Raw genomic sequence first — 82,146 nt, 5'->3', positions numbered from 1 at the left:
AAAACAGTCTAGCTGTATTAGTATGAAACAAATCCACAGTACATTATTAGTATATTAAATTAGAAAGAAAGAGGAAAGGTTTGAATTCATCTTAAGTGCTAACTTAATACAATTTAAATCTTACATGTATGTATGAAATCTTATTTAGAACGTTTTAAACCCCTTGAAATGAAACCCTTACAGGGATTGAAAGACTTATCACGTATCGCAGCGACAGAAGGCATTGTTCTATTAAAGAATGATCAAAATGTCTTGCCGATTCAAAATGAAAAAATCAACGTCTTTGGACGTATTCAAACCAATTACTATAAGAGTGGAACTGGGTCAGGTGGCTTGGTGAATGTGGATTATACGACCTCAATCATCGAAGCTTTGAAAGAAAACCCATGGGTTGAAGTAAACCCTAACCTCTTAAATACGTATCTTGAGTGGGAAAAAGACCACCCTTTTAATGCTGGGTCAGGGATGTGGGCGAGTGAACCTTGGAGCCAAGTGGAAATGCCACTATCTGATACTCTATTAGAACAAGCGAAAAGTTTTTCGGAAACTGCCATCATCTGTGTCGGTAGAACTGCTGGTGAAGACAAAGACAACTCCCTTTCTAAAGGTTCTTATTATTTATCTGATTTAGAACTAGAGATGATTGAAAAGGTATCTAAAACCTTTAAAAAAGTTGTTGTTGTTTTAAACGTGGGTAATATCATGGATTTATCGTTTATGGATCACAATCCAATTCAAGGCTTACTCTATGTATGGCATGGGGGTCAAGAAGGTGGTAGAGCTGTAGCTGATATCCTTACAGGGGTATTTACACCTTCAGGTAAGTTACCCGATACCATCGCTTATGAAATTTCGGATTACCCTTCGAGTGCCAACTTTGGTGGTCACGATGAAAATATTTATCAAGAAGATATTTTCGTAGGGTATCGTTATTTTGAAACCTTTAAACCACAAGCAGTCCGTTATCCGTTTGGATTTGGACTATCTTATACAGAGTTTGATTACCATGTCAAAGAAACAACACGTCCATTTGAATATGAAATTGAAGTTAAAAATATCGGAAACTATCCGGGTAAAGCGGTTGTTCAAGCCTATGTGAAAGCCCCTCAAGGTCTTTTAGGTAAACCGGTGAAAGTATTAGTCGGGTTTGTTAAGACCCCATTACTCGCACCTGGTGCGTCTGAAACTGTTTATATTCATTTCAATAAGTATGACTTCGCATCCTATGACGAGACCGGTGTGACTGGTTATGCATCAGCCTATGTCTTAGAAAAAGGTTTTTATCAAGTCACTTTATCAACAGACGTTAAGAACGACATCAGTTTCTTTGAATATGAAATTCGTGAAACTGAACTCATTGAAGCTGCACATGAAGCGATGCGTCCAATTAAACCGTTTAACCGTATGAAAGCGATGCTTCAAAACGACAAGGTCGTATTAACCGAAGAAGCTGTCCCACTTCGTACTTATACCTATAAAAACAGGATTGCAGAAAATCAACCTAAAGAAATTCAAAACACATGCTTAGAAAAGCGTGAATTGATCGATGTCTATGAACATAAAGTATCTCTTGACGCCTTTGTATCGCAGTTTTCACTCACTGAACTTTCTGAAATCGTTCGTGGTGAAGGCATGAGTTCTCCAAAGGTAACCCCAGGTACAGCCTCTGCATTTGGTGGGGTCACCGATAAGCTTAAAGCCCATGGTTTACCGATTGCGTGCTGTTCAGATGGCCCTTCAGGCATTCGCATGGATTCAGGCATGCCTTCAACCTCACTACCAAATGGCACACTGCTCGCTTCAACCTTCAATACACAACTCCTAGAAAGTTTATACTATCTTATCGGGATTGAAATGCTTTCTTATCAAATCGATATATTATTAGGGCCTGGGATGAATATCCACCGTCATCCACTTTGTGGTAGAAACTTTGAATACTTCTCTGAAGACCCTATTCTAACTGGTGATATGGCAACAGCAATCATTCACGGTTTACAAGCAGCAGGTGTCACTGGTACACTTAAACATTTAGCCGCGAATAATCAAGAATATAGACGTTTTGACGCAGACTCGATTGTCTCTGAAAGAGCGCTTCGTGAGATTTACTTAAAAGGCTTTGAACGTGCTGTTAGAAAAGCGCATGCGAAAGCGATTATGACCAGCTATAACCCCATCAATGGCATCTGGGCTGCATCAAATTACGATTTAAATACACTCATTGTCCGTAAAGAATGGGGCTTTAAAGGCATCATTATGACTGATTGGTGGGCGAAGATGAATGATGAAACTTCGACTGGTGATAAAGCCAATACCAAAGCGATGATTCAATCTCAAAATGATCTTTACATGGTTGTTCAAGACGCGTTAACCAATTCGATGAATGACAACACCATGGCGTCATTCAAAGATGGATCTCTTACTAAAGGTGAAGCTCAAAGGGTTGCGAAAAACATTTGTCATTACTTAATCGATTCGCCGACATTCAGAAGAATGCACGCGATTGATTTCAAAATGAAAGCCCCACATTACTTTATACCTATACTCGAAGGGATCAAAGTCAATGGTGAGCTATTAACCAATTTTGATCCACTGGTTGGACATTATGTCATTAAGGCTAAAAATTACTTTACTGTAGAAGCAATATCGGATGAAAAACACGATATTTCCATTAAGAAGAACGCAAACACGACTTTGATTACTGTATCCAATGGGGTTGAACAAAATACCTATTTGATCACCAATCTAGAACGTGTTAAAGCTACCGAATCTATCTCACAAAAGGTTCAAATGAATAAGGTTGTAATAGTAAATACGTTACCTTGGGGAAAAACCAAACTCGATTTAACCAACCCACTTTATCAAAATGAAGGGGTACACTTAAAAGGCTCTAATGTAGAATTAGATAAGGATGGCTTATTAAGCTTTGGTATCGAAGTCCCTGTTTATGGTAAATACATTGTTGAACTCTCGATTTCAAGTGAACAAAGTAGCCTCGCTCAAATGCCGCTATCGATATTGTTAGGGGATACTGTAGCCTCCACTTTAACTACCAACGGAACCGATGGTAAAACCATTCATATTTCGACTCAAATTATCATTCAACAAGGCAAGTTCCTATTCTCGATTAAGGCCCTTAGAACTGGATTATCCATTTCTAGACTTGAACTTATCCGTCATCAATAACTGAATTTTGTTAAAAGCACCGTTTTTGGATAAACGAGTGCTTTTTTTTATGATATAATAAAATATATAATACATCTAAGACATCAAGTGGATGTTTTTTGAAGTATGTCTATACTTAACCATCACAATTCATTCTAAGCTTTATAAGTCCGAGGTAAACATCGATATGGGACGCTACAAAATTCGTTTAGCCGCTACATTTACATCACTGTTTCTCGTGTTATCGATTATCCTAGTATTTTTTTACATTTCGATTACACGAAACTTCATATCTTCACGTGCTGAAGACTCTTTTGAAACGTTCAATCTAGGGATTTCTGCTCGTGTCGAAGGTACTTTGAATCGTACGTATGAAACATTTGTTGACATGGTCGATGACTATGTCGATGACGGGTTAGACCCTGTGGTTGAACTCACAGCCGATCAAAGTTATGATTTGGTTTTACTCAACACGGGTACGGGGTTACGAATTAATGGTGTAGATTATCTATTTAAACCAGATTATGATTCAAACACTTACTACAAACAAGATATTTCGATTTACCCATTATCCTTAATATTACAAGGTTATACAGAAGATACGACTTATGTCGCTTTCAGTTACCAAAATGTGGTTTCTTTGGTGGATGCGAAAGCTTTTTTTGATACCATTTTAAGTGCATACAATGTCTTAAATTATCGTTACGTTCTCATCCATAAGGATGGCTATACCTATTATGATGAAGGGTTAGAACGTAACACAAAACCATTTGGTGGGGTATTCAGTGAAGACGACCGCACTAAGTTCTTTAACACGCTGAATACCACAAATACCATGTCTGGTGTAGGTCAATACAATATTTTCAATGAACCCTCTTTCTTCGCTTATACGAAACTTCAATCCATTGAAGCTGGAGATGGCATCTATTTTGGTCAAGTCATCAACTATTATGATCTTTTAGACTCGATGGCGTTCTTATCCAACACCTTGATGTTCGCGTTCATCATCATCATGATTGTATTCATGTCTAGTATGTTCGCCGTTTATCGCATCATCCAATCTAAAACCGAAGATATCGAATCAGCCCGTTTGATTCACTATTACGTAAAGCCTTATATTCTAAAAGTGAACTCTAAAGGTAAAATTTTCTATTATAACGCTAGTTTTAAACGTGTAATCAAAAACTACAAAAAATATAAAGTAGTCGCAGATATTAACCTCCGAGATGGCGGTACAGAAGCGATTGAAAAAGTTAAAAAACAAGAACCATTTGTTGCGAAATTCAGCATTCCAAGTGGGGATGTTTACATCCGTTTCATCCCGATTCGTTACGCACTAACCTACGCACTCGTTGGGGATGATATTACTAAACTTGAAGAAACCTATAAATACCATCGAGAAATCGCGTTTTATAACAACATCACCAATGAGCCGAATATGAACTATATGAAAGCGGATGTGAAGTCGCTTGTTGAAGATCCTAAGCGCTTCAAACACCGTAATGCTTTGGTTATATTTGGTATCTTTAAGTATGGCGATATCACCAAAGTCATCGGTGAGAAACTTTCCGGTGAAGTTTTAGTCTATGTAGCGAAAACCGTAAAAGAAACGCTTAATACGTATCAAGCCTCTTTATACCACGTTTCCTTTGACCGTTTCGGGATTTTATTTGAAAATTTATCAAGCTATGACGATATCGATGCTTGGGCTGACCGTTTAGCAGAAGCTTTTGAAAAACCAATTGATGTCGATAAGAATAAGTTTGTCTTACAATTTAGAATTGGTCAATTTAACATCGATAGTGACGCCTATGTTTCAATCAATGAAGACCAAGTTTATGACAATACGATTCTCGCGCTTACACGTGCGGACGCGTTCCATAGTAATAAACCAGTTGTGTACGATGTCACTTTTGGTCAAAGTTTATCGAGAAGACAAGTCATTGAAACCGACATGATGGCAGGGATTGAACACCATGAATTTGTCATGTACTTACAGCCTCAATATCACATAAACTCAGAACGTATTGTGGGCTTTGAAGCCTTAGTACGATGGGATAACCCGAAATATAAACTCGATTCCCCTTCTGAGTTCATTGAGATTGCAGAAAACAATAACATGATTATCGACATTGGTCGTATCGTTATGAATGAAACTTTCAAATTAGCGAAAGAATTGGAATCCTATGACATAAAGATTTCGATGAACGTATCTCCAGTTCAAATATTACAAGCCGGCTTCGTAAGTGAACTTGTCAATGCTTTTGAGCAATATGGATTGAAAGAACACTCGATTTCGATTGAAATCACTGAAACCTTCTTGATGACCTCGTTTGATATCATCATTGAAAAACTCAAACTTTTACAATCCAAAGGCTTCGATATTCACTTAGATGACTTTGGTACAGGGTATAGCTCTCTCTTATACTTAAAAGAACTGCCAATCAACGCGATTAAAATTGATAAAGAGTTCGTCAAACACTCCACTGCGGATAAACACTCGCGCGCGATTATTAATATGATTATATCCTTAGCTAAGAACCTTGACCTTGAAATTATTGCTGAAGGGGTTGAGGATGACAAACAATTTAAGTTTTTACAAAAGAGTGGCGCTGACATCATTCAAGGCTTCTATTTAGGTAAAGCCATGAAATATGAGGATGCAATTGCCCTATTAAAAGCATATAATATAGATAGAACCGCATCACTCTTAAGAAAGAGGTAACCCTATGGATAATATATCCCCAACCACGGCCGTCATACTCATGTTGTTTATGATGATTGCGACCTCGGTAGCCGCCTATTTTCTATACGTAAACTGGAAATATGCTGAACAAAAATGGAAAGAAGAAAAATCCATTTTAGTTGAAGGTATTATTTCTAGATCCGCTATGAATAGCATGATATCCAACTACATCTCCAAAATTGGTAAGGACAACATGTTCTCACTCATTTATGTCGATATCGACCGTTTTACTGAAATCATTCAAGCCTTCGGTGAAAAAGAAGCGAATAAAATTATTGAGAAGATTACCAAACGTATACGTAGTGCCTTACCAAAAGAAGTGAAAGCTTCGAAATTTGAAGGTGATATCTTCTTAATGTTCATGCCGATGGAATTTGACCAATCTGATGCTGTTGAATTTGCGAGAAAAATTCAAGAACAGATCAATGAAACGATAACACTGTTCGGTTCTACTGATGTCAACTTAACTTCATCCATCTCTATTGCCTATTACCCAATGCATGGTGAAAACACCAAAGCACTCATGAATTCCTTGAAATTAGCCAACTATACAGTTAAGAAAACCGGTGGGAACGCGATTCGTCTTTACAGTGAAGATATGAGCGAAACCGAAAGTGAATTCCTAGATTACTACTATCAAATTAAAAATGCGATTGCGAAAAAAGAATTCTTGCTTTATTACCATCCAATCATCAACATCGAAACCAAAGAAATCTATGGCGTTGAAGCCTTGTTAAGATGGAATCACCCAGAACACGGGTTGTTATCCCCGTTCAAGTTCATCAACATAATGGAACAGTCCGGTGATATTTACTGGGTAGGTCTATGGGGGCTTGAATCCTTAATTAAGAGTTATTATGAATTCAAACAAAGTTTCCCGAAATCGAACATTAAGTTCACATTTAATATCAGTCCGAAACAATTGATGAATGAAACCTTAGCGGTTGATTTTCAACGTGTATTAAAGAAGTATAAGATGAATGCGGAAAACATCATCTTAGAAATCGTCGAGTTCGCACTGTTTGATCGCCATGGGGTTGTCTTACAAAACATCACGCAACTTAAAGCATTAGGCTTCCAGTTCGCTGTCGATGGCTTTGGATTAGATTACGCAACCTTAGCGAAACTCGAAACGATGCCACTTGATACGATCAAGTTGTCCAAAGAGTTCTTAAACGAAGAACATTCATATGTTAAATCAAGATTTGTGACCTTATTGGTTGAATTTGCTGAGAAGAACCAAAAAACAATTATTTCTGAAGGCATTGAGAACCAACAAATGTTACAAACCATTACTGGCTATAATATTCACATTGTCCAAGGGTTCTATTTTGCCCGCCCAATGTCATTTGAGAATTTAAAAACATACTATAAAGAAACCGATTTATCAAAACTAATCGATTTATAAAAATAATCATACAAAATTATTGACATTTATTTTTGATGGGTGTATAGTAGAGTTGTAATAAAATTTAACATAATGTTAAAGGCAAAACTAGAGAAATCTAGCGACGCAAAGCTATAGGGCCTATATAAATGGTAGCCAGTTGTCATTTTTCGTGACATCTGGCTTTTTGTTATCTTAAAGTATATGTCATGAACAAGGGGTGTGAGATATGAGACTTTCAACCGTTCTTGGGATCAAGAAGACAACCACAATGACGGCTAGATTCTTAACGCTAGGCGTTATCATATCAGGTCTGCTTTCACTCGGATTTGGGGTTGTCACATTTTATGGTTTATCGACTGGGACATTCGTTATCTCGATGAATGAAGAAGCCACTCAAAAAGGCATTCAGATGTCAACGGATAAGTCGTTTGAAAAAGGAACTTCACGGTTATATGTGGATCCTGAAGAACAGTCTAATGAAACCACGTACGACCATATCGATATTGAAGGGGCAGTCAATGCTAACGGACTCTTTACTCAAAAAACTGAGGACTATGTAGCCTATTCATTTTACATCCGAAATGTCGGGTTCGAAATGATTAACCTCCTCTATACAGTGAACATCAACGATGTCACGCTGTCATTAGATGAGTACATTCGAATTATGATCATTGTCCAACGCGTAGACACGGATTTACCGAGAACACAAACGATGTATATGAAACCTGACCCTGTGGATTCACCAATTGATAAATATCCAGAAAGAATGCCTGAAGCTAAGATGTTCTTAAGTAGTAATTACCAAAGGGACCCAATCATTAGCGAAAGCGTGGATAAATTTCAAGTCAACAGCATTTTAAAGTTTACGGTGTTTATGTGGATAGAAGGTTATGACACAACACCAAATATGGAACGCGGTAGCATTAAAATTGATATGAAGTTCTCAATCAGAAACGCGGCTTAATGCGATGATTAAGAAAATCTACATTACGACGCTATCGATGATCCTCCTCACATTGACCTTCACAACAGCAACATTCGCTTGGGTGAGTATGGCGGAAACCAACCGGGTTGACGGCATCCAAATCTCCATGAAGCAAGACAGTAACTTAGAATTTTCATTAGACGGCATTAACTGGTCTAATGAAATCACGACGGCCCAGATCAATCAGATATGGAACGACGCTAAGCTTTTGGATTTAACATCCACAGACGGCATCACTTTTATTGGGAATCGCTTGCCACTGTTAGAATCTGATTTAACATTTGTGGGCATACCGAATAAAAACTATATAGCTTTAGAACTATATGTTAGAACAACGACGCGATATAATCATGTTTATCTAGTCAATAATATCAGTTCAAACATTACTTATGAAAGTGCACCAAACCGTGGTACCTATGTCACTTCACGCGGTGTAACATTTAGGAGTCCGATAACGTATTTATATGGACCCAACGACACAGTGTTCGAGAATGAAACTAGAATCTATTATGCCAAAGACGCAATTAGGGTTTCAGTAATCGAAATGAAAACCGATAATCCCTTGGATACAAGAGATACCAGTGAACTTGCTCGATTCATATATGATCCTTCCGAAAACCCTGAAAGGGGCTATGGTAAGACATATGGTAGTTTAGATTATCTCAGTAAGGCTAAATTGATTCACTTCAATTTACCAACTGAACCACAACCTGTCATTGAAAGACTATCCTTGTTTGATGAAAGAAACCCATATCAACCGCTAGATTCAAACTCGAAGGTTGCAGAATTAGTCGAAACAGATCAAGTTAATGATCAAAATCGACCTTACTATTTGGGTAGATTTCTATTAAATATTTGGATTGAAGGTTGGGACGCAGATACGTTTGATGCGATCTATATGGATACATTATTATTTAGATTCGAGTTTCAAGGGGCATTACCTATTGATTAAAGGGTTCAAATTGATTACAATCGTAATTGATATGACATAAAATTGAAATAAAAAAACAAACAAAAAAGGGGAAAAAAGAAAATGAGAAAATTAACTCAAAAATTAGTTTTATCAGTAGTAACGATGGCATTAGTCGTGATTGCTTTAGGTACATCAACCTTCGCGTGGTTCACACTTCAAAATGCTGCAAGCGTTGGTCAGTTTAGTGCAAATGTTACAGCAGGTGAAGGTATTGAAGTTTCACTAGGTACATGGGAAGGCAATGAAGCTACCATTACAGGTTCACAGGCTCCAACATGGTATACAGTAATTCCTTCAGCAGCAATCACTGCAAGATTGTCTGAAATGTATGGATCATCATTAGCACTTAAAGATGTAACATCAGCTAATGGTAAAGTTATGAACGTTAGAGATTCATTAGGTGCTTTAACACCATCTGGAGCACTTGATGGTAGATATATTGAATTCAAACTATTCTTTAGATCTGCTGCAGTAAAAACAATTAAGCTTTCACAACTACAAATTACAGGTTCAAGCACAGCTTGGACAGTAGATATTCCATTCTTTGCAGCAAATAATGCTGCATTCGCTGAAGCGAAAGCATTAGTACCAGGTAATACAATGCAAGTAGCAGCATGGACTGCTGCAAGAGTTTCCTTTATCAATGTAACAGATAATGCAGCTGCAACACCTGCATTTACATATCAACGTGGTACAGTTGATGCTGTAGAAAGTGCATACGCAAATGGTACTCAATACAATTCAACAGCATTACCAGCCGTTTCATATGCAACTAGTGAACAGTTTGGTGCAGCTAGTTATTATGCAGTCAAGACTGGAACCCCAGTTGATGGATCTACAGCAAGTATTCAAGACGCAACACAATTAGACGCTGTTGGAAACCTTGGAACTGCACAAAACTTAGTTGTCTTAGCACAAACCGGTGGTACCGGATATTATAATGGAACTATTATTGCAAGAGTATGGATTGAAGGTTGGGATGCTGACTTATTCGATGCTATTTTCTCAACAACACTAAGTGTATCAATGAAGTTTACTGCTTAACTAAGTAAAGACATAATTACCAGAGGTTTGCATGGAAACATGCAAACCTTATCTTTAATTGAATGAATTACACGATAATCTCATTGATACTAGATTTTAGACAAATAATATAATATAATTGTATTAGTGAAAACGTTGTCTAAAAGGGAGATGTGTCTAGTGGATAAACCTAAGAACAATATTAAAAAGGCTTTAAAAATAACAGGTAATGTACTGTTTTATGGATTAATATTTCTTTTATTACTATTTTCTATATCAAATTTGAGTATTAAACGTGAAGGCGATATAGCTAATATTATGGGAAGGGGCTTCTTGCCAGTTCTTAGTGACTCAATGGAAGGGTCCGAAAGTGATTCTTTTAATAAGGGTGCTTTAGTCTTTGTCAAGATTCTTGACGAAGATGATAAGAAACATCTTGAAATTGGCGATATTATTACATTCTTTGATGCATCATTAAATGCAATTAACACTCACAGAATAGTCTATGTATCTGAAAACTATGTAGTTACTCAAGGTGACAAAGCCGCAGCATCTGCTCAATATGTCCCTGGTGGGGATAATACGGGGATTCAATATGAAGTTGTGACTTACGCGAACATTAAAGCGGTTAGAACTGGTCATATCAATGGTTTAGGTGGGGCGATAAATTACCTACAAACCCCAGTAGGATTCGCACTATTCGTTATCTTACCTGTAGTATTACTATTAGCGTATCAAGGATTTGTCTTAACTAAGACATTACTTGCTGTTAACAAAGAAAAGATTGAAGCTAAACATGCAACCGATAAAGAAGTCATGTTAGAAGCTGAAAAAGAACGTATTAGAAAAGAATTATTAGAAGAACTTAAAAAAGAACAAAACAAATAGCTCTGTATTATTTATTTTGAGAGGTAAGAACGATGACGATGGTTAACTTTGCTCGTTATTACATCGAGTTTATTAGAAATTTTTTCGAAAACATCGGCAAATTCTTTAACAGATTAACACAAGCATTTGCCGATTTACTTTTTAATGACATTGGTGTTTATTTTCAAGATCTTGTCGATGCGAGTGCCAAATTTGGCTTCCTCGACTGGTTTATCGCCATACTAATCCTTGGGATTAATATGGTTTTTATTGTTTTCTTTACTCTCAAAATCTACCAATTACTTCGTGTTTATATCCGTTTCATTAAAACGGAAATGGATAAAGATAAACTTCTTGAGGAAGTCGCTTTATTAACACAAAAAACAGTTGAACTTGCTGATGAAAAGAATAAGATTTTAATGCTTAAATTAGGTGGTGCATCCGCCTCTTCATCCTTACCAGGTAAAGAACCAGACCAACCCAAAAATACGCCTCAAGTTGTGGGGCCTACGCGTTTTGCGAAATTAACCCAAGTTGATGAAGCGTATCGTAATGTAATTACCTCAATTCAAATGACTCCAGAAGACACGATTGGTCTACCAGAACTCGTGAATAGATTCATTAACTTCTCAGCTTCTAGACTCAATCTTTATTATAATGAAAAAATTATTCGAACATTCTTTGCTGGGATGGCCTCTTCAAAGATTTTGATTCTTGAAGGTATTTCCGGTACAGGTAAAACCAGTTTGCCTTATGCTATGGGCAAATTTTTCGGACACGACTCAGCGATAATCTCTGTTCAACCGTCCTGGCGTGATAGAGCCGAAATGATTGGTTATTTAAACGAATTTACGAAGAAGTTTAATGAAACAGACTTCTTAAAAGAACTCTATGAAACGACATACCGTGAAGACTTAAATTTCATCGTTTTAGACGAATTAAACTTAGCCCGTATTGAGTACTATTTTGCTGAATTCTTATCCATCATGGAAATGCCAAATGAAGCAGAATGGAAGATTGACGTTGTATCGGACCGTCAACCTTCTGACCCTAAGCACTTTATAGACGGCAAAATTCTTGTTCCACAAAACGTTTGGTTCATTGGTACAGCGAATAAAGATGACTCGACTTTCACCATTACGGATAAAGTATATGACCGTGCATCATCGATTATCATGAACTCAAAAGCTGAGTTTGTCGATGCACCTTATACCGAGGGCGTTGTGATGAGTCATGAGTATTTGAAAACTCTGTTTGATGCAGCCTGGAAAGCACATCCAATTTCGCCAAAAGCATTGGATAACTTAGGTAAATTAGACGATTTCATTGCTCAAAAATTCAAGATCACCTTTGGTAACCGTATTATGAAACAAATCAAACTGTTCACACCTATTTATGTTGGTTGTGGTGGTACTGAATATGAAGCATTAGACTATATGGTAGCGAGAAAGATCCTTAGAAAGTTCGAAGTCTTGAACTTACCGTTCTTACAAGACGAAATGAGCGAATTGATCGTATTGCTCGATAAGTTATTTGGTAAGAACGTATTTAAAGAATGTATTAGCTTTATTAATGACCTTAAGAAGATGAATTAAGGTGTTTAATTGATGAAAAAAAGACAAACAGACAAATTAAGTCAGTACTACTATTCATACGATCAAGCCATTAAAGATTTGGAAAAGTCACAAACTTTTCCAAAGACTTTTTATAGTGCACTCATGGCAGGCAAAAACACACTTTATCAAAAGAGTATGTCTGAAACCAAGACCTTTGATGAAACGTGGATTAAGACCATTGAGTCCTATTTCCCAAGCATTGAAAAAATCATATTAAACCCAAAATCTGGGTTAAAATACTTAGAAGAAATAGTGCCCATAGAAAAGGCCAAAAAAATCCGTAGTAATTCGATTCGTCATTTAGCTTCTCATACCCACTTTATTCGTGAAATTCGCGATGAGGTCGTGATGCCAAAGAAGATTATGACCACTGAGACCGATGTAGACTATGGAACTTATGAAAACCGATTTGTGATGACCCTCATAGAACGGCTTTTTAACTTCGTCAGAAGCCGTCATGACCTCATAAGAGATAATATCATCTCCTATCAAAAGAAGCACTTTAACTATCAATCAAACTTTAAAATCAGTGACCTAGAAGTCGATTTGAACATGGATGTCGTGTTTAAAGAAGACCTTGAAGATAAATCCATCAACATTTATAATAAAGGCATTTTGGAACGTGTCGAATACTTATCCAAGCGTGTTACAGCGATTCGTAACTCGCCTTTTATGACACTAATGGCTAATGAGAAAAAAGTATTACCACCAATCATGCAAACCAACGTAATCTTAAAGAACGTGGACTTTAGAAACTGCTATGTCCTTTGGCTATTCTTGGACCGTTACAACACGTTAGCTTATGACGTAACTGTTAAAGAAAAAGATATGACATTTGACAGATCTTATCAGGATGCTGTAGAGAGATTGGCATTAAATACATTCTCAATGGTTGCGTACAATCAAAATGTCAGAAAACCATCTTATGATGAGATAGTTGAAAAAGAAATCATCAAAAAAGCATTCAGAATATCCAATATTCACGTCAATGATATCGTAGATTCACCAGAACCCATCATCGTTGAAGATGAACGAATTAATCAATATTTCTTACAAGAAAATATCAAAATATTCAAGAAACGTGTTGAAGAAGAAGTTGAACGAAGTTCAACCTATGAAGTCGGTTTAAAGCGCGCGCTTCGTGATACGATTTCAATTACCAACGCTATTTTCAAACACCACTTCGAATTAGAAGAGAATGATGACTACTTTTCTAGACTTGTTAAAGATGACGACGTAGAGAAAAACTTAGAGGCCAGCAAGGAAAAAGCGAAAATTGCTAGAATCATTCGAGAAACCAAAGAAGTAGACTACAATAATGCCATTCGCTTAGAACGTAAGTTGATGAAAGATATTGAAGCAGCCAATCAACGTTTGATTCTCATGTATCGTAAGAAAACTGAAGATGAAGCGGAACGTATTAAGATTGAAGCAGCGTTGAAGGAACAAAAAGACATTGCGGCTAAAGAAGCTCAGATGCTCACAGATAACTTAGAACTTGTTAATAAGAATCGTGATGCATTAGCTGAAGAAAAGAAAATTGTAGATGATACAGTCACAGCTGAGACTCAAAAAGCCATTGAAGAAAACAATGCACTTATTGAGACTTTAAAACAAACGCTACAAGGTCAATTAGATCAAAAGATTGCTACGCTAGACCGCCATTTCCAAGCTGAACGTGAAGCGATTGAAAAAGAACAAGCAAAACAACTTAAGAAACTAGAACGCGAAGAAAAACTGGCTATTGCTGAGGCACAAAAGAAAGCCAAAGCCGATTATCGTTTGGTCGTATCAAATCTACGTAAAAAAGCCAAAATTGAACATGAGCGTCTATTAAAGAAACTTAAGGCACAACGCCAAAAAGAACAAGAAAAACTCTTCAAAGATTTTGAAAAACTCAAATTATCGATGGTTAAACGTCAAGAAAAGACGTTACTCGATATTCAAAAAGATTCTACTAAAGAAATTGAAAAATTGAAAAAAGAGGGTTTACCAAAACAACCTAAAAAGGTAGAAGATAGTATCGATAATTTAGACGAATAACAAGGAGGTGAATCTAGATGAAAAGGGTCATGAAAGTAATGATATCGGTAATGACTGTGTTTTTCTTTCTAGCTTCGATTCTATTATTGGTCATAGGGACTATGTCACTGCAAGAAAATCGATATATCAAAATATTCAATTACTCATATTCAGTGGTCGGGTCGGGTTCAATGGAACCTACCATTATGACGGGTGAATTCATTATTATTAAATACATTGATTATGATGATGTTTATAGCGATGTAGAAGCTGGTAGTAAACCTATCATCGCTTTTAGAACGGATAAGAACATTGTCCATAGAGCCATAGAAGCGACTGAAGAAGGATTAGTTACAAAGGGTGATAACAATTCCGCTATCGATGCTGGCTATGTCACCGAAGAGAATTTTATCGGTATTGTGGTAGCGAATTTTATGTTACTCGATATAGGTAATATTACACTCAACTATAAAAATCTTGTCTTCCTCGTCATTATCATTATTCTACTGTTTATCTTAGTTCACGAAATGGTTAACTTTATTAAAATGGTGCGTCACGCACAAGAAGAGAAAATGTTGGCAGAACATGAACTTACTAAAGATGAATGGATCAAGGCTGAAAAAGAACGTATACGTTTAGAACTTGAAGCAGAGATGAAAGCCCGAAGAGAGGCTGAAAACGATAAAAATAGCACAGTCAAATAAGACGGTGCTTTTATTTTTATTTATTTATATAATTTAATAGAAATTAATGTGAACATATTCTCGTATTACGCGCTTATTTTTAAATATTCCTTGGTCCAAAATACTCATAGCTTCATCGATAATACGATTAAGTTCTGATTCATCTTTATTCTCTTTAAAAATAACTTGTAATCCAACGAAATTCGATATTCCCATAAGTGTGTAGGACAAAGTTTCGAGATCTAAATCCTCCCTAATTTCACCTTTTTCAACGAATTCCTTTAAATGCTTGATGTAAGCATCGGCGAAGCTTTCATAGTAATTCTTGAAAATATCGAAATCTACAAATAAAGATTCCCAAATGATTCGATAGGCAAGCGGATCCTTTAAAGCGTAGGAGATGAAGGCTTTAATCCCAGCACGTTCAATATCATATCGGGTAGACATACCTTTGGTTGCTTCGGCACTGGCTTTACGAATTGAAACTCTGTATAAATCGAGAATATATAGATATAAAGCCAACTTACTGTCGAAGTAAATGTAAAAAGTTCCTGCTGCAATCTTCGACTTAGCGATAATGTCATTGATTGATGTAGCTTGGAATCCATTCTTAGCAAATAGCTTTTTACCGGTTGCTACAATCTTATTAAATGTCTTAATACCTGAAGGCGTCTTTGGATATCTGTATGTGTCTTTATTCATAGTCATCACCGATTTCATTGTATAGCACGATTCATTAAAATACAAGCAATATTTTTTACCTCTATTCTTCATGTTTTAGTTTTTCGTGAGTTGCATTTTCGTTATAGATACGCTGTTATCCGTCCTATGAAATTACATTTCATTGTGAATGCTTGTTCAGGTGATAAGGTGTTTCGTAAATGGGATTACATTCAAGGTGAATAATTATTTTTATGTAAGCGCTTGACAACCTTGTTTCAATCACGTAGAATGAAGATGTGATATGAATTTTTATTCACGTATTTTTAAAGACCAATTGAAAAGCGATTCAATCGATCAAAATACAAATCAACAAATATGGAGGAGACTAATATGAACCAAAAAGTTTTTATTGTGGGTGCTAAGAGAAGTCCAATTGGATCTTTCCTAGGTACACTCAAAGACATGCATCCATCCGATCTTGGTACTCAAGTACTTAAGCAACTTTTAGCTGATACCAAGGTACCGACAGATCGTATAGATGAAGTCATCGTCGGTAACGTTATTCAAGCAGGGCTTGGACAAAACATAGCTAGACAAATCTCAATCAAATCTGGAATTCCACAAGAAGTTCCAGCCTATACCTTAAATATGGTATGTGGAAGTGGTATGAAATCGGTTATGAACGCTTATGTCAGCATCCAATCTGGATTTTCCAATTTGGTTGTTGCTGGTGGTGTTGAATCCATGAGTAATGCACCGTATGTGGTATCCTCGAAGATTCGTGACGGTGTCAAAATGGGTGCATTCGATATGAAAGATACCATTTTACAAGACGCGCTTCATGATTCTTTCACTCCAGGTATGCACATGGGTATTACTGCTGAAAACATTGCAGCTAAACATGGGTTAACTCGTGAAGAATTAGATACATTCTCATTATCATCACAACAAAAAGCCATTCAAGCAGTAGATGGTGGTAAATTCGCAGACGAAATCGTACCAATCGAAATCAAAACGAAAAAAGAAACCATTGTATTTGCACAAGACGAATACCCGAATCGTGGGACCAATTCAGAAAAAATGGCTAAACTAAGACCAGCGTTTAAAAACGATGGTATCGTTACCGCTGGTAGCTCATCCGGTATCAACGATGGTGCAAGCTTTCTAATCCTCGCATCTGAAGCGATGGTTAAACAAAATAACTTACCAGTTCTTGGTGAAGTTGTAGCGGTTGGCCAAGGTGGTGTTGATCCAAATGTGATGGGTCTAGGTCCAGTTCCAGCTGTGAAAGATGTATTACAACGTGCAAACTTAAAGTTAGACGATATGGAGTTGTTAGAACTTAACGAAGCATTCGCCGCACAAAGTTTAGGTGTTGTAAATGAATTAGCAGAAGCACATGGTGTTTCTAAAGAATCCTTACTCAACAAAACAAATGTCAATGGTGGCGCAATTGCTTTAGGACATCCAGTTGGTGTCTCTGGTAACAGAATTATTGTCACATTGATTCATGAACTTAAAAAACAAAACAAGCACATGGGCTTAGCTAGCCTATGCATCGGTGGCGGTATGGGGACCGCAATCATCGTTAAACGATAGAAGGAGAACATTATGAAATTACAAGGACAAGTAGCCATCATTACAGGTGGTGCAAAAGGTATTGGTATGGAAATTGCGAAAGCTTTTGCTTCAGAAGGCGCAAAAGTTATAGCCGCTGACATGGGTGAAATGACCTATGAATGCGAAAATGTAGTTTATAAGAAATTAAACGTCACAGATTCTCAAGGCTGCAAAACCTTCTTTGATGAAGTTATGGCTGAATTCGGTCATATCGATATCCTTGTGAACAATGCAGGGATCACTAAAGATGCTATGACACGTAAAATGACTGACGAACAATGGGACGCTGTTATTAACGTTAACTTAAAAGGTGTATTCAACTTAACACGTCATGTTAGACCTCAAATGGAAAACCAAGGTAAAGGTTCAATCATCAATATTTCCTCTGTTGTCGGCGTATTTGGTAACATTGGACAAGCAAACTACGCGGCAACTAAAGCAGGGGTTATTGGTTTAACCATGACTTGGGCTAAAGAATTTGCACGTAAAGGTGCGAACGTAAGAGTCAATGCCATCGCTCCAGGCTATGTTATGACTGATATTTTAAAGACCGTTCCGCAAGAACTTCTTGATGGATTCGCTAAATTAACGATGTTAGGTCGTCTTGGACAACCAGAAGAAATCGCTAAAGCTGCTTTATTCTTAGCAAGCGACGACTCCTCATACATCACAGGACAAACTCTAAACGTCAACGGCGGTATGCGTCTATAATCGAATCGAAAACATGCCAAACGACCCGTTTGGCTTGTCGTTCGTATAATATTAAAGCCTTTTATAAGGTAAGAAAGGATCTTAACACATGAAACCAACTGTAGGCATTGTCGGTACAGGCATATATTTACCGAAAGGTAGAATGACTGCGAAAGAAATCGCAGAAAAAACCAATGGCATTTGGACTGAACAAGCCATTGAAGAAAAATTAGGTATTATTGAGAAAATCGTTCCAGCCGACCCTGTAATGGATGGTTCTCAAGAAATGGGTGCATTAGCTGCACTCGATTGTTTAAAAAATACTGGGGTAGACCCAAAAGAAATCGACGTCATTCTTTGTGTAACTGAAGAATGGAAAGAATATCCTCTAACGACCTCAGCACTTTACGTTCAAGATCGTATTGGTGCAGTGAATGCTTGGGGTATCGACGTTCAAAATCGATGCTGCACCACTGTTTCAGCACTTAAAATGGCGAAAGACATGTTGATTGCTGATGATGATGTACATACCGTAATGGTTGTTGGTGGTTATCGTAATCTAGACTTTGTGGACTATGCAGACCGCAACATGTCGATGATGTATGACTTAGCGGCTGGTGGCGGTGCCATCATCCTGAAGAAGAACTATGGTAAAAATTTACTTTTAGGCTCTCACATTATTGGGGATGGTTCATTATCTAGAACCGCTGGGGTTGAAATTGGTGGGATTTGTAATCCAATTACTTCAGAAAATCTAGAAGAAGCGAAAAAATCTTTACGTTTATTAGACCCGATCAAGATGAAAAATCGTTTGAATGAAGTCTCAATGCCAAACTGGAATAAATGTATTGAAGAATCACTTCGTAAATCGAATATCACTAAAGAACAGTTTTCTAAAGACGGGTTCTTAGCAATCCTCCATATGAAGCGTTCTGGACATTTCTCCTTACTTCAAGATTTAAATCTTACCCCAGAACAATCCATTTACTTGGAAAATTATGGTCATATCGGTCAAATCGACCAAATCCTATCCTTGCACTTAGCTTTACAAAGCGGTCAAGTGAAGGATGGTTCCGTAGTTTGCATGCTTGCGGCCGGAATCGGATATGTATGGGCTGCTAATGTGGTGAGATGGGGGGTATAAAATGGATTTATTCATTGACATATTCATTTCCTCTCTATTTACAAGTGCACCCCTCATCTTAGCTACATTTGCGATTGTATTAATTTTTAAGACATCGTTCACAACGAACTTTGCTCAAGGGATGATTGGTACGATTGCTGCCTTCATTACTTCTTATTTATTACTACCCAATCCAGATTTTACCAATCCAACGGTACCTTCACCGACTTTGATGGAGTACTTAGTAGCGATTCTTGCAGGAATCTTGGTAAGTTTCATCATCTCGATGATCATCGATGTGCTTATCTTCAGAAACTCACGTTTCTTAAATCCTGTGGGTAAGCAAATCATTACTATGGGTATGGTTCTCATCATTACCGGTGTCTTACCAATGACATTTGGAGTCGATGCGTTACCATTACCACGTATGGGGAAAAACTTGGTGGACTCATCTTTGGGTAAATTCTTAAATATCTTTGTCACATTCTTCCGTGATATGGGGATTCCTGTTAGACTAGAGATGGTCTTAACCACCTTCCTCAGTGCGATTATTCTAGGTACCATCTTTGCAATGCTACGCTTCAGTAAATGGGGCTTAGGCGTTCGCGCGACAGCTTCAAATGAAAAAGTGGCATCGATGATGGGTGTCAATACCAAGTTTATCACAGCGATGAGCTGGGCGATTGCAGGTGGTATTGGTGCAGTTGCAGCTATTATTATGGCTTCTAACCGTGATGGATTCTACGTCACACCATACTTGATGATTTCTACTCAAGTTCAAGCGTTTTTCTCAGCAATCCTAGGCGGTTTCTCAACCTTCTTTGGACCAGTAGTAGGCGCATTATTATTCACCATTTTTGATAACTTGTTCGCTGTTTACTTCAATCCTTGGGGTAAAACAGCCACTTACTTGTTTGTCATGATTATTGTTCTGATCAAACCTTATGGATTGTTTGGTAAGAAGATTGCGAAGAAGGTGTAATCATGAAAAATATCCTACAAAACTTTAAATTAAAGCTTAAAAATCCGTTATACCAATTCTTATTATTTGGTATAGTCTTACTCTTAATTCCAATTCTCTCTAAATACATGAGTGTTACCATCATCAATGCTGTGGGTAGAACATTGATTCTATACATTGTGGCTCTAGGATTTGCGTTACTTATTGGATATGGCGGCTTAGCCTCCTTAGGGACTGCATCCTTCATATTGATTGGTACCACCATCGCCTATAGTAATATCGATGTATTGAACTTACCGTTTATCGTTACTTTAGTATTAGGGGTTGTCATCGCTTTAGTAGTAGGGACACTCTTTGGTATCGTATCGCTTCGCATCGAAGGTATGTATCTCGCGATTGTTACCCTCGGGATGTCTGAGATTCTAACGGAAATCTTCACAAACTTAGATGCACTCACTGGTGGACCATCCGGAACACCCCTCATCAACCGTATCAGTATCTTCACGATGGAACTAAACTCACAAATGACGTTTGTACTGGTGATTATAGCGGTTGTGTTAGCAATGATTTTAACATTAAACTTGATCAACAGTCCATTTGGTAGAGCCTTATTGTCTTTAAAAAACAATGATTCAGCCGCTCAAGCCATGGGCATCAACTTGATTAAATACCGTTTAATGGCGTTTATTGTCTCGACAGTCTATGCAGTATTGGCTGGGATCCTTTACATGGGATTCATCCGATTTGCACAACCTGCAGAGTTCGGTTTAGCGTTATCGTTAAATATTCTCGCGGCGGTTGTTATTGGTGGATCTAAATCCATCTGGGGCGTGCTGGCTGGCGCATTTGTAATCTTCGGATTAGACTTAATGGTATTTAAGGTAGTATTCAATAATACCCCTTACGCAAACTTATCGTTTGTCATCTCAGGTATTTTAGTCATTGTTGTGACCATGTTTTATCCAAACGGATTGGCTGGTTTAGTCAATGAACTCAAATATAAGTACAAAAAAAGAGCATTAAGCAAAAAGGTGGGTAAGTAAATGGAACAGTTAAACGTAAAACTACTTACACACTACACCCATAAAATGGCCAAGATTGAGAAGAAAATTCAATTCTATCGCGCTTATGGGAATGAAAAATACAAACCTATGATTGAAAAGCTAGAAAAGAAGGTTGAAGCACTTAACGAGAAAGCAACCCTCTATTCAGGCAAAATCAAGGTTGAGAATGAAACCAAATTGGTTGAAATTCAAAAACGCTTAGAAACAGAAACCGATGTTAATCGTAAGAAAGAACTAGAAGTTTCACTTTCGATTGCTAAAGATAAAGAAGATGCAATCACAAATGAAGAACACATCTTATCCTTATCCCACTTATCCATGCGATTTGGTGGTTTAAAAGCAGTAGATGATTTGAGTTTTTCAGTTAAAAAAGGTGAAATCTTTGGGCTGATAGGTCCAAACGGTGCTGGTAAAACAACCGTATTTAACTGTATCACACAGTTCTATAAATCAACTTTAGGTGCAGTTTATTACACAGACCACCATGGTGATGTACACAACTTAAACGATTATCCTGTCCATAAAGTCATTGACCTTGGGATTGCGAGAACCTTCCAAAACGTTGAACTGATTTGGGAATTGACTGTATTAGATAACCTCTTAGTTGGAGCACATTCGTTATTTACAGTGAATTTCTTTGAACAAATGTTACATTTACCTAAACTTAAAAAGGAAGAAGCGATTTTAAGAAGTAAAGCAGAATCAATTCTAACCTCACTTGGCATCATTGCTTATAAGAATGTAATACCTTATGGGTTACCTTACGGAATCCTTAAGAAAATCGAATTGGCACGTGTTCTCATGAGTGATCCTCGATTGATTATCTTAGATGAACCGGCTGCAGGTCTCAACGATACCGAAACACTTGAACTTGCGAAAACCATTCAAAACATTCAAAAAACATTTGGTGTTACCATCATCTTAGTTGAACACGATATGGAACTCGTCATGGGCATTTGTGACCGCATCTGTGCGATGTCGTTTGGACAACGCTTAGCGATTGGGACTCCAACCGAAATTCAATCCAACAAACAAGTTCAAACAGCTTATTTGGGGGGTGAATAACGATGAATGTATTAGAAATTAAAGACTTAGTCATTGACTATGGTATTGTTAAAGCAATCAAGAGTGTCTCAATGAAAGTTGAGAAAGGCTCGATTGTTGCGATTCTAGGTGCGAACGGTGCGGGTAAAACCACATTGATTAAATCCATCTCAGGCGCAGTTAAAGCCCAATCAGGAGAAATCCTCTATAATGGTAAAAACATCGCCAACATGGACACCTACAAGATTGCGAAAACAGGTATCTTACAATCGCCTGAAGGTCGTATGATCTTAAGAGGATTGACTGTAGAAGAAAATTTGCTGGTGGGTTCGTATGGGCTCAAGAGTAGTTCTCAAACCATCACAGAAAATGGGGTTTCAAAAATCGTTAAAGTTTCTAAGAAACAACGTGTCCTACAACTTCTTGATATGGTTTATGGATACTTCCCAGTCTTAAAAGAACGTCGTAAACAACAAGCTTCCACACTATCTGGTGGGGAACAACAAATGCTTGCCATCGGACGTGCCCTGATGGGCGACCCAGAATTACTGTTATTAGATGAGCCTTTACTCGGATTGGCACCGCTCATCGTAAAAGCAATATTTGAGATTGTTGAACGCATTAAAAATGAAGGGAAATCCATTCTCATCGTTGAACAAAATGCGTATCAAACATTAAAAATTGCTGACTATGCCTATGTTTTAGAACTTGGTAAAGTCAAAATGGAAGGTAAAGCTTCTGACCTCATCACCAACGATGAACTTGTCAATGCTTACCTCGGTCAAAAAAAATAAAAAGGGTTAAAATCCAGAAATGGATAAAAATAAGGAGAAGAATATGAAGAAATTAGTTTTAGTTTTCGTCATGGCGTTAACACTTATGTTAGCGGCTTGCGGTAGTTCACTACCAAACCTAGACGTTGAAGAACTAAAAGTTCCAGCTGTACCTGCTGGTTTAGTTCAAGGCGTCACAGCTACCACCATCAAAGTTGGTAACACAGCACCTAAAACAGGTGGATTCGCAGCAGTTGGTATTCCGTTTAATGCAGCTATCGAAGCTGTATTTGCTGAATACAATGCAAGACAAGATGTCGCTAGAAAGATTGAATTCGTTACATACGATGATGGCTCTGACGCATCAACCGGTTTAACTAATACTAAAAAATTAGTTGAAGAAGACAAAGTGTTCGCATTAGTTGGACACGTTGGTACAGGTACCGTTAACGCTACCTTACCTTACATTCTTGAAAAGCACATTCCAATGGTTTATGCAGCTACAGGTATTAACCAATTATACTTCGGCGATACTCCAGGGAACCCAGTTATGGCTGTTCAACCAATCTACAAAACAGACGGTAGAATCGCTTATGCAAGAGCTATTTCTGAATCATTATTTGGTCCAAATGGCGATGCTAAATTAGCTACAGACGCTAAAGTTGGTGTATTATACACTAATGATGATGCTGGTAAATCCATCGCATCTGGTATCATTGAAGAAGCTAAGAATGCTAAACGTGAAAAGAACTTAATCGTTATGTCATTCCTTGCTGAAACAACTGAATCTGTTGTTAAATCTATGTTAGCTAAGAAACCAGACGTAATTATCGTTGCTGGTAACCAAGCACCATTCAACCAAGCATTAACTTCCTTAGATGACTTAGGCAACACTGCTCCTGTTATCACATCCTATGTTAATACAAACGCATCTACCATTACTGTTAAAGACTACGGTTTTGACATTTATGGATCTGCTTGGATTGACATCGTTGACCCACAAGGTTTATATGGTTTCTCCGCTGAATACTGGGCATTCGTTGCTACAATGACAGCTGCAGGTTATGGTACTGTCGGCGCTGCTAACAACTACACTGCGAACGCATTCGCAATGGCTGGATATGTTGCTGCTAAAGTATTCTTAGCTGGTCTTGACCGTGTAGGCGCAAATGAATTAACATTCAAATCTTACATCACTGCTATGGAATCTGCACCAATCGACATCCCAATGGGTGGTCAAATTGACTTCTCAGACGGTATGCGTTGGGGTATTAGCTCAATGGCATTATCTAAATTAGCATTCACAGCTGAAGTTAAAGGCGATAACCCTGCAACTGAAGGTGTTGTTGAAACAGATTTCGTCGTTTCAGCAGCTAAACATGCATTCGTAAAAATTAGAGACATTGAATCACTAGAACAAATCAACGCTAAGCGTTAACTAAACTTAGGGCTGGGGGAGCAAATCGCTCCTCCAGGTTCCTATTTTTTTGAAAGAGGTCACTTATGAAACAAGCCAGATACATTACTGTTAAAGAAATGATTGATTTAGTAGGACCGAAAGATGAAATCGTTGTAGGAATGGCGGCCAATGAGCCACAACTCTTTATGGCGAATTTACACCTCTGTGCCGATCGCATCGAAAAAGTTACGGTAACTAACTGCTTACCGATCGTCAATGCAGACTTTTTTATGGACGAAAAATACCGCAGTAAATTCAATTTAGATGGTTGGTTCTATACCAATGTTCTAAGAAAAGTACATCCCCATGGCAATATCTCGTTTATTCCTAACCATTTACACTTAGCAGGGCATAAACGTTTATTTTATAAGAAACCACACATGTTCGTTACAGCTGCAAGTATGCCTGATGAACATGGATTTATCTCACTATCGACTTCAAATGTGTATGAAAAACAGATGGTTGAAGCCGCAGAACTCGTCATCCTTGAAGTGAACCCTAATTTTCCACGAACCATTGGGGATGTTGAAGTTCACATCAGTGAAGTCGATTACTTAGTCAAAGCCGATTACCCAGTTCCAACTATTCCAGATGCAGAACCGACTGAAAAAGATATGATTATTGGTCGTTTGATCGCGGATAAAATCCATGATGGAGATACCATTCAACTTGGTATCGGTGGTATGCCAAATGCGGTAGCGAAATCTCTTTATGGCAAAAAAGACTTAGGGATTCATACTGAAATGTTCACCAATGAAATGATGAACTTAATTAAAGCAGGTGTCATCAATGGTAAACGTAAGACTTTACATCGCGGCAAACACATCGCTTGTTTCGCATTAGGCACACAAGAACTCTATGACTTCATCAATAACAACCCGTCTTGCTGGATTTTAAATGGTAAATATGTCAATGACCCAGCAATTATTGGGTTAAATGATAACCAAGTATCTATCAACTCAACCATCGAAATCGATTTAAGCGGACAATGTTGTTCCGAATCGATTGGTACACAACAATTCTCGGGTACTGGTGGTCAAAGTGATACTGCAGTTGGTGCACAAAATGCCAAAGGTGGTAGAAGCTTTATCGCTCTATATTCAACAGCGATGGTTAAAAACCCAGTGACCGGTGAACGTGAAGAAGTATCTAAGATTGTCACTATGTTAAAACCAGGTGCAGCAGTATCCTTATCTAGAAACGATGTGGATTATGTTGTTACCGAATACGGAATGGTTGCGTTACGCGGAACCAACATTCGTGAAAGAGCCAAATTATTAATCTCAATAGCCCATCCAAAATTTAGAGAACAATTAACCCAAGAAGCGATTCAAGCAGGATATCTCCATGAGTCATTTTTGGATTAACGACAAGCAAGTATTTTTCGAGGATGAAGGCTATGGAACACCAATTGTATTATTAAACGGCATCATGATGAGTACCCGTAGTTGGGCACCATTTGTTGAAAGTTTCAAAGCGAATAACCGATTAATCCGAGTTGACTTCTTTGATCAAGGTCAATCTACAAAGTTAATTGGTCAAAATTATACGCATCAAATTCAAGTTGATCTATTAAAATCATTATTTGATCATTTAAAACTTGAAAAAGCTTCCATTGTTGGGATATCCTATGGGGGAGAGATTGCGATTCAGTTCGCACTTCAACATAAAAATTTAGTCGATCGTTTAGTATTATTTAATACCGCTGCTTATACAAATCCATGGTTAAAGGACATTGGTCGTGCTTGGATTGCAGCTGGTAAAACCCGTAATGGAGAAGCTTATTACAATACTGCTATTCCAGTCATATACTCTCCAAAATTTTACGAAGAACAACAAGTATGGATGAAAAACCGTAAACAGGTTTTAGTCCCAGTCTTCTCAAATCCAGAGTTCTTAGATCAAATGGAACGTTTAACGCTATCTAGTGAATCGTATGATGTGAAAGATATAATCCATGAGATTGAAGCTGAAACATTGATAGTTTCTGCAGAAGAAGACTATTTGACACCAGTAGATAATCAAGCCTATGTTGCAAAAAGAATTCCAAAATCCCATTGGGTTAAAATTCCAGGAGCTGGACACGCGTCAATGTATGAAAAACCACTTTTATTTACAACCTTATGTTTAGGCTTTATTAACGCGAAAGACACACATTATCATATCTAGGAGGCAATTCATGGAAAAGAAATTTATTCAACTCAAGAACGGTGAAACGTATGCTTATTTGGAAAAAGGTTCAGGAAAACCACTCATTTTAATACATGGGAATTTATCCTCATCAGTCTACTATCTACCGCTAATTGAACGTTTACCTGATGATATACGAGTCATTGCGTTAGACTTAAGAGGGTTTGGGGATTCCTCATACTTATCTAAGTTTGACTCCCTAGCGAATCTCGCAACCGATGTTCAACTCTTTATGAGTGAACTAAAAATCGAAAAAGCCAGCATTGCCGGTTGGTCATTAGGTGGTGGCGTCGCGATGGAAATTGCGAGTAGATACCCACGTTCTGTAGATAAACTGATTTTAATAAACTCGACAACCCATAAAGGTTATCCAATCTTTAAAAAAGATAAAAATAACGCACCAATTCTCACAGAAGGTTATAAATCGAAAGATGAACTCGCTACTGACCCACTTCAAGTGAAGCCTATTTTAGAAGCAATCGCGACCGAAAACGCGTTCTTTATGTCCTATATCTACGATTTAACCATTTATACGCACAACAAACCAACACCTGAAGCTAACCAACTTTACATCAAAGAAACACTAAAACAACGTTGTTTAGTAGATGCAGACTACGCGCTTGCATGCTTAAATATGAGCGATGTACCGAATTTATATACTAAAGGTGATGGTTCAATCAAACACATTAAAGCGGACACCTTGATGTTTTGGGGTACATTAGATAAAACCGTACCCGAATACATGGTTTTGGATAATTTAGCTGCACTACCGAAGGCTAAATACATCAAATTTGAACAATGTGGCCACTCTCCACTGGTTGATAAACCAAACGAATTGGCTGAAGAAATCCTAAAATTCATCTAAAAATAACAAAAAATACAAAATTCAAAGTTTTGTATTTTTTTATGTATGTCTTCTTAAAAATTAAACAGTCCTTGTTAAAACCTGGATTGGACTCGATTTTATCCCTTATTATGATATAATAAACGTAGACGAAAGTGAGGATTTCAATGTGTCTATTGAACTTGAAAAAAACCTTTTAACCGATTCGACGCTAAAACCACCTGTTGAGTTTTCTAATCAACAAACGGAATACCAACGATTAATGATGGCATACTACTCGGCAATGAGAGAAGTCCAAACCAAATTTGAAATATTAAATGATGAACTAAATATGCGTTATGCACGTAATCCAATTGAGTTTATCAAAGTCAGATTAAAGAAAAGTCAAAGTATATTAGACAAACTAAATAGGTATGGACTCGATCGAACCTTAGATAACCTAAAGCACATTAACGATATCGCAGGGGTTAGAATTGTGTGCACCTACTTAGACGACATTTATGAGATTGCAAATATGTTCGTATCACAAGATGATATCACTTTGATACAGATAAAAGACTACATCAAAAAACCCAAAGAAAATGGGTATCGTAGTCTTCATTTAACCATCGAAATCCCTGTTTATTTTAGTGATTCGAAAAGACGTGTTCGTGTTGAAGTCCAAATTCGCACCATCGCAATGGACTTTTGGGCAAGTTTAGAACATGACATGAAGTACAAAAACAACGTAAAAATTCCAATTGAATTGAAAGATGAACTCAAAAAATGTGCAGAAATCATCGCATCTACCGATGTTCAGATGCAAAAAATCAAGAATGAGCTGGATAAGGTACTAAAATCCACAGATCGAGGAGATCAAGTATGACACACCTATTTACACCATTAACAATCAAAAATATGACGTTGAAAAACCGAATAGTGATGCCACCAATGTGTATGTATAGTGCGACAGAAGAAGGTATGGCTACAGATTTTCATGTCATTCACTATGCGTCTAGAGCTGTCGGTCAAATCGGTTTTATTGTCGTTGAAGCGACTGCTATTGAACCTGAAGGCAGAATTACCACGCATGATTTAGGTGTTTGGGATGACGAACATGTCAAAGGGTTGAAATGGATTACCAAACAAATCCATGCTAATGATGCGAAAGCGTGCTTGCAAATCGCTCATGCAGGACGTAAATCGAGAGCTACAGACAGACCAAAAGCGCCGTCAGAAATTGGGTTTGAAGGCTATCCTACGCCTTCCGCTTTAACAGTAGATGAGATTAAAGAGATCATCGAAAAATACCGTCAAGCTGCGAGACGTGCTAAAGAAGCAAATTTTGACTGTATCGAGATACATGCCGCACATGGCTATTTAATCCATGAATTCGTGTCTCCCCTGTCGAACACGAGAACTGATCAATATGGGGGCACTCAAGTCAATCGAAACCGATTCTTATATGAAGTGATTGAAGCGATTAGAAGCGAATGGCCATTAGAACTACCATTAGCCTTAAGAATATCCGCTGAAGATTATATAAAAGAGGGTTTACATCCAGCTTTATGGGCTGAGATTATTAATGGGATTCCGCATGGGTATGTCGACATTATTCATGTATCCTCCGGTGGTCTCGTCAAAGTTCCAATTGATGATTATCCAGGTTATCAATTGATGTTTGCGAAGAAAATCCGTAAAGAAACACATCAAATTGTCATTGCTGGTGGTTTAATAGAGGACCCTGTTATGGCCAATGGTGTTTTGGAATCCGAAGAGGCAGACCTGATTTTCTTTGGGAGATTGGCATTGAGAGATCCTTATTTTCCACTGAAGTTCGCACAACGCATGCGTTATGACCTCACTTGGCCAGTCCAATATGAAAAATCAAAAAAATAGTTTTTCTACTAATAGACAGTCTTTCTAAATAAGATTGTCTTTTTCTTTGGACATTTATGTTTTTATGAGTTATAATGATAATGTGTAATGCCCCCACCCAGGGGGAGGAGGGAAATTATGAAACATGGATCCACATATCAAACTTTAAAAAACGCAAAAGGCCAATTAGAAGCCTCATTAAAAATGCTTGAAGATGGTCGCTATTGCATGGATATTTCAAATCAGTTGATGGCCACCATCTCTTTAATCAAACGTGCGAATAAACAAATATTATCCGAACACTTAAATCACTGTGTGGTAGAATCCATTCAAAGCAATGATGCAGAAGCAAAAATCAAAGAAATCGAATCATTAATTGAAAGGATGATGTAAGATGGATCAAAAAACATTCACAATTGAAGGGATGACCTGTGCCGCTTGTGTCAGGAGTGTTGAAAAAGCAGCACTTAAAGTGGAGGGTGTCAGTTCAGTCTCTGTCAATTTAGTCACGAATAAAATGGAAGTTGCTTTTGATTCTACTAAAGTAAGCCTATCAGATATCACAAACAGTGTTCAAAAAGCAGGATACAAAGCGATTCTAATGACCGAACCCAAACAGTATTCTGTCGAAGGGATGACGTGTGCAGCCTGTGTGAACGCTGTTGAAAAAACAGCCAAAAAGGTACCTGGTGTAATCAATGCTGAAGTCAATTTAACTACAGAAAAATTACGTATTACGGTTGACCCTAGTCTATTTGACCAAGACCTTCTAAAACGAAAAGTTATGATTGCTGGTTACAAACTACAAACCGAAAGAACACTCGATGAACATCAAAAGAAAAAAGATCAAGCTTCCAAAATCATGCTCATCAAGTTTATTTTAGCAACTGTATTCTCGATACCTTTACTGTATGTTGCGATGGGGCATATGATTGGTTTACCACTACCGATGTGGTTAGACCCACATAGCGCACCCAAAACATTCGCTTTAGTACAATTATTCTTGACCATTCCCGTCATTATCATTGGATATCGATTCTATCTAATTGGATTTAAAACCCTTTTCCATCGAAATCCAAACATGGATACACTCGTAGCGTTAGGCACAGGAGCTGCTTTCGTACATGGGATATATTCGACTATTTTAATCCTCACTGATCAAGTTCACATGGCTGATTTATACTTTGAATCTGCTGCAGTCATCATCACATTGATTCTACTTGGTAAGTATTTTGAGACAATCTCAAAAGGCAAAACATCGGAAGCTATCAAGAAATTGGTCGATCTATCACCTAAAACCGCATTGGTTCTCATCCAAGGTGAACCAACTATAGTACCGGTTGAGGACGTTTTAAAGGATGACCTTATCCTAGTTAAACCAGGAGAACGTATTCCGGTTGATGGCATTATCACAGACGGTTTATCCTCTATCGATGAATCCATGATTACAGGCGAATCCATACCGGTTGAAAAGAAAATTGGAGACCCAGTGATTGGCGTTTCCATGAATAAAAATGGGGCACTAACGATTAAAGCAACCAAAGTTGGGAAAGATTCTACACTTTCACAAATTATTAAACTTGTTGAAGATGCCCAATCATCCAAAGCACCGATTGCGAAACTAGCGGATACCATTTCAGGTATTTTCGTACCGATTGTGCTGGGTTTAGCTGCACTTACATTTATTTTTTGGATGATTAAAGGCGAAAGTATCGATTTCAGCTTACAAAATATGATTGCAGTCTTAGTTATAGCCTGCCCTTGTGCACTCGGTTTAGCAACACCAACAGCGATTATGGTCGGTACTGGAAAAGGTGCATCGAATGGTATTTTAATTAAAAGTGGTGAAGCATTAGAAAAAGCCCATGAGGTTAATGTTGTGGTACTCGATAAAACAGGTACCATCACACAAGGCGTACCTGAGGTTAAACAAGTATTGTCGACGAGTGATTATTCAGAAGAAGCATTACTTCAAATTGCTGCGAGCCTTGAGTCAAAGAGCGAGCACCCATTGGGTGAAGCAATCGTTAGACAAGCGACGATGCGAAATTATAAATTGAAACCAGTAGAATCATTTTTAAATCATCCTGGTTTTGGTGTTGAAGGTGTGATTGAAGGTAAATCTATAAACATTGGTAATTTAAAGTTTGTCAATCGTTTAAAAGTTAAGATTGGGCAACTCCAAAAACTTGCTGATGAACTTTCTGAACATGGAAATACGCTTATTTATGTGGTTATTGATCAAAAACTAGCTGGTTTAATCGCAATAGCTGATACAATTAAACCATCATCGAAAAAGGCAATTCAAGCACTTCAATCCAAAGGTATTATTGTATACATGATGACTGGAGACCATGCGATTACAGCAAAATCCATTGCAAAAGAAGTGGGCATCGAACATGTGATTGCTGAGGTTTTACCTGAAGATAAATCCAAAGAAGTAGGCAAACTTAAAGACCAAGGTTATAAAGTCGCGATGGTTGGCGATGGTATCAATGATGCCCCTGCACTCGCATTAGCCGATGTGGGTATTGCGATTGGTAATGGAACGGATGTAGCGATTGAATCGGCTGACATCGTATTGATGCGCAACGATTTAATGGATGTGTCAACAGCGATTGAACTCTCCAAAAAGACCATCACGAATATTAAAGAAAATCTGTTCTGGGCGTTTTTCTATAACACACTTGGGATTCCGGTCGCAATGGGTGTCCTCTATTTATTTGGTGGACCTCTATTAGACCCGATGCTAGCAGGCGCTGCTATGAGTTTCTCAAGCGTCAGTGTGGTAGCGAATGCGCTTAGATTAAAGCGATTTAAACCTCAAAGAAAGGAGGAACAAGCATGAAAAAAAGAATTCAAATTGAAGGCATGAGCTGCATGCACTGTGTAAAGCATGTAACCAATGCACTTAACGAAATCGAAGGGATTACCAATGTGGTTGTCAATTTAAAACAAAATGACGCACTAGTGGAAGTCACTCAAGCTGTTTCAAATGATGCCATTCAAAATGCGATTACCGAAGCCGGTTATAAAACGGTTAAAATCGAATCTTTATAATATGAAAACAGGAACTCACGTCGAGTTCCTGTTTGATTTTAGTCTTCACCTAAAATAGCTTTAATCGCGTCAAATACGATTTCCATTGGGATTTCGGATGAAATGGTGTTGTCTTCATTACCAGCGAAGTGGATACCAATTAAATTACCTGCACTATCAAACATCGCTCCACCAGAAGACCCAGGTCCTAAAGCAGCATCCGTTTGGAATGAATTACAGGTTGCGATACAGAACGCAGAATCATCACCCAAACTGATAGGGACATCGAGTTTAGTTACTTTTCCTTCTTTAACGGTATTGAAATTCATAGGTCCAACCGGTGAACCAATTGAGAATACGGTTTGATCTTTGTAAACTGGAACGGCTTCGTAGGTATCAAACTGATCATCATCTAAGACGGTTAAATTGGCAGTAGTTGTTAACTTAAGAATGGATAAATCCGTATTTTGAGTATAGACTCCAACGACGGTTGCACGTGCATCATCGAGTTCTTCACCATTATATGTGACTTTAAAAATGGATCCATTTTGAACTACGTGTGCATTTGAAATGATATAGTAATCGAATATAGTATAAGGGATTAGGCTGTCTCTAACTTCGCGAGTGTCTTTACGGAACAATACTCCGGAACCCCATGAGGTACATACAAGACCAACATTACCTGGGTTGCAATTATACATACCAACGACACTTATTTTCTTTTGATTTACAACTGCTAAATCAATAGATTTGAACGCATTTCCAATGATATTGGTATTCAAGATTTTCTCGGAATCATTTCTAGTATATTTAATCGACTCCACTGTGAATTGCTTATTAGCTTCACCAGACTCAAATGTGATGTCTGTGAGAAATTTAACCTCGATTAAATTACGACGCTCAATGATTTCAAATGTGGTATAGGTTACCCCATCGACCGTAATCGAAATGAGTTCATCCTTCGATACATTCTTGATGGTGGTTGTAAAAATATATTGACCTTCTTGAGTTCGTTCGATGGTTAAATCAGTGACTTCAGGTTCTTTTCGTATTCTATCAATGACATCTTCAACCAATTTAATGGTTTCTTTAGCAGCATTCTCATAGAGTGAATTGAGTGGAATACCTTCAATCTTGATATCGACAAAAAGGCTCGTAACATAAAGTAGAGCAAGAATGACAATGGTATTACGAATATAGCCGAAGAATTTTTTCATTTTGTAGTACTCCTTTGTTAAAAGACCATAGATTATCTATCACTAACATTATAGCATAAGATTTTAGTAACATGTAGTCCCCATATTATTACATAAAGTGGGTAAAAACATTTACAAAAAAGAAGATTATGCTATAATTAAATAGGCTTAGGAGGAAAATCAATGAAATTTGAAAAACTATCAACAAATCGTGCAAAGTTTACGTTTGAAGTAACCCCTCACGAATTCGAACACGGCTTAGATCATGCGTTTGATCACGCTGTTCAAAACGTCGAAATTAAGGGTTTTAGAAAAGGCAAAGTTCCTAGAAATATTTTTGAAAATAAATTTGGTGTAGAATCACTATATGAAGATGCTTTAAACCATGTCATCGGTCATTTATATCAACAAATTTTCGATGAAAAATCAGTTACTGTAGTCGGTGAACCACAAATTGATTTAGACATCAAAAATGTTAAAAGAGGCGAACCATTCTCGTTATCCATCATCGTTCCTATCAAACCTGAAGTTACATTAGGTGATTATAAAGGTGTTGAAGTAGCGAAGAAGAACTTAGTTGCAACTGATGCAGAAATTGACGCTGAAATCAAAAAGTTATTAGCTCAAAACTCATCATTAGAAGCGAAAACAACAGATGTCCTAGAAAATGGAGACACTGCAATCTTCGATTTTGAAGGCTTTGTAGACAATGTTCCATTTGATGGCGGAAAAGCAGAAAACTATGAACTCGTTATCGGGTCTGGACAATTCATCCCTGGATTTGAAGAAGGTATGTTAGGTCTACGAATTGGTGAATCTAGAGACGTGAATGTCGTATTCCCTGAACAATACCAAGCTGAACACTTAGCCGGTAAACCAGCAGTATTCAAAGTGAAATTACATGAACTTAAAGTTGCTAAATTAGAAGAACTTAATGACGCATTCGTTGTTGGATTAAAACGTGAAGGTGTTGAAACGGTTGAAGCGTTAAAAGCAGATATTAAGAAATCTTTAGAATCCCAAAAAGAATCCAGTGAAGCTGACCGCATCACAGGTACTGCAGTTAAGTTTGCTTGTGATAATGCAACTGTCGACATTCCACAAGAAATGATCGACTCAGAAGTCAATCAATTACGTAAAAACGTTGAAAATCAAGCTAAACAATACAACATCGACTTTGAAATGTTTGTTCAATTGAATGGTTTGACTATGGATCAATTCAACAGCGAAATGAACAAGCAAGCTAAAGAACGCGTTCTTACAAGCTTAGTCATTGAAGCCGTTGCTCAAAAAGAAAACATCGTTGCGACTGAAGCAGAAATCGAAGCTAAATACGACGAGATTGCTAAAATGTACAAATTAGGGGTAGCTGATGTGAAGAAACAATTAGACCCTGAAGTTGTGTCAAACGAAGTCACTTTCAATAAAGCAATTGATTTATTAACTGCAAGCGTTAAAGAAGTTTAATCAGTTTAGGGCACTTCGGTGTCCTTTATTTAAAAACATAATTGGCACTCATGTGTTTCGATTGCAAATTGTGGTATATTTCGGTATAATGATGACACTACAAGATGTTCTTGTATATAATATAAGCAAGAGGTGATTATATGGAATCAAAAAACCTACCTGCAATCGTTGTTAGGGGCATAGTTCCTATTCCAAACAATGATTTTAGGACTGAAATCGGAAGACCGATCTCATTTAAAGCTTTGGATGAATCGGAAAACTCATTTGGTAATTATATTTTAATTTTGATTCAGAAGAATCCTCTCATCGAAAATCCAACGCCTGAGGATATAGAAGAGTATGGTGTTTTAGCCAAAACAACCATGAAATTAAAGTTACCTAACGGCAACCTCAAAGCAAAATTCAATATCATATCTCGTATCAAAGTTAAGGAGTATTTCTTAACATCTCCATTCTTTGTTGCTGAATATGAAGAAACCACAACCATCACTTCGGATGTCGATCAAGAAATGACGTTGGTGCGTATGGTCATGAGTGAAGTGGTCAATAATGCGAATATCGTATTGAATAATGCCCAAGAAGTCGTTAGAACCGTTCAATCTGGATTAACTACTGACAAACTCGTTGACACTATTGTCGCGGGATTAAAAGGCAACGAACAAGACAAATACCGTTATATTGCGGAACAAAACTTAAATACCAGACTCAAAATGGTATTAGAGGATGTTGCAAAACAAAAGATGGTATCTGAACTTGAACAACACATCAATGAAGAAGTTAAACGCTCGATTGATGAATCTCAAAAGGAATACTATTTGAGAGAAAAAATGCGTGCGATTCAAAATGAACTAGGTGATAAAGCACGCAAAGAAGATGAAGTAGATGAACTTAGAAATAAGATCATCGCTGCGAAGATGCCAAAAGAAATTGAAGAAAAAGCCCTTCAAGAATTGGCTCGATACTCCTCAACTCCGCCAGCTATGGCAGAATCTGGGATTATTAAAACTTATCTCGATTTCTTAGTTGCGCTACCTTGGAAAAAAGCGAGCCGTGACTCTAATGATCTTTCTAAAGTTCAAGAAAAACTCGATAAGAACCACTATGGCTTAACTTCAGTTAAAGACCGTATTGTGGAATATCTAGCTGTCAAAATATCAACAAAGAAGAATCCACAAACCATTCTTTGTTTAGTAGGACCTCCTGGGGTTGGTAAAACTTCACTCGCGATTTCGATTGCAGATGCACTCGGACGTAAGTTTGTTAAACAATCTTTAGGCGGTGTAAGAGACGAATCGGAAATTCGTGGACATAGAAGAACATATATTGGAGCGCTACCTGGACGTATTCTAACTGGTATGAAAAATGCTGGAACAGTGAACCCAGTATTCTTATTAGATGAAATCGATAAGATGAGCTCAGACTATAAAGGTGACCCTGCTTCAGCGATGCTCGAAGTCTTAGACCCAGAACAAAACGCTAAGTTCTCTGACCACTATTTAGAAGAAAATTATGATTTATCACAAGTATTATTTATTACTACAGCGAACTACTTAGAAAATATTCCAGCACCGCTTCGTGACCGTATGGAAATAGTCGAATTGTCGTCTTACACAGAATTTGAAAAGTTCAATATCGCGAAAAGTCACCTAATTGAAAAACAATTAAAGGCACACGGTATTACCAACAAAGAATTCTCAGTAACCGATGAAACCATCTATCACATCATCCGTCACTACACAAGAGAAGCTGGGGTTCGTGAACTCAATCGCTTCATTGGAACTCTAATCCGTAAGGGCATTAAAGAAATCCTAATGGAGAAGAAACCACGTATTGATGTAAACTTAGACAATGTGGAACACTATTTAGGTAAACAACGATTCTCCCACAATCTAGCAGATGTGAGAGACCAAGTTGGGGTGGCTACAGGTTTAGCTTATACACAATTTGGTGGTGATACACTTTCTGTTGAAGTCACTTACTTTAAAGGAAAAGGTTCACTATCCTTAACTGGTAAATTAGGCGATGTCATGAAAGAAAGTGCTATAACCGCATTATCCTATGTAAAAGCAAACGCTGAAAAGTTTGACATTGATCCAGTATTCTTTGATACACACGATATTCACGTGCACGTCCCTGAAGGGGCCACTCCAAAAGACGGCCCATCAGCAGGGATTACCATCACAACCGCTATTTTATCCGCCATTACAGGTAAGCTTATCGATAAAGAAGTTGGTATGACTGGTGAAATGACCTTACGGGGTTATGTCTTACCAATTGGTGGTTTACGTGAAAAATCCATTGCAGCACACCGTAGTGGTTTAAAAACCATTTTGATTCCTAAAGAAAATGAAAAAGACATTGAAGACATCCCAGTTGAAGTCAAAAATGCTCTAAAAATCATTTCCGTAGCGAACATTTCTGAAGTATTTGAAGTTGCATTCAAACATTAATAGAAGCCCAGCAATGGGCTTTTTTAATGGGTTATTTAAAAAAAATAGTAAACCGTGCAAAATCTAACGGATTTCTATGATATAATGTTTTCGAAATGAGTGATTTATTAAATGTACATAATTCGTAGTGCAGAGTTCGTTAAAAGTGGAACCAATGCGTCCCATTACCCCGAACCTTTAAAATCTGAATACCTTTTTTTAGGCCGAAGCAATGTAGGAAAAAGCTCATTGATTAACGCGATCGTGAATCGTAAAAATTTGGCTAGAACTTCCTCAGAACCAGGTAAAACTATTACGATGAATTTTTTTAACATCAATGATGAAATCTACTTAGTGGATGCCCCTGGTTATGGCTATGCCAGAAGAAGCCAAACGCAAATCGCGCAATTCCAAGCGATGTTGTTAGACTATATTCAAACAAGGGAATCTTTAAAGCGTATTTTCATGTTAGTTGACATGAAAGTAGGTGCAACAAAAGACGATATTGAAGTTTATCAATCGATTAGAAATGCCGGTTATGTCGTCACAATTCTACTCACTAAACAAGATAAGTTAAATCAAAGTGAACGTTCAAAAAATATTCAAATGATTAAAGCCCAATTAAATGATGCAGAAGTCGAAATGATTCCAACATCTAGTGAATCTAAACGCGGCATCGAAAAAATCCATACCCTATTTGAGGAGGACTTACATGAATAAAGTTATCATTATGACAGATTCAACCTGTGATTTAAGCAAAGATTTGATTGAATCTAGACATATCCACGTTGTTCCCCTGTATGTCAATTTCGGTGATTTAAGTTACCGTGATGGCATCGACCTAACAACCCCTGAATTGTATGATAAAGTCGATGAACTTGGTTATTTACCAAAATCATCTGCAGTTTCACCAGGTGAGTTCGTTAATCAATTCACACCATTTATTGAACAAGGCTATGACATTGTTTGTATTACCATAGGATCAAAATTATCGGGAACCTATCAAAGTGCTTTGATTGCAAAAGATATGGTCGATTCTGAACGTATCCACATTGTCGATTCCAATAACCTATCCTCAGGCGTTGGTTTAGTTGTTTTAAAAGGTTGTGACTTAAGAGATCAAGGTTTAGATGCCTTAAGCATCAAAAGAGCCTTAGATGACATTACACCACGTGTCAGAAGTCAATTCGCAATCCAAACGATGGACTATTTATACAAAGGTGGTAGATGCTCAGCATTATCTGCTTTCTTAGGTGGTGTACTCGCAATTAAACCGATTATTCAAGTAAACAATGGAAAACTCGATGTATATAAGAAGGCCATTGGTAAAATGACACGAGCACTAGATGTTATGCTAGAAGATTATCAATCCTTATACGATCAAATCGATTTAGATTACGTGATGGTGACCCACTCACTAGCGGATAAGTCAGCGGCTTATATGCTTGAAAAATTACAAACTATGGGTATGCCTAAACAGTTAATTGAAACCCAAGCTGGCTGTGTAATCTCGACACATTGTGGTAAAGGTACGATTGGGATTTTATATATCCTTAAAGCTTAAGACCATTTACAAGCCTAAAGTAATGTGCTACAATTAAACAAACGAAGAATGGGAAGAGTAAAAGATAACCACGTGAATAGAGACAGATTGGTTGGTGAAAAATCTGCAGTGAATCTTTGAAGGTAGCCCAGGAGTTAATTGAGTGAAAGCAAAGTAGCTCAATTCGGATGACCCCCGTTATCGGTAATGAAGTGCTACTCCAGTAGGGGTAGAATTAAGGTGGTACCACGATGATTCGTCCTTAAGAATGCAAATTCTTAGGGACTTTTTCTTTTGTAAGGGGATGATATTTTGGACCGTATTGTAACGAAGCGACTCGTTTTACGACCACTAGTGCTGGAGGATGCTAAAGCGATGTATGATTATGCTAAATTGGATGAAGTGGGACCTAAAGCAGGCTGGACACCCCATAAAACAGTAGAGGAGTCACTCCACGTCATTCAAAACATGCTGCATTCAAATGAAGTTTGGGGTATAACACTTAAAGGTGAGGATACCTTAATTGGAACGATTGGACTTCATGCTGAAGGAGATTTAGGCGCAGAAACAAAATCCTTAGGGTATGTTTTACACCCGAAGTATCATAACCAGGGTCTCATGACAGAAGCTGCTTTAGCTATCATTCTCTATGGATTTGAACAAACGGATTTACAAACCATCCGTTGTGGGCACTTTATTGAAAATCACCCCAGTAAGCGTGTTATTGAAAAGTGCGGATTTGTGTTTCAAAATGAAGCAATCAAAGAATTTAAGTTGTTTGGCATCGCAGTGAACATGCGTGTGGCTGAATATGAAATAACCAAAACGATGTATAAGGAGAACCAACTATTATGGCAACAACACTAGACACAAAATACGATCATAAAGCGGTAGAAACCGATTTATATCAATATTGGCTCGATAAGGGCTATTTTAAAGCAACAGGAGAAAAACAAAGACCGTTTTGTATTGTGATTCCACCACCAAATGTCACGGGTAAACTGCACCTTGGTCATGCTTGGGATGGCACTTTGCAAGATATCATCATTAGACGTAAACGTATGCAAGGTTATGACGCTTTGTTCTTACCGGGGATGGACCACGCTGGTATCGCTACTCAAGCGAAAGTCGATGAACGTTTAAAGAAAATGGGTGTTTCACGATACGATATCGGCAGAGAAAAATTCTTAGAACAGGCTTGGGCTTGGAAAGATGAATATGCAGGTCATATTAAGCGTCAATGGGCTGTTTTAGGTCTTTCTTTAGACTATTCCAGAGAACGTTTTACTTTAGATGAAAAACTATCTGAAGCGGTTCAAACTGTATTTATTGAACTCTATAATAAAGGTTTAATTTACCGCGGTAACCGAATCATTAACTGGGACGTTGAAGCAAAGACTGCACTTTCAAACATTGAAGTTGAATTTGTCGAAACCAAGAGCAAACTCTTCTATTTTAGATACCCACTCGTTGATGGCAGTGGATATATGGTTATCGCAACCACCCGTCCTGAAACGATGTTTGCTGACCAAGCACTCATGGTTCATCCTGAAGATGCACGTTATAAATCATTTATCGGTAAAAAAGTATACATTCCAAATACAAAAGTAGAGATTCCGATTATCGCAGACGATTATGTTGATATGAGTTTTGGTACTGGGGTCGTTAAAGTTACCCCTGCGCACGACCCAAATGACTTTGAAGTCGGTAAACGTCATGGCTTAGCGATGCCATTATGTATGACTGAAGATGGCCATATGAACGCGATGGCATTTAAGTACGAAGGCTTAGAACGCTTTGAATGTCGAAAGCAATTGGTTAAGGATTTAGAGACTCATAATTTAGTCGAAAAAATCGAGGACTATGTCAATAATGTTGGCCACTCCGAACGTACTGGTGTTGTTGTTGAACCTAGATTATCTTTACAATGGTTTGTTAAGATGGGACCACTCGTAAAACAAGCGATTGAGAAGAGTGATACTGAATTCGTACCAAAACGTTTTGAAAAAGTATACTTAAACTGGTTAGAAAACATCGAAGACTGGTGCATCTCCCGTCAATTATGGTGGGGTCACCGTATTCCGGTTTGGTATAAAGGGGATGAAGTGGTTGTCTCTGTTACACAACCAGGCTCTGACTACCGTCAAGATGAAGACGTTTTAGACACTTGGTTTAGCAGTGCGCTTTGGCCGTTTTCTACCTTAGGTTGGCCAGAAAATACGGATGATTTGAAGCGTTACTACCCAACTAATGTCTTAGTTACTGGTTATGACATCATTTTCTTCTGGGTTGCACGTATGATTTTCCAGGGGGTTGAATTTACAGGACAATCGCCATTCAAAGATGTCCTAATGCATGGTCTAGTTCGCGATGAGCAAGGCCGTAAAATGTCGAAGTCTTTAGGCAATGGTGTGGACCCTATGGATGTATCTGAAACGTATGGTACAGATGCATTACGTTATTTCTTATCTACCAATGCAGCCCCAGGACAAGACTTACGATATGAAACCGAAAAAGTCTCATCTTCCTGGAACTTTATCAATAAATTATGGAACATCGTCCGTTTCATTGACATGAATATTGATGAAAAACGTGATGATTTCGAGATGGAATCATTATCTATTTATGATAAATGGATTCTTACACGCTTAAATGAAGTGATTCATGAAGTAGATCAAAACTATGATAAGTATGAGTTTGGTGAAGTTTCTAGAACGCTTTATAACTTCATTTGGGACGAATTCGCGAGTTGGTATGTTGAGATTGCGAAAGTCACCCTCAAAGACGAACGTAAAGAAAACACCCAACGTGTATTACTCTATGTCATTAAGCAAATCCTTAAACTCTTACATCCATTTATGCCGTTTGTTACCGAACGTCTATATCAAAACTTAACAGGTGAAGACTCAATCATGATAGCTTCGTGGCCAGAGGATCAAAACTACACATTCGAATCCACAATTAAAGAAGTGAATGTGTTATTCGAAATGGTTACGAAAGTCAGACAACTTCGACAAGAGATGCAAATCATTCCTTCGAAACCATTAACCATTGAAGTAATCAGCAACTTAGCATTCTTAAACAACGAAAAGGCTATGTTCAGTCATTTCTTAAGAACACAAGAGTTGATCATTTCTAAAAAGGAAACCATAACGGCTGAAACCATTTTATTAGCTGGTACCGGTTATGAACTCTACGTCTTAAAGAGCGATATCATCAGTGAATCTGAAGAAAAAGCAAAACTTGAAAAAGAATTATCAACGTTAACTAAAGAACTAGAACGTGTCAAACAAATGCTTCAAAATCCAAACTTTATTCAACGTGCAAAACCTGAAAAAGTAGCAGAAGAACAAGCCAAAATGGCAAATTATCAAGCACAATACGACGCCTTGATGAAGAAATTGGGCTAATATGTTTAAAGACATCGTTGAAGCAATCGCTTGGATTGAACACCAAGTTAAGTTCAAACCTAAAACCGATTTAAACCGAATGCGCGCAGCAGCTCTAGCCTTAGGAAATCCTCAGGATGCTTATAAAATCATCCATGTCGGAGGTACTAATGGAAAAGGGTCTGTGGTGAGCTATCTATCGACCATTCTAAGTAAACAGATGAAAGTAGGGACTTATACCAGTCCCTACATTCTCAAGTTCAATGAACGCATCCAGGTGAACCTAGAAATGATTCCGGATGCGGATTTATTGGTTTATATCAATGAAATACACGATTTCAACGAGACATTCCATCAAAGTTACGGTGAAACGCTCTCTTTCTTCGAATTGGTGACATTGATTGCTTTTAAATACTTTAAAGATCAAAAAGTCGATTTAGTGGTCCTTGAAGTGGGGTTAGGTGGATTACTAGATGCTACCAATATTTGTAACCCAATTGCGTCAGTTATCACAAACATTGGATTTGATCATATGCAACAACTTGGCAATACTTTAGAGTCGATTGCATTCAATAAATTGGGGATTGTCAAACCGAATATCCCACTTTTCACAAGCGTGGATGAGGCATTAATTCCTCAATTTGAAGCGACATGTAAATCTTTAAATGCACCATTAATTTCAATTACAGATAAACACTATGTGATTGAATCCAATGAACCACTTGAATTCATTTATGAATACCATTATTATCAACCGCGTTTACAAGGTTTATATCAAGCCAAAAATGCTACTTTAGCGATTTCAGTTGTGAATTATTTATTTCCTAAAACCCCGATTCGAATGATCAAAGAAGGTATCCATGAAACCGCGTGGCCTGGCCGTTTTGAAGTATTTAGTAAACATCCTGTTGTCATCCTCGATGGGGCACATAATCGTCATGGTATTGAAGCGTTATGTAAAAGTATAGAATCCATGTATCCAAATAGGCACATCCACAGTTTATTCTGTGCGATGTCGGATAAAGAAACCGAAATCATGTTAAATCGTGTTTCGAGTATTTCGGATAGTGTGACTTTAACCCACTTTGATTATAAACGTACCGCTGAGCTGTCTATTTTGCTAGAACAAACCCATCACAAAAACAAGAAAGCCATCGAGAATCCAAAAGAAGCTTTCGAATCTATTTTAAGTGATGCAACATCAGATGATGTCATAATCATCACAGGCTCTTTATATTTTGTATCCTACATAAGACCATATTTAATCGAACGATTTGACCTTGCATAAGCAGGGTCTTTTCTTTTTTTAAGGGCTGTAATGGTATGTATTAAAAGAGGTGATAGGATGTTAATGATTAAAGAAATGATGTCAGATGATAAACCCCGTGAACGTTTAATTGAACTTGGAGTGGAAGCATTGTCAAATTATGAACTTTTGGCGATTCTATTCCATACAGGGACAAAATCTCAGTCTGTAATTGAACTATCAAAATCGGTATTACACCGTTTTGACCAATTGAAGGAACTCGAGAAAGTGAGTTTTCAAGAATGGATTCAAATGCCTGGTATTGGAACTGCAAAAGCCTGTACAGTTTTAGCAGCTCTTGAACTTTCTAAACGAATAACTAAAAATCACGAAGAAAAAAGAATTCAAATTGCAGCCACAAAAGATATCTATAGTCATATGAAACACAGATTAAGTCATCTCGAGCAAGAACACTTTTATACTCTATATTTAGATATGAAAAATCAAATAATCGCAACCAAACGGCTTTATATCGGTACACTCAATCAATCGAATATTCACCCACGCGAAGTGTTTCAGCATGCGGTTAAATTGGCTGCAGCATCGGTGATATTTGTACACAACCACCCCAGTGGGGACTCTACCCCATCTTTAGCCGATTATAAAGCCACAGAACTGCTTGAACAGTCTGCCAAAATTATGGGTGTAATGGTGATTGATCATGTCGTGATGGGCTATAAGCAGTGTTATTCGATTAAAGAAAATCGTAAATATCATTTTGATTAGATTTGTTATATAATAGTAACAAGGATGTGAAAATATGGCAAAAGAATCAAAAGAACCACTCATGATTGAAACCGAAACTGAAGTGAAAGAACCAAGACAAAAGCCATCAGGAAGTACGAGATTTTGGGTAGCGATTGCATTTGGTGTCATCATTTTATTTTTACTCATCTTAATATCCTCGATTATTGATATTGGGGAACGCCTAGCCAACATCCATGAGTACGTAGCCTATGGGTTTTATGTTGTCGCATTCCTATTAACCTACCTACTCGTCATTAACCCTGTACGAATCATTTTGGTATCCCCAGCCTTTTCTATCGAAACAGTAATGGACAATAAACCAACACGTAGAAGATATCTCACATACAAACGTGTATCTAAAAATTTATTAGATCGTGATGAAATTTCGCAAACAGAGAAAGAGAAGCTTAAAGAAGCGATTGATGATCCGGAAGCACTTCAAAAAGTATTGAATGAGATTTACAGTTCGACCATGAAAAAGAAGATGAATAAAGTCATCATGAGACATGCGAAAACGGTATTGATTTCAACCGCGATTTCACAAAATGGTCGCCTTGATTTATTCACAGTTGTTGTTGTGAATATTCGTATGATTAAAGAATTGGTACAAATGTGTGGATTCAGACCGAGTTACAAGAATCTTGCTAAATTAACAATTAACGTATTTACAACAGCACTGATTGCTGAAGGATTAGAAAATATCAATTTAAACGATATATTACCAACCTCAACTGCTAATATGCTTGGAGAAATACCGCTTATTAAACCAGTTATGTCTTCTGTAGCACAAGGTATTACTAATGGTTTACTAACCATTCGAATTGGCGTTGTTACGCGTAAATATCTATTTGCTGACAGCAAAGAACTTAGCCGCAAAGCCATTCAAAAAGGTGCTTTTATGGAATCGTTGAAAATGATTCCTATTGTTGTCAAAGATTCAATTATTCATTTCCCTCAAAAGTTCTTCGATATGTTTAAACGCAATAAAGAAGATGAATCGACAGATTTTTAAGAATATTGAGAGTTCCGATTGACATTAGTTAATAACTAAGGTAAAATAGTAGCGTTGCAAAGAATACCACATAGAACAGGTCTCAAAGATGGGTTTACCCATTACCTCAGATAGTGAGTCTTCATAACATAATAAGGAGGTGTATTTGTAATGTACGCAATGATTAAAACTGGTGGTAAACAAATCAAAGTTGAAGTGGGTCAAGAAATCTACGTTGAAAAACTAGACGCTCAAGCAGACGAAGTTGTTACCTTTAATGAAGTTTTACTCATCGGTGGTGAATCAACAATCGTTGGTAATCCATTGGTAAATGGCGCATCTGTTACAGCTAAAGTAGTTAAGCAAGGTAGAGGCAAGAAGATTATTGTCTTCAAGTATAGACCTAAAAAAGACTACAGACGCAAACAAGGTCACAGACAAAGCTATACTAAACTAGTCGTTGAATCCATCAACGCATAATAACAACATATGATTAAGTATCATGTGTGTAAGGACCAAACGATCACATCCATTCGTGTGAGTGGACATGCCAATTATAAAAAACATGGCGAAGACATCGTTTGTGCTGCAGTATCTACAGCGACCATCCTTTCAGCAAACTTATTAGAAAGAATGGGCTTTAACGGAGATTATGCAGTTCAAGTAGAAGACGGGTTCTTCGATTTGAAAGTCATAAAATCCAATCCTATCCTTGAGCAAGTCTTAATCAACTTAAGCGAAACGCTCAATGAACTCGAACTACAATACCCTAAATATATAAAACACCAAAAGGAGGGATAACATGTTACAATTAAACATTCAGTTATTCGCATCGAAAAAAGGCACGGGCTCTTCTCGTAACGGACGCGATTCAGCAGCTCAACGTCTAGGCGCTAAACTATCAGATGGGCAATTCTGCACTGCTGGTTCAATTATCTACCGTCAACGCGGAACAAAAGTACATCCTGGTAACAACGTTGGTCGTGGTGGTGACGATACTTTATTTGCTAAAGTAACCGGCATTGTCAAATACGAACGTCTTGGCAGAGATAAAAAACAAGTTTCAGTCTACGAAGGATAAGCCCGCTTATCCTTTTTTTTCAATTTAGGAGGTTCACATGTTTAAAGATGAAGTATTTATCAAAGTAAAAGGTGGCAGAGGCGGCGATGGTATCGTAGCTTTTCGCCGTGAAAAATATGTTGAGTATGGAGGCCCGGCTGGTGGGTCTGGCGGTGCTGGTGGGGATGTCTATTTTGTCGCTGATGAAGGTATATCAACGTTATTAGATTTATCATTTAATAAGCACCTGACTGCTAAAGACGGGACATCGGGTTTAAATAAATCCCAAAACGGACGTAATGCCGAACATACCTATTTTAGAGTGCCGGTCGGAACGATGGTATTCGACCAAGATACCAATGTGTTGATTGGTGATTTGACCATGCACGGTCAAACTCTATTGCTTGCTAAAGGTGGCCGTGGTGGACGCGGTAATGAAGCGTTCGCAACCCATCGTAACCCGGCTCCAGAAATTTGTGAAAAAGGGGATCTTGGTGAAGCCAAAAACCTTCGTGTAGAGTTAAAAGTACTCGCCGATGTTGGTTTGGTTGGTTATCCTTCCGTTGGTAAATCCACACTGATTTCTTCCGTTTCTCGTGCTAAACCGAAGATTGCTGAATACCACTTTACAACATTAGAACCGCATTTAGGCTTAGTCTATGTAGGAGAAAATCAAAGTTTTGTTATGGCCGATCTACCAGGTTTAATTGAAGGCGCGTCGTTAGGTGCTGGGTTAGGTATTCAATTCTTAAAACACATCGAACGTTGCCGTGTCATTATTCACGTTGTTGAAATGGATGGTCTTGAAGAAAAAAATCCATATGAAGATTTCTTAAAAATCAACAAGGAACTCGAATCCTATAATTATGATTTACTCAAACGTCCAATGATCATTGCGGCGTCCAAAATGGACTTACCGAATGCATGGGCTAATCTAGAAAAGTTTAAAGAACAAATCGGTGATTCCTATGAAGTCTATCCAATCTCATCTGTGACTAAACAAGGTTTAAAAGAACTTATTTATCGTACGATGGAATTGGTAGAAACAACCCCTAAATTTGAAATTGGTGAAGTTCATAAAAACTACATCAAAAACAAAGAAGAAGCGTTCTTTACCATTGAAAAGGCCAGTGATGGTGTATATGTGGTTAAAGGTGAAGGGTTATATCGCTTATTCATGAGAACTGATTTTACCAAAGAAGAAAACGTTAAGCGTTTTGCGAGACAACTACGAAGTTACGGGGTTGACGAAGCATTACGAAAAGCAGGAGTCAAATCCGGAGATAACGTTAGAGTCTTTGAATACGAATTTGAATTTACTGATTAAACATTAATTTTACACACTTTCTATAGTTGAAAGTGTGTTTTTGTTTTATAATAAGTATATAGGAGACATCGAACATGAAACTACATATTGTAACAAATATCATACCCAATGAAAAAAAACGCATTTTTATTGTTCATGGGATTGCAGAACACTCGGGTCGCTATGACCATGTTGCGAAATTTTTAAACGAAAAAGGTTATTCCGTTGTTCGATTTGACCTTAGAGGACATGGAAGATCAGAAGGAAAGCGCGGTTATATCCGTTCATATGAAGATTTTCTAGAAGATGTCAACCAAGTCTTCCAAACGCATAAAGGCGAGCACAACATCCTACTTGGTCATTCTATGGGGGCTCTTATTACACATTTAGTGATGTCACGTGAAAATGAATTTGAAGGTTCAATTACCAGTGCAGGACCGACTTGGTTTATTAATGATGTTAAACTCGTCCGTCGAATTGGATTTAAATACTATGGATTTATTAAGGTTAAGAATAATTTAGCTCGAAATATGTTATCACATATTGAAAAAGTCGAAGATGACTATATGAGAGACCCATTGGTTTTAAAGTCTTACTATGTTAACCTAGCAGGTGAAATGTTCATTAAAGGGGTCAAAGACTTAAATAAACACCTTATGTACCATAACAAACCGATATTGATGTTACATGGTGCGCTTGATAAGATTGTACCAGTCGAATTCAGTCAACGTTTATTTGATTTATTAGGTAAAAACGATAAAAGTTTGAAAGTTTATCCGAATGACTGGCATGAGATTTTAAACGAAATTGATCGAGAAGATGTAATGAATGATATTTACAACTGGTTAGAACAACATTAAAAAAACCCATGATGGGTTTTTTTACTGCTTCATTTGATTGTTTCGATGTAACCAAGTGCGTTTAGCCAAGGTTTTACGTTGACGAATCGTTTTCGATGTTTCAAATCGTATTGGGTATTGTGCAAGACGTTCTCTTAATGACAACCTGTTCATCTTTTTGGTATATAGTACCTCAGCCCGCTTCGCCTGACGTTTCATTTGAAGTTTAAGCATTTCAATCTCAAGTTGAAATTGAACAATCTTACGATTAGATTTTGAACGACTTTGGTTTAAATTATCGGATATACGCGTTCTTGCAGCTTTATCCTTTTCACCGTAAAAAGCGATCTTTTCATCAAAGACTAAGGTAGCTTGTTTGATTTCACTATCGATGGATGAAATCTTTCTAGACAAATCTTTATATGCAATGGCATTTTCACTGTCAATGGCAGCGTTAGCTGTCTTGTATTTAATTTCAAGATCAGCAATTACATTCTCAGTGTTAAGTTTCGTTGCTTGTAATAAGGAATCACGTCTTTCAATCGCATTATTAAGCGATTGTTGTCCTAATGCAACCTGATCTTGATGTTGTTCATCAAAGTGTTTCATGGCTTGGTCAATGGATCGTATTTGAGCCTCGAGTTGACGTTTTTGGACACGTGTAAAGGCGATACGGTACTTTTCTAACTCATTGATTTTTTCTTCCATTTTTTGGGTTCGCTTATTCAATGTATGATCGATGTTGTGTTTGGTTAAACTAAACGCATTCTCATATTCCCTCATAATACGATGTTGTTCATTACGGATTTGGATGAATTGTTGATCACAAAGTTCGATACCTTGTTTGTGAAACTCTAAGAATTTCGTACGGGTTTTAATCGCTTTCTTAGTTAAATAAATATAGTTACTTGAGAATGATTTTTCTAGAATAACATCACGATCGAGTTCAGTCAGAAGTGCCTTTGTTTCTGATAAAAGAGACTCATTATTAGCGTGAATGAGTTTAGTCAGTGCCTCAATAGCGTCGATGGAGTCGTAGTATACACGACCTTCTTCATATTGAGAACGGTCGAGATTCTTTTCTCGCAAAGCACGATTCTTTTCAATTTTTACCAACATAAGCTCAAGCGGTTTATGATTCTTGTCTAAACTAAGCATTTCTTTGTTGGTTTGACGAATTTGACCTTTAATGTGTTTGATGAGATCGTTATTCTTATTAATTTCTTTATTCAGTTGTGAAATTTGATTCTTTAAATTTCGTGCCGTTTTACGTTGTTGTTTATTCAATAAACGCGTCGTTAACTTAGATATTTGCTCGTTGATTAAGTCTTTAGTCGCTTCGATATTTGCGTTTTCATTTTGAAGATGAGCAATTTGTTGAAACAAATCAGCCCCTTTAGATCGTAAGGATTTAAGTTGCTCATCGAGCATCGAAATCTGTTCGACATACAGTTTGTGCTCAGACTCATAATCGCTTATGATAGACTCTTTTAAGTTCATGTATTTAAAAGCGGTTAATTCATTGATTTTTTCTTGGTAGTAGGCGGTGGTTTCCGATTCTAGTTTCTTAATAATATCCGATTTTAATGCAGTTTGTTCTTGAAGGATTTCATGAATATATGAAAGTGAAGCACGCCATTGTTGAATAGAAGAGGTTTGGTAGATATCTCTTAACAATAATAAGATGTTTTCAAATTCATTTTGTATGACTAAGATCATTTGAAAATAGATGTCAAATAAGCGTTTTTGACGCTGGGTTTCATTCATGGATGTATCTAGGATTCGTTTGGCTTTTCTGATACCAATTTCCTTCGTATAACGGCTTTTTTCAAGTTCAACATGGGAATCGTATTCAATGAGTGCTTTAGATTCTTGTACCTCAACGATTTGTCCTAGAAGCTTTTGGGAAAATGAAATCATCTTTTGATCAAACATGCGAATTTCTTTCGCTTTGTCTTGATCAAACAAGTAGAACTTTTCCCGTTTTTGATAGTGTAATTCGTGCGATTTCTTTTGTTCCTCTAAGATGATTTTTTTACCAGAAAGTTCATTTTTGGCATATTCCATGTCTAAATAAGCGACCACGTTGGTGCGCTTGATATCAAACTCGTGTTTTTGTATGATTTTATTCTTTTCATGTTTGATGGTATTCTCATCAATTGTTGATAGGTAAGTTAATTTCCGTTCTTTAAGGCTGAACAGTTGACGGTAATGGTTATTTTCTAATGTCCGATAATTGGTTTCTGCGTCATGAATTTCACGAGCCAGAAGTACCATCGCTTCGTAAGGATATATTTCAAGACCCTGTTTTTCACGAAGTATTTGGTTTTCAATGAATAAGCGTTTTTCTAAGAGTTTGTTTTGGTTCGATAGTATGAGCCACTCTTTATCAAAAGCATATTTATGTTGCTTGAGAGCTTGGTCCTTGTGACGTTCAGAAAATAGACGCTTGAGTCGATAGATTTCCTGATTACGAATGTATTCAAACTCATGGGTAAGTAGTTCTTGTTGATAACGTTTCTTTCGTTCGAGGTTTTGTTTTGCTGTGTCACGCATCGCGATTTTGGCTTGATGTTCGAGATTGTTATAATCTTTAATGTAATTCTTGTTAATATTCGCCATTTTTTCACGATAATCTGGGTCTTCAACCGATAAATCTAACCGTCTTTGTTTAGTATGTTTTTCAAGTTCGATAATTTGTTGATTCAGTAATTCCTTTTGATGTGCAAGACGAGAATTGGAGACAGTGATGTCGCGAGAGTAGTTCCTAACGATTTGATCTTTATTGCTTTCATAATTAATTTTAAGCTGATCAAAACGCTTGTCATATTTAATTAATTCTAATTCGAATTCATCTCTTGTAGATCGTTCTTGTTCTTGAAAAGTGACTTTTAAACCATCCATGAGTTCTTGAATCTGATCAATTTCCTTTTGGATACTCGCTTCTTGTTGGCCCATAATGGACTGGTATTTTTTTTGAATGTCCCGAATTTTTTGATTGAACTTAATAGTCACACGATTGAATATGGTTTTGATTTTAAGAATGGATTCCTCGTAATCAGTTTGTTCTATTGATCGCTTCGATTGAATACGTTGATTTTCAGAACTTAAACGTGCCAAACGGGCTTGGTCAGCTGCTTTATTGTCCTTTAATTCGTTTTCATACACACTATCGATATCTTTTAATTTTTGGATTTTGGCTACTTCGATTTCATCAATCGATTTTTGGTAAGCTGTTTTAGCTTGATCATATTCAAAATCGATGGCTTGGTGTTGTTGTTTCATATCTAAAAGCGCACGGTAGATATGGACATTGGTCTGTTGGGTTTGACGTTGAAAGTTTATATGAATTTCAGTCAATTTTTTGTTAGCTTGGATGTTTTCATCCACTATGGTTTGTTTGAAGTGTTTTAAGGATTGTGCGTAGTTTTCGTCGAGTTCATGGAGTGATTCTTGGTGTTTACGGTTGATATCAGAGAGCTGGTTGGAATAATCTTTGGTATAGCGAATGAGGGAGTTCTCGTATTGACGATTCAGTTCTTGAATTTGGTCATGTAAACTTTCAAGAGAAACGCGTGTAGATTTTAATTGGTGAGCGGTTTCGTTGGTAATTGCGTAAGCCGTTAAGACACGACGAAAAAGCGTATCGAAACGTTCTTTTTGTTTAGATTCGTAATTTTTAGCGTTTATTTGAATCAAATAAACCACCTCTGATTCTTGTTTATTATACCATAATAAAGCAGTGATTTGATATAATCAATCTATGAAGGTAATAAATAATGATTAAAAAAACAACACCCTTACAATTTTATCTCGATCCTGAAACTCAAATATTGCATAAAGATTTAAAACACTGGGTTTCGGACGATGAAGCGAAGAAACGCTATGATACACACAATAATGATGCTGATGACTTCAAATATATTGAATATCATAAACGTATTTTTGATGAGTTCATCGGTATATATATGCATGAAGGAACCATTCTCGATTATGGTTGTGGTGAAGGACTTATTCAAAAGCACTTTATTCCAGGCCTTTTTGGATTTGATTTATACTATCATAATGATCAAAAGCTTTTAACTCAAACCTACGACACAATTATATGCATTGAAGTGGTGGAACACTTTAAAGATCCAATCCCGGAGTTTAAACGTCTAACTGAATTACTTAAACCGGGGGGAAGACTCCTTATCCAAACACAATTTTATCCTGAATTAGATAAAGTGCCATCGTGGTGGTATGTTCGTGATATTACCCACGTATGTTTTTATCAATTTGTGTCATTTGAATACCTATCTAAATTATTAGGGCTTACGATCATTTATAGTGATTATAAATCACGGATTGTACTAGAAAAACGCCAGTAAACTGAGATTTTATGTTATAATATGAATATTATTGAGGTGATTTTTTTATGTATGCATATATAGTTGGAACCATCACAGAAATTGAACCTACCAACGTGGTTGTGGATAATCAAGGTGTAGGGTATTTAATTATTGCTCCAAACCCATATATTTATACTTTAGGTGAATCGGTTAAAATGTATGTTCACCATCATGTTCGTGAAGATCAAGATACATTGTACGGATTCGATACCAAAGAAGCGAGACGCCTTTTTCAAGACCTTATTAGTGTCTCTGGAATCGGGCCTAAAAGTGCACTCTCGATTTTAGCTTCTGGTAAACCTGAGCAAATCGAATATGCTATTGAAAATCAAGACGTTAAATTCTTAACGAAGTTTCCAGGCATTGGCCCTAAGAGCGCTCAACAAATCATTTTAGATTTGAAGGGTAAACTCGATAAGAAAGCCTTAGAAATTAATGTGAACCAAAAAGATGAGGTTCAAGAAGCGCTCATAGCTTTAGGGTATTCGCCCTCTGAACTCAGAAAAGTGCTATCTAAGTTAGACCCCGCACTTTCAATCGAAAAACGTATTAAACAGGCATTACAAATGATGATAAAGTAGGTATTCTATGACAACAGATGAACGACTCATCTCTTCATTAGCAATGAAAGAGGATGAAGACCAAACGTTACGCCCCCAAAAACTGAATGAGTATATAGGACAAAAAGATATCAAAGATATGTTGGATGTCTATATCAAAGCGGCGCTTAAGCGTGATGAGTCTTTGGACCATATTTTGTTTTATGGACCTCCTGGTTTAGGAAAAACAACACTCGCGCAAATTGTTGCGAATGAGATGGGTGTCAATATGAAAGTAACCTCAGGACCTGCGATTGAACGTAGTGGTGACCTCGCTGCGATTTTAACCTCACTTGAACCAGGGGATGTTCTATTTATTGATGAAATCCACAGACTTCCGAGAGTGGTCGAAGAAGTATTGTACGCTGCCATGGAAGATTTCGTGATTGATATCGTGATTGGAAAAGACCAACAATCCCGTTCTATTCGCATTGATTTACCACCATTTACACTCGTAGGTGCAACCACCCGATTTGGAGATTTATCTGCACCATTACGCGATCGTTTTGGTGTCGTAATGCGCTTATCCTTTTATACACAAGATGAACTTGCACTCATTGTTAAACGCACATCATCTGTATATAAAACCGAAATTAAACCAGATGCTGTGATGGAATTAGCGAAACGCTCACGCGGAACACCCCGTATTGCGAACCGATTATTCAGACGTGTTCGTGACTTTGCTGAGATTATTGGGGATGGTATCATTACACTCGACATTACCCACCATGCTCTAGAAAAATTAGGCATTTCTGCGAATGGTCTTGACCATACCGATAAACGTTATCTCCAAGCTATAATTGAAAAATTTGCAGGCGGACCGGTTGGACTTGAATCGATTGCTGCAACAATCGGTGAAGAAATTACTACCGTTGAAGACGTGTACGAACCTTATTTACTACAAGAAGGTTTTATTAAGCGGACTGCCCGTGGCCGAATTGCTATGGAAAAGAGTTACCAAGCACTGGGTAAAAAATATTTAAAAGGACTATTTGAATAATGAGAACTGCAGACTTTGATTTTGAACTACCTGAACGTTTAATTGCACAACACCCACTGAAAAGTCGTGATGAATCACGCCTTTTTGTTGTTGATCGTCATTATGAGTCTTTCACTCATACACAGTTTAACCACATTATCAATGAACTTTCTGAAAACGATGTTTTGGTCTTAAATAACACGAAGGTTATGCCTGCTCGCTTAATTGGAACAAAAGTCGATACCAACGCAGTCATTGAGTTATTGTTATTAGAACAAACTGAATCCACATGGGATGCTTTAGTCAAACCAGGCCGACGTGTAAAAGTCGGGACTAAAATCAGTTTTGGTGAAGATAAACTCATCGCAACCTGTGTGAAAGAAAAAGAGGAAGGTATCAAATCCTTTGTCTTCAGTTATGAAGGGATTTTTTATGAAGTCTTGGATCAATTAGGTGAAATGCCGCTACCACCATATATTCATGAAAGATTAGAAGAAAAAGACCGCTATCAAACGGTTTATGCGAAAGAAATTGGGAGTGCTGCAGCACCAACTGCAGGATTACATTTCACAAAGCCTCTATTAGAAGCGATAAAGGCTAAAGGCGTTGAAATCATTGAAATCACACTTCATGTAGGTCTTGGCACATTTAGACCGACTTCTACAGAGGATGTTATGGATCATCATATGCATGAAAAAGTCTATCAAATTACAGAAACAGCTGCGAAAAGGCTCAATGAAGCGATGAAACAAAAGAAAAGAATTGTTGCGGTTGGGACAACAACTGTAAGAACGCTTGAAAGTAATTACACCAATCAATTCGTTCCAGGTATCTTTAGAACCAAAATTTTTATCTACCCAGGGTATCAATTTAAAACCATTGGTGCGCTAATCACCAATTTTCATTTACCAAAATCAACTTTGATTATGTTGGTATCTGCATTCGCGAACCGTGACCTTATTTTAAAAGCTTACAACGATGCAGTATTACAAAATTACCGTTTCTTTTCTTTCGGAGACGCGATGTTCATTAAATAAAACAATCCCCAAACTCAATCGAGCTTGGGGATTTCCATTTTAAATGAGTATAAAGGATAACACGGCTACTAGACCAACAGTCAAGCAATAAATTCCAAAATATAGTAAATGTTTGATTTGAAGACGTTTCATCACATAATAACCAGTAATATAAGTTACAAGCAGTGTCGTGATAAATGCCAATCCATAACCTATCAAGTCAATCGATTCAGTGACCTGTGTTAAATCGTAAATCGATAAAAGGGAAGCTGGAATTGATACAATGATGTAGCATAAGAAGGAGAATTTTAATAGTGATTTTAGGGATAACTTTTGTGTTAATCCGCCAATGATAGTTGACCCACTTCGAGATACCCCTGGAAAGATCGCAACCGCTTGAGTTAATCCAATTGTAAGTGCGTCTTTGTAAGTCACTTCATCATGGGTTTCCGTTTGATTACGACTTCGGTATATGAGTAATAAGAGGGTACCGGTTAACATGAGTGCTAGACCGACGAACCATAGGCTTTTAATAGAGCCTACCCAATCTTTCAAAATAAAACCTAAAATGCCAATAGGGATAACTGCAATCGCGAGTTTAAGGACATATTCAAAGTCCTTTTTGGCAGATTGGTCTTTCTTAAGAAGAAACATGAACGTTTGTTTGATCAAATGCCAAATATCTTTGTAAAATAGCACAACCATCGCGATAAGTGAAGCCATGTTGGTGAACATCTCAAACGCTAGACCGGGTTGTTTTAAGTCGAATAGATATTGAAACAATACTAAATGACCTGAAGAACTGATGGGCAAAATCTCAGTAATACCTTGAACGATACCTAAAATAATAAATTTAATCCAATCTATAAACATGTGGAATACCTCGTAAAATTGTCTATAATAAATATACCATACATTTGGCATAATTACTTGTAAAAAAAAGGTCAACAACGTATAATCTTAGTGAAGGGGTGTTCACATGCTAGCTCTTTATCAGCTCGATACCTTTACCATCATCGGTGTGATTGCACTGGCGTCATTGGTAGTGCTTATCAGCCTTAATGCTTATCTCAGAAAAAGGAAACCAAAACCTTTTGATCGTACAGCAATTGATTCAGAATTCATTCAAAAATTAAAGAATGCACTTGGATTTGACAATATTCATACGATTACAGTCGAACATGAACGCGTCAAGTTTGAAGTAGGAAACGTTAAAATGGTCGATTTTGAAGCATTAAAAACCTTATCCAACACTGGAGTTTTTGTCAAAGGAAAAGTCATCACAATGGCCTTTGATTACGAACCCAAACTCATTAAAAAGAACTTAGAAAGAGGCGTATAAATAATGGAAAAATCATTTAAAGTTATTGCAGAAAATGGTATTCACGCTAGACCAGCAACCAATTTAGTTACATTAGCTAACCGCTATAAATCCGATATATGGCTCATGGCCAACCAAAAAACCGTTGATATGAAATCGATTATGGGTGTCATGTCATTAGGGATTTACCGCCACGCTGAATTCATCGTTCGCACTCAAGGTGAAGATGAATCTGAAGCGATGGACGCCATTACAGAATTATTAATTAAAGACAATCTAGGGTTACCATTACATGAATAAGTTTAAAACCATTGTTGGCGGCTTTTTCATTGGGTTAGCCAACATCATACCAGGCGTCAGTGGCGGTACCATGGCCGTCATTTTTGGTGTTTATGACACCTTAATTAATGGGATTTTATCTATTTTTAAAACACCTTATAAAACATTTAAATCGCTATTACCGATACTGATTGGGTTGGGGATTGGTATTATTTTTGGTGTCTTTGTCATTGATTTTGGTTATCGTGAAGTACCATTGTTAACGACTTTAATATTCGTCGGATTAATTCTTGGTGGCATTAAAACCATTTATAATAAAATTCAAACCAAAGACTATAAACACATCATTACGTTTGTAATTGCCTTTATAATCATGATTTTATTACCACTTTTAAATTCAAATCTATCTGTTCACACAGGTTGGGTTTATTATGTCATGTTGGTTGTTGTCGGTTTTATCGCAGCAGGCACCATGATTGCGCCTGGAATTAGTGGTTCATTAGTATTATTGATACTGGGCTACTATAGCCATGTATTGGGTTTAGCAAAAAATGGCCTTGAAGCATTCTTCACAATGGATATGCCGAGATTATTTGAACTGATTCCACCAATCATTATGTTCGTACTTGGTTTAGCTATCGGCTTGGTCGTATTCTCCAAACTTATGCAAATCGTAATGATTAGATTTGAATCCTTATTTTACGCCGCGATTTTCGGATTGCTGGTCTCAAGTCCGATTTCCATATTAACCCTTTTAAATCAATCTACGCCACTCACATCATTCCATTGGATTGAAATTGTGTCTGGCATCATTTTATCCATAGGAGCTGCATACATGTCGTATGCGATCATTAAATACAGTGAGAACTAAAAAAGTAAAACAGGCTTATGAAGCCATCCACCAATCAGAACTGATTCTAACAGAACCTAAAATCATCACTTCAGATAAACCCATTGTATTAGAAGTTGGTAGTGGTAAAGGTAAATTTATTACTGAATTGGCTGTACGCTATCCAGAATTCCACTTTGTAGCATTCGAAAAAGACATCAACGTGTGCTATCGCATATTAGAGAAGCAAAATGACCTCAAATTACCTAATTTAACGATTGTACAAGACGATGCGAACGCATTATTGCAGTATTTCAACCCTAAATCAGTTCAAAAACTGTATTTAAACTTTAGTGATCCGTGGCCTAAAAAACGTCATCACAAACGTCGTTTGACTGCGAAAACTTTCTTAGATATGTATGAATCCATTCTAAGTGAAAGTGGCGAATTAGAGTTTAGATCAGACTTTGAACCGTTATATCAAGATTCACTCGAATACTTATCAGAATCTCATTTTGAAGTATATTGGGCATCTACTGCGTGTGAACCACGTGAAGCTGTCTCTGAGTATGAAGAAAAGAAACGAAAGGAAAGCCCAATCTTTGGGTTTAAGGCGATACTAAAATGATTAAAATTGATCCGATTTATGAAAAATTAATGAATGCATTTGGGATTTCCGCGTATGAACACAACGTTTTCCAAATCATGTTAACCGAAATGAAAAAATACCCAAATTATACAATTGAAGTCGATAATATGGGTTCTATATTTGCTTTCAAAAAATCAAAAGTTGCCAATGCAAAAACAGTCATGGTAGCAGGTCACATGGATGAAGTTGGTTTAATGATTTCAGACATATTACCAAACGGTGCCATCAAAATCATCCCAATTGGTGGGTTGGTTGCAGAAGTATTCATTTCTCAAAAATTATATGCTGAAACCAAAAATGGGTTAGTCCCAGGTATCATTGGTTCTGTTCCACCACACTTATCCAAAAACCAAGCTGCAGACTTTCCTGACTTGATTTTTGATATTGGTGCAAACAGTAAAGAAGAAGTGCTTAAATCCGGTATAAATATCGGCGATATGGTTTTACCAAAAAACGATTTTTCATTCAACTTTGATCAAACAAAAGTCATGTCTAAAGCGGTGGATAATCGCTGGGGTTGTGGCATGGCATTGGAAATCATTCGTGACTTCCATGAAGTTGAATTGCCATTTAATCTTATTGTCGGTGCGACTGTTCAAGAAGAAGTTGGACTTCGTGGTGCAGGGACAGCTGTGTTTAAGTTCAAACCTGATTTTTTTCTTGCATTGGATGCATCCCCATTAAATGATTTAGCAGATCCAAAAGCTTCCGGTAAAATGGGAGATGGTTTCCTCATTCGCTTATATGATCCTAGAAATATCATGGCCCCAAGACTCTTTAACTATTTTAAAGAAGTCGCAGCCAACAACAATGTAAGACATCAAGTTTATATCGCTAAAGGCGGTACAGACGCAGCGCGCGCACTGGATTCAAATGATGGCATTATAGCGACAACCATTGGCTTACCAGCACGCTATATCCATTCAACTGTAGCGATGTTTGATTTAAGAGACCACGAAGCAGCATGGTTGATGGTTAGAGCATTACTAAAAGATTTGACAAACGAAAAGATTGCAAAATTACAGAACCCCCTACTATAATATAGCCATAAGGAGGATTTGACATGTTATATAAAAAACTTTCGAATGGGATCAACATGCCGATGTTGGGATTAGGTACATTTAAAGTCACAGAAGGTGAAGCTTACGATACTGTTTTAGCTGCATTAAAGATGGGCTATCGACATATCGATACTGCACAAGTTTACGGTAATGAAGCTTCTGTAGGCAGAGCTATTAAAGATTCTGGAATCCCTCGTGAAGACATTTTTGTCACCACTAAACTATCCCCAGTTAACCTAGGGTATGAAGAAGCCATAAATGAGCTCCAGGTTTCATTGGAAAAAATGGGGTTAACCTATGTCGATTTATATTTAATACACTGGCCGAGCCCATCCAATACACTGAATCAACTTACTTGGCGTGGCATGGAAGTGTGTTACGAAAAGAGAATGGCTAGAGCGATTGGTGTTTCAAACTTTAAAATCCACCATATGGATGCGTTGTTAAAAACAGCTCGCATTCAACCCATGGCTAATCAAATTGAATTACACCCGGGATTATACCAATTACCGACACAACAGTATTTGAATGAAAAGAACATCGCGACGATTTCCTATGGTCCATTCATGAAAGGTGAAGTTTTCTTAGAAACTGGCCCTTATTACCCTGTACTCAAAGAGATTGCAGATATACATAACGCAACTGTAGCTCAGGTTATCATTGCTTGGGGGCTAAAACGCGGTATCCTTATGATTCCAAAATCAGTCACTGTATCGAGAATCCAAGAAAACCTTGGGGCACTCGACTTAGTACTATCAGATGACGAAGTTAAAGCAATTAACCAATTAAATCGTGGTAGACGCATCTACACCGACCCAGACAATAATTCTTTTGTAAAACAACACTAAATGCACCCAAACGGTGCATTTTTTTTGAAAAATACCAAGAATGAGTAAATACCGTTTATAAAATAGCTGCTTCTAAAGAAGGGCTTAAGTAAACGATCTCATTTGAGTGGGGGTTTTTAAAGCGTTTTATCAGTTTTATAGAAACGGTTACATTTTTTTATCTGTAACCCGTTGACAGGTTTTGTTTTACATGTTAAAATTAGGTGTAATTAAACGGTGTCTGTATATACGGACGGCAATTGAGGATGACTTTTAATCACCATCTCGGGGGGATTTTATGGATAGATTATCTAGGGTTTTAAGGTCTTTTCCGAAACGACCAATCAAAGTGGTTCAGTTCGGCGAGGGTAATTTTCTACGTGCTTTTGTAGACCCATTTATTCAAACGTTGAATGAGCAGAGTTTATTTGATGGCAATGTCGCAGTTATTCAGCCCATGCCACAAGGCAGAGTCAGAGATTTAGAAGCACAAGATGGCTTATATACACTCATACTTGAAGGTATAGATCAGGGCAAAACGGTTACTGAAACAAAAATAGTCGATGTTCTACAGGAGTTTATTGATCCTTATACACAATATAGACAGTATTTGGATCTGGCTGCCTCTCAAACGATTACAACCATTGTCTCGAATACGACAGAGGCTGGCATTGTTTATCAACCAGAAACCATTCATTTTAATCAATGCCCTGTATCATTTCCTGGGAAACTATTAGCATTTCTAAAAATGAGATTCGAAGTGTTTGCAGGCGCAAATGAAGCTGGCTTAGATATTCTCGCCTGTGAATTAATTGATGATAATGGGGATACTTTAAAACGTGTATTGGTAGAACTTGCAAGATACAATAACATGAGCGAAACATTCATTCACTGGATGACAACCATGAATCGTTTTTATAACACCCTTGTAGATCGCATAGTTCCTGGGTATCCGAAAAACGATGCAGGTCATTTAGAACAAACTTGGGGCTATTTAGACCATTCCATTGTGAAAGGCGAAATCTTCCATCTTTGGGTCATTGAAGGTGAAAAAGGATTGAATACACGTTTACCTTTTGATAAGGCTGGTTTGAATGTTTACTTTGTAGATAAACTCAAACCCTATAAAGAACGTAAGGTTAAGATTCTTAATGGTTCACATACCGCTATGGTCCCTGTAGCGTATCTTTGTGGAATTGACACAGTTAAAGACGCGATGAACGATACGCAAATTCATGAATTTGTTCAAAGATTGATTTGGCAAGAAGTAATTCCAACCATTGATTTACCAGAAGCTGATATGGATAAATTTGCTAAAGCAGTCCTTGAACGTTATCAAAATCCATTTGTAAGACATGAATTAATGAGTATTGCATTAAATAGCATGACGAAATATAAAACACGCATTTTACCAAGTGTACTGAATCAACTTGAAACGGGAAAATTCCCTAAACTACAATTATTCAGTCTCGCTGCTAATATCGTATTCTACCGTGGTAAACGTGATAACGAAGCGATCCGTTTACAAGATGACAAACAGTTTTTAGAATTATATCAAAACTTATGGTCGAGTGGTAATGTTGAATCTGTTGTAGATACAATCTTAGGGCTTCCTCATTGGGAAACCACCAGATTAACACAAGCCGATGTCATCACTTATGTAAAACAAAACGTAGAATCCATTCTCGCTGTCGGAATGCGTCAAGCATTACAAAACGCACTGGGGGCATAAACGTTGGATCAATCAAAATTTCTCATCATTAATCCCATAGACAACGTCATGATTGCGTTATTACCTTTAAATAAAGGGGATGTCATAGATGGGATTACACTTTTGGATGATGTATCCAAAGGTCATAAAATTGCAATCAAAGACATCCACTTAGGTGAGGATGTTATCAAATATGGTTATCCAATCGGACGTGCCACGTGTGATATTCGAAAAGGTGCACACGTTCATGTACACAACGTTTCTACTAAACTAAACGATGTCATCGATTATACTTATACACCACAGTTTGAAAAGTATGATGTTGAATCAAAGTCACGTAAGATTAGGATGTACCCACGTGAAAACGGTGAGTTCGGTATCCGTAATGAATTATGGATTGTTCCAACCGTCGGGTGTATCGTTGGTCAAGCGCGTCAATTAGCCGATCTATTCATTAGAGAAGTTAATCCAGATGTCGCATTTGATGGCATACAAGTCTTTGGCCATCAGTTCGGGTGTTCGCAAATGGGTGATGACCATGAAAATACCAAAGAAACACTTCAAAATATTGCTAAACATCCCAATGCTGGAGGCGTCCTAGTTTTAGGCTTGGGCTGTGAAAACAACCAAGTTAGTGCATTTAAAGCCTCACTTGGAGATTATGACAGCAATCGTATTCAATTTCTTGTGATGCAAGATGTTGCTGACGAGTTCGAAGCTGGATTAACTCATTTAAAGTCCTTATATGAACATATGAAGAAAGACGTTCGAGTCGAAACTGACTTATCGAACCTTCGAATTGGTTTAAAGTGTGGTGGTAGTGATGGCTTAAGCGGTATCACGGCGAACCCACTTCTTGGTAGACTTTCGGATTATATAACCCACCACGGTGGAACTAGCGTATTAACAGAAGTACCTGAAATGTTTGGTGCTGAGCAAATCTTAATGCGAAGGGCCAAAGACGAATCTGTATTTCAAAAAACAGTAGAGTTAATTAACAATTTTAAAGATTATTATAAGAAAAACAATCAAGTCATATACGATAACCCTTCACCAGGTAATAAAAATGGTGGGATTACAACCTTAGAGGATAAATCACTAGGCTGTACTCAAAAAGCTGGATTATCAAAAGTTTGTGATGTGTTAAAGCAAACAGATCGACTTAAAACAAAGGGGTTAAACCTCATCAGTGCTCCAGGAAACGATCTCGTTTCAGTGACAACCTTAGGTATGAGCGGTTGTCAGTTAGTCTTATTTTCAACTGGTCGTGGAACACCTTTTGGTGGATTCATTCCAACCATCAAAGTTTCAACAAACTCCGAGATTTACCACAAAAAACCAAATTGGATTGATTTCAACGCCGGACTGTTAACCGAAGGGGTTGACATGGATACCGTTTTAGAAGACTTTATCGATTTCATCGTTGATGTTGTGAATGGCAAACCTACACGTAATGAAATCAACCACTTTAGAGAAATCGGTATATTCAAAACTGGTGTCATTTTATAAGGAGGAATATGGATGCAAACATTTATGGATAAGGACTTCATGTTATCAAGTGAAGTTGCGAAAAAACTTTATCATGATTACGCAGCGAAGATGCCAATCATCGATTACCACTGCCATTTAAATCCAAAAGAGATATATGAAAACAAACCGTTTGATAATTTATCTAAGGTATGGCTTGGTGGTGACCACTATAAATGGCGCTTAATGAGAGCCAATGGGGTTGATGAAGCATTCATTACTGGAACAAAACCAGATTTTGAAAAGTTTATGAAGTATGCTGAAGTCATGCCATATTTGGTGGGCAATCCGTTATACCATTGGAGTCATCTTGAACTTAAGAGATTCTTCAATATCGATGCGCTATTATCGCCAAAAACAGCTTTAAGCATATACGATGAAGCCAATCGTCAACTTAAAGATTTAACACCGAAAAAATTCATTGAAATGAGTCGTGTTCAAGTAGTTTGTACTACAGACGACCCGATCGATGACTTAAAATATCGCCAACTCCTAGAAAAAGAACACAATGCCTTTAAAGTTAAACCCGCATTTAGACCAGATAAAGCAATCAATATCGAGTTATCGTGGTTCAATGATTGGGTGAATCAATTGAGTACTGTAGTCGGATTTTCTATCGATACAATCTCAGAAGTTCAAAAAGCTTTGGAACTTCGAATGGATTATTTTCATGCGAATGGGTGCCGTTTATCAGATCATGGGTTAGATTCCATTCATTTCCAAGATACGAATGAAGAAGAAATTGACTGGATCTTCAAACGTGCGAGAGCTAAAGTAACACTTAATAAAGATGAAGTTGAAAAATATAAAGGATTCATGTTGGTCTTTTTAGGCAAAGCTTATCACAAATTAGGTTGGGTTCAACAATACCATATTGGAGCCCTTCGAAACAATTCCAAACGTATGCTTCAAAAACTCGGACCAGATACTGGGTATGATGCGATTAACGATGAATTGATTGCAAAACCGTTATCTCGAATTCTAGATGCCTTAGATTATCAAGATCAATTGCCGAAGACTATCATCTATGCATTAAACCCACGTGATCATGATGTGGTTGTGACATTGATGCAATCCTTTCAAGATGGTAAAACACCGGGTAAAATTCAATGTGGCTCAGCATGGTGGTTTAATGATACAATTGATGGGATGAGTCGTCAAATTGACGCTTTAGCGAACAATGGTCTATTATCTAGATTTGTAGGGATGCTAACCGATTCACGTTCATTTCTAAGCTATCCAAGACATGAGTATTTCAGACGTTTACTCTGTGATAAGATTGGCCGTTGGGTAGAACAAGGGTTATTCCCATTAGATTATGATATTTTAGGGCGTATTGTCGAAGATATCTCTTACAACAACGCAAAGAAGTATTTCAATATGTAAAAAAAATCGCCAGAAGCGATATGAATCGATTAATGTCGATTCAAATCCAAACGCTTCTTAGCGATACAGTCTATAATTGCTTTCAACATGGTTTCGGGCAATGGTTTTGATAAATGATGCGGTACATAAGGCAGTTCGTAGTTTTCAAAGACTGGCTTATCCCAATCCAAATAACGTTCTTCAGCAATCGGTGCGGTAAAATCTACATCGATGAATGCGACCTTTCCTCCGCTACGCCAAGGTCTACTCAGAACAATGGTGTACTGTCCTAAGGATTCAAACCGACATTGATTAAATACCAGCCCGAACGATGATTTGGGATGTGTAGAGGGTGCACTGATGTATCCATTACCATTCGAAATGATCGTACAGTGATCGATAAACGCATCACTACTACCAAAAATGAAGTCAACATTTCCAATGATTGTGGAATCAAAGACGAATTGTCTCAATGGACGGTTTATGCGTTCCTCAACCGATAATATATGGTCGTACCGTGAAATTAAATCCGATGGCAAAGGCCCAAAGAAAAGTGTATCTTGGGTGGATTTAAGGACACAATTTTGAATCGTTGTATCATCTCCATAAGATGAAAGCGCTATCGCTTGTCCAATCTTAGGGCCTGTTCCACTTGTATTCTCGATCGTTAAATTCGATAGTGTAATGTGGTCTCCTAAAATTAAAACGGTCTGGGTTCGAAATGTATTCATCAATAACCCATCGGCATGGAATTTTAAAGCGTGATCGTCAAAAGAAATGACGGTATCGTGTGATGTTCCAGTTAATTTTAGGTAATCGTGCTTCAAAGTAAGTTTTTGGTTGTATAAACCAGGGCTAAGAGTTACATCAAGATGGGTATCGAGTGGATAACCATCCAAAACTGCTTGAATATTGTCTTTTGGGGAAAGTTTAAGTTTAATCATATGAACACCTCATGTAAATCCATTATATAAAGGAGGTCATACTTTGACAATAGCGAAATATCGTCTTATGGACTTGATGTTTCTGGGCATCATTGCTCTAGTGGTAGATTTAATTGGCTTTTTTGCCAGTCAATCAGACCTTATGTTCTTATATGTGACCTTGTCTACACCGATCCTTTTGATTATCTACTTTAGGTGGGGGCCTTACGGTTTGTTTGTGAATGGGGCAGTCGTCATTTTACATACAATCCTATATCGTAACTATGAAATTATGGAAATGATGGGTTATGCAGCGTCTATCTTTGCGATTGGTAGTGCTATGGTATGGTTCAAAATCACCACTAAAGGACAAATTCGAAATGAAGTCATCTTATTAACCTTATATTTCTTAACCGGGTATTTGGCTATGTTCTTTGTCCAAGTCATTGTTCAATTCGTGCTCTATGACAAAGTAGAATGGGTGGTATTGATTACACGACATGCATTTAATGTCTTAATCGGATGGGTCGTTCTCATGATTGCAAGACACCAAACAGATTTTATGGTTGACATGCGTAAATACTTATTGAAACAAATAAAAGAAAGAAACGAAGAGGAACACTTTTATGAGAGCTAATCAAGACGTAAAACACATGAGTTTAGATGAAGTGAATCGCGAACTCCTGTTAGAACAATTAGAAAGAAATAAATGGCATCGCTACTGGGTAGCCATCAAAAAAGACTGGCCACTCTATGTGATGTTGGTTCCAGTGCTCTTGTATTTCTTTATATTCAGATACATGCCAATCTATGGAATTCTCGCTGCTTTTAAGAACCAGAATGATTTAACACTTTCGGTTGGACAAGCACCATTCTCTGGGTTTTATGCATTTAGATCCTTAATTGCAGGGGATTATGCAAAGGAATTCTGGCAAGCTTTTCGAAATACGTTTGCGATTTCGATGTATGGGTTAATCTTTGGATTTCCTGTACCAATTATTCTGGCATTATTCTTTTCTGAAATCAAATCAGATTTCTACCGTAGCTTAACTCAAATCTTAACCTACTTACCTAAATTTATCAGTACGGTTGTCATTACCTCCATCATTACTTTAATGTTATTTGAAGGCAATGAACCGCATCAAGCACCAGGTGTCATTACCTCTTTATTACAAAATTTAGGGTTGATCGATGAATCTGTGGGGATAATGAGAAACCCTCAATACTTCCGGTCGATTTACATTATTTCTGGGATTTGGGAAGGCGCTGGTTATGGGTCAATCGTTTATTTCGCAGCCATTATGGCAATCAGTCCTACAAACTATGAGGCAGCTCGAATTGATGGTGCGAATAAACTCGCACAAATTCGTTATGTCACCCTTCCTGGGATGGCACCAACTCTAACCATTATGCTCATTCTGCGTATCGGCGAAATTCTATCAGTTGGTTATGAAAAAATCATTTTACTCTATAATGTCCAAACCTATGGAACAGCCGATGTTATTTCAACCTTCGTTACACGTATCGGTGGGTTGATGGGTGGACAGTCCATTTCGCTGAATACAGCCGCGGCAGCAGACTTATTTAACTCGATCATCGCGATGTTCTTAGTCCTCGGAGCGAATTTCATTTCCAAACGTGTATCTGACACGTCACTATTCTAAGGAGGCTACCCATGCGAAGATTAGATATAACAGAAGTCATTTTCAAAGTCGCTGCCTATGTGTTAGTTACCTTATTCGCGATTGCAGCTCTCTATCCATTCATTTATACGATATCGGCTTCAGTATCGGGTAAAATCGCATTCGAACAAGGCCGTGTTATCTTTTGGCCAGTAGACTTTCAACTCGACGCACTGATTGCAGTATTATCGGATAAAGGATTTTGGATAGCTTATACCAATACACTATTCTACACATTCTTTGGCACCATCTTTTCGATGGTCATGTCGATTGCAGCAGCCTATGCATTATCAAAGAGCCGTTTGGTCTTTAGAAGACAAATTAACTTCATTATCGTATTTACGATGTGGTTCTCAGCAGGGATGATCCCAACCTTCTTAAATTATAAGATGTTTGGTGTCGATAACCGTTGGGGGATCATCTATGGTTTCGGAGTTCAAGCCTTTAACGTCATTCTACTCAGAAACTATTTTAGTGGGGTCTCAAAGGAAATTGAAGAAGCAGCCATAGTCGATGGTGCAAATGAGTTCCAAGTCCTCACGAACGTATATTTACCAATGTCCAAAAGTGCCCTCGCAACCGTTACATTGTTCTATGCATTATCCCGTTGGAATGGGTATTTCTGGAACCTTGTATTGGTTAACTGGAATTTCGAACATCCGCTTCAAGTCCATTTAAGAAAGTATTTGAGTGAATACTTGATGGATGAAAACGCATCAATCACGAATACCCCGTATTCACCGTATTCGTATATGTATGCCATGATTGTCATGTCTATTATCCCAATCATCGTTGTCTATCCGTACTTGCAGAAGTATTTTGCAAAAGGGGTCAACGTTGGTGGGGTTAAGGAATAAGAAAGAGGAGGAAGAAAAAGTATGAAAAAAATGTTTGGGATAATCCTAACGGTATTATCACTATTCGTTTTAGCAGGCTGTATCGGTGGCGGCAATGAGCCTGAACCCGAAAAAGTATTGGAATCTATCCAAGTTAAAGTAACGCCTACTAAAACTGATTACGAAGTCGGTGACACAGTACTCGACTTAGCAGGTTTGCAAGTTGAAGGTTCATTTAGTGATGGTTCAAGCCTTATCTTGACTCAAGGTACGGGTGCGAACCAATTCCAAGTATCTGGATTCTCGACTACGACTCCAGGATTGAAGACCATTACAGTAACTGTAGGAAAATTTACAGATGTATTTCAAGTCGTTGTTAAAGACGTCGATGCGCCAGTAACTTTATGGGCAATTCAAGTTAAGAATTTACCTTCGAAGACAACGTATGGTCTAAATGGTGTTTTAAACATTAACGGTTTAATTGTCGAAGCGCTTTATTCGGATGGCTCTAAAGAAGCGGTTCCACACACAGAACTTACTTTCGCTGGTTTTGATTCAGTATCAGCAGGTCTTAAAGTGATCACTGTAACGTATCAAACCTTAACTACACAATTCCAAGTGAATGTCAGTGCTAACCTTGTTGAAGACGACCCTTCAAAAGCAATTACGTTAAAAGTTGCAATCAACTACGAAGGTAGAGGTATTTCTTACCAAGAAACCAATCCATACGTTTCGTTAAATGGTAAAACTTATACTTCAGGTATGTTAATGCCTGTTTGGGAAGCTCTAGGACAAAAATTAAACATCACATTCCAAGATGCTAAAGTAAACAGCAATACTACAAACCAATTCAACGAATTACTCACCAATAGTTTCTCAACTGTTGATGTGATTAATGCAACTGGTGCACTACTGACACAATATGGTGTACAAGGTAATAACTTCGTTGACTTATCTAAGTATTTAAACTCAATGCCTAATTTGAACCAATTCCTAACCGAAAACCCTTCTGTTAGAGCATCCATGACAGCTTCTAATGGCGGTATTTACTATACACCATACTTTGATGGATTTGGTGAAATCGAACAAATGTTCTTAGTTCGTATTGACTGGGTTGAAGATATTCTAGACGTTGTGTCTCCTACATTTGACTCTACACCTTATACAGGTAGTTTCACTGTTGCGAATACAACACCTGAAAATCTAAACGTTGTTGTTAAAGTTGCGAATCCAAACGGAACTACTCGTAATGTCACTAAGGCACACACTGCAAATATTTTAACTACACTTAAGAACTTACCTGATAAGACTGGTGCATCGATGGCAAACGCATTCAGATCTTATATGCAAGCAACTTATGGGGCACAAGGTTATGCTAAACTTTCTGACGTATTTGTTGGAACAGACGCTGCGTACGATGTCGATGAATTAGTTGCATTGATGTATGTAGTTAAAGCAAACCCACAATACTTAACTAGAGAATTAACTGCACCTAAGACATCCGTAGAAGTTATGTTCCCAAGAACATCACAAGCTTCTCGTATCCGTAACTTATTCCGCGGACTTGAAATGTTTGGTCTACGTGGTATGTTCTCAAGATACGACTGGACATACTTTGATCAACAAGGTAAGATCGTAGATGCAAGAGCAGAACAAGCTACCATTGACGGTGTTACTCAATTATCGAAGTTATTCGATGACCAACTCATCATTCAAACATTTGACTCTGGTTCAAACACAGACCACAGAGCACAATTGTTACAAGGTTCATATGGTTTCATCACATATGACTATAATGCATCCTCAACCCCACAAGGGTACATCACTGCAGCTAAAGCACTTGACCCTACATTCCGCTTTGAAGCAATCTTACCTCCAGTAAATAACTGGTTAGGTGATGGTCAATATTTCCATTTCTCTGAAGGCGTTAGATCCCTTAAGAATGAAGCATGGGGTATTCCAGCACACGTTGAACAAGACACTGCGAAATTAGCGAGAATCTTAACTTTAGTTGATGGTTTATATGATTATTCTGCTAACGATTCAATCGGTAATATTCATTTATACGGGCCTCAAGGCTTCATCGATGGACAAATCGAATATAACGGTGAAATGATTCCAGCAATTTCCGCTGCAGCCTTAGCAGAAATGCAAACCCTTGCATCTGGTAACATGATTAACTACCTAAGACGTTATGTTGGTGCAACCATGCCAATTGGTCACATTCGTGGTCTAGGTCTTGAATACCAAACATTATCTGATCAAGGTGTCGCAGGTATTGAAAGAATCAACGTAGCGGTTCAAGCGAATACATTCAGACTTGCTGGTGTATATCAATCTGAAAATCCGTTCTATCGTTTATCTCCATCACTATTCGCACTCTCTGCCGATGAATTAGCAGATATGCAAACCTTAACTTATGATGACATTTGGGCAGATGCTCAACTTGCTAAATTGGTCCGTGATGGATTCACAGGTTTAGGTGGCACAGTGACTCCAGAAGTTTACTTCAGCACTTATGTGACTAAAGATGGTATCAATACATATCAAGTGATTTACAAAGCTGCTCTCGAAGCTGCTTACGCAAGAGTTAATAAATAACCACAATTTGGGACTAGAAGGGCGTTTTGCCCTTCTAGAATCCCATCAAAATTTACATGAAAGTGGAAGTGATTTTATGGAAAATACGCTTAAAACAATCTCAAAATATATTCAACCTACCGTATATATACTGCTTCTAATCGCAGCAGCTGGATTTTACATTTATACATTAGGTTACAGCACCAATTGGGCATATATTGTCTCAGAGACCCGTGCTGCTCGATTCTATTTGGCTTCACAAACGGCCAATCGTACCTTATCACAAGTCGGATTCGCCGGTGTGATCCTTTTATTACTGCTCATATTCTCCGGTTCATTTAACCGCAAGACGTTTTTCTTCAGTAATATTGTTTTAAGTATACTTTCTTCGATAATTCTCATGGTTTCTGCAATTATGACACTTTATTACAATAGTGTTTTAGAACCCATGTATCGTGCGATTACAGAGTTAGAAGTTCCACCACACTTGTACCAGGTTAGAAACACCACGAAGAGTTATCTCGTATTCGAATTTGGCAATATGTTTTCCATCTTCATGATCATTGTATCTATCCTATTAATGGTATTCATAGTATATAAAATACGTGTCCAAAAAGACCGTGCACAACTGATTCAAAAGGTGGTGAAGTCCTATGAACAAAACTAATCGTATCGATAAAATGCGCTATCAATTGAATAAGTCAGCTTATTGGCTTGTTCTATTGTCTATGGTATTTCAAACCATATCCTTGTTCATGACCATTACCCCTCGTTCAGTTATACCAACGATGTCTACAGCCGTTGAGATTTTGATCAACATCCTATTGTTATTAGTCACTTTTCTCGCTGCTGAAAAGGTCAAGGCATACAGCAATCGCTATGTTTACGGTTTATTTGGAATTTCTGCTGTCCATTTATTTAGAGTTTTTAATGAACCGCTAAAACTACTTAAATTAAAACAAATAAGTAGCGTTCAATATACTCAAATCACGATTTTAATTGGTCTAACCATTCTCTTTATGGTTTATGCAGCCCTCATTACTTTACGTAAGTATCACGAATTAAAAACACATTTAAAGGAAATTGGTGAATAATATGTCCACAATGTCATTACAAAATGTGAATAAAGTCTATTTAAATGGTGTTCAAGCCGTTTTTGATTTCAATATCGACATCAAAGATGGTGAATTCATCGTTTTAGTAGGCCCATCTGGTTGTGGGAAATCAACCACACTCCGTATGATTGCAGGGTTAGAAGATATCACATCAGGGAACCTCACCATTGACGATGTCGTTGTCAATACAATGGCTCCAAAAGACCGTGATATCGCGATGGTGTTTCAAAACTACGCACTTTATGCACACATGACGGTTTACCATAATATGGCGTTTTCGTTAACACTTCGTAAACAAAGTTCTGATTATATCCATGAACGAGTGATGTGGGCAGCGAATATTTTAGGCTTAAAACCCTATTTAAACCGTAAACCAAAGGAACTTTCTGGTGGCCAACGCCAAAGGGTCGCCTTAGGTAGAGCCATCGTTCGCGACCCGAAAGTATTCTTACTCGATGAACCATTATCCAACTTGGATGCGAAATTACGCGGTGTTATGCGTAAGGAATTAAAAGAACTACACCACCGTTTAGGTTCGACTATGATTTATGTTACACATGACCAAATTGAAGCTTTAACATTAGCTGACCGTATGGTTGTAATGAAAGATGGGTATGTTCAACAGATTGGAACCCCAGTTGAGGTGTATCAAAGACCGAGTAACCTATTTGTAGCTAACTTTATTGGTACACCCCCTATGAATATTTTTAGAGGGGATATCGATTCAGATGGTTTACTCGAAATTGACGCGGTTAAAATGCACATTGATGAATCCAAAATTCATCCAATTTTGAAGCAAAAAGGATACTTTGGTAAAGAAATCATCATTGGCGTTAGACCTGAGAATTTTAGGATTAATCGTAAATGTGTCAATAGTAAAGTAGAAGGGTTTGAAACCACAGTTCAACTCTATGAACTCTTAGGTGCAGAAGCACTGGTTCATGTCCGTTTTGGTGGTAAAAATGTCATCTTGAAAATCAACTCAAGAGAAGTCTATCAAGTTGGAGAAGAGGTTGTGGTCTCGTTTGACCCATCACACATCTATTTCTTCGATAAAGAAACGGAGAAGACGATTTATGAATAATGTTAAGACTAAAGAAACGTTTGGTGTATTCATCAATCGGTGGTATTCGTATAACAAATACAAAATCCCAGTGATTCTTACAATAATTGGCTCATTATTTTTCACTCTATTCTTAGATTTTAGAACATCAGGCTTCGTTTTCAGATCGCATATCTCCGCGATTTCAGAACTCACTTCAAAAATTATCGGGTTCTATCTATTCGCGATGTACATCATCTCGATGGTTCAAATCTTTAATTCGATTTCATTTTCTCGCAAACGTTCACCACTGTCATTAGTTCTATTTACGGTATTGAACGCTATACAAGGTTTACTGGTATTCTTGTATTCAAATGAATTTCTTGTTGAAGCAGCGACAAGAACAGATTACACATTAAAAAATTACAGTTTAATGTCCATGGGAATTTTCGCAATTGGGTTTGTATTCTATGTAATCGCCACGATATTTGCATGGGTGTATGTAGATTGGAAGTATGTCAAAATTGAAGAATAATAATAACCATGACGGATTCAACCCTTATGGTATCGATAAATTAGCGAATATCAAACCAGATATTAAAATTGGTTTCATGAAGTTTTGGTTTTCAGGGGCTGCATTCTTTGTCACATTTACAGCTTTGGCTGTAGACACATACGACATTTTAGATCGCTTTGTATTACTTGTATTAATCCTCACTTTGGCAGTTGAGTTTATATCGAACAAAGTGATTGTTTGGATGAATAATGACAAGCAACCGACCCTTCATTATTTACCATTTCAGATTAAGAGAAACTCCATTCTCAGTTTATTAGCATCCTTCCTATATGTCATTATTATGGTATTAGCCATTTATTACACTGTAGAACTTTTGATGATGGTTGGTATCCCATCGATTGGGATGTTGATGTTTGGATTTGATAACCAAGGTATTGACCCGATTACATTTGGTTTACTCTATTTCTCGATTGACTGGTTATGGATTAAAGCAAAAGCATGGATTTCAAAAAAATATACTAAGTCGAGGTAGTTATGTTCAAATTGATCTTTAAGTCTTCAAGGAGCTTCACATTTGAATTAGAAAATAACGATATTTATTACAGCAAAGCCCCTTTTGATGTAAACGTGAATGGCACATTGGTTTTAAATAATGTTAAAACCAACGTGTTTTCAGTTTACGGACTTGAACCTGATACAAAGTACACAATTCAAGTTGGTCAAGCTCAATCGATTTATCAAACCGATTCGGAATCGATTTCGATGGATGTTATCGAATTTGGTGCGAAAGGTGACGGAATTACCTTCGATACCATGGCTATCCAAACCGCGATAAATTCAGCACCTAAACAGGCCAGGATTTATATCCCTAAAGGTACATACTTGGTGGGGCCTATTTTCTTGAAAAGCGATATCACAATTGAATTGGATAAAGAAGCGACCCTAATTTATCTAACCGATCGAAACCAATACCCAATTCTACCTGCACGATTTCAAAAGCGTGATGGTACTTACCATGAAATGGCTTCTTGGGAAGGTGTACCTGCACCTCAATTCGCTTCGATGATTACTGGTCTACATGTTGAAAATGTGAAGATCATTGGTCAAGGTGTATTTGATGGTAATGCCCAAAATGGGGATTGGTGGATTAAACATAAGATTATGCGCGGGGCTTGGCGTCCAAATGGATTATTTTTAGTCCATTCTAAGAACGTTGCACTCCAAGGGGTCACGGTAAAAAATACCCCATCTTGGAACCTGCATCCGTATTTTTCAGAGTTTATAGATTTTATTGATTTAAAAATAGAGTCTCCAAAAGATTCTCCAAATACCGATGGTTGTGACCCGGAATCGTGCAAAGATGTACGCATTATAGGTGTTGAATTTTCTGTTGGTGACGACTGTATCGCGTTAAAATCTGGCAAAATTGAGCTTGGAAGAACCTATAAACAGCCTTGTGAAAGAGTCATCATTAGAAACTGTATGATGAAATATGGTCATGGTGCTGTGGTATTGGGTTCTGAAATGTCTGGTGGTATGAAAGATATTCAAGTGTCACAATGTTATTTCTTAGATACTGATCGAGGGCTTCGTATCAAAACCCGCCGAGGACGCGGTAAAGACGCGGTAATCGATGGTATTACATTTACAGATATTTATATGAAAGGTGTTTTAACACCCTTAGTTATGAATATGTATTATTTTTGTGATGATGATGGAAAAACAGAGTATGTTTGGAGTAAAGAAGCGCTACCTCTAGACGATCGTACCCCATTTTTAGGCGAATTCAAGTTTAAAAATATGGTTTGTGACGATGTCCATGTGGCAGCAGGATTCTTTTATGGATTGCCTGAACAACCAATTCGAAAAATCGAACTGGATAATATTACATTCAATTATGCTGAAAACCCAGAATCTGGTATCCCAGCAATGATGAGTTTTGAAGAACCACGCACCAAACAAGGGCTATACTTTAACTATGTCAATGAAGTGAAATTGACTGGTGTAAAGATTGGCCATACAAACGGTGAAAAAGTTGAATTTTTTCATGTTAAAAATAAAGAAATTAAGGATTCTACCTTGTAAAAACTAGGTGGATACACTACAATATGAGTAGATGTCTATCATATTGTACGGAGGACAGATGATGGAAAATAAAATTATTAAACTAATCAAAGATTCTGGTGTGGTTGCTGTAGTTCGTGCCGCTAACAAAGAAGAAGCTACACAAATCGCACTTGCTTGTATTGAAGGGGGTTTAAAAGCTATTGAACTCACTTTTACAGTACCAAATGCAGATCAAGTCATAAGACATTTGAAACTGCATATCCCTGAAGAAAAACTCATTTTAGGTGCTGGAACAGTTTTAGATGTGCAAACTGCCAAACTAGCGATTGAAGCTGGAGCGAAATACATTGTAAGTCCAGGATTCGATTTAGAAACTGCACAATACTGCAAATCTATCGATGTTCCATACATGCCTGGATGCATGACCATTACAGAGATGTTAACCGCGCTTAAAGCTGGGGTTGAAGTGATTAAACTCTTCCCAGGTTCTGTGTTTGGACCATCATTTGTAAAAGCTGTGAAAGGACCACTACCGAATATTCAAATTATGCCGACTGGTGGTGTCTCATTAGATAACATCCATGAATGGTTTAAAAATGGCGTCGTAGCTGTTGGTGTTGGTGGTGAACTTACTGCACCAGCCAAAACGGGTAATTTCGAAGGTGTTAAGGCAAATGCAAAAGCGTTTGTAGAGGCTGTTAACAAGGCCAAAAAAGGAGTTTAATCCATGATTGTTGACCATATCTCGAATCTCAAAAAGTACATTTCGTTGAATCCCAACATTCAAACAGTGATCGATTACATTGCACAAAATGACCTTTCAAAGATTGAAGCAGGTACTCATGTTGTCAACGATAAAGTAAGATTAATTCGCGAAGATTATGTACCAAAACCTTTGATGCAATGCTATTTTGAATCCCATCAACAGTATGGTGATATTCAATTGGTGTTAGAGGGGACTGAAATATTCGGTTATTTAGAAGCAAACGATTTAAAGTTTCAAATCAGCCATCCATACAACGTGGAAAAGGATGTCCTAAAAGGACAATCTTTAGGTTATTTCTCTACAGTCTTATTGACCAAAGGAATGTTCGCAATGGTGTTTAAAGATGAACTCCATATGCCTAAACTATCGAATGGTACGAATGATTTAGTGAAAAAAGCCGTATTTAAAGTAAAACTATAAGGAGAAACCAATGAAAATTGTAACATTAGGGGAAATCATGTTACGTTTATCACCAGTTGATAAACAACGATTTGTTCAAGCTGACGGATTTGATGTGGTTTATGGTGGTGGTGAAGCCAATGTAGCAGTATCACTAGCCAATTACGGACACGATGCATATTTTGTTTCCAAATTACCAAAACATGAAATTGGCCAAGCAGCTATAAACTCACTTAGAAAATTAGGCGTTCATACCGAATACATTGTAAGAGGTGGAGAACGTATTGGCATATATTACCTTGAACATGGGGCATCGATGCGTCCAAGTAAAGTCATTTATGACCGTACTGATAGCGCAATTGCACTATCAAAACCGGAAGAGTATGATTGGGATGCCATTTTCAAAGATGCAAAATGGTTCCACTTTTCGGGGATTACCCCAGCGATTTCAGCGCAAGGTGCAAAAATCACTAAAGCAGCTTGCATAGCAGCAAAAAAACACGGCGTGACCGTTTCTGTCGATTTAAACTATCGTAAGAAATTATGGACACCAGAACAAGCTCAAAAAGTCATGCGTGACCTCATGCAATATGTTGATGTATGTATTGGTAATGAAGAAGATGCTGAACTAACACTAGGATTCAAACCTGGCGGCGATGTCACAAAGGGTGTTTTGGATCATAAAGGTTACGAACGTATTTTTAAAGAAATGCAACAAACATTTGGATTTAAATATGTGGCCACCACACTTCGTGAATCACACTCAGCATCCGATAATGGTTGGAGTGCATTGATTTATGATGGTAAATCATTTTACTATTCAAAATCGTATGATATTCGAATTGTAGACCGTGTCGGTGGAGGAGATGCCTTTTCTGGTGGACTCATCCATGGGTTATTAACGAAGGCTAATCCAGGCGAAGCACTTGAGTTTGCAGTGGCAGCTAGTGCCCTCAAACACACCATATTTGGTGATTATAACCTAGTCGATGAAAAAGAAGTCGATACGTTGGCTAAAGGTGATGCCTCGGGCCGTGTTCAAAGATAATTATTAACGAAAGAAGGGATTCACATGAAAGATAACCGTTCGGTTAATCGTATTTTGGCCATACTCGAATTAATTTCTAAACATCCAGATGGTCTCACATTAGGCGAAATCTATCGCGAATTAGATATGCCTAAAGCGACCGCTTATGATTTTTTACAGACGCTATATAAAGCAGATGCGATTTATTACAAAGACCCATTTAGAAAAACCTATGTTATAGGGTCAAAAATGTATGCAATTGGGTCGGTATATACTAAAAATTCTAATTTTATTACGACCTCAGCTCCATTGCTCAAGCAATTTTCAGATGAGTATGGTTGCAATGCATTTGCTACAAAACGCATTAATGGCGATAAAATCGTATTTGTTCATGCGTATCAAGCACCTCAAAGCCAAATCGTATCGCATGTCGAAGTAGGCCAGATTTATACTAGTTTTTCCGATAACTACATTGGTGAATGCTACGCAGCATTTGACAAGAAAATTGAAGGTATCGTGAAAATCGATGAAGCTCGCAAAAAGACGATTATTACTAAAGGGTATACGTGTGAACTCGGTGGTGATCTAAACCACGTCATGAATATTGCGATTCCGATTTATAACTTTGAAAATCGCGTATGTGGTGTTGTGGCTGTTTCTAGACTCCATACGTCTATTGAAGATACACAAAATATCGCTAAGCAATTCATTGAAGTTGGTAAGCAAATTTCACGTCGTCTCGGCTTTTTAGGGGGACATTTTATAATGAAACTGGGTATTCGCGCACACGACATGGGTAAAATGGAAGCGAAAGCACTGTTTGAGTGTGCGAAGTCATATGGTTTTGATGGGATTCAATTGGTCGTAAATAAAGCCTTAAATGTTGAACCTAAACTGACTGAAGAGGATTTTAAATCCATCTCACTGGTACAAAATGGCGTTTCCGTGCTATTGTTGGGCAGTTATTTCAATCCCGTTCATAGCGATCAAAAAAAACGCGATAACGGAATTGAGCGTTTTAAACTTCAGCTTGCTTTAGCAGATTGTGTTAATACTGAGTATGTCGCATCTGAAACTGGGTCTTATTACGATGATCAATGGATTTATCACGAACAAAACCATACCAAACATGCTTATCAAGAAGTCTTGTCCGTGTTTAAGGATTTGGAGAAAGTAGCCAGGAGATATCAAAAAACAGTATTGGTTGAAGCAGCCTATGCACATGTTATTTTTTCACCACATACATTAAAACGTTTTGTTACGGATTTAAATAGCAAAAATGTAAAAGTTATCATCGATTTGTATAATTTACTCAATTTGAGAAACCATCGACAACACGAAGCCATTTTAGCCGAAGCCTTACATCTTCTAAAAGATGATATCGCGGTATTTCACCTCAAAAACTACATCTTAAAAGAGGGGAAACTCGTTCAAGTGGGGTTAAATAAAGGGTTATTCGATTATCGTAAATTGTTACCGATGATGCTTAAAAATAATCCAGAAGCCTATTATATTTTTGAAGGTATCACAGGTGAGGATATCCAAGAAAGTATGTCTTATATAAAATCAATTTTGGAGGAACAACATGAAATTTAATGTCCGTTATGCAACAAGTCCGGAAGACTCAAAAAGTTACGACACTCAAAAACTTCGCGAAACTTATTTAATTGAAGATGTTTTTATTAAAAATGATATTGCTTTAACCTATTCACACTTTGATCGCATCATCGCCGGTGGTGTTTATCCTGTAGACAAAAATCTTACATTAGACGCACCAAAAGAAGTTGCGAGCGAGTATTTTTTACAAAGACGTGAATTAGGTGTCATTAATATTGGTGGTCCAGGTTACATCATTTACGATGGTATTCAACAACCCATGGCACATAAAGATGGTCTGTACTTAGGACGTGGTGTTAAACATATAGAATTTGGGTCGTTGGATTCGAATCATCCAGCTAAATTCTATGTTAACTCAAGCCCGGCACACAAAGCGTATCCAAATAAACACATTCCATTTAGTATCACAAACCCTAGACCAGTGGGTGAAGAATTGACTATGAATAAACGGGTCATCTATCAATACCTGCACCCAGCCATTCTCGAAACCTGCCAGCTTCAAATGGGACTAACAGAATTGGCACCTGGGTCTTCATGGAATACCATGCCTTGTCATACACATGAACGCCGCATGGAGGTTTATTTTTACTTTAATTTGCCAGAACAACACCGTGTTTTCCACTTAATGGGAAAACCTGATGAAACGAGACACATCGTGATGGCAAACGAACAAGCGGTGATTTCACCGAGTTGGAGCATTCACGCAGGGGTTGCAACACACAATTATACCTTCATATGGGGAATGTGTGGGGAAAATCAAGCGTACGACGATATGGATTTCATCCAAACTAAAGACTTAAAATAAAGGAGCTACGAACATGGGAATATTAGATCAATTTAGTTTAGCAGGTAAGGTTGCAATAGTTACTGGTGCCTCAACCGGTTTAGGTCAAGGTATGTGCTTAGGTTTAGCAGATGCTGGGGCAAATGTAGTTGGTGTCGATTACGTCGATATGCCCGAAACTAAGGCTCAAGTGGAAGCACTTGGGAGAAAGTTTTTAGGTATTAAAAAAGATTTAATTCATGCTTCTCAAGCGGATTTAGTCGCATTAGTGAATGAAGCGGTTGCCTATATGGGAAAAGTTGATATTCTTGTTAATAATGCTGGAATCATTAAGCGACAAGATGCTTTAGAATTCTCTGAACAAAACTGGGACGATGTTATGAACATTAACTCACGCACAGTATTTTTCTTATCACAAGCCTGTGCAAATCAATTTATCAAACAACAATCAGGTGGCAAAATCGTTTCGGTTGCTTCCATGTTAGCTTACCAAGGTGGCATTCGTGTTCCTTCATATACAGCATCAAAATCAGCAGTAAAAGGCATCACTATGGCGATGGCTAATGAGTGGGCTAAATATAATATCAATGTCAATGCGATCGCGCCAGGGTACATGGCAACCAATAATACCAAACAACTTCGTGATGACGAAACCAGAGCGGGTCAAATCCTAGAAAGAATTCCTGCCGGACGTTGGGGATTACCCTCAGATATGATGGGCGCAATCGTCTTCCTAGCGAGTGACGCTTCTAGTTATGTCAATGGCTTTACACTTGCTGTCGATGGCGGTTGGTTAGCACGTTAATTAGATCACAAACACCTTTTGAGACAATTCAAAGGTGTTTTTTATCTATTAGGAAAGTTCGTCATTTATTGTTCACTTATCGAATATAGACTCTATAAGTTTTATAAAATTCATGCTAATTGGTTCTATAAACCACCTTGTTTCTAATAATTATATATAATTAAATATTTACATAAAATATATATTTTATGTGTCATTTATGGTATAATTTAAGTAGAAAGGAGGAAACGATTTATGCCTTATAAAGCCCTAAAAACTAGACTCTATTTGAATCCTAATCAACATCATTTTCTCTTATCCTTAATGCGTGCTTCTAGAAGTTTATACAATCAAGCACTTTATAATGTTAGACAACATTTCATCCA

The 82,146-nt window shown here is 37.5% G+C and carries 75 protein-coding genes, 1 riboswitch and 1 other annotated feature; of the genes, 70 read left to right on the top strand and 5 right to left on the bottom strand.

The window, feature by feature from the left end:
• Positions 1 to 132 precede the first annotated feature (132 nt).
• From N7603_RS05425 to N7603_RS05380, 10 genes are all read left to right on the top strand, one after another.
• Positions 133 to 3,183: a glycoside hydrolase family 3 protein gene (locus N7603_RS05425; RefSeq protein WP_262096352.1), complete on the top strand. Its 3,051-nt coding sequence runs from the start codon at positions 133 to 135 to the stop codon at positions 3,181 to 3,183.
• Positions 3,184 to 3,349: 166 nt separating this feature from the next.
• Positions 3,350 to 5,887: a putative bifunctional diguanylate cyclase/phosphodiesterase gene (locus tag N7603_RS05420; protein WP_262096351.1), complete on the top strand. Its 2,538-nt coding sequence runs from the start codon at positions 3,350 to 3,352 to the stop codon at positions 5,885 to 5,887.
• Positions 5,888 to 5,891: 4 nt separating this feature from the next.
• Positions 5,892 to 7,316 carry a bifunctional diguanylate cyclase/phosphodiesterase gene (locus tag N7603_RS05415; protein ID WP_262096350.1) on the top strand — a complete coding sequence of 475 codons (1,425 nt, stop codon included), beginning with the start codon at positions 5,892 to 5,894 and terminating at the stop codon, positions 7,314 to 7,316.
• A 70-nt stretch (positions 7,317 to 7,386) separates the two neighbouring features.
• Positions 7,387 to 7,463, top strand: a riboswitch (cyclic di-GMP riboswitch).
• A gap of 61 nt (positions 7,464 to 7,524) precedes the next feature.
• Complete coding sequence (locus N7603_RS05410; RefSeq protein WP_262096349.1) at positions 7,525 to 8,262, top strand: hypothetical protein; 738 nt, start codon at positions 7,525 to 7,527, stop codon at positions 8,260 to 8,262.
• A gap of 4 nt (positions 8,263 to 8,266) precedes the next feature.
• Positions 8,267 to 9,235 carry a hypothetical protein gene (locus tag N7603_RS05405; protein ID WP_262096348.1) on the top strand — a complete coding sequence of 323 codons (969 nt, stop codon included), beginning with the start codon at positions 8,267 to 8,269 and terminating at the stop codon, positions 9,233 to 9,235.
• 81 nt (positions 9,236 to 9,316) lie between these two features.
• The gene (locus N7603_RS05400) at positions 9,317 to 10,300 is read left to right on the top strand and encodes a hypothetical protein (protein ID WP_262096347.1); all 984 of its coding nucleotides are present in this window, start codon (positions 9,317 to 9,319) and stop codon (positions 10,298 to 10,300) included.
• A 159-nt stretch (positions 10,301 to 10,459) separates the two neighbouring features.
• Complete coding sequence (locus N7603_RS05395) at positions 10,460 to 11,167, top strand: S24/S26 family peptidase (protein ID WP_262096346.1); 708 nt, start codon at positions 10,460 to 10,462, stop codon at positions 11,165 to 11,167.
• Positions 11,168 to 11,199: 32 nt separating this feature from the next.
• Complete coding sequence (locus N7603_RS05390; protein ID WP_262096345.1) at positions 11,200 to 12,741, top strand: hypothetical protein; 1,542 nt, start codon at positions 11,200 to 11,202, stop codon at positions 12,739 to 12,741.
• A gap of 12 nt (positions 12,742 to 12,753) precedes the next feature.
• Positions 12,754 to 14,805 (top strand): DUF2357 domain-containing protein, encoded by a 2,052-nt coding sequence (locus N7603_RS05385; protein ID WP_262096344.1) that lies wholly within the window; start codon positions 12,754 to 12,756, stop codon positions 14,803 to 14,805.
• A 17-nt stretch (positions 14,806 to 14,822) separates the two neighbouring features.
• Complete coding sequence (locus N7603_RS05380; protein WP_262096343.1) at positions 14,823 to 15,488, top strand: signal peptidase I; 666 nt, start codon at positions 14,823 to 14,825, stop codon at positions 15,486 to 15,488.
• A gap of 33 nt (positions 15,489 to 15,521) precedes the next feature.
• Here the strand turns inward: N7603_RS05380 and N7603_RS05375 are convergent, their stop codons facing one another.
• Entirely contained in the window at positions 15,522 to 16,169 is a 648-nt protein-coding gene (locus N7603_RS05375) for a TetR/AcrR family transcriptional regulator (RefSeq protein ID WP_262096342.1), read from the bottom strand.
• Positions 16,170 to 16,520: 351 nt separating this feature from the next.
• Here N7603_RS05375 and N7603_RS05370 point away from each other — a divergent pair, with 351 nt between their 5' ends.
• The 16 genes from N7603_RS05370 to N7603_RS05295 all read left to right on the top strand — a co-directional run bounded on the left by N7603_RS05370 (position 16,521) and on the right by N7603_RS05295 (position 32,815).
• Entirely contained in the window at positions 16,521 to 17,729 is a 1,209-nt protein-coding gene (locus tag N7603_RS05370; RefSeq protein ID WP_262096341.1) for an acetyl-CoA C-acetyltransferase, read from the top strand.
• Positions 17,730 to 17,738: 9 nt separating this feature from the next.
• Positions 17,739 to 18,461, top strand: coding sequence for a beta-ketoacyl-ACP reductase (locus N7603_RS05365; RefSeq protein WP_373425376.1), 723 nt, complete (start codon positions 17,739 to 17,741; stop codon positions 18,459 to 18,461).
• Between the two features lie 88 nt (positions 18,462 to 18,549).
• Positions 18,550 to 19,584, top strand: a complete 1,035-nt coding sequence (locus N7603_RS05360; protein WP_262096339.1) for a 3-oxoacyl-ACP synthase — start codon at positions 18,550 to 18,552, stop codon at positions 19,582 to 19,584.
• Position 19,585: 1 nt separating this feature from the next.
• Positions 19,586 to 20,545 carry a branched-chain amino acid ABC transporter permease gene (locus N7603_RS05355; RefSeq protein ID WP_262096338.1) on the top strand — a complete coding sequence of 320 codons (960 nt, stop codon included), beginning with the start codon at positions 19,586 to 19,588 and terminating at the stop codon, positions 20,543 to 20,545.
• A gap of 2 nt (positions 20,546 to 20,547) precedes the next feature.
• On the top strand, positions 20,548 to 21,567 hold the full coding sequence (locus N7603_RS05350; protein WP_262096337.1) for a branched-chain amino acid ABC transporter permease: 1,020 nt from the start codon (positions 20,548 to 20,550) through the stop codon (positions 21,565 to 21,567).
• A complete protein-coding gene (locus tag N7603_RS05345; protein WP_262096336.1) occupies positions 21,568 to 22,653 on the top strand; it encodes an ABC transporter ATP-binding protein in 1,086 nt (361 codons plus the stop codon).
• A 2-nt stretch (positions 22,654 to 22,655) separates the two neighbouring features.
• Entirely contained in the window at positions 22,656 to 23,426 is a 771-nt protein-coding gene (locus tag N7603_RS05340; RefSeq protein WP_262096335.1) for an ABC transporter ATP-binding protein, read from the top strand.
• A 43-nt stretch (positions 23,427 to 23,469) separates the two neighbouring features.
• Entirely contained in the window at positions 23,470 to 24,843 is a 1,374-nt protein-coding gene (locus N7603_RS05335; protein ID WP_262096334.1) for an ABC transporter substrate-binding protein, read from the top strand.
• A gap of 65 nt (positions 24,844 to 24,908) precedes the next feature.
• Entirely contained in the window at positions 24,909 to 26,231 is a 1,323-nt protein-coding gene (locus N7603_RS05330) for an acetyl-CoA hydrolase/transferase family protein (protein ID WP_262096333.1), read from the top strand.
• Positions 26,212 to 27,033: an alpha/beta fold hydrolase gene (locus tag N7603_RS05325; protein WP_262096332.1), complete on the top strand. Its 822-nt coding sequence runs from the start codon at positions 26,212 to 26,214 to the stop codon at positions 27,031 to 27,033. The genes N7603_RS05330 and N7603_RS05325 overlap by 20 nt, the downstream gene beginning before the upstream one ends.
• Positions 27,034 to 27,043: 10 nt before the next feature.
• On the top strand, positions 27,044 to 27,919 hold the full coding sequence (phaZ, locus tag N7603_RS05320) for an intracellular short-chain-length polyhydroxyalkanoate depolymerase (RefSeq protein WP_262096331.1): 876 nt from the start codon (positions 27,044 to 27,046) through the stop codon (positions 27,917 to 27,919).
• A 148-nt stretch (positions 27,920 to 28,067) separates the two neighbouring features.
• Positions 28,068 to 28,763, top strand: coding sequence for a GTP pyrophosphokinase (locus tag N7603_RS05315; protein ID WP_262096330.1), 696 nt, complete (start codon positions 28,068 to 28,070; stop codon positions 28,761 to 28,763).
• Positions 28,760 to 29,776 (top strand): NADH:flavin oxidoreductase/NADH oxidase, encoded by a 1,017-nt coding sequence (locus tag N7603_RS05310; protein WP_262096329.1) that lies wholly within the window; start codon positions 28,760 to 28,762, stop codon positions 29,774 to 29,776. The genes N7603_RS05315 and N7603_RS05310 overlap by 4 nt, the downstream gene beginning before the upstream one ends.
• Positions 29,777 to 29,893: 117 nt before the next feature.
• On the top strand, positions 29,894 to 30,148 hold the full coding sequence (locus N7603_RS05305; RefSeq protein ID WP_262096328.1) for a metal-sensing transcriptional repressor: 255 nt from the start codon (positions 29,894 to 29,896) through the stop codon (positions 30,146 to 30,148).
• Between the two features lies 1 nt (position 30,149).
• Positions 30,150 to 32,603, top strand: coding sequence for a heavy metal translocating P-type ATPase (locus tag N7603_RS05300; protein WP_262096327.1), 2,454 nt, complete (start codon positions 30,150 to 30,152; stop codon positions 32,601 to 32,603).
• Positions 32,600 to 32,815: a heavy-metal-associated domain-containing protein gene (locus N7603_RS05295; RefSeq protein WP_262096326.1), complete on the top strand. Its 216-nt coding sequence runs from the start codon at positions 32,600 to 32,602 to the stop codon at positions 32,813 to 32,815. Before N7603_RS05300 ends, N7603_RS05295 begins: the two co-directional genes overlap by 4 nt.
• Positions 32,816 to 32,853: 38 nt before the next feature.
• Here N7603_RS05295 and N7603_RS05290 read toward each other — a convergent pair whose 3' ends face one another.
• Complete coding sequence (locus tag N7603_RS05290; protein WP_262096325.1) at positions 32,854 to 34,011, bottom strand: trypsin-like peptidase domain-containing protein; 1,158 nt, start codon at positions 34,009 to 34,011, stop codon at positions 32,854 to 32,856.
• 162 nt (positions 34,012 to 34,173) lie between these two features.
• Between N7603_RS05290 and tig the strand changes: the two genes are divergently transcribed.
• The 14 genes from tig to N7603_RS05220 all read left to right on the top strand — a co-directional run bounded on the left by tig (position 34,174) and on the right by N7603_RS05220 (position 49,088).
• Complete coding sequence (gene tig, locus N7603_RS05285) at positions 34,174 to 35,457, top strand: trigger factor (RefSeq protein WP_262096324.1); 1,284 nt, start codon at positions 34,174 to 34,176, stop codon at positions 35,455 to 35,457.
• Between the two features lie 140 nt (positions 35,458 to 35,597).
• A complete protein-coding gene (gene lon / locus N7603_RS05280) occupies positions 35,598 to 37,907 on the top strand; it encodes an endopeptidase La (RefSeq protein ID WP_262096323.1) in 2,310 nt (769 codons plus the stop codon).
• A gap of 111 nt (positions 37,908 to 38,018) precedes the next feature.
• Entirely contained in the window at positions 38,019 to 38,606 is a 588-nt protein-coding gene (gene yihA, locus N7603_RS05275; protein ID WP_262096322.1) for a ribosome biogenesis GTP-binding protein YihA/YsxC, read from the top strand.
• On the top strand, positions 38,599 to 39,450 hold the full coding sequence (locus N7603_RS05270) for a DegV family protein (protein ID WP_262096321.1): 852 nt from the start codon (positions 38,599 to 38,601) through the stop codon (positions 39,448 to 39,450). The genes yihA and N7603_RS05270 overlap by 8 nt, the downstream gene beginning before the upstream one ends.
• A 35-nt stretch (positions 39,451 to 39,485) precedes the next feature.
• Positions 39,486 to 39,696 (top strand) — a binding site (T-box leader).
• Positions 39,697 to 39,741: 45 nt separating this feature from the next.
• Positions 39,742 to 40,296 (top strand): GNAT family N-acetyltransferase, encoded by a 555-nt coding sequence (locus N7603_RS05265; protein ID WP_262096320.1) that lies wholly within the window; start codon positions 39,742 to 39,744, stop codon positions 40,294 to 40,296.
• A complete protein-coding gene (locus tag N7603_RS05260; RefSeq protein ID WP_262096319.1) occupies positions 40,281 to 42,839 on the top strand; it encodes a valine--tRNA ligase in 2,559 nt (852 codons plus the stop codon). The genes N7603_RS05265 and N7603_RS05260 overlap by 16 nt, the downstream gene beginning before the upstream one ends.
• Before the next feature lies 1 nt (position 42,840).
• Positions 42,841 to 44,106 (top strand): bifunctional folylpolyglutamate synthase/dihydrofolate synthase, encoded by a 1,266-nt coding sequence (locus N7603_RS05255; RefSeq protein WP_262096318.1) that lies wholly within the window; start codon positions 42,841 to 42,843, stop codon positions 44,104 to 44,106.
• A gap of 57 nt (positions 44,107 to 44,163) precedes the next feature.
• Complete coding sequence (gene radC, locus N7603_RS05250; RefSeq protein ID WP_262096317.1) at positions 44,164 to 44,850, top strand: RadC family protein; 687 nt, start codon at positions 44,164 to 44,166, stop codon at positions 44,848 to 44,850.
• Positions 44,851 to 44,884: 34 nt separating this feature from the next.
• Positions 44,885 to 45,883: a YcjF family protein gene (locus tag N7603_RS05245; protein WP_262096316.1), complete on the top strand. Its 999-nt coding sequence runs from the start codon at positions 44,885 to 44,887 to the stop codon at positions 45,881 to 45,883.
• Between the two features lie 150 nt (positions 45,884 to 46,033).
• Positions 46,034 to 46,342, top strand: a complete 309-nt coding sequence (gene rplU, locus N7603_RS05240) for a 50S ribosomal protein L21 (protein WP_262096315.1) — start codon at positions 46,034 to 46,036, stop codon at positions 46,340 to 46,342.
• Between the two features lie 9 nt (positions 46,343 to 46,351).
• Positions 46,352 to 46,663, top strand: coding sequence for a ribosomal-processing cysteine protease Prp (locus N7603_RS05235; RefSeq protein ID WP_262096314.1), 312 nt, complete (start codon positions 46,352 to 46,354; stop codon positions 46,661 to 46,663).
• A 1-nt stretch (position 46,664) separates the two neighbouring features.
• Entirely contained in the window at positions 46,665 to 46,943 is a 279-nt protein-coding gene (gene rpmA, locus N7603_RS05230) for a 50S ribosomal protein L27 (protein WP_262096313.1), read from the top strand.
• A gap of 37 nt (positions 46,944 to 46,980) precedes the next feature.
• Entirely contained in the window at positions 46,981 to 48,249 is a 1,269-nt protein-coding gene (obgE, locus tag N7603_RS05225; protein ID WP_262096312.1) for a GTPase ObgE, read from the top strand.
• 74 nt (positions 48,250 to 48,323) lie between these two features.
• Entirely contained in the window at positions 48,324 to 49,088 is a 765-nt protein-coding gene (locus tag N7603_RS05220; protein WP_262096311.1) for an alpha/beta hydrolase, read from the top strand.
• Between the two features lie 21 nt (positions 49,089 to 49,109).
• On the opposite strand, the gene N7603_RS05215 is transcribed toward N7603_RS05220, so the two are convergent.
• The gene (locus N7603_RS05215; protein WP_262096309.1) at positions 49,110 to 52,766 is read right to left on the bottom strand and encodes a hypothetical protein; all 3,657 of its coding nucleotides are present in this window, start codon (positions 52,764 to 52,766) and stop codon (positions 49,110 to 49,112) included.
• Between the two features lie 80 nt (positions 52,767 to 52,846).
• On the opposite strand from N7603_RS05215, the gene N7603_RS05210 reads away from it, so the two are divergent.
• Genes N7603_RS05210 through queA form a run of 4 tightly spaced genes read left to right on the top strand, consistent with a single transcriptional unit; the run spans position 52,847 to position 56,073 of the window.
• Positions 52,847 to 53,437: a class I SAM-dependent methyltransferase gene (locus N7603_RS05210; protein WP_262096308.1), complete on the top strand. Its 591-nt coding sequence runs from the start codon at positions 52,847 to 52,849 to the stop codon at positions 53,435 to 53,437.
• Positions 53,438 to 53,484: 47 nt separating this feature from the next.
• A complete protein-coding gene (ruvA, locus tag N7603_RS05205) occupies positions 53,485 to 54,039 on the top strand; it encodes a Holliday junction branch migration protein RuvA (RefSeq protein ID WP_262096307.1) in 555 nt (184 codons plus the stop codon).
• 7 nt (positions 54,040 to 54,046) lie between these two features.
• On the top strand, positions 54,047 to 55,057 hold the full coding sequence (gene ruvB, locus N7603_RS05200) for a Holliday junction branch migration DNA helicase RuvB (RefSeq protein ID WP_262096306.1): 1,011 nt from the start codon (positions 54,047 to 54,049) through the stop codon (positions 55,055 to 55,057).
• A complete protein-coding gene (gene queA, locus N7603_RS05195) occupies positions 55,057 to 56,073 on the top strand; it encodes a tRNA preQ1(34) S-adenosylmethionine ribosyltransferase-isomerase QueA (RefSeq protein WP_262096305.1) in 1,017 nt (338 codons plus the stop codon). The genes ruvB and queA overlap by 1 nt, the downstream gene beginning before the upstream one ends.
• Positions 56,074 to 56,112: 39 nt before the next feature.
• Here the strand turns inward: queA and N7603_RS05190 are convergent, their stop codons facing one another.
• Complete coding sequence (locus N7603_RS05190) at positions 56,113 to 56,925, bottom strand: undecaprenyl-diphosphate phosphatase (protein WP_262096304.1); 813 nt, start codon at positions 56,923 to 56,925, stop codon at positions 56,113 to 56,115.
• Positions 56,926 to 57,031: 106 nt separating this feature from the next.
• Here N7603_RS05190 and N7603_RS05185 point away from each other — a divergent pair, with 106 nt between their 5' ends.
• The 9 genes from N7603_RS05185 (at position 57,032) to uxaC (ending at position 65,642) form a co-directional block, all read left to right on the top strand.
• A complete protein-coding gene (locus N7603_RS05185; RefSeq protein ID WP_262096303.1) occupies positions 57,032 to 57,394 on the top strand; it encodes a hypothetical protein in 363 nt (120 codons plus the stop codon).
• A 3-nt stretch (positions 57,395 to 57,397) separates the two neighbouring features.
• Entirely contained in the window at positions 57,398 to 57,673 is a 276-nt protein-coding gene (locus N7603_RS05180; RefSeq protein WP_305071983.1) for an HPr family phosphocarrier protein, read from the top strand.
• Positions 57,666 to 58,523 carry a DUF368 domain-containing protein gene (locus N7603_RS05175; protein WP_262096302.1) on the top strand — a complete coding sequence of 286 codons (858 nt, stop codon included), beginning with the start codon at positions 57,666 to 57,668 and terminating at the stop codon, positions 58,521 to 58,523. The genes N7603_RS05180 and N7603_RS05175 overlap by 8 nt, the downstream gene beginning before the upstream one ends.
• Positions 58,513 to 59,109 carry a tRNA (guanosine(46)-N7)-methyltransferase TrmB gene (gene trmB, locus N7603_RS05170; RefSeq protein ID WP_262096301.1) on the top strand — a complete coding sequence of 199 codons (597 nt, stop codon included), beginning with the start codon at positions 58,513 to 58,515 and terminating at the stop codon, positions 59,107 to 59,109. Before N7603_RS05175 ends, trmB begins: the two co-directional genes overlap by 11 nt.
• The gene (locus N7603_RS05165) at positions 59,106 to 60,170 is read left to right on the top strand and encodes a M42 family metallopeptidase (protein ID WP_262096300.1); all 1,065 of its coding nucleotides are present in this window, start codon (positions 59,106 to 59,108) and stop codon (positions 60,168 to 60,170) included. Before trmB ends, N7603_RS05165 begins: the two co-directional genes overlap by 4 nt.
• 23 nt (positions 60,171 to 60,193) lie before the next feature.
• Positions 60,194 to 61,039 carry an aldo/keto reductase gene (locus N7603_RS05160; protein ID WP_262096299.1) on the top strand — a complete coding sequence of 282 codons (846 nt, stop codon included), beginning with the start codon at positions 60,194 to 60,196 and terminating at the stop codon, positions 61,037 to 61,039.
• A 277-nt stretch (positions 61,040 to 61,316) separates the two neighbouring features.
• Positions 61,317 to 62,750 (top strand): tagaturonate reductase, encoded by a 1,434-nt coding sequence (locus N7603_RS05155; protein ID WP_262096298.1) that lies wholly within the window; start codon positions 61,317 to 61,319, stop codon positions 62,748 to 62,750.
• 3 nt (positions 62,751 to 62,753) lie between these two features.
• Positions 62,754 to 64,238 (top strand): UxaA family hydrolase, encoded by a 1,485-nt coding sequence (locus N7603_RS05150; RefSeq protein WP_262096297.1) that lies wholly within the window; start codon positions 62,754 to 62,756, stop codon positions 64,236 to 64,238.
• Positions 64,239 to 64,250: 12 nt separating this feature from the next.
• Positions 64,251 to 65,642, top strand: a complete 1,392-nt coding sequence (gene uxaC / locus N7603_RS05145; protein WP_262096296.1) for a glucuronate isomerase — start codon at positions 64,251 to 64,253, stop codon at positions 65,640 to 65,642.
• A 29-nt stretch (positions 65,643 to 65,671) separates the two neighbouring features.
• Here the strand turns inward: uxaC and N7603_RS05140 are convergent, their stop codons facing one another.
• Positions 65,672 to 66,565, bottom strand: coding sequence for a pectinesterase family protein (locus tag N7603_RS05140; protein WP_262096295.1), 894 nt, complete (start codon positions 66,563 to 66,565; stop codon positions 65,672 to 65,674).
• A 43-nt stretch (positions 66,566 to 66,608) separates the two neighbouring features.
• Here N7603_RS05140 and N7603_RS05135 point away from each other — a divergent pair, with 43 nt between their 5' ends.
• The 17 genes from N7603_RS05135 to N7603_RS09075 all read left to right on the top strand — a co-directional run.
• Positions 66,609 to 67,181: a hypothetical protein gene (locus N7603_RS05135; RefSeq protein WP_262096294.1), complete on the top strand. Its 573-nt coding sequence runs from the start codon at positions 66,609 to 66,611 to the stop codon at positions 67,179 to 67,181.
• On the top strand, positions 67,171 to 68,208 hold the full coding sequence (locus N7603_RS05130) for an ABC transporter permease (RefSeq protein WP_262096293.1): 1,038 nt from the start codon (positions 67,171 to 67,173) through the stop codon (positions 68,206 to 68,208). The genes N7603_RS05135 and N7603_RS05130 overlap by 11 nt, the downstream gene beginning before the upstream one ends.
• An 11-nt stretch (positions 68,209 to 68,219) precedes the next feature.
• Positions 68,220 to 69,083 (top strand): carbohydrate ABC transporter permease, encoded by an 864-nt coding sequence (locus tag N7603_RS05125; protein ID WP_262096292.1) that lies wholly within the window; start codon positions 68,220 to 68,222, stop codon positions 69,081 to 69,083.
• 21 nt (positions 69,084 to 69,104) lie between these two features.
• A complete protein-coding gene (locus tag N7603_RS05120; protein WP_262096291.1) occupies positions 69,105 to 71,663 on the top strand; it encodes a bacterial Ig-like domain-containing protein in 2,559 nt (852 codons plus the stop codon).
• 76 nt (positions 71,664 to 71,739) lie between these two features.
• The gene (locus N7603_RS05115; protein ID WP_262096290.1) at positions 71,740 to 72,309 is read left to right on the top strand and encodes a hypothetical protein; all 570 of its coding nucleotides are present in this window, start codon (positions 71,740 to 71,742) and stop codon (positions 72,307 to 72,309) included.
• Positions 72,296 to 72,736 (top strand): hypothetical protein, encoded by a 441-nt coding sequence (locus N7603_RS05110; RefSeq protein WP_262096289.1) that lies wholly within the window; start codon positions 72,296 to 72,298, stop codon positions 72,734 to 72,736. The genes N7603_RS05115 and N7603_RS05110 overlap by 14 nt, the downstream gene beginning before the upstream one ends.
• A gap of 1 nt (position 72,737) precedes the next feature.
• The gene (locus N7603_RS05105) at positions 72,738 to 73,841 is read left to right on the top strand and encodes an ABC transporter ATP-binding protein (protein ID WP_262096288.1); all 1,104 of its coding nucleotides are present in this window, start codon (positions 72,738 to 72,740) and stop codon (positions 73,839 to 73,841) included.
• Positions 73,834 to 74,334 carry a hypothetical protein gene (locus tag N7603_RS05100; protein ID WP_262096287.1) on the top strand — a complete coding sequence of 167 codons (501 nt, stop codon included), beginning with the start codon at positions 73,834 to 73,836 and terminating at the stop codon, positions 74,332 to 74,334. Before N7603_RS05105 ends, N7603_RS05100 begins: the two co-directional genes overlap by 8 nt.
• Entirely contained in the window at positions 74,315 to 74,848 is a 534-nt protein-coding gene (locus tag N7603_RS05095; RefSeq protein WP_262096286.1) for a hypothetical protein, read from the top strand. The genes N7603_RS05100 and N7603_RS05095 overlap by 20 nt, the downstream gene beginning before the upstream one ends.
• 2 nt (positions 74,849 to 74,850) lie before the next feature.
• On the top strand, positions 74,851 to 76,401 hold the full coding sequence (locus N7603_RS05090; protein WP_262096285.1) for a glycoside hydrolase family 28 protein: 1,551 nt from the start codon (positions 74,851 to 74,853) through the stop codon (positions 76,399 to 76,401).
• A gap of 58 nt (positions 76,402 to 76,459) precedes the next feature.
• The gene (locus tag N7603_RS05085) at positions 76,460 to 77,107 is read left to right on the top strand and encodes a bifunctional 2-keto-4-hydroxyglutarate aldolase/2-keto-3-deoxy-6-phosphogluconate aldolase (protein WP_373425370.1); all 648 of its coding nucleotides are present in this window, start codon (positions 76,460 to 76,462) and stop codon (positions 77,105 to 77,107) included.
• A 3-nt stretch (positions 77,108 to 77,110) separates the two neighbouring features.
• Entirely contained in the window at positions 77,111 to 77,569 is a 459-nt protein-coding gene (locus N7603_RS05080; protein WP_262096283.1) for a NanQ anomerase/TabA/YiaL family protein, read from the top strand.
• 10 nt (positions 77,570 to 77,579) lie between these two features.
• Positions 77,580 to 78,596, top strand: a complete 1,017-nt coding sequence (locus tag N7603_RS05075; RefSeq protein ID WP_262096282.1) for a sugar kinase — start codon at positions 77,580 to 77,582, stop codon at positions 78,594 to 78,596.
• Between the two features lie 24 nt (positions 78,597 to 78,620).
• Entirely contained in the window at positions 78,621 to 80,171 is a 1,551-nt protein-coding gene (locus N7603_RS05070) for a TIM barrel protein (RefSeq protein WP_262096281.1), read from the top strand.
• Positions 80,161 to 80,997, top strand: a complete 837-nt coding sequence (gene kduI / locus N7603_RS05065; protein WP_262096280.1) for a 5-dehydro-4-deoxy-D-glucuronate isomerase — start codon at positions 80,161 to 80,163, stop codon at positions 80,995 to 80,997. The genes N7603_RS05070 and kduI overlap by 11 nt, the downstream gene beginning before the upstream one ends.
• 13 nt (positions 80,998 to 81,010) lie before the next feature.
• Positions 81,011 to 81,781, top strand: coding sequence for a 2-dehydro-3-deoxy-D-gluconate 5-dehydrogenase KduD (gene kduD, locus N7603_RS05060; protein ID WP_262096279.1), 771 nt, complete (start codon positions 81,011 to 81,013; stop codon positions 81,779 to 81,781).
• A 234-nt stretch (positions 81,782 to 82,015) separates the two neighbouring features.
• Positions 82,016 to 82,146, top strand: a 131-nt coding sequence (locus N7603_RS09075; protein ID WP_373425374.1) for a helix-turn-helix domain-containing protein, incomplete at its 3' end; no start/stop codon positions are given.

Origin of the sequence: Paracholeplasma vituli (genome assembly GCF_025446935.1) — a bacterium.
GTDB lineage: Bacteria > Bacillota_I > Bacilli_A > Acholeplasmatales > UBA5453 > Paracholeplasma > Paracholeplasma vituli.
The sequence above is the reverse complement of the archived record's forward strand: the minus strand, read 5'-3'. Positions and strand labels throughout refer to the sequence as shown.

Excerpts from the sequence above, each read along its gene's own strand:
- N7603_RS05425 (WP_262096352.1), top strand. The coding sequence starts at position 133 with ATGAAATCTTATTTAGAACGTTTTAAACCCCTTGAAATGAAACCCTTA.
- N7603_RS05420 (WP_262096351.1), top strand. The coding sequence starts at position 3,350 with ATGGGACGCTACAAAATTCGTTTAGCCGCTACATTTACATCACTGTTT.
- N7603_RS05415 (WP_262096350.1), top strand. The coding sequence starts at position 5,892 with ATGGATAATATATCCCCAACCACGGCCGTCATACTCATGTTGTTTATG.
- N7603_RS05410 (WP_262096349.1), top strand. The coding sequence starts at position 7,525 with ATGAGACTTTCAACCGTTCTTGGGATCAAGAAGACAACCACAATGACG.
- N7603_RS05405 (WP_262096348.1), top strand. The coding sequence starts at position 8,267 with ATGATTAAGAAAATCTACATTACGACGCTATCGATGATCCTCCTCACA.
- N7603_RS05400 (WP_262096347.1), top strand. The coding sequence starts at position 9,317 with ATGAGAAAATTAACTCAAAAATTAGTTTTATCAGTAGTAACGATGGCA.
- N7603_RS05390 (WP_262096345.1), top strand. The coding sequence starts at position 11,200 with ATGACGATGGTTAACTTTGCTCGTTATTACATCGAGTTTATTAGAAAT.
- N7603_RS05385 (WP_262096344.1), top strand. The coding sequence starts at position 12,754 with ATGAAAAAAAGACAAACAGACAAATTAAGTCAGTACTACTATTCATAC.
- N7603_RS05380 (WP_262096343.1), top strand. The coding sequence starts at position 14,823 with ATGAAAAGGGTCATGAAAGTAATGATATCGGTAATGACTGTGTTTTTC.
- N7603_RS05375 (WP_262096342.1), bottom strand. The coding sequence starts at position 16,169 with ATGAATAAAGACACATACAGATATCCAAAGACGCCTTCAGGTATTAAG.
- N7603_RS05370 (WP_262096341.1), top strand. The coding sequence starts at position 16,521 with ATGAACCAAAAAGTTTTTATTGTGGGTGCTAAGAGAAGTCCAATTGGA.
- N7603_RS05360 (WP_262096339.1), top strand. The coding sequence starts at position 18,550 with ATGAAACCAACTGTAGGCATTGTCGGTACAGGCATATATTTACCGAAA.
- N7603_RS05355 (WP_262096338.1), top strand. The coding sequence starts at position 19,586 with ATGGATTTATTCATTGACATATTCATTTCCTCTCTATTTACAAGTGCA.
- N7603_RS05350 (WP_262096337.1), top strand. The coding sequence starts at position 20,548 with ATGAAAAATATCCTACAAAACTTTAAATTAAAGCTTAAAAATCCGTTA.
- N7603_RS05345 (WP_262096336.1), top strand. The coding sequence starts at position 21,568 with ATGGAACAGTTAAACGTAAAACTACTTACACACTACACCCATAAAATG.
- N7603_RS05340 (WP_262096335.1), top strand. The coding sequence starts at position 22,656 with ATGAATGTATTAGAAATTAAAGACTTAGTCATTGACTATGGTATTGTT.
- N7603_RS05335 (WP_262096334.1), top strand. The coding sequence starts at position 23,470 with ATGAAGAAATTAGTTTTAGTTTTCGTCATGGCGTTAACACTTATGTTA.
- N7603_RS05330 (WP_262096333.1), top strand. The coding sequence starts at position 24,909 with ATGAAACAAGCCAGATACATTACTGTTAAAGAAATGATTGATTTAGTA.
- N7603_RS05325 (WP_262096332.1), top strand. The coding sequence starts at position 26,212 with ATGAGTCATTTTTGGATTAACGACAAGCAAGTATTTTTCGAGGATGAA.
- phaZ (WP_262096331.1), top strand. The coding sequence starts at position 27,044 with ATGGAAAAGAAATTTATTCAACTCAAGAACGGTGAAACGTATGCTTAT.
- N7603_RS05310 (WP_262096329.1), top strand. The coding sequence starts at position 28,760 with ATGACACACCTATTTACACCATTAACAATCAAAAATATGACGTTGAAA.
- N7603_RS05305 (WP_262096328.1), top strand. The coding sequence starts at position 29,894 with ATGAAACATGGATCCACATATCAAACTTTAAAAAACGCAAAAGGCCAA.
- N7603_RS05300 (WP_262096327.1), top strand. The coding sequence starts at position 30,150 with ATGGATCAAAAAACATTCACAATTGAAGGGATGACCTGTGCCGCTTGT.
- N7603_RS05295 (WP_262096326.1), top strand. The coding sequence starts at position 32,600 with ATGAAAAAAAGAATTCAAATTGAAGGCATGAGCTGCATGCACTGTGTA.
- N7603_RS05290 (WP_262096325.1), bottom strand. The coding sequence starts at position 34,011 with ATGAAAAAATTCTTCGGCTATATTCGTAATACCATTGTCATTCTTGCT.
- tig (WP_262096324.1), top strand. The coding sequence starts at position 34,174 with ATGAAATTTGAAAAACTATCAACAAATCGTGCAAAGTTTACGTTTGAA.
- lon (WP_262096323.1), top strand. The coding sequence starts at position 35,598 with ATGGAATCAAAAAACCTACCTGCAATCGTTGTTAGGGGCATAGTTCCT.
- yihA (WP_262096322.1), top strand. The coding sequence starts at position 38,019 with ATGTACATAATTCGTAGTGCAGAGTTCGTTAAAAGTGGAACCAATGCG.
- N7603_RS05270 (WP_262096321.1), top strand. The coding sequence starts at position 38,599 with ATGAATAAAGTTATCATTATGACAGATTCAACCTGTGATTTAAGCAAA.
- N7603_RS05260 (WP_262096319.1), top strand. The coding sequence starts at position 40,281 with ATGGCAACAACACTAGACACAAAATACGATCATAAAGCGGTAGAAACC.
- N7603_RS05255 (WP_262096318.1), top strand. The coding sequence starts at position 42,841 with ATGTTTAAAGACATCGTTGAAGCAATCGCTTGGATTGAACACCAAGTT.
- radC (WP_262096317.1), top strand. The coding sequence starts at position 44,164 with ATGTTAATGATTAAAGAAATGATGTCAGATGATAAACCCCGTGAACGT.
- N7603_RS05245 (WP_262096316.1), top strand. The coding sequence starts at position 44,885 with ATGGCAAAAGAATCAAAAGAACCACTCATGATTGAAACCGAAACTGAA.
- rplU (WP_262096315.1), top strand. The coding sequence starts at position 46,034 with ATGTACGCAATGATTAAAACTGGTGGTAAACAAATCAAAGTTGAAGTG.
- N7603_RS05235 (WP_262096314.1), top strand. The coding sequence starts at position 46,352 with ATGATTAAGTATCATGTGTGTAAGGACCAAACGATCACATCCATTCGT.
- rpmA (WP_262096313.1), top strand. The coding sequence starts at position 46,665 with ATGTTACAATTAAACATTCAGTTATTCGCATCGAAAAAAGGCACGGGC.
- obgE (WP_262096312.1), top strand. The coding sequence starts at position 46,981 with ATGTTTAAAGATGAAGTATTTATCAAAGTAAAAGGTGGCAGAGGCGGC.
- N7603_RS05220 (WP_262096311.1), top strand. The coding sequence starts at position 48,324 with ATGAAACTACATATTGTAACAAATATCATACCCAATGAAAAAAAACGC.
- N7603_RS05210 (WP_262096308.1), top strand. The coding sequence starts at position 52,847 with ATGATTAAAAAAACAACACCCTTACAATTTTATCTCGATCCTGAAACT.
- ruvA (WP_262096307.1), top strand. The coding sequence starts at position 53,485 with ATGTATGCATATATAGTTGGAACCATCACAGAAATTGAACCTACCAAC.
- ruvB (WP_262096306.1), top strand. The coding sequence starts at position 54,047 with ATGACAACAGATGAACGACTCATCTCTTCATTAGCAATGAAAGAGGAT.
- queA (WP_262096305.1), top strand. The coding sequence starts at position 55,057 with ATGAGAACTGCAGACTTTGATTTTGAACTACCTGAACGTTTAATTGCA.
- N7603_RS05190 (WP_262096304.1), bottom strand. The coding sequence starts at position 56,925 with ATGTTTATAGATTGGATTAAATTTATTATTTTAGGTATCGTTCAAGGT.
- N7603_RS05185 (WP_262096303.1), top strand. The coding sequence starts at position 57,032 with ATGCTAGCTCTTTATCAGCTCGATACCTTTACCATCATCGGTGTGATT.
- N7603_RS05180 (WP_305071983.1), top strand. The coding sequence starts at position 57,398 with ATGGAAAAATCATTTAAAGTTATTGCAGAAAATGGTATTCACGCTAGA.
- N7603_RS05175 (WP_262096302.1), top strand. The coding sequence starts at position 57,666 with ATGAATAAGTTTAAAACCATTGTTGGCGGCTTTTTCATTGGGTTAGCC.
- N7603_RS05165 (WP_262096300.1), top strand. The coding sequence starts at position 59,106 with ATGATTAAAATTGATCCGATTTATGAAAAATTAATGAATGCATTTGGG.
- N7603_RS05160 (WP_262096299.1), top strand. The coding sequence starts at position 60,194 with ATGTTATATAAAAAACTTTCGAATGGGATCAACATGCCGATGTTGGGA.
- N7603_RS05155 (WP_262096298.1), top strand. The coding sequence starts at position 61,317 with ATGGATAGATTATCTAGGGTTTTAAGGTCTTTTCCGAAACGACCAATC.
- uxaC (WP_262096296.1), top strand. The coding sequence starts at position 64,251 with ATGCAAACATTTATGGATAAGGACTTCATGTTATCAAGTGAAGTTGCG.
- N7603_RS05140 (WP_262096295.1), bottom strand. The coding sequence starts at position 66,565 with ATGATTAAACTTAAACTTTCCCCAAAAGACAATATTCAAGCAGTTTTG.
- N7603_RS05130 (WP_262096293.1), top strand. The coding sequence starts at position 67,171 with ATGAGAGCTAATCAAGACGTAAAACACATGAGTTTAGATGAAGTGAAT.
- N7603_RS05125 (WP_262096292.1), top strand. The coding sequence starts at position 68,220 with ATGCGAAGATTAGATATAACAGAAGTCATTTTCAAAGTCGCTGCCTAT.
- N7603_RS05120 (WP_262096291.1), top strand. The coding sequence starts at position 69,105 with ATGAAAAAAATGTTTGGGATAATCCTAACGGTATTATCACTATTCGTT.
- N7603_RS05115 (WP_262096290.1), top strand. The coding sequence starts at position 71,740 with ATGGAAAATACGCTTAAAACAATCTCAAAATATATTCAACCTACCGTA.
- N7603_RS05110 (WP_262096289.1), top strand. The coding sequence starts at position 72,296 with ATGAACAAAACTAATCGTATCGATAAAATGCGCTATCAATTGAATAAG.
- N7603_RS05105 (WP_262096288.1), top strand. The coding sequence starts at position 72,738 with ATGTCCACAATGTCATTACAAAATGTGAATAAAGTCTATTTAAATGGT.
- N7603_RS05100 (WP_262096287.1), top strand. The coding sequence starts at position 73,834 with ATGAATAATGTTAAGACTAAAGAAACGTTTGGTGTATTCATCAATCGG.
- N7603_RS05095 (WP_262096286.1), top strand. The coding sequence starts at position 74,315 with ATGTCAAAATTGAAGAATAATAATAACCATGACGGATTCAACCCTTAT.
- N7603_RS05090 (WP_262096285.1), top strand. The coding sequence starts at position 74,851 with ATGTTCAAATTGATCTTTAAGTCTTCAAGGAGCTTCACATTTGAATTA.
- N7603_RS05085 (WP_373425370.1), top strand. The coding sequence starts at position 76,460 with ATGATGGAAAATAAAATTATTAAACTAATCAAAGATTCTGGTGTGGTT.
- N7603_RS05080 (WP_262096283.1), top strand. The coding sequence starts at position 77,111 with ATGATTGTTGACCATATCTCGAATCTCAAAAAGTACATTTCGTTGAAT.
- N7603_RS05075 (WP_262096282.1), top strand. The coding sequence starts at position 77,580 with ATGAAAATTGTAACATTAGGGGAAATCATGTTACGTTTATCACCAGTT.
- N7603_RS05070 (WP_262096281.1), top strand. The coding sequence starts at position 78,621 with ATGAAAGATAACCGTTCGGTTAATCGTATTTTGGCCATACTCGAATTA.
- kduI (WP_262096280.1), top strand. The coding sequence starts at position 80,161 with ATGAAATTTAATGTCCGTTATGCAACAAGTCCGGAAGACTCAAAAAGT.
- kduD (WP_262096279.1), top strand. The coding sequence starts at position 81,011 with ATGGGAATATTAGATCAATTTAGTTTAGCAGGTAAGGTTGCAATAGTT.